This window comes from Tenacibaculum sp. Bg11-29, assembly GCF_002836595.1.
GTDB lineage: Bacteria > Bacteroidota > Bacteroidia > Flavobacteriales > Flavobacteriaceae > Polaribacter.
Genome location: NZ_PJBB01000003.1, coordinates 1807060 through 1922402, shown reverse-complemented (window position 1 = coordinate 1922402; position 115343 = coordinate 1807060). Strand labels below are relative to the sequence as shown.

The 115343-nt window shown below is 29.8% G+C and carries 105 protein-coding genes and 7 tRNA genes (2 of these 112 only partly in view); 51 read left to right on the top strand and 61 right to left on the bottom strand.

Translation table 11 applies throughout. The features are described 5' to 3' along the window. The 4 genes from CXF68_RS08720 to CXF68_RS08705 all read left to right on the top strand — a co-directional run. Nucleotides 1-523: the final stretch of a sensor histidine kinase gene (locus CXF68_RS08720; protein WP_101043981.1), read on the top strand. The gene continues 530 nt to the left of window position 1, outside the view; only the last 523 of its 1053 coding nucleotides appear in the window; its start codon lies off the left edge, out of view; the stop codon is at nucleotides 521-523. Then, a complete protein-coding gene (locus CXF68_RS08715; RefSeq protein WP_101043980.1) occupies nucleotides 520-1278 on the top strand; it encodes a LytTR family DNA-binding domain-containing protein in 759 nt (252 codons plus the stop codon). The genes CXF68_RS08720 and CXF68_RS08715 overlap by 4 nt, the downstream gene beginning before the upstream one ends. A 247-nt stretch (nucleotides 1279-1525) precedes the next feature. After that, on the top strand, nucleotides 1526-2317 hold the full coding sequence (locus CXF68_RS08710) for an AraC family transcriptional regulator (RefSeq protein WP_101043979.1): 792 nt from the start codon (nucleotides 1526-1528) through the stop codon (nucleotides 2315-2317). Nucleotides 2318-2353: 36 nt separating this feature from the next. After that, entirely contained in the window at nucleotides 2354-3568 is a 1215-nt protein-coding gene (locus CXF68_RS08705) for an alpha/beta hydrolase-fold protein (protein ID WP_101043978.1), read from the top strand. A 413-nt stretch (nucleotides 3569-3981) separates the two neighbouring features. Here the strand turns inward: CXF68_RS08705 and CXF68_RS08700 are convergent, their stop codons facing one another. Beyond that, nucleotides 3982-4269 (bottom strand): hypothetical protein, encoded by a 288-nt coding sequence (locus tag CXF68_RS08700; protein WP_101043977.1) that lies wholly within the window; start codon nucleotides 4267-4269, stop codon nucleotides 3982-3984. A gap of 215 nt (nucleotides 4270-4484) precedes the next feature. On the opposite strand from CXF68_RS08700, the gene CXF68_RS08695 reads away from it, so the two are divergent. From CXF68_RS08695 to CXF68_RS08680, 4 genes are all read left to right on the top strand, one after another. Beyond that, entirely contained in the window at nucleotides 4485-5150 is a 666-nt protein-coding gene (locus tag CXF68_RS08695; RefSeq protein ID WP_101043976.1) for a M15 family metallopeptidase, read from the top strand. 65 nt (nucleotides 5151-5215) lie between these two features. Beyond that, the gene (locus CXF68_RS08690; RefSeq protein WP_232771630.1) at nucleotides 5216-5896 is read left to right on the top strand and encodes a hypothetical protein; all 681 of its coding nucleotides are present in this window, start codon (nucleotides 5216-5218) and stop codon (nucleotides 5894-5896) included. Nucleotides 5897-6036: 140 nt separating this feature from the next. Continuing rightward, nucleotides 6037-7032 (top strand): pyruvate dehydrogenase (acetyl-transferring) E1 component subunit alpha, encoded by a 996-nt coding sequence (gene pdhA, locus CXF68_RS08685; protein ID WP_101043975.1) that lies wholly within the window; start codon nucleotides 6037-6039, stop codon nucleotides 7030-7032. 3 nt (nucleotides 7033-7035) lie between these two features. After that, nucleotides 7036-8664, top strand: coding sequence for a pyruvate dehydrogenase complex dihydrolipoamide acetyltransferase (locus CXF68_RS08680; protein WP_101043974.1), 1629 nt, complete (start codon nucleotides 7036-7038; stop codon nucleotides 8662-8664). Between the two features lie 732 nt (nucleotides 8665-9396). Here CXF68_RS08680 and CXF68_RS08670 read toward each other — a convergent pair. The 4 genes from CXF68_RS08670 to CXF68_RS08655 form a co-directional block, all read right to left on the bottom strand. Next, complete coding sequence (locus CXF68_RS08670; RefSeq protein WP_101043973.1) at nucleotides 9397-11121, bottom strand: T9SS type A sorting domain-containing protein; 1725 nt, start codon at nucleotides 11119-11121, stop codon at nucleotides 9397-9399. A gap of 438 nt (nucleotides 11122-11559) precedes the next feature. Then, nucleotides 11560-13761: a DUF5916 domain-containing protein gene (locus CXF68_RS08665; RefSeq protein WP_101043972.1), complete on the bottom strand. Its 2202-nt coding sequence runs from the start codon at nucleotides 13759-13761 to the stop codon at nucleotides 11560-11562. A gap of 5 nt (nucleotides 13762-13766) precedes the next feature. Beyond that, nucleotides 13767-14189 carry a nuclear transport factor 2 family protein gene (locus CXF68_RS08660; RefSeq protein ID WP_101043971.1) on the bottom strand — a complete coding sequence of 141 codons (423 nt, stop codon included), beginning with the start codon at nucleotides 14187-14189 and terminating at the stop codon, nucleotides 13767-13769. Between the two features lie 102 nt (nucleotides 14190-14291). Continuing rightward, entirely contained in the window at nucleotides 14292-15200 is a 909-nt protein-coding gene (locus CXF68_RS08655; RefSeq protein WP_157821881.1) for an AraC family transcriptional regulator, read from the bottom strand. Nucleotides 15201-15452: 252 nt separating this feature from the next. On the opposite strand from CXF68_RS08655, the gene CXF68_RS08650 reads away from it, so the two are divergent. After that, on the top strand, nucleotides 15453-21566 hold the full coding sequence (locus CXF68_RS08650; protein WP_101043969.1) for a reprolysin-like metallopeptidase: 6114 nt from the start codon (nucleotides 15453-15455) through the stop codon (nucleotides 21564-21566). Nucleotides 21567-21612: 46 nt separating this feature from the next. On the opposite strand, the gene CXF68_RS08645 is transcribed toward CXF68_RS08650, so the two are convergent. From CXF68_RS08645 to aroC, 3 genes are read right to left on the bottom strand one after another with little or no spacing between them, the layout of a single operon-like run. After that, on the bottom strand, nucleotides 21613-22170 hold the full coding sequence (locus tag CXF68_RS08645; protein ID WP_157821880.1) for a DinB family protein: 558 nt from the start codon (nucleotides 22168-22170) through the stop codon (nucleotides 21613-21615). A gap of 33 nt (nucleotides 22171-22203) precedes the next feature. Beyond that, nucleotides 22204-22740, bottom strand: a complete 537-nt coding sequence (locus CXF68_RS08640; RefSeq protein WP_101043967.1) for a Crp/Fnr family transcriptional regulator — start codon at nucleotides 22738-22740, stop codon at nucleotides 22204-22206. Between the two features lie 34 nt (nucleotides 22741-22774). Continuing rightward, the gene (aroC, locus tag CXF68_RS08635) at nucleotides 22775-23836 is read right to left on the bottom strand and encodes a chorismate synthase (protein ID WP_101043966.1); all 1062 of its coding nucleotides are present in this window, start codon (nucleotides 23834-23836) and stop codon (nucleotides 22775-22777) included. Between the two features lie 314 nt (nucleotides 23837-24150). On the opposite strand from aroC, the gene CXF68_RS08630 reads away from it, so the two are divergent. The 3 genes from CXF68_RS08630 (at nucleotide 24151) to CXF68_RS08620 (ending at nucleotide 25016) form a co-directional block, all read left to right on the top strand. Beyond that, nucleotides 24151-24235, top strand: a tRNA-Ser gene (locus CXF68_RS08630). 175 nt (nucleotides 24236-24410) lie between these two features. Beyond that, a tRNA-Ser gene (locus CXF68_RS08625) sits at nucleotides 24411-24495 on the top strand. Nucleotides 24496-24740: 245 nt separating this feature from the next. Beyond that, nucleotides 24741-25016, top strand: coding sequence for a hypothetical protein (locus CXF68_RS08620; protein WP_101043965.1), 276 nt, complete (start codon nucleotides 24741-24743; stop codon nucleotides 25014-25016). 374 nt (nucleotides 25017-25390) lie between these two features. On the opposite strand, the gene CXF68_RS08615 is transcribed toward CXF68_RS08620, so the two are convergent. The 5 genes from CXF68_RS08615 to CXF68_RS08595 all read right to left on the bottom strand — a co-directional run bounded on the left by CXF68_RS08615 (nucleotide 25391) and on the right by CXF68_RS08595 (nucleotide 29372). Further along, on the bottom strand, nucleotides 25391-25951 hold the full coding sequence (locus CXF68_RS08615; RefSeq protein WP_198553775.1) for a phosphatase PAP2 family protein: 561 nt from the start codon (nucleotides 25949-25951) through the stop codon (nucleotides 25391-25393). Between the two features lie 2 nt (nucleotides 25952-25953). Then, on the bottom strand, nucleotides 25954-27000 hold the full coding sequence (locus CXF68_RS08610; RefSeq protein ID WP_101043964.1) for a peptidylprolyl isomerase: 1047 nt from the start codon (nucleotides 26998-27000) through the stop codon (nucleotides 25954-25956). 90 nt (nucleotides 27001-27090) lie between these two features. Next, a complete protein-coding gene (locus CXF68_RS08605; protein ID WP_101043963.1) occupies nucleotides 27091-27816 on the bottom strand; it encodes an FKBP-type peptidyl-prolyl cis-trans isomerase in 726 nt (241 codons plus the stop codon). Between the two features lie 13 nt (nucleotides 27817-27829). Beyond that, the gene (gldI, locus tag CXF68_RS08600) at nucleotides 27830-28354 is read right to left on the bottom strand and encodes a gliding motility-associated peptidyl-prolyl isomerase GldI (protein ID WP_101043962.1); all 525 of its coding nucleotides are present in this window, start codon (nucleotides 28352-28354) and stop codon (nucleotides 27830-27832) included. Then, nucleotides 28344-29372: a bifunctional oligoribonuclease/PAP phosphatase NrnA gene (locus CXF68_RS08595; protein WP_101043961.1), complete on the bottom strand. Its 1029-nt coding sequence runs from the start codon at nucleotides 29370-29372 to the stop codon at nucleotides 28344-28346. The genes gldI and CXF68_RS08595 overlap by 11 nt, the downstream gene beginning before the upstream one ends. A 79-nt stretch (nucleotides 29373-29451) precedes the next feature. Here CXF68_RS08595 and CXF68_RS08590 point away from each other — a divergent pair, with 79 nt between their 5' ends. The 8 genes from CXF68_RS08590 (at nucleotide 29452) to CXF68_RS08555 (ending at nucleotide 35548) form a co-directional block, all read left to right on the top strand. Continuing rightward, nucleotides 29452-30459 carry an alkaline phosphatase D family protein gene (locus CXF68_RS08590; RefSeq protein WP_101043960.1) on the top strand — a complete coding sequence of 336 codons (1008 nt, stop codon included), beginning with the start codon at nucleotides 29452-29454 and terminating at the stop codon, nucleotides 30457-30459. A 90-nt stretch (nucleotides 30460-30549) separates the two neighbouring features. Beyond that, complete coding sequence (locus CXF68_RS08585; RefSeq protein ID WP_028888450.1) at nucleotides 30550-30969, top strand: nucleoside-diphosphate kinase; 420 nt, start codon at nucleotides 30550-30552, stop codon at nucleotides 30967-30969. 148 nt (nucleotides 30970-31117) lie between these two features. Continuing rightward, complete coding sequence (locus CXF68_RS08580; RefSeq protein ID WP_101043959.1) at nucleotides 31118-31687, top strand: Crp/Fnr family transcriptional regulator; 570 nt, start codon at nucleotides 31118-31120, stop codon at nucleotides 31685-31687. Nucleotides 31688-31749: 62 nt separating this feature from the next. Continuing rightward, nucleotides 31750-32763: an NAD-dependent epimerase/dehydratase family protein gene (locus CXF68_RS08575; protein WP_101043958.1), complete on the top strand. Its 1014-nt coding sequence runs from the start codon at nucleotides 31750-31752 to the stop codon at nucleotides 32761-32763. Between the two features lie 395 nt (nucleotides 32764-33158). After that, on the top strand, nucleotides 33159-33734 hold the full coding sequence (locus CXF68_RS08570; RefSeq protein ID WP_101043957.1) for a Crp/Fnr family transcriptional regulator: 576 nt from the start codon (nucleotides 33159-33161) through the stop codon (nucleotides 33732-33734). A 43-nt stretch (nucleotides 33735-33777) separates the two neighbouring features. Then, nucleotides 33778-34233, top strand: coding sequence for a hypothetical protein (locus tag CXF68_RS08565; protein WP_101043956.1), 456 nt, complete (start codon nucleotides 33778-33780; stop codon nucleotides 34231-34233). A 73-nt stretch (nucleotides 34234-34306) separates the two neighbouring features. Further along, a complete protein-coding gene (locus CXF68_RS08560) occupies nucleotides 34307-34747 on the top strand; it encodes a carboxymuconolactone decarboxylase family protein (protein WP_101043955.1) in 441 nt (146 codons plus the stop codon). Nucleotides 34748-34990: 243 nt separating this feature from the next. Then, nucleotides 34991-35548, top strand: coding sequence for a YdcF family protein (locus tag CXF68_RS08555; RefSeq protein WP_101043954.1), 558 nt, complete (start codon nucleotides 34991-34993; stop codon nucleotides 35546-35548). A gap of 55 nt (nucleotides 35549-35603) precedes the next feature. Here the strand turns inward: CXF68_RS08555 and CXF68_RS08550 are convergent, their stop codons facing one another. Continuing rightward, on the bottom strand, nucleotides 35604-36230 hold the full coding sequence (locus CXF68_RS08550; protein WP_101043953.1) for a TetR/AcrR family transcriptional regulator: 627 nt from the start codon (nucleotides 36228-36230) through the stop codon (nucleotides 35604-35606). A gap of 78 nt (nucleotides 36231-36308) precedes the next feature. Here CXF68_RS08550 and CXF68_RS08545 point away from each other — a divergent pair, with 78 nt between their 5' ends. From CXF68_RS08545 to CXF68_RS08515, 7 genes are all read left to right on the top strand, one after another. Next, nucleotides 36309-36725, top strand: a complete 417-nt coding sequence (locus CXF68_RS08545) for a hypothetical protein (RefSeq protein ID WP_101043952.1) — start codon at nucleotides 36309-36311, stop codon at nucleotides 36723-36725. After that, nucleotides 36722-37858, top strand: a complete 1137-nt coding sequence (locus tag CXF68_RS08540; RefSeq protein ID WP_101043951.1) for an FAD-dependent monooxygenase — start codon at nucleotides 36722-36724, stop codon at nucleotides 37856-37858. The genes CXF68_RS08545 and CXF68_RS08540 overlap by 4 nt, the downstream gene beginning before the upstream one ends. Nucleotides 37859-38087: 229 nt before the next feature. Further along, on the top strand, nucleotides 38088-39359 hold the full coding sequence (locus CXF68_RS08535) for a hypothetical protein (RefSeq protein ID WP_101043950.1): 1272 nt from the start codon (nucleotides 38088-38090) through the stop codon (nucleotides 39357-39359). A 432-nt stretch (nucleotides 39360-39791) separates the two neighbouring features. Further along, the gene (locus tag CXF68_RS08530; RefSeq protein ID WP_101043949.1) at nucleotides 39792-40343 is read left to right on the top strand and encodes a TetR/AcrR family transcriptional regulator; all 552 of its coding nucleotides are present in this window, start codon (nucleotides 39792-39794) and stop codon (nucleotides 40341-40343) included. A 3-nt stretch (nucleotides 40344-40346) separates the two neighbouring features. Next, nucleotides 40347-40739: a hypothetical protein gene (locus CXF68_RS08525; RefSeq protein WP_101043948.1), complete on the top strand. Its 393-nt coding sequence runs from the start codon at nucleotides 40347-40349 to the stop codon at nucleotides 40737-40739. After that, nucleotides 40732-41145, top strand: coding sequence for a hypothetical protein (locus CXF68_RS08520; RefSeq protein WP_101043947.1), 414 nt, complete (start codon nucleotides 40732-40734; stop codon nucleotides 41143-41145). The genes CXF68_RS08525 and CXF68_RS08520 overlap by 8 nt, the downstream gene beginning before the upstream one ends. A gap of 126 nt (nucleotides 41146-41271) precedes the next feature. Beyond that, nucleotides 41272-41781: a ClbS/DfsB family four-helix bundle protein gene (locus tag CXF68_RS08515; RefSeq protein ID WP_101043946.1), complete on the top strand. Its 510-nt coding sequence runs from the start codon at nucleotides 41272-41274 to the stop codon at nucleotides 41779-41781. Nucleotides 41782-41874: 93 nt separating this feature from the next. Here the strand turns inward: CXF68_RS08515 and CXF68_RS08510 are convergent, their stop codons facing one another. Then, nucleotides 41875-42663, bottom strand: coding sequence for a S1/P1 nuclease (locus CXF68_RS08510; protein WP_101043945.1), 789 nt, complete (start codon nucleotides 42661-42663; stop codon nucleotides 41875-41877). 119 nt (nucleotides 42664-42782) lie between these two features. Between CXF68_RS08510 and CXF68_RS08505 the strand changes: the two genes are divergently transcribed. The 9 genes from CXF68_RS08505 to CXF68_RS08465 all read left to right on the top strand — a co-directional run bounded on the left by CXF68_RS08505 (nucleotide 42783) and on the right by CXF68_RS08465 (nucleotide 52633). Continuing rightward, nucleotides 42783-43643 (top strand): SPFH domain-containing protein, encoded by an 861-nt coding sequence (locus CXF68_RS08505; protein ID WP_101043944.1) that lies wholly within the window; start codon nucleotides 42783-42785, stop codon nucleotides 43641-43643. Nucleotides 43644-43735: 92 nt separating this feature from the next. Next, nucleotides 43736-43894, top strand: a complete 159-nt coding sequence (locus CXF68_RS08500) for a DUF4177 domain-containing protein (protein WP_101043943.1) — start codon at nucleotides 43736-43738, stop codon at nucleotides 43892-43894. A 2-nt stretch (nucleotides 43895-43896) separates the two neighbouring features. Continuing rightward, complete coding sequence (locus CXF68_RS20965) at nucleotides 43897-44190, top strand: hypothetical protein (RefSeq protein WP_232771629.1); 294 nt, start codon at nucleotides 43897-43899, stop codon at nucleotides 44188-44190. A 420-nt stretch (nucleotides 44191-44610) separates the two neighbouring features. Beyond that, the gene (locus CXF68_RS08490; RefSeq protein ID WP_081411166.1) at nucleotides 44611-44775 is read left to right on the top strand and encodes an Arc family DNA binding domain-containing protein; all 165 of its coding nucleotides are present in this window, start codon (nucleotides 44611-44613) and stop codon (nucleotides 44773-44775) included. Nucleotides 44776-44869: 94 nt separating this feature from the next. Then, on the top strand, nucleotides 44870-48082 hold the full coding sequence (locus tag CXF68_RS08485) for a hypothetical protein (protein WP_101043942.1): 3213 nt from the start codon (nucleotides 44870-44872) through the stop codon (nucleotides 48080-48082). An 82-nt stretch (nucleotides 48083-48164) separates the two neighbouring features. Continuing rightward, a complete protein-coding gene (locus CXF68_RS08480) occupies nucleotides 48165-48824 on the top strand; it encodes a DUF2490 domain-containing protein (RefSeq protein WP_101043941.1) in 660 nt (219 codons plus the stop codon). A 591-nt stretch (nucleotides 48825-49415) separates the two neighbouring features. Beyond that, nucleotides 49416-50675 (top strand): DUF819 domain-containing protein, encoded by a 1260-nt coding sequence (locus tag CXF68_RS08475; protein ID WP_101047424.1) that lies wholly within the window; start codon nucleotides 49416-49418, stop codon nucleotides 50673-50675. A 39-nt stretch (nucleotides 50676-50714) separates the two neighbouring features. Next, nucleotides 50715-51419 (top strand): DUF4369 domain-containing protein, encoded by a 705-nt coding sequence (locus tag CXF68_RS08470; RefSeq protein WP_101043940.1) that lies wholly within the window; start codon nucleotides 50715-50717, stop codon nucleotides 51417-51419. 77 nt (nucleotides 51420-51496) lie between these two features. Beyond that, nucleotides 51497-52633: a DUF664 domain-containing protein gene (locus CXF68_RS08465; protein WP_101043939.1), complete on the top strand. Its 1137-nt coding sequence runs from the start codon at nucleotides 51497-51499 to the stop codon at nucleotides 52631-52633. Between the two features lie 76 nt (nucleotides 52634-52709). On the opposite strand, the gene CXF68_RS08460 is transcribed toward CXF68_RS08465, so the two are convergent. From CXF68_RS08460 to CXF68_RS08390, 15 genes are all read right to left on the bottom strand, one after another. Beyond that, nucleotides 52710-54536, bottom strand: a complete 1827-nt coding sequence (locus CXF68_RS08460; RefSeq protein WP_101043938.1) for a DUF885 family protein — start codon at nucleotides 54534-54536, stop codon at nucleotides 52710-52712. Between the two features lie 240 nt (nucleotides 54537-54776). Then, complete coding sequence (locus CXF68_RS08455) at nucleotides 54777-55397, bottom strand: hypothetical protein (protein ID WP_101043937.1); 621 nt, start codon at nucleotides 55395-55397, stop codon at nucleotides 54777-54779. A 374-nt stretch (nucleotides 55398-55771) separates the two neighbouring features. Next, on the bottom strand, nucleotides 55772-56605 hold the full coding sequence (locus CXF68_RS08450) for a universal stress protein (RefSeq protein ID WP_101043936.1): 834 nt from the start codon (nucleotides 56603-56605) through the stop codon (nucleotides 55772-55774). Nucleotides 56606-56690: 85 nt separating this feature from the next. Beyond that, a complete protein-coding gene (locus CXF68_RS08445) occupies nucleotides 56691-57389 on the bottom strand; it encodes a sulfite exporter TauE/SafE family protein (RefSeq protein ID WP_101043935.1) in 699 nt (232 codons plus the stop codon). Continuing rightward, on the bottom strand, nucleotides 57389-57835 hold the full coding sequence (locus tag CXF68_RS08440) for a FixH family protein (RefSeq protein ID WP_101047422.1): 447 nt from the start codon (nucleotides 57833-57835) through the stop codon (nucleotides 57389-57391). The genes CXF68_RS08445 and CXF68_RS08440 overlap by 1 nt, the downstream gene beginning before the upstream one ends. An 85-nt stretch (nucleotides 57836-57920) precedes the next feature. Further along, nucleotides 57921-59342 carry a cytochrome c oxidase accessory protein CcoG gene (ccoG, locus tag CXF68_RS08435; RefSeq protein ID WP_101043934.1) on the bottom strand — a complete coding sequence of 474 codons (1422 nt, stop codon included), beginning with the start codon at nucleotides 59340-59342 and terminating at the stop codon, nucleotides 57921-57923. A gap of 47 nt (nucleotides 59343-59389) precedes the next feature. After that, a complete protein-coding gene (locus tag CXF68_RS08430; protein ID WP_232771628.1) occupies nucleotides 59390-60469 on the bottom strand; it encodes a cbb3-type cytochrome c oxidase N-terminal domain-containing protein in 1080 nt (359 codons plus the stop codon). 11 nt (nucleotides 60470-60480) lie between these two features. Further along, complete coding sequence (locus CXF68_RS08425) at nucleotides 60481-60648, bottom strand: CcoQ/FixQ family Cbb3-type cytochrome c oxidase assembly chaperone (protein ID WP_101043933.1); 168 nt, start codon at nucleotides 60646-60648, stop codon at nucleotides 60481-60483. A gap of 5 nt (nucleotides 60649-60653) precedes the next feature. Next, on the bottom strand, nucleotides 60654-62855 hold the full coding sequence (gene ccoN, locus CXF68_RS08420; protein ID WP_101043932.1) for a cytochrome-c oxidase, cbb3-type subunit I: 2202 nt from the start codon (nucleotides 62853-62855) through the stop codon (nucleotides 60654-60656). 26 nt (nucleotides 62856-62881) lie between these two features. Further along, on the bottom strand, nucleotides 62882-63052 hold the full coding sequence (gene ccoS, locus CXF68_RS08415) for a cbb3-type cytochrome oxidase assembly protein CcoS (RefSeq protein WP_064965835.1): 171 nt from the start codon (nucleotides 63050-63052) through the stop codon (nucleotides 62882-62884). Between the two features lie 116 nt (nucleotides 63053-63168). Further along, nucleotides 63169-64530: an oxygen-independent coproporphyrinogen III oxidase gene (hemN, locus tag CXF68_RS08410; RefSeq protein ID WP_101043931.1), complete on the bottom strand. Its 1362-nt coding sequence runs from the start codon at nucleotides 64528-64530 to the stop codon at nucleotides 63169-63171. Nucleotides 64531-64657: 127 nt separating this feature from the next. Next, nucleotides 64658-65356: a purine-nucleoside phosphorylase gene (gene deoD, locus CXF68_RS08405; RefSeq protein WP_101043930.1), complete on the bottom strand. Its 699-nt coding sequence runs from the start codon at nucleotides 65354-65356 to the stop codon at nucleotides 64658-64660. Nucleotides 65357-65493: 137 nt separating this feature from the next. Then, nucleotides 65494-66159 (bottom strand): deoxyribose-phosphate aldolase, encoded by a 666-nt coding sequence (gene deoC / locus CXF68_RS08400; RefSeq protein WP_101043929.1) that lies wholly within the window; start codon nucleotides 66157-66159, stop codon nucleotides 65494-65496. A 4-nt stretch (nucleotides 66160-66163) separates the two neighbouring features. Next, nucleotides 66164-66496, bottom strand: a complete 333-nt coding sequence (locus tag CXF68_RS08395; RefSeq protein WP_101043928.1) for a cupin domain-containing protein — start codon at nucleotides 66494-66496, stop codon at nucleotides 66164-66166. A 5-nt stretch (nucleotides 66497-66501) separates the two neighbouring features. Continuing rightward, nucleotides 66502-68874 (bottom strand): heavy metal translocating P-type ATPase metal-binding domain-containing protein, encoded by a 2373-nt coding sequence (locus CXF68_RS08390; RefSeq protein ID WP_101043927.1) that lies wholly within the window; start codon nucleotides 68872-68874, stop codon nucleotides 66502-66504. A gap of 105 nt (nucleotides 68875-68979) precedes the next feature. Here CXF68_RS08390 and CXF68_RS08385 point away from each other — a divergent pair, with 105 nt between their 5' ends. Further along, on the top strand, nucleotides 68980-69666 hold the full coding sequence (locus CXF68_RS08385) for a Crp/Fnr family transcriptional regulator (protein ID WP_101043926.1): 687 nt from the start codon (nucleotides 68980-68982) through the stop codon (nucleotides 69664-69666). A 45-nt stretch (nucleotides 69667-69711) separates the two neighbouring features. Here CXF68_RS08385 and CXF68_RS08380 read toward each other — a convergent pair whose 3' ends face one another. The 29 genes from CXF68_RS08380 to CXF68_RS08245 all read right to left on the bottom strand — a co-directional run bounded on the left by CXF68_RS08380 (nucleotide 69712) and on the right by CXF68_RS08245 (nucleotide 97939). Then, nucleotides 69712-70563, bottom strand: coding sequence for an IS3 family transposase (locus CXF68_RS08380; RefSeq protein WP_232771627.1), 852 nt, complete (start codon nucleotides 70561-70563; stop codon nucleotides 69712-69714). A gap of 20 nt (nucleotides 70564-70583) precedes the next feature. Then, complete coding sequence (locus CXF68_RS20825; RefSeq protein WP_198553774.1) at nucleotides 70584-70808, bottom strand: hypothetical protein; 225 nt, start codon at nucleotides 70806-70808, stop codon at nucleotides 70584-70586. Nucleotides 70809-71108: 300 nt separating this feature from the next. Next, on the bottom strand, nucleotides 71109-71417 hold the full coding sequence (locus tag CXF68_RS08375) for a DUF3467 domain-containing protein (RefSeq protein ID WP_028888487.1): 309 nt from the start codon (nucleotides 71415-71417) through the stop codon (nucleotides 71109-71111). 53 nt (nucleotides 71418-71470) lie between these two features. After that, nucleotides 71471-75742, bottom strand: a complete 4272-nt coding sequence (rpoC, locus tag CXF68_RS08370; protein ID WP_101043925.1) for a DNA-directed RNA polymerase subunit beta' — start codon at nucleotides 75740-75742, stop codon at nucleotides 71471-71473. Between the two features lie 104 nt (nucleotides 75743-75846). Continuing rightward, on the bottom strand, nucleotides 75847-79659 hold the full coding sequence (gene rpoB, locus CXF68_RS08365) for a DNA-directed RNA polymerase subunit beta (protein WP_101043924.1): 3813 nt from the start codon (nucleotides 79657-79659) through the stop codon (nucleotides 75847-75849). Nucleotides 79660-79892: 233 nt separating this feature from the next. After that, on the bottom strand, nucleotides 79893-80261 hold the full coding sequence (rplL, locus tag CXF68_RS08360) for a 50S ribosomal protein L7/L12 (protein ID WP_101043923.1): 369 nt from the start codon (nucleotides 80259-80261) through the stop codon (nucleotides 79893-79895). Between the two features lie 48 nt (nucleotides 80262-80309). Further along, entirely contained in the window at nucleotides 80310-80825 is a 516-nt protein-coding gene (gene rplJ, locus CXF68_RS08355) for a 50S ribosomal protein L10 (protein ID WP_101043922.1), read from the bottom strand. Nucleotides 80826-80844: 19 nt separating this feature from the next. Continuing rightward, nucleotides 80845-81537 (bottom strand): 50S ribosomal protein L1, encoded by a 693-nt coding sequence (gene rplA / locus CXF68_RS08350; protein ID WP_101043921.1) that lies wholly within the window; start codon nucleotides 81535-81537, stop codon nucleotides 80845-80847. Between the two features lie 20 nt (nucleotides 81538-81557). After that, nucleotides 81558-81995: a 50S ribosomal protein L11 gene (gene rplK, locus CXF68_RS08345; RefSeq protein WP_101043920.1), complete on the bottom strand. Its 438-nt coding sequence runs from the start codon at nucleotides 81993-81995 to the stop codon at nucleotides 81558-81560. Between the two features lie 67 nt (nucleotides 81996-82062). Further along, the gene (gene nusG / locus CXF68_RS08340) at nucleotides 82063-82611 is read right to left on the bottom strand and encodes a transcription termination/antitermination protein NusG (protein ID WP_101043919.1); all 549 of its coding nucleotides are present in this window, start codon (nucleotides 82609-82611) and stop codon (nucleotides 82063-82065) included. Nucleotides 82612-82614: 3 nt separating this feature from the next. After that, on the bottom strand, nucleotides 82615-82812 hold the full coding sequence (secE, locus tag CXF68_RS08335; RefSeq protein WP_101043918.1) for a preprotein translocase subunit SecE: 198 nt from the start codon (nucleotides 82810-82812) through the stop codon (nucleotides 82615-82617). A gap of 53 nt (nucleotides 82813-82865) precedes the next feature. After that, nucleotides 82866-82937 (bottom strand) — tRNA-Trp (locus tag CXF68_RS08330). A gap of 63 nt (nucleotides 82938-83000) precedes the next feature. After that, a complete protein-coding gene (tuf, locus tag CXF68_RS08325; protein ID WP_101043917.1) occupies nucleotides 83001-84188 on the bottom strand; it encodes an elongation factor Tu in 1188 nt (395 codons plus the stop codon). A 73-nt stretch (nucleotides 84189-84261) separates the two neighbouring features. Continuing rightward, a tRNA-Thr gene (locus CXF68_RS08320) sits at nucleotides 84262-84334 on the bottom strand. A 14-nt stretch (nucleotides 84335-84348) separates the two neighbouring features. Further along, nucleotides 84349-84421, bottom strand: a tRNA-Gly gene (locus tag CXF68_RS08315). A gap of 71 nt (nucleotides 84422-84492) precedes the next feature. After that, a tRNA-Tyr gene (locus CXF68_RS08310) sits at nucleotides 84493-84575 on the bottom strand. A gap of 46 nt (nucleotides 84576-84621) precedes the next feature. After that, a tRNA-Thr gene (locus CXF68_RS08305) sits at nucleotides 84622-84695 on the bottom strand. 99 nt (nucleotides 84696-84794) lie between these two features. Then, nucleotides 84795-85103 (bottom strand): ribosome hibernation-promoting factor, HPF/YfiA family, encoded by a 309-nt coding sequence (hpf, locus tag CXF68_RS08300; protein ID WP_101043916.1) that lies wholly within the window; start codon nucleotides 85101-85103, stop codon nucleotides 84795-84797. A 13-nt stretch (nucleotides 85104-85116) separates the two neighbouring features. Further along, nucleotides 85117-86004, bottom strand: coding sequence for a tyrosine-type recombinase/integrase (locus CXF68_RS08295; protein ID WP_101043915.1), 888 nt, complete (start codon nucleotides 86002-86004; stop codon nucleotides 85117-85119). A gap of 86 nt (nucleotides 86005-86090) precedes the next feature. Continuing rightward, entirely contained in the window at nucleotides 86091-86288 is a 198-nt protein-coding gene (gene rpsU, locus CXF68_RS08290; protein WP_028888499.1) for a 30S ribosomal protein S21, read from the bottom strand. 116 nt (nucleotides 86289-86404) lie between these two features. Further along, nucleotides 86405-87571 carry an acyl-CoA dehydrogenase family protein gene (locus CXF68_RS08285; RefSeq protein WP_101043914.1) on the bottom strand — a complete coding sequence of 389 codons (1167 nt, stop codon included), beginning with the start codon at nucleotides 87569-87571 and terminating at the stop codon, nucleotides 86405-86407. Nucleotides 87572-87601: 30 nt separating this feature from the next. Next, complete coding sequence (locus CXF68_RS08280; RefSeq protein ID WP_101043913.1) at nucleotides 87602-88504, bottom strand: helix-hairpin-helix domain-containing protein; 903 nt, start codon at nucleotides 88502-88504, stop codon at nucleotides 87602-87604. A 10-nt stretch (nucleotides 88505-88514) separates the two neighbouring features. After that, nucleotides 88515-90104: a sodium:alanine symporter family protein gene (locus tag CXF68_RS08275; protein ID WP_101043912.1), complete on the bottom strand. Its 1590-nt coding sequence runs from the start codon at nucleotides 90102-90104 to the stop codon at nucleotides 88515-88517. Nucleotides 90105-90190: 86 nt separating this feature from the next. Further along, nucleotides 90191-91090, bottom strand: coding sequence for an SDR family oxidoreductase (locus CXF68_RS08270; RefSeq protein WP_101043911.1), 900 nt, complete (start codon nucleotides 91088-91090; stop codon nucleotides 90191-90193). Next, on the bottom strand, nucleotides 91090-92094 hold the full coding sequence (locus CXF68_RS08265) for a TrkA family potassium uptake protein (protein WP_101043910.1): 1005 nt from the start codon (nucleotides 92092-92094) through the stop codon (nucleotides 91090-91092). Before CXF68_RS08265 ends, CXF68_RS08270 begins: the two co-directional genes overlap by 1 nt. Beyond that, nucleotides 92091-92318, bottom strand: coding sequence for a PspC family transcriptional regulator (locus CXF68_RS08260; RefSeq protein WP_101043909.1), 228 nt, complete (start codon nucleotides 92316-92318; stop codon nucleotides 92091-92093). The genes CXF68_RS08265 and CXF68_RS08260 overlap by 4 nt, the downstream gene beginning before the upstream one ends. Continuing rightward, nucleotides 92315-94858, bottom strand: a complete 2544-nt coding sequence (locus CXF68_RS08255; RefSeq protein ID WP_101043908.1) for a CHAT domain-containing protein — start codon at nucleotides 94856-94858, stop codon at nucleotides 92315-92317. Before CXF68_RS08255 ends, CXF68_RS08260 begins: the two co-directional genes overlap by 4 nt. Before the next feature lie 10 nt (nucleotides 94859-94868). Then, nucleotides 94869-96818: a PKD domain-containing protein gene (locus CXF68_RS08250; protein WP_101047418.1), complete on the bottom strand. Its 1950-nt coding sequence runs from the start codon at nucleotides 96816-96818 to the stop codon at nucleotides 94869-94871. Between the two features lie 104 nt (nucleotides 96819-96922). Further along, nucleotides 96923-97939, bottom strand: coding sequence for a hypothetical protein (locus CXF68_RS08245; protein WP_101043907.1), 1017 nt, complete (start codon nucleotides 97937-97939; stop codon nucleotides 96923-96925). Between the two features lie 180 nt (nucleotides 97940-98119). On the opposite strand from CXF68_RS08245, the gene CXF68_RS08240 reads away from it, so the two are divergent. From CXF68_RS08240 to uvrA, 3 genes are all read left to right on the top strand, one after another. Further along, on the top strand, nucleotides 98120-98707 hold the full coding sequence (locus tag CXF68_RS08240; RefSeq protein ID WP_101043906.1) for an RNA polymerase sigma factor: 588 nt from the start codon (nucleotides 98120-98122) through the stop codon (nucleotides 98705-98707). Next, nucleotides 98707-99438: a M48 family metallopeptidase gene (locus CXF68_RS08235; protein WP_101043905.1), complete on the top strand. Its 732-nt coding sequence runs from the start codon at nucleotides 98707-98709 to the stop codon at nucleotides 99436-99438. The genes CXF68_RS08240 and CXF68_RS08235 overlap by 1 nt, the downstream gene beginning before the upstream one ends. 70 nt (nucleotides 99439-99508) lie before the next feature. Then, complete coding sequence (gene uvrA, locus CXF68_RS08230) at nucleotides 99509-102328, top strand: excinuclease ABC subunit UvrA (RefSeq protein ID WP_101043904.1); 2820 nt, start codon at nucleotides 99509-99511, stop codon at nucleotides 102326-102328. A 90-nt stretch (nucleotides 102329-102418) separates the two neighbouring features. Here uvrA and CXF68_RS08225 read toward each other — a convergent pair whose 3' ends face one another. Together CXF68_RS08225 and CXF68_RS08220 are read right to left on the bottom strand one after the other, a co-directional pair. Beyond that, on the bottom strand, nucleotides 102419-103216 hold the full coding sequence (locus tag CXF68_RS08225) for a lipopolysaccharide assembly protein LapB (RefSeq protein WP_101043903.1): 798 nt from the start codon (nucleotides 103214-103216) through the stop codon (nucleotides 102419-102421). Continuing rightward, nucleotides 103213-103770 carry an RNA polymerase sigma factor gene (locus tag CXF68_RS08220; RefSeq protein ID WP_101043902.1) on the bottom strand — a complete coding sequence of 186 codons (558 nt, stop codon included), beginning with the start codon at nucleotides 103768-103770 and terminating at the stop codon, nucleotides 103213-103215. The genes CXF68_RS08225 and CXF68_RS08220 overlap by 4 nt, the downstream gene beginning before the upstream one ends. Nucleotides 103771-103875: 105 nt before the next feature. Between CXF68_RS08220 and CXF68_RS08215 the strand changes: the two genes are divergently transcribed. The 11 genes from CXF68_RS08215 to CXF68_RS08170 form a co-directional block, all read left to right on the top strand. Further along, on the top strand, nucleotides 103876-104349 hold the full coding sequence (locus tag CXF68_RS08215; RefSeq protein WP_101043901.1) for a hypothetical protein: 474 nt from the start codon (nucleotides 103876-103878) through the stop codon (nucleotides 104347-104349). A 5-nt stretch (nucleotides 104350-104354) separates the two neighbouring features. Further along, entirely contained in the window at nucleotides 104355-107036 is a 2682-nt protein-coding gene (locus tag CXF68_RS08210) for a CHAT domain-containing protein (protein ID WP_101043900.1), read from the top strand. Between the two features lie 42 nt (nucleotides 107037-107078). After that, on the top strand, nucleotides 107079-108665 hold the full coding sequence (locus tag CXF68_RS08205) for a vitamin K epoxide reductase family protein (protein ID WP_198553773.1): 1587 nt from the start codon (nucleotides 107079-107081) through the stop codon (nucleotides 108663-108665). A gap of 256 nt (nucleotides 108666-108921) precedes the next feature. Then, nucleotides 108922-111108 carry a peptidase domain-containing ABC transporter gene (locus CXF68_RS08200; RefSeq protein ID WP_101043898.1) on the top strand — a complete coding sequence of 729 codons (2187 nt, stop codon included), beginning with the start codon at nucleotides 108922-108924 and terminating at the stop codon, nucleotides 111106-111108. Nucleotides 111109-111276: 168 nt separating this feature from the next. Continuing rightward, entirely contained in the window at nucleotides 111277-111480 is a 204-nt protein-coding gene (locus CXF68_RS08195) for a hypothetical protein (protein ID WP_101043897.1), read from the top strand. 78 nt (nucleotides 111481-111558) lie between these two features. Next, nucleotides 111559-111762: a hypothetical protein gene (locus CXF68_RS08190; protein WP_101043896.1), complete on the top strand. Its 204-nt coding sequence runs from the start codon at nucleotides 111559-111561 to the stop codon at nucleotides 111760-111762. A gap of 283 nt (nucleotides 111763-112045) precedes the next feature. Next, nucleotides 112046-112219: a hypothetical protein gene (locus CXF68_RS20520; RefSeq protein ID WP_157821879.1), complete on the top strand. Its 174-nt coding sequence runs from the start codon at nucleotides 112046-112048 to the stop codon at nucleotides 112217-112219. Between the two features lie 214 nt (nucleotides 112220-112433). Beyond that, on the top strand, nucleotides 112434-112613 hold the full coding sequence (locus tag CXF68_RS08185) for a hypothetical protein (protein WP_101043895.1): 180 nt from the start codon (nucleotides 112434-112436) through the stop codon (nucleotides 112611-112613). 89 nt (nucleotides 112614-112702) lie between these two features. After that, nucleotides 112703-113989 carry an HlyD family efflux transporter periplasmic adaptor subunit gene (locus tag CXF68_RS08180; protein WP_101043894.1) on the top strand — a complete coding sequence of 429 codons (1287 nt, stop codon included), beginning with the start codon at nucleotides 112703-112705 and terminating at the stop codon, nucleotides 113987-113989. A 167-nt stretch (nucleotides 113990-114156) separates the two neighbouring features. Further along, on the top strand, nucleotides 114157-114837 hold the full coding sequence (locus CXF68_RS08175) for a response regulator transcription factor (RefSeq protein ID WP_101043893.1): 681 nt from the start codon (nucleotides 114157-114159) through the stop codon (nucleotides 114835-114837). A gap of 198 nt (nucleotides 114838-115035) precedes the next feature. Next, nucleotides 115036-115343, top strand: the 5' portion of a protein-coding gene (locus tag CXF68_RS08170) for a vitamin K epoxide reductase family protein (RefSeq protein WP_101043892.1). It continues 1279 nt past the right edge of the window; only the first 308 of its 1587 coding nucleotides appear in the window; it begins with the start codon at nucleotides 115036-115038; its stop codon lies off the right edge, out of view.

Here is a 115343-nt window from a genome sequence, read left to right as displayed (position 1 = left end):
TCAATTAAATCCTCATTTTTTGTTTAATAACTTAAATACATTATCAGGGTTAATACAGCAAGATCAATCAATTGCCAATGACTTTCTTAAAGAAATGTCTGATATGTATCGTTACATCTTAAAAACTACTGACAAAGAAGTTGTTCCCCTAAAAGATGAGGTTCAATTTGCTGAAAACTATAGCCGTTTACTAAAAAAACGATTTGGTAAAAATTTTAATTTTTCAATTGAAATAAATGATTTAGATTATATGCTTCCTCCTATCTCTTTGCATTTATTATTAGAAAACATTGTAAAACATAACAGGGTTGATGATGCACATCCAATGAGTTTCACTATCAAGCAAGATGAAAATTATTTATCTGTTGAAAATAAAATCAACTTAAAAAATAATGTAGATTCCACAAAAAAAGGCTTGTATATTTTAGCAGAGCAATATAAGTTTCTAACAAATAAAAATGTTGTCATTAGTAATGAAAACAAACTGTTTTTGGTTAAATTGCCTTTATTGAAAATTAAATGATAAACGTTTTAATTATAGAAGATGAAGAAAGTGCTTTTAAAAACTTGAAACGCATTTTATTCGAAATCAACCAACCAACCAACATTATCTCTTGGTTGCAAAGTGTTGAACAATCTATCGATTGGTTTAATACTAATGCTTCGCCAGACCTTATCTTTTTAGATATCCATTTAAGTGATGATTTGAGTTTTAAAATTTTTGAAGCTGTAGAGGTATCCTGTCCAATAATATTTACAACAGCTTATGATGAATTTGCAATAAAGGCTTTTGAATTGAATAGTATTGATTATTTACTAAAACCCATCACACAGAAAACTGTAGAGAAAGCATTAAGTAAATATCGCTCAAGTTTTAAAACAAATTCAAAACCTTATGATAAATTGATTGAGGATTTAAAATCAATATCCAACACTAAAAATTATAAAGAGCGGTTTTTAGTTAACAAAGGTGACGAATTAAAAATAATTCTAACTTCAGAAATTTCTTATTTTTATAAAAAAGACTTTACCTATATTGTGTTAAAGAATGGTGATAGATATCCTATTAAATTTACACTAGAAGAACTTACAGAATTATTAAATTCCACATATTTTTATCGAATTAATCGTCAAGTAATTACCAATGTAAAAGCTATATCAAAAATCTCACTTTGGTTTAAAGGTAAATTAAAATTACATCTTATTCCTGAATATGAAGAAACTATATTTGTTAGCAGAGAAAAATCTACAGACTTTAAAAATTGGATGGATAAATAAAAACTATTGGTAACACCATATATAATTTATTGCTAGTTCTAACCTACTTACGAAAATTCTCTCGGATTTTCTATTTGGTTTATATTTGCTAATTTTAGTGCTTAAAACACGCAACTAATCATACACAAAACCGTTAACAAAACATATTAAAAAAAAGTCCGAATTCAAAAACTACTAAATTAGTAATACTAATATCACTAAATATTGTCTTTACTAGAGAAAAACAAATGCCCAAATTCAAATTTAAATGATAGAAATAAACAAAGTAAAGACAACAAAACTATCAATGCTAGATGGTACTGAACTTAAGTCTGCTATGTTTATCGATAAAAGCTTCCCTTCCCATTTTCATCAATCTTGGAGTCTCGCTTATATAGAATATGGAAGTGAAAACATTGCATTTAACAATTCAGGTTTTTTGGTCAGTAAAAATGCTTTGCAATTAATCCCTCCTTATTCAATTCATAAAAACTGGGGCAATAAAAACAATGCTTGGGCCTATAAGGTGCTTTACATAAGCGATGACGTAATCAAAAATGTTTCAAAAAAAATAAATGCTGATTATTCTTATCTGGCAAGCTTTCCTTATTTTATTTCATATCGTAACAGTAAGTTTGACATAAACGAAGTTTCAATTTTTAAAATCATTGAAAATCTTTTTTTGGATACTTTGGATGATATTTACCTACCTAATTTAAAAAAACATGCTGATGAATCTTTGAAAGAAATTCTAAATTATTTGTTTCTAAATTACAATCAATCGATCACTTTAGAAACACTACAAAAAGAATTTAAAGTAAATAAATTTAAACTACAAAAAAGCTTTAAAAAGAACATTGGTTTAACACCTTTGGAATATCTAACTACCATTAGAATCGAAAACTCAAAAAAGCTTTTTTATGGGGATGTTCCTTTGGTAGAAATTGCACTTGAATCAGGCTTTTATGACCAAAGTCATTTTACGCATAGTTTCAAAAAATACGTTGGAGTAACTCCTGGTGATTATAAAAAGAATAGCAAGATTTTACAAGACTGGTAATCTCTCAGGAAATACATTTGTTTTCTAATTATAACAATGAGAAATAACACATTTATAATAAAGAAAGAAAACATGAAAACAACGAAATTATTAATATTGACATGTGCTTTATCGCTAAACACTGTCTTTGCTCAAGAAAAGGTAGAAAACGATCCTGATTATTCTCGTTTAACAGAGCACAGTGAACCAGCAGTTACCTTGGGAAAAACATCTTCACTTCAATCAAAAGTACTAAACAAGACTATTCCACTATCAATCCATTTACCTGCTAACTACGATAGTTCCAGTAAAACCTATCCCGTGCTGTATATGTTGGGTTCAGATTACCGAGCTCGGTTCGCCATGTTAGCTTCTACACTAGACTACATGGGCGAAGGACAAATTCCTGAGATGATACTTATTGGAATAGATTTACCCGAAGGAAATAGTATTTTGTTGCCAACAAGAGAAAATCAAGACACAACAATTCCGGATAATTATATTAACTTCTTTGAGACAGAGCTGATGCCGCAAGTAGATAATAACTACCGGACTGCTCCGTTCAAAGTCCTTTTTGGCGGTTCTAACAGTGGTTTTTTCTGTGTTTACACGCTGCTCAACAACCCTCTTCTGTTTAATGGCTACTTCGCAAGCAGTCCGTCCCTTAGTATCATACCAACAGAGCTTCAACAAAAAATAAAATCAGGTGCGTTAAAAACGCTTTCGGAAAACAGATTTCTACACATCATTTACAGCGATGATGAGGGGTTAACAAATCACGTTTCTGAATTCATTCGTGTTTTAGCGGACCATAAACCAGAGAGTTTAACTTATAAAGTGGATGAATTGGTGAACCAGGGTCATGTACCAGCCATGGATTTCACACAGTACCTTCTTACGTTATATCCTGACTTCAACCCCTTCAATTTCCGTAAAAACCTGGAATCGTTGGATAAAGTGACACAACATTTCGATAGGTTATCAAAACGATACGGATATGAAATCCAGCCACCTATATCGATCATATTTGACCTTGGTTTTGTCACTATAAGAAGTAAGAATTTAATTGCCGCAGAAGAAATATTTCAATATTCCTTAGAAGTGTATCCTGAAGGGAAGGAATCTTATCTCGGAATGGGTCTTTTACGCAGAGCTCAAGGTCAGCTTAAAAGTGCTAAGGTCATGTTCCAAAAAGCTCTGACAATTGATCCAAATTTTTCACTTGCTAAAAGGTGGCTGCAAAGACTCGAGAACCAAATTGGCTCCCGTTAACAAGAACAAATTTACCAGTTGAATTGTAAGAAATAACAATAAATTCAGTATTCATAATTTTGATACTACTTGTACATACGTTTGGTTACAATGTATAAAAATAATAGTGGCTTTGGTACCTAATCAAAGTCGCTTTTTTATATTTACAGTAGATCATAGACGGAAAAATTTGCTTTTTAAAATCCCCTACTATTCTTATACGAGACCGTTAACAAAACATTTAAATCTATTACATTATTTTTACCAAATAAATGGACTTTCATCCACTTCTCATCTTCATTTAAAAAGAATCCTTTATTTATAAAACATACATTAGAAGGAGAAACTTCATACACTTTACAAAAAAATGAGAGTTCTAATCAATGTTTATAACAACAAAAACCCTCACTTTATAAAGTGAGGGTTTTTGTTATTTACGCTACTTTTAAAATTCTTTGTAGCGGTATAATAGTTGATTTTTTTAATATTACTGATTCATCGGTCAATGCCCAAATAGTAGTCTCTACCATTTTCAACCCTATATCATCTACAAAGGTTATTTTTACTTTTCCTCTTTCTAAATTACCAAGAGCTAAAGCTCTTTTTAAATCTAAAAATCGATTAAGCTGATCGTTTTTCTTTCTTAAAACTTCTGATTTAGAAAAAGTTAAAAACTTAATCTGTTCTTTTTCAATACTTTGAATTTCACTAACTACGTTCATATAATTATGGGGATTACGGATTACATATATAATACACATTAAAAAAAGACAATATATAAATATAATTTAACTTTTACTCATAATAAACAACAATTAAACAGAAAAAACTATTAAAAAAAACATATTTAACAAAAAAAATACATTCTTATTTTTCAATTTTTAAACTTCATATTTAGCTGATTTTTTTTTAAAAATCATTTCCTTATTTTTACCCAATGAAATGGATTTTCTCTTTATTATTATTTTCTTCTTATATTTTACAAGCTCAAAAACTGCCTAAAGGTTTTTCTTATGTAAAAGATATAGCACCTACAATTAAACAAGAACTAAGGTATTGCTCTAATAACAACTTTATAGGTACATCTATAAATGGTTATGAAGAAAATGTACTTATTATTACTACACAAGCAGCAACGGCATTAAAAAAAGTACAAGCCGAGTTATTGGAAAAAGAATTAAGTCTTAAAATTTTTGATGCATACCGTCCACAAAAGGCTGTAAATCATTTTGTAAAATGGGCACGTGTTATAAATGACACTTTAATGAAACAGCAATACTACCCTCGTGTAAATAAAAGACACCTGTTTAAAAAAGGGTATATTTCATCTAGATCAGGACATTCTCGTGGTAGTACTGCAGATTTAACAATTATTGATTTAAAAACAAATAAGGAATTAGATATGGGAAGCCCATTTGACTTTTTTGGAATTTCATCTCATATGTCTTATGCTGAATTAACTAAAGAACAAAAAGAAAATAGGCAATTGTTACAAAGTGTAATGCGTAAAAATGGCTTTAGACCTTATACCAACGAATGGTGGCATTTTACGTTACGATACGAACCGTTTCCAAAAACATATTTTAAATTTCCTGTAAAATAAGTTTTAACGCTTTTTTTGTAATAAACCAAAAACATCGGCATTATATTTGCTTAGATTTATTTACAATGAAAAAAAACATACACACTTTTTTAATCATCAGTATACTAAGTATCAGCTTACAAAGCTATGCACAACTCGATGGTTCTTTTGGAAATAAAAAAGATAATACGAACTCTTCGTTTGGAATAGTGCCCGCTTCTACAAAAAAAGGTGAAAAACCAGAATCGCTAGGCTTTAAAAACAACAATGGTTTTAAAACTGCACACACAAAGCAACAAAAAGAATATAATAAGAAACAAGCTGAAAAAAATCTAGAAAACAAAGGTATATTAACCAAGGCAAAAATAGCCGAAGAACAATATTTAAAAGGTTTTCAGAAAATAAATGGCATGTACCAATACCCTATTATAGATCAAGATTTAGGAAGTTTTAGTACAAAATCTGAAAGTGTAAATATTATTTGTAGAGATTTTCAATACCCTGATGGAGATAAGGTAAGTATCTACGTTAATGACATACCCGTTATTAGTAACATAACGCTAAAAAAAAGTTATCAATCATTTAACATACCTTTAGATGAAGGAATAAATACAATAGAAATTTTAGCATTAAACCAAGGTTCTTCAGGGCCAAATACAGCAGGTTTTAAAATTTATAACGATGCAGGTATGTTAATTTCTTCTAACCAATGGAATTTAGCTACCGATGCAAAAGCATCAATTATAATAGCTAAACAAAAAAAATAAATTAAGAGGTTTTAACATCAAAAAAACCTTGCAGCAACTTTTAACAAGAACCTTTTTAAAATTACTAAAAACTACTTACTTTTGCAGTTAGGTTTTTAACAAGAGTAACAAATAAACTTTAAACAAACAACTAGTATATAATGAATAAAATTACCAAAGAAACCTATATCAACTGGTATAGAGACATGCTTTTCTGGAGAAAATTTGAAGATAAGCTTGCAGCTGTTTACATTCAACAGAAAGTAAGGGGGTTTTTACACTTATATAACGGTCAAGAGGCTGTTTTAGCAGGTGCATTGCACGCAATGGACTTAACTAAAGATAAAATGATTACAGCATACCGTAACCATGTACAACCAATAGGTATGGGTGAAGATCCTAAACGCGTAATGGCAGAACTATATGGTAAAGTTACAGGTACTTCTCAAGGAATGGGAGGTTCAATGCATATTTTCTCAAAAGAACATCGTTTTTATGGAGGTCACGGGATCGTTGGTGGTCAAATTCCATTAGGAGCAGGATTAGCTTTTGGTGATAAATATAAAGGTAATGATGCAGTAACATTATGTTGTTTTGGTGATGGTGCTGCTCGTCAGGGTTCACTACATGAAACATTTAACATGGCTATGAACTGGAAATTACCAGTAATATTTATTGTTGAAAATAATGGTTATGCAATGGGAACTTCTGTAGAAAGAACAGCTAATCATACTGATATTTGGAAACTAGGTTTAGGGTACGAAATGCCTTGTGGACCTGTTGATGGAATGAATCCTATAAAAGTTGCTGAAGCTGTAGATGAAGCTATTCAAAGAGCTCGTCGTGGTGAAGGTCCAACTTTCTTAGAAATGAAAACATATCGTTACAGAGGTCACTCAATGTCTGATGCACAACACTACCGTACAAAAGACGAAGTAGCAGAATACAAAAAAATAGATCCTATTACGCAAGTATTAGAGATCATAAAAGAAAATAGCTATGCTTCAGAAGAAGAAATAGAAGCTATTAATAAAGAAGTAAAAAGCTCTGTAAGCGAATGTGAAAAATTTGCTGAAGACTCTCCGTATCCAGAAACGAATCAATTATATGATATGGTATACGAACAAGAAGATTATCCATTTATAAAATCTAAGTAAACCATGGCTATAATTATAAACATGCCTCGCTTAAGCGACACGATGGAAGAAGGAGTAGTAGCTTCTTGGTTAAAGAAAGTTGGTGATAAAATTGAAGAAGGTGACATTTTAGCAGAAATCGAAACTGATAAAGCAACTATGGAGTTTGAATCTTTTAACGAAGGTGTTTTATTACATATTGGTGTTCAAGAAGGTGAAGCATCACCAGTTGATACTTTATTAGCTATTATTGGTGAAGAAGGTGAAGATATTTCTGCTTTATTAAATAAAAATGTTGCTCCTACCGAAACTAAAGAAGCACCAAAAACTGAAACAAGTTCGAATCAACAAAGTTCTACAGATAATGAAGCTATAGCAATGCCCGAAGGAGCTATTGTTATAAACATGCCTCGTTTAAGTGATACGATGGAAGAAGGAACTGTAGCTTCTTGGTTAAAAAAAGTTGGTGATAAAATTGAAGAAGGTGATATTTTAGCTGAAATCGAAACTGATAAAGCAACTATGGAATTTGAATCTTTTAACGAAGGTGTTTTATTACATATTGGTGTTCAAGAAGGTGAAGCTGCTCCTGTAGATAGTTTACTTGCTATTATTGGTAAGGAAGGAACAGATGTAGCTACAGTACTTGCTGCTCAAACTTCGGGAAACGTAACTACTTCGGTAAAAACTGAAGAAAAAATAGAAAGCCATAAAGAAGAGGTTAAAGCAGTTGTAGAAACTGTAACAACTACTACTTCTAAAGGAAGAATATTTGCTTCTCCTTTAGCTAAAAAAATAGCAAAGGATAAAGGAATTAATTTAGCTGATGTTAATGGTTCTGGTGAAAACGGACGTATTGTTAAAAAAGATATAGAAAACTACACTCCTTCTGCAAAAACAGAAGCTACTGTATCTTCGCCAACGACTACTTCTAACACAACTGCTGTTACTAATTTTGCAGTTGCTGGAGAAGAAAATACTTCTGAAGTTAAAAATTCTCAAATGCGTAAGGCAATTGCTAAAGCATTAGGGAATTCTAAATTCTCAGCTCCTCATTTCTACTTAAATATTGAAGTAGATATGGACAACGCAATGGCTTCTCGTAAAACAATCAATGCAATTCCTGACACCAAAGTATCTTTTAACGATATGGTAGTTAAGGCATGTGCAATGGCTTTAAAAAAGCACCCACAAGTAAATACTTCTTGGACAGATAACACAACTTTATTTCATAGCCACATACATGTTGGTGTAGCTGTAGCTGTTGATGAAGGTTTAGTTGTACCAGTTGTAAAATATACTGATGCTTTAAGTTTAACTCAAATAGGAAGTTCAGTACGTGACTTAGCTGGTAAAGCAAGAAATAAGAAAATTTCTCCGGCAGAAATGCAAGGAAGTACTTTTACTGTTTCTAACTTAGGTATGTTTGGTATTGAAAGTTTTACTTCTATCATAAACCAACCTAATTCAGCTATTTTATCTGTTGGAGCTATCATACAAAAACCAGTAGTTAAGAACGGAGAAATTGTTGTAGGTAACACAATGAAATTAACTTTAGCTTGCGATCACAGAACTGTTGACGGTGCAGTAGGTGCTCAGTTTTTACAAACATTAAAAACGTTTATTGAAAACCCTGTTACAATGTTAGCATAGTTAAAATTATTATATTTTATATATAAAAAACTCAGAGAAATTTCTCTGAGTTTTTTTGTATACAAATTTGTTTACTACCTCCTTATATGTCAATAAAATATAGAAAAATTAAGTATTTATTTCACAATAAATTGTTTTGATAACTCTTTACTTTTTCATTATGATAGAGGTATACAATATGCTTCTAAAGAATTTAGAAAACTCATTAAATCGAATTCTTTGGTTACACAATCTATGAGTAGAAAAAGAAATTGTTGGGGTAATGCAGTAGCAAAGTCCTTTTTTTAAACACTAAAACTTGAACTAATTTCTGGAAATCAATTTAAAACTATACAACAAACTAAAACTAGCATTTTGAGTATCTAGAAATATGGTATAACAAAAAACGTTTGCACTCTTCATTAGGATATAAAACTCCATATGAAGTAGAACTAAAGTTTTATAAATTTAAATATGTAGCATAGGTCTTAGAAAATTTGTCCGCTTTTTTGTTGCAAGCCCACTTCAATGATGTAAGTTAAGAAAGCATATTGAAAAACCAAATTCCAAGATTTTATAAGGTCTTGGAATTTGGTACAGTTAAAGATTATAAAGAAAGGATGTCTATGAATCCCACAGTTTATTGATCTTAGTTATTCATCATTTACCTGATAATAGAGGCTTAGCTGCTCTGAGAATATCGAGTTGATTTACTCTTAACAGTAAATAAAAACACATTATATACTTCGCTTGTTACTTTGAAATAACAAACTTTTTTGTAGTGTTGTTTACTTTTATAAGGTAAACTCCTTTGGGTAATTGATGAACATTAATTTCTAGTTTGTTGGCTGTTTGTTGCTTAATTGAATAAAGTTTTTTATCAATTATATTACCTGATATTGTGAAAATATCTAGGGATGTTTCCTTATAATTGATGTTATTACTAGTTATATTTAATGTATTTTGTACGGGGTTAGGGAATAAAGTGATAGATGATTCTGTCTCTGCTGATTTAATGCTCCTTCTCCTAGGGTCAAGGTTACCGTTACCACTATTTTCTATTCCATTTAAAGAGTTTGCGCGACTTCCTGGGGCTAAATAGTTTTTTAGAAAAGGTAAAATACGATTAAAAGCTACATAGAAATCTGAAGCAGAGTTGCCGCATCCAGAGTTTCCTCCTTGTAAAATACCAATAGTATTACCACTTGGGTTAAATAATGGAGACCCTGAAGAGCCTCCTTCTGTAGAGCCTGTTGTCCAGTTAACTTCCCAGAAATATTGTTTTTGTCTTTCGTTTAAAGGATTTATAGGAGAAAATCCAACTGGTGGGCGTTTTATACCTGTTCCGAAAGAAATCTTTTTGATATCTCCTGCTGGGTGATGAATTCCTATAAAAGATGAAGGAGGGGTGTTCGAGGCATTCCATCCACTATAATAGGCTCTATAAGATGCAGGGATAGGAGAAGATAATTTTACTAACGTAAAATCTACGCCTCTCGATTCATTACGTGTTCTTGTAGGATTTCCTTGCCCATCTGGATTTCCTTCAATAGGAACTGAAGATAGATCAGCCTTCATAAACTCTCCTCCAGAAATTGAGTTAGCGATAGATGGCTCTGTTTGTGGATTAGCGCAAGTAGATGATTGATAATTAAAGATGAACATCGCTGTTTGTATATCAAGTCTCCTGTCTCCTGCGACGTGAGAAGCTGTTAACAAATATGGAGTACGGTCTTGATTTGTGTTATTTATTAATACACCAGACCCTAGGCCTGTTCCATTATTAGTAGCGTAGAGTACTACAGATCTAATCTGCTTATCCCAACGATTCCCTAAAGGGCAAGCTACGTTCACATGACAGTCTTGAGACTCTCCAAATTTGGCTTTCGTCGTGTTTTTTGATTTATATATAGAATTTGCTAGTTTAAAGACTCCTTTATAATCATGACCTACTGTAGCAAGTTGCAAAGCAGGTTTTTCTGATAATTGTACTGGGTGGTAATATTCTATAATTATCTGATCCCCTTTTATAGGAGCAACTCCTAGTTTTCGATACGATTTATTGTTTTTATGTGTAAATGCTCCTTTGATGTCAGAACGGCTTTTGTTATAAAAAAATAGCTTAGCTCCTTTTGGTAAATAAAAATCTGAAAATGTAAAATTAAGAGATTTAGCTCCTTTTGATTCTATCTCCAGCACCCAGTATTTATCTCCATTAGACAATGTATGCCATGTTCCAGAATTGTTAGGGTTGATATTTACCTTATGAGCATACGCAAATTGATAAGGTTTTTCGTTGCCTTCTTGTTTTCTTTTTTCGAGATTAATTGGCGGCATGCTAATTTTTGGTATACTATATGATTCCGCTACTGATTTTGATGCAAAATAAGGCGTCCCTCCTTCACTGATTTGGGCTTTAATATTCATCCCCATAAGAAGGGTGAATAAGATTAATGTCTGTTTATATTGTGTTTTCATGTTTAAAAATATTGGGGGTTATATTAATTTAATCTTAATACAAAAATGCTAATGTTTCACATTAAAAACATTGAACTAGTTCAATAAATATATTTAAAGCTATTTTTTATTAATTATATTTCGTCTTATTTTACTTAAAAACTCATGTAAACCTCTAAATATGATACACTATTTGTAATTCCTATTCTAATAACATTAATGATGTCAACAATGTTATTTCTAATCTATTTTATTTTCAATAAGATTATTTTCGTTTTTCAACCAAATACATTTTGTCTATTTTAATTTATCTACCCTTTCAACTTCATTTCCCTCATCTTAAAACGTTTATTGAAAACCCTGTTACAATGTTAGCTTAGTTTTTAAAACTATAATATATTTTAAAAAAGCTCGATACTAAGTATCGAGCTTTTTTGCTTCTTAACATATAAATAGCTTCTAAAAATCGAAACGATAATTCATTTTAAAAGCTATCCCCCAATTTTGTCGTGTTATATTTTTATTAAAATTATCAGAAACAACTAAGTATACATAAGATAATGGTTTATACTCCCATTGTACTCTACTGCTCACATTAAAGTTATTGCGCTGTGTATTATACTGTACGTAAGTAGTCCAATTTAAACGTTTATTAAAAAACACTTCTCCTGTAAATCGTGTTAAATGAAATGTTTCTTTTCCTAATAGTTTTAAATCAATATCATTAACATCATAATTCAATTGTAGATTCGCAAAAGGCAATAATTGATAATTTAAATATGCTCCTGCTGCTACTCTACTGCCATTATAATAACTTCCTTTTTGTAAATTAAAACGATATCTTAACCTCTGATTATTTGCAGAATTATATCCTAATTTTAAAATTCCGAAATTATACCTATCAGGCACGAGAGCATTACCATTTCCCAACGGAGCAAAACCATATTTTAAATTTACATAGTCTTGAGTGTATACATAATAAATTGCTGATAAATCTTTAAAAAACACTGCTCCATTTAAAAAGTGTGATGATTGACTTACCGCTCCACTTTCATCAAAATAGCTGTTATTTTTATAATTTAAATACCGAACGGAATTTAGCGATTTGGACTTCTCATAAAATTTTTCATATTCCACTCCGCTAGTAGTTTGTGTATAACCTTCCCTTATTACCATATCATTTACAGCATCATAATTATACAATCTTGGAGTAAAACCTACATCTGTTATGTAATTTCGCCCTACATTTTTTATAGCCGCATTCCAACTCAATCCTCTTTTATTAAACCAAAGCCCTAAATTGTAAAAATTATTATCGTTTGAAATCTCATCATTCAAACTTTTACCAAAATTAGCAACACCTGTCCATTTATTGTTGTTTGATTTATAATTTACATTAATTCCTGCTACTCGATTGTAGTCACCCTTAAATTTAAAACCATCCGTTTCTTGCCTATTAATAAAAAAACCAGTCGTTGTAAAGTTTTCAGATAGCTGTTGCTCTGCCACTAACGCTCCGAAATTTTGTGATGCTAAATCCTCATTCTTATCTGTTTGAACATTTAAAATACCTATTCTTGTTTTTGATGAAAGATTTCCTGATAATTTTAATCCAAATTTAATAGGGCTTTTCGCTCCAATTCGTCTTGAATAAAAGGGATTTACACCATTAACTCCTAGGTTTGAAAACAAATCAGCATTCTCTAAAAAAAAAATTCGCCTCTCAGGAAAATTTACAGCAAAACGAGTTAAGTTAGTGACTTGTTGATCTACATCTATTTGAGAAAAATCAGGATTAATAGTCGCATCTAACTTTAAAGATGGTGTTATATTATATTGTACATCTAAGCTAGGTTTATAATCAGTCTTATCTATATCATTTTCAACATCATTTTGATAATTAACAGTTAAAGATGGCGTTATGGTATAACGAGACATAGAAGTATTTGATAAATCTAATACATTAAATGGTTTTGTGAAACGAAGATCAAAACTTGGATAATTTCTACTTACATCCGACAGAATAGTCCATGAATTATTTTTAATATCTCTTACATAAAACTGAACTCCAAACGTTGAATTATTCTCAGTAATGTTTAATGCCTTAAAAGGAATTGCTATTTCAAAAATTTTCTGTGTTCCTTTTACCGATGTACGAGCATTCCAAACCGTACTCCAACTAAAATTAAGTCCGTACCCCGTATTTACACGTTCTACCAAAGCATCAACCTGAGTTCCGTAAGCATTTACAGCAAATAGGTTTCCATTTTGCTTTTGGTTTTGAGTGTCTAATATCATAATAAACGCATCACTAATTCCAACAGACACATCTCTCTTTAAAGAACTTACTTGTCTTCTTTTAGTAGTGTCATTATAAATAGCACCAACATATAAGTACTCTTTGTTATGAAATATTTTAACTGATGTTTGATTTTCAGCTTGCCCTATATCGGTTGGCATTAAATTATGAAAATTAGTGTTATTTGGTAAATGTTCCCATACCGATTCGTCTAATTTACCATCAACTTCAATTTTTGTGTCAATGTAATTTATAGTAGCTGTTTGAGAATAAATATTTAGCATGAAAAACAATAATACTATAATTGTAAAATTGTGTTTCATGCTATTATTAATTATTGATGTAGGTTTATTTAATTTCATTTTTTCTAATCTATTCTTGTTGCTGTTTTACTAATAATCTTCCAGCTATTATTAGTTTTTTTCAACAGAAATAAATCAATGTAAACCCATTTTCTTTCAGGCCCAGATATTTCAACTTTTGCCATCGCAATATCTTTTACAACTTCAATTGCTAGCACTTTAGCATCCCTCCCATTAAATTTTCCTTTTTCTGAATTTCTAAAAAAATCAACGTATTCACTTGGTGAGTATATTTTAAAAAGCCCCTCTTTATTTGTAAGATATAAAGTAGCGTTATCAGCAAAAGCACTCTTTAGCATTTTCAACTTTGCATAAGAGCTCCCTTCCATATAATTTTGCAGTGTTTTTTCTACAAGTGAATTTTCTGATTGTGCTTGTGTAAATTGAAATGTAATTAATGCTACAAATAATAATGTGATTTTTCTCATGGTTCTAATTTTAGATTTTAAACAAATCTATTTAGACCATCATAAAAGGTAGTGATTGCTTATAATCTAGGCGTCCTGAATTATAATTTTAGACAATTATACTTATATATATTGCTTTTGATATTGTGAAGGTGTTTTCCCTACCGTTTTTTTAAACGTGGCATAAAAGTTTGATTTTGAAGAAAATCCTGCTTCAAAACCTATTGTTTCAAGCGTAAGATTTTGTTTTTCTTGTAATAAATTCTTTGCTTCTTCAACTCTATAATCATTTAAAAAAGTTGCCAAGCTTTTTCCTATATTATCATTTAATAATTGCGATAGTTTATGCGGTGTTATTTGTAACTCTTTAGAAATACTAAGTAGCTTTACATTTGCTTCTTTGTATAATTGTTTTTCCTTCATAAGCTTATCTAACTTATCAACTAAAAGTATTGCTTCTTTATTTTCTATCTTTTTTGCAGCATATTTTACTGGAATATCCTGAAAAATAGTATCTCTATTCTTTTTTGATAGAAAAAAGATTAAAACCACGTAGAAAACTACCGAAAAAGTAATTGTTCCTACCAAATACAAATGAAAATAACCAATTATATAGGCTAAAAAAATTAAGCCATTGGCTATATAAACATTAATCAACCACAACTCAGCAGTAGTAGTTTTTTCTCGACTAACTAGTTTTTTAAATATATCTTTTATAACAAGTCCAGAAGCAACTATATACCCTCCCCAAACAACATAAATAAACTGAACAAAAAATGTATTCCAAAAATCACCGTAATATTCATAAGGCTTAAAAACACTTACAATAACAATAAATAAAAACAAAATACTAAAATGAACTTTCCATTTTTTAGGAATACTTTTCTTATTATCTATTGAAGCTTTTAAATAATAAAATAACGCAATTCCAATTAAAAAACATGCTGATAAACCGAACTGAATAAACCATAAGTTCCTTTCCTCTCTTGATGTAAAAATTACATATACCGATTTTCCTATTCGAATACTCAATAACAAGACTAACAGTCCAAATAAAATATTTTGGATTCGTTTTTGTTTACTGAAAAATAAAAAATATAGACTTACCAAAAGGCCGTTAAAAACACCTAGTGAACATAAAAAAAACAGTATTGGGTTATCAAACTTCATTATAGATTCATCAAATTTTCACCTAAAATATAAAATGATCTTATTATAACACAAAAACTTAGAGAGAATTCTCTAAGTTTTTCTTTTTATTATGTAATTTTGCAAAAAAATTCTATGACTAAAAAATTACTTTTAAGTTTATTGTTATGTGCTATAATTTCAAACATTTATTCTCAACAGGTTTGGACAAAAGACTACTCTAATTTTTATCAAAAAAAAACAGCTGACAATCCTAAAATTCAGCAATCTTTAAAACTAGATAAAGAGCTGTTTCTTTCTTTAATTAAAAACGCTCCTAATCGAAACCAGATAAGATATTCTTCTCAAAAAATATCTTTACCCGTTAATCATAAAGGTTTTGAACTCTTTGAATTCTTTGAAACTTCAAACTTCAGCCAAGAATTAGCTGCAAAATACCCTTCTATTAAATCTTTTACCGCAAAAAGTTTAACTTCGAGCACAGTTGCTAGATTTAGTTATTCAGAAACAGCAGGATTACACGCTTTTATTAATACTAATAAAGGCACCTACATTGTTAAACCAACTGATATAAAAACTAATAGTTATTCATCTTACAATAGAAATGACATTACATCTTCTTCTGATTTTGAATGTAATACTATTGAAAAAGCTAAAGAAAATTTTAATTTAAGTAAAATAAGTCAAAATAACTTAAACGACAACTTCCTAAGAAAATATAGGCTTGCTTTAGCTGTTACTGGAGGATACTCTAACTTTTTCTTAACAGGAAACGAAACTACTGATCAAGAAAGAAAAGCAGTGGTTCTTTCTGCCATCAATAATACCCTAACAAGAATCAATGGAATTTTTGAAAGAGATTTTGGTGTTACTATGGAACTTATACCAAATAATGATGATTTAATATATCTTGATGACAATACAGATCCTTTTAGTAACCTTTATAATACTGAATTACAAAGTACTTTAAGTAGTACTATTGGCGAAAGTAATTATGATGTTGGACACCTTTTTGTACATCATCCAAGCAGGCACGGTAATGCTGGTTGCATAGCTTGTGTTTGTACCGACGATAGTAAAGGAAGTGCTTTTTCTGCACAAAGTGATTTAGATACAGATAGTTTTAACTTACTTGCTAGTCATGAATTCGGACATCAATTTGGAGGTTATCATGTACAGAGTAGTAGCAATTGTCGTAGTTCTGCTGGATTGCAAGAAGTTGAACCTGGTAGCGGAAGTTCAATTATGGGATATGCAGGTATATGCCCACCGAATGTACAAGAAAACGCTGATGATTATTTTAATTATGTAGACATTCGTGATGTTATAGAATGGACAAGAAATAATAGTTCTTGCGCTGAGCTAATAATAACAAATAATACAGCTCCAACTGTTAATGCAGGTAATGATTATACAATACCTAAATCTACTCCTTTTATTTTAGATGGAAGTGGAAACGACATTGATAATAGCGCACTACTTACCTATTGCTGGGAACAAAATGACCCTGAAAACCCTTCTTCATCAAACACACCACAGCCTAATTGGCAACAAGGCCCTTTATTTAGATCTAGATTACCCGTAAACTCTCCTATTAGATATATACCACAATTAGAAGATGTTATTCAAGGAAACTTAACCCCTACTTGGGAAGTTTTACCTTCAGTAAGTAGACCTATTAATTTTGTTTTAACTGCTAGAGATAATGCATTAATTGGCGCAAAAACAGCATCAGATCAAATGACCATAAATGTAGATGATACTGCTGGCCCCTTCCTTGTCTCTTCTCAAAACTCTATTGAAAACTGGAATGTAGGAGACTCAAAAACAATAACATGGGATGTTGCTAATACAAATCTACCTCCAGTTAACGCTACAAATGTTGAAATATTACTATCTACCGATGGAGGATATACTTACCCGTATGTTATAATTTCTAGCACTCCAAACGACGGAACAGCAGAAGTTAGCATTCCAGGAATATCTGAATCTACAACACAAGGAAGAGTAATGGTAAAGCCATTAAATAATATATTTTATGCAATAAACTCTTCTGATATAAATATTCAGACATCAGAATTTGCCATGTTCTTTACTGAAACAAACAAAAGTGTTTGTATTCCTAATACTATAGAATACACTTTTAATTATAAAACGTATTTAAGTTTTAATGAAACAACTACTTTTAGTGTAGAAAACTTGCCGAGTAACTTAATTGCAACTTTTGATCCTACTTTTGCTACAAATAATAATACTCCTGTAAAATTAACCATATCAAATACTATAAATGCTCCAATAGGTGTTACAAACTTTAATGCAGTAGGAACAGCAACATCTACTCATAAAAAAACAGCTATAACATTTAACGCATTTGAAAATAATTTAATTAAACCTGTATTAAACACTCCTGTGAATAATACAACTAATGTTGATACAACGGTATCTTTAAACTGGAATTCGGATAATAATGTTAATACTTATACTTTAGAAATTGCAACTGACTCAGGTTTTAACACAATATTGAACACTGTTGTTACAGATAACAATGATTATACAATTAATCTGCTAAACTTCAACACAACTTATTTTTGGAGAGTTAAAGGAGAGAATACGTGCAACGAAAGTCAGTACTCTAATATTTTTTCGTTTACTACAAAATGTAATGCTCCCAATTCTATAACTACTACTAATATTACAATTAATTCTGTAGATGTAACTTGGGGAGACAATAATAATACACAACAGTGGGAAATAGAAGTTGTACCAAACGGAGCTACCCCTATTGGTTCTGGTATTACCGTTTTAACAAACCCTACTATAACTATACCTAATTTACAATCAGCAACTAGTTATGACATCTATGTAAGATCTTTATGTTCACCCAACAATTATAGTGATTGGATTGGTGCTAAAACATTCACTACACTTGCTGAATTTTGTAATGGCGATCGTTTTTATGACTCTGGTGGTGCTAATGGATCTTATTCTAATAATGAAGATATTACCACTACTATATTGCCGTCAGCGGGTTCTGATTTAGTATTAGTTACCTTTAATTCATTTCAAACAGAAGGCTGCTGTGATCAATTAATTATTTACGACGGAAACGATATCAATGCGCCCTTAATTGGTATATATAAAGGTAATAATTCACCTGGAACAATTTATTCAAAAAAAGGTAAAGGAATTACTTTTCTTTTTACTTCAGACAGTAGTATTACCCAATCTGGTTGGGACGCTTCGGTAGAATGTATTACAATTACTTGTCCAGAACCAAATGATTTTTCTTATTCTATTATTTCAGGAAACTCAGTAGATTTAAATTGGACTTCTAATGGTAGTGAAACCAAATGGGAAATTGAGTATGGTAATAAAGGGTTTACAAAAGGTTTAGGTACAAAGTTTTTAACAACTACAAACCCCGTAAATATTAATACACTTTCACCAGAAACAGCATATGATTTTTATATAACAGCCATATGCGGTGCAGCTCCTTCTGATGATGATAGCTTTGTTGTTGGCCCGATTAGTTTTAAAACCCCATGTAGTATTGTCAATGCTCCCTATACATATGATATTGAGCAACAAAATACAAACTCAATAATCGATAATTGTTGGACAGGTAACCCAATTAGAAATAATACAAACTATTATTGGGAAGCACAATATTCAACCTATAATAACAATCTTTCAACCGGACCATATAAATCTAATAATGGCGGTAAATACTTTAGAACTCCCCCATTTAAAACTTCTAATATAGGTGATGAAGCTAATTTACTATCACCAATAATAAACATTTCTTCTTTAAACGAACCTGTATTAAATTTTTACAGTTTTATGTATGGAGAGAATATCGGAAGTCTTCATGTAGATGTTTTTAATAATGGAGAATGGACAAATGATGTATTTACACAAGAAAGTAGTCAACAATTTTCTCCCAAAGATGAATGGAGTGAACATTTTATAGATTTAAGTAACTTTAGTAATACCGTACAAATACGCTTTAGAGCAATATCTGGTGGAGGTTATAATACTACTGAAATCGATATTGACGATATTAGTGTTATTGATAAACCAACATGCGTAAAACCTACAAATATAAAAGTTAATACTATTACAAGCAATAGCGCTAATATAGACTGGGTAGTTAATGGTATTGAAAATGAATGGATAATTGAATATGGAGTTAAAAATTTTGTTATCGGTACAGGTACACAAATAACAACTACTACCAAACCATACTCTTTAAAAAACTTAGAAAGCAATACCAATTATGATTTTTATTTAAAATCTAATTGCAGTAGTAGTAATTGGAATGGTCCTTACACTATTAAAACACTTCTTGATTTTTGTAATGGCGATAGATTTTACGATTCTGGAGGTAAAAATGGATCTTATTCTAATAATGAAAACGTTATTACTACTATAGTACCATCAGAAGATTTCGACCAAATATCTGTTACATTTAATACTTTTCAAACCGAAAACTGTTGTGATGTTTTATACATTTATGACGGCCCTAATATTAATGCTACACTAATCGGAGAATTTAGAGGATCTAATTCACCAGGTACAATAACTTCAACCCATAGTTCAGGTGCTTTAACTTTTAAATTTGTATCTGATGGATCAGTTACAAGTAGTGGTTGGGATGCTAGTATTACTTGCGAAACATCATGTCTTAAACCTTCAAATATAACCATAAATGATATAACACAAAACACAGCCAATATTAATTGGACAACAATAGAACCTGAAAGTAATTGTATTATTGAATATGGAGAGAAAGGGTTTTTATTAGGTACCGGTACTGTTGCCAATTCAAACACGAATTCACATAGTATAACAAATCTAAATACAAGTACCGAATACGACGTATACATAAAAACTGATTGTGGAAACAAGTTTAGTAAAATTTCTGCACCTATAACTTTCAAAACGACTTGTCCTATTCCTTCTAATATTTTTATAAGTAATATAACGAAGGATAATGCAGAGTTAAGTTGGACACCACAAGGAAACGAAAATAATTGGATTATTGAATATGGTACAAAAGGGTTTACTCTTGGAAATGGTACAATTTTAGAAACGAACACGACATCTTATAGTATTATTAACCTAAGCGCAAGTACTGAATATGAAGTATACATAAAAGCCAATTGTGGAAATGGAATAAGCGAATCATCAACACCTGTTTTATTCAAAACCATTTGCCCTACTCCTACTAATACTTTTATAAGTAATATAACACATAGCAATGCAAGTTTAAATTGGACACCACAAGGAAATGAAAGTAGTTGGGTTATTGAATATGGCATAAAAGGCTTTACGCTGGGCACTGGTACTGTTATAGAAACAAACTCTCGTCCATACAAAATTACAAACTTAGCTTTAGGTACAGAATATGATGTTTATATAAAATCAGTTTGTAATAATACTAGTAAATGGACGGCACCACTTAATTTTGAAACTTGTAACACATTAAAAGCACCTTTATACGAAAATTTTGTATCTACGTCTATACCAAATTGTTGGAATCAATACGGAAGTAAAAAATGGAATTTTAGTACAGGTGCAGATCATGAGGCTGCAGTTGCTGGTGATTTCTCTCCAAATTCAAAAACAAATTATGCTTGGATAAATAGTACGTCTCCTAACAGTAATGAACAAATCAGTTATTTAAAAACTATGTTCGTTGATATTTCTGATCTTCGTATTCCTGCAATTCAATTTTCTGTTTTCAGTAAAAATACAATTAACAATATTTATAATAATTTAAAAATAAAATTACACGATAACACTGGAAAAAGTTTTGATTTATTAGATATTAAAAAACAAACAATTAATGGTTGGCAGGTTTTTACTTTTAATATAAATGATTACCCTATCAGTAGTAATGAAATTCAATTGGAATTTATTGTTACCGAAAACAATGCTACTTCTCAATTTAACAATGATATACTTATTGATGATTTAAAAATTGATGACTTAGATAAACTAGAGAGTAATAACAACCCTATTTTTTATCCTAATCCTGTAAAAAATAAATTAGTTATTAAATCACATGGAGTGCTTACTAAAATTGAAGTTTTTAATTTATTAAGACAACGATTAAAATATATTAAGTTGAATAAAAATAAGAGCGTAAATGAAATAGATTTAACTAATTTATCTGCTGGAATCTATTTAATTAAAACATATTCAAAAGACTCAAAACCTAAAGTCTTTAAAATAATAAAAAATTAAATATATTTTTAATAAAAAAAACTCAGAGAAAATTCTCTGAGTTTTTTTATATAATTCTTTTACTTTGAATAACATGTCGTTCATTGTGATAAATTACAAACCTAAAAGTATCTCCTAATCTAAACTTTAAAAAAGGCAACGTTATTGATGTTTTTATCTTAGTTAAGTCTTTACTTTTTGCTAATTCTAGCAGTTGTAAAAGTTCTGTTTGACATACTATAAAACGTAATAACACATCCTCTTTATTTAATTTTGAATAAATAGGATTCTTACTTTTAAAAGTGTTCATTGTTTTCATACCTTCTTTAGGTAACATATCTAGAGCAAACTTATTTCCTAAATATCCAGATTTAAAAATAGTCAATTTGCTAGATTTAGATTTATCAATCCTATTCTTTATTTCTTTATTATAAAATAAAGCGTATAAATTTAAATGTTCTAGACATTCTAAGACTGACCAAGATGTACCGTCTTGTTTTTTTTGCAACGCTGCCTCTGAAATATTTTTTAATGACTTTGCATAATCAATATGATTAATAACATATTCTTTTAACGCTGATAATAACTCTTCTGTTTTAAAAACCATACTTATAATTTTATTCAAAGTTGAGTTTTTAAAACAAAAAAAAGATTGATTCTAATCAAGATTTTTTAATATTCTCGATAAAGTTTCAGGAGCCATCCTTAAATAAGAAGCTATGTATTTGTGAGGTATTTCTTGAAATACTTGTGGACTACGTTTAAAAACCCTTTGAAAACGTTTTTGTGGTGAAAAAGTTATTAAATCGATCTCACGTTCTATCTGCTGGTAAACAAAACTTTCTAGCATCATATTCCAAGTATTCTGGCACTTCACATCAGCCTTTATAAGGCTCATATACTTTTGTTTACTTATAACCTTTAACTTACATTTCTTAAGGCTTTGTATATAAAATAAGCTAGGTTTGTTTGTTAAAAAACAATCTAAGGCAGTTATTATAGAATTTTTGTAACCAAATCTAATTGTATGATCTTGATCTTCATCTTCAATAAAAACTCTTAAACTCCCTTCTAAAACGAGATATAAATTTGTATTTATCGTATGTTTTCTTACTAGAAAATCACCTCTTTTTATAGTTATCTCCTCTTCCCATTGATTCTCTAATTCTTCTAAAAGAAATTTTAAAGCATCCATAAAAAAAGGAGATAAATATTATTTATATAAATTATTAAACTCTTCTTGTTCTATCAATTAACCAAAAATCAGCCATTACTAAAGCTGCTAAAGCTTCAACAACAGGTACAGCTCTTGGTACTACACAAGGATCATGACGACCTTTTCCATGTATTTCGGTAAGCTCACCATCAGAGTTTATGGTTTGTTGATTTTGCATAATAGTAGCAACAGGTTTAAAAGCTACTCGAAAATAGATATCCATTCCATTACTAATACCTCCTTGAATACCACCAGATAAATTAGATTGAGTAGTACCATCTTCATTAAAAATATCGTTATGTTCTGACCCTTGCATTTTTGCTCCACAAAAACCACTTCCAAATTCAAATCCTTTTACTGCGTTTATTGATAACATTGCCTTACCTAGTTCAGCGTGTAATTTATGAAAAATAGGTTCTCCTAAACCTACTGGAACATTTTGTAAAACACAGGTTACTGTACCTCCAATGGTGTCTCCTGCTTTTCTTATTTCATGAATTTTATCAATCATTTTTTCGGCAGAAACGGTATCAGGACATCTTACAATATTACTTTCTATTTTAGAAAAATCTAAATCTTGGTATGGTTTATCTATAAATATATCACCTACTGATGATGTAAATGCATCAATATTAATATGTGCTATTAACTGTTTTGCCAATGCACCTGCAACAACCCAATTGGCAGTTTCACGTGCAGAAGTTCTACCTCCTCCTCTATGATCTCTTACACCATATTTTTTGTCATATGTATAATCGGCGTGTGAGGGACGATATACATTGGTGTTATGGTTATAATCTTTACTTTTTTGGTTTGTATTTTTTATTACAAAACCAATAGAAGCACCTGTTGTCTTTCCTTCAAAGATACCTGACATAAATTCAACAGTATCTGGTTCTTTTCGTTGGGTTACAATTTTAGACTGACCTGGTTTACGTCTATCTAATTCTTGTTGAATTGCTTCAAAATCCACATCCATTCCTGCTGGAAATCCATCTATAACACCTCCTATTGCAGTACCATGTGACTCACCATAAGTTGTTACTTTTAAAATATTTCCAAATGAATTAAACATACCTTATCTATTTTAAAACGAAAGTAATTTAAAAATTATAATTTTCTTTATGAAAACACTAAAAACTAGTCAAGCATGCATAAATATAACACTAATGGTATATTTTGTATATCATCAGAAAACTAAAAACAAGAGTTTCTTTTTAAGCACAAAAAAACATTTTAACTCTAACACCCTGACTATTAAAAAGACACCTAATAATAACTCAATGAAACTGCTTTTTTTTAAATTATAATAACTTTTTGTTTTTTTAATTAAAAAAAACATTGTAAATTTGCAACCGCTATAACAGGATTATCCTTAATAGCGTATCAGGAGAGTTGGCAGAGTGGTCGAATGCGGCAGTCTTGAAAACTGTTGACTGTAACAGGTCCAGGGGTTCGAATCCCTTACTCTCCGCATAAACCGAAGCATTAGCTTCGGTTTTTTTTTGCTTTTATATTTTTACGCTAAGACTAGCAAAAAAAATTAACGCACTTTTAAATGCATTTAAAAAAACAACAAAAAGCTTTTTATATTTAGAAATAATTATATATTTGCAACCGCTATTAGAAATATCTAAAATAGCGTATCAGGAGAGTTGGCAGAGTGGTCGAATGCGGCAGTCTTGAAAACTGTTGACTGTAACAGGTCCAGGGGTTCGAATCCCTTACTCTCCGCAAAAACCGAAGCAAAAGCTTCGGTTTTTTTTATACAATAAAATAAGAACTAATTTCATAATTCTTCACTCTACAAAATAAATACAAGCAAGCCACGTTAACTACCAAAGACGTTATTTTATTTAATAAATACTCGAAACAAACCCCACAGAACCTTACGGTTAACTACATGTATTTCTGCGGTTATCCCCTTTTTATAATTATAATTTAAAAATACCTTTACTACAAGTAAGACAAAACCTATTATGGAAGAAATCGTATTCAAAGCATTAATTTTCAAAACTAAAAATATAGAAATAGAAAGCTTTATCAATGAAATAATAGCTTCTAATAAAGATTTAGATATAACAAAGGATGCTTTAAAAGACTCAATACTTAAATTAGTTCTTTATAAATTTATCAAAGTAAAACCTACTTTACCTAAAGGAAACTACATATATAAAGAAAGTAATTTTTTTAAAGCTCGTGAAATAGGCAGCGTTCATTTATGGTTAGAAAAACAAAGAAATAGAGATAATTAATTACACACAAAAGTTTCAAGAAAACAGCAACAACCTCATCAAACACCTCTTCTAAATTATAATTAAAAACACTCCCTTACACACTACTTGTCTTTCTTTCTACACACCTTCCCTTCTTTTTAATCTATTCAAAAAAGCAGATTCTATTACTATATATTAAAAATCACTTTACCATAATTATTAATTTAAATACTACTTGTTTCTTAATTTTATATAAAAACATAAAACACCTCAACTATACTTTAATTATCTTACGATCTTAGTTCAAAAAACTACCTATCCCCCTCTTCTCATAATTCCTTAAGAGCTTTTGGGGCTAAAAAAAAGCGTGCTAATTTAAAATTAGCACGCTTAGTTATTTTTTAAAAACTGTTTTAATTAAATATTTTGTTTATTAAAAATTTATGCAATTTAAATGATAAATACCCAATGGTTACACCGTTAATAAAACCACCTAATATATCTATTGGAAAATGAACTCCCAAATACAATCTACTGTATGCAAAAATTAAAGGAAACATTATTAAAAATTTAATATATTTTGTGTGCTTTCGTAAAAGCATAATTAAAAAAACTGTAACAACGGTAGATGTTGTTGCATGACCAGAGGCAAAACTAAAACTTTGGGGTCTTATTAGTGTTCTTAACGAGTCTCTTATTGCTGGATCATTATTTGGTCGCAACCTCTCAAAAACACCTCTTATAACGTTTGTTATCTGATCTGAAAACGTTACTAAAAGAGCTAAAAATAAAACTGTAAATAACCCTTTTTTTAAACCTAGATACCTAAAAATTAAATAAAGTAAAAAAACAAACAAAGGTGTCCAATGAAATTGATTTGTTATCGCTAACCAGAATCCATCCCAATTTTCACTCCCCAAATTATTTAAGTAAATCAGAAATTCTTTATCTTTTTGTATAATGTTTTCTATCATAATTATTTACCTACCTTTAATACTTCTACTTCTAACACTAAATCTGTTTTTCCTATAGTTGGTCCTAAACCACTTTCTCCGTACCCTAAATAATAAGGAATAAAAAATATTGATTTACCTCCTTCTCTCATTGTTTGTACACCTTCTCTCCATCCTGTAATAATAGGCGATTTAGCATCATTAATAATAAAGGTAAAGGGTTTTGATCTATCTAAACTAGAATCCATTTTTTTTCCTTCTGCCAAATATAGTGTGTAATGAACTGTTGTAGGTATTGCTGGATTTACTTTTTCACCTTTTCCTTTTTGCAACTGCAAAATCTTTAACCCTGAATCTGTTTCAATAGCTTCATTAATTCCTTTTTCTTCTTGAAACACGCGTTTTAGTTCAGCTATTTTCTCTTTATACTCAGCTGCTTTTTTTTCTACATTCAGTAACTCTTTTTCAAAAACATTAGCAGCTCTAAACTTTTTAGCTTCTTTACCAACTCTAATTATCTCTACATGATTAATTACATCATTTTGCTTAATTACATCAACTATATCTTGCCCTAATAATACTTTACCAAAAATCGAATGTATACCATCTAACCAAGGTGTTGCTTTATGTGTAATAAAAAATTGACTAGAGTTTGTTGCTTTTCCTGAGTTTGCCATAGACAGTACTCCTGCACCGTCATGCTTATAAATTAACTCTCCTTTTTCATTCATCGGAAATTCATCTCCAAATCGATAGCCATTATTTCCTCTACCAGTACCTGTAACATCTCCACCTTGAATCATGAAGTCATTAATTACTCTATGAAATTTCGTTGCATCATAAAAAGGTTTTCCTTTTAATGAATCTACCACTTTAGGATTATCTCCTTCTACCAATGCTACAAAATTAGCAACTGTCATTGGCATTTCTTTTTCGTGTAATTTTATTAAAATATCTCCACGATTTGTTTGTAGATCTGCATATAATCCATTTTCTAAATCAGCATATTTAACCGATTTACATGCTGAAAACAACACTACAACTGCTATTAAAATTTTACAAATTTTCATTGAATTATATTTTAAGTTTCTTTTATAAACAATCAATTAGGTTAATAACAAGTACTAACCTAATTGATTTTAATTTTTATGTATGTTTTTTTACTTAATCTCAAGTAATTCTACATCGAAAATTAAAGCTGAAAATGGCTTAATTTTCGCTCCTCTTTGCTGTGCTCCATATGCTAAATCTTGAGGTATAAAAAACTTATACTTAGCTCCTGTTTTCATTAACTGTAATCCTTCAGTCCATCCTTTTATAACCTGAGTTACACCAAATTCAATTGGCTGTCCTTTATCTACTGAACTATCAAAAACAGTTCCATCAGTTAATGTACCATGATAATGAACTTTAACTTTTGATGATGTTTTAGGCGTTTCTCCACTTCCTTCTTTTAAAACAATGTATTGTAAACCACTAGCAGTAGTCTTTACACCTTCTTTTGCTTTATTTGCTGCTAAGAATTCTTCACCTTCTTTTCTATAATCTCCAAACTCAGTTTCAGCCTTTTTTGCTTGTGCAGCTTGCTGTTCCTTCATTTTTTCTTGTTGTTTCTTCTGAAAAAATGCGCTTAAGATATTATTAATATCTTTTGATTCTACTAAAAGATTTGTAGAATCCATTCCATTTTTAAATCCTTGAACAAATAAACCTTGATCAATATCATCAAAATTAGATTTTATTTTATTAGCCATGTCTACACCTAAAGTATAACTCACAGAATCTACCTCTGTTGTTAATGAACTTTTTTCTTTAAACTGACTGTTTCCACATGATACAACAGATAACGTTACAACTGCTACTGCTAAAATTTTAGTTAATTTCATTTTTACTTATTTGTTATTTGATTTCGATTAATGTTACTGTACTCTTTATTGGTTGTCTTACTCCTATCTTATTACCGTCACCTGTAATACCAAAGGCACTATATGATGGAATGATATATGTAATAGTTTCTCCTTTTCTCATCAACTTTATTCCATCTTGCAATGCAGGAATAAAATCTTCTTTATCTACCTTATAGTTTCTTTCTTGCCTCCTATAAAGTATATTCCCATTGATATCTGAAATGTCGAAAGATATCAAAACTACATCTTCTTTTTTTGGTTTTAAAGTATTTAGTGAATCTTTAACGACATAGGTATACCAAAAGCCATTTTTAGAAACTGTATATTGATTAACTGTATCTTTAGAAATAAAATTTTCTAATCGCTTTTTCTCTAAAGCATTCAGTTTTTTATTCTTTTTTACTACTTCATTGTAAAAATTAGTAGTTCCTTGTTTATTAGGCCTTCTTGCTTCAGGTTCTTTACAAGAAACTACACCTAAAATAACCACCAAGAAAAAAATAATTTTAAGCTTCATACGATGTTTCTAATGCTGTTTTATATTTTGGTAACAATGCTTTAAATGTTGTTATTGTATCTTCCATCGATTCATCACTCTTTCCTCCTGCTGCATTATCATGACCTCCACCATTAAAGTGATTTCTAGCAAACTGATTTACTGAAAACTTACCTTTACTACGAAGTGACATTTTTATAATTCCTTGCTCTTTATCTTCTATAAAAATAGCAGCAAACACAATACCTTTTAAAGAAAGGGCATAATTTACAACACCTTCAGTATCTCCCTTTTCGTAATTAAATTGTTTTTTTTCTGCCTCTGATAATGTTATAAATGCCGTTTTATACTCCGTTAACATTTTCATATTACTTAATGCTTGCCCTAATAACAATAAACGATTATAAGTATTTGCATCTTGTACATTACTATGAATCTTGTCATTTTCTGCGCCTTTATCTATTAAATCAGCAATAATACGGTGTGTTGTACTTGTTGTTGATCTAAAACGAAAAGATCCTGTATCAGTCATAATACCTGTATACAATGCCGTAGCAATATTTTTATCTATTAAGTCTACATCTCCCATCATTTCGATGAAATTGTATACCATTTGACAAGTAGATGACATGGTTGTATCTGAATACATATACTCAAAATCATCTGGCTGCTGATGATGATCTATCAACGCAAAATTATTTTCATATTTTTCTAATGTATTTTGCATATCACTTCCTACCCTATGTAAAGCATTAAAATCTAAAAGAAATACAATTTCTGAATTCTTTAACGACCGAACGCTCTGTTTATTTTGACGGTCGAAACGATATACTGTTTCAGACCCTGGAATCCAATGTAAAAAATCAGGGTATTCATTAGGCATTACTACCTGAACAGTATGCCCTTTTTTATCTAAATAATGTTTTAATCCTAATGTTGAGCCAATTGCATCTCCATCAGGATTTCTATGACCTATTATCACAATATTTTTAGATTGTGACAAATATTCTTTGAGTTCTGTAAAGTGTTTTAAAATCATAAGTGGCGAATATACTAATTAATGTTTTATTAATCTTTTTCTGCTTTTATTTTTGTTATTTCACAAAAATAATACTCTAATGACTTCTATGAAATCTTCTATAGCATTTTTTACACTTTTAATCATTTCTACAACTATATACAGTCAAGAAAAATTTACAATAGCTTTTGGCTCTTGTAATGACCAAAACAAATCGAATCCTTTTTGGGAAGATATTATTTCTCAACAACCTGATGTGTGGATTTGGGGTGGAGATAATATTTATGCTGATACAAATAACATGGATAAAATGGAAAAATTTTATATGCAGCAAAAAAAGCAATTTTCATACAGTAAGCTAGCAAAAAACACTCCTATTTTAGCTACTTGGGACGATCATGATTATGGTAAAAATGATGGAGGTATTGATTATAAAAAGAAAAAGGAAAGCCAGCAGTTGTTTTTAGATTTTATAAATGTTCCTAAACACTCCCCTAGAAGAAAAAAAGCGGGTATTTATCATGTTGAAAATTTCAAAATAAAAAACAAGAGTATAAAAATAATTATGCTAGATACTCGGTATTTCAGAACAGCTTTAACAAAAGGAAGTGGTAAAAAACGTTATCAATCTAATAAAAATAAAGAGGGTAGTATTTTAGGAACTAACCAATGGGCATGGTTAAAAAATGAATTAACAAACTCTACGGCTAATTTTAATGTTATCGTTAGTAGTATTCAAGTACTTTCGAGTGAACATGGTTTCGAGAAATGGAGTAACTTCCCTAGTGAGCTTACCAAATTCTTGAAGCTTATTGAAACTTCAAAGGCTAAAAATGTAATTCTTCTTTCTGGTGACAGGCATATTTCAGAATTCTCTAAAACTAATATTCCTAATGTTCCTTATCCTATTATAGATTTTACTTCAAGTGGTTTAACTCATGCTTACACATCATTTTCTTCTGAAAAAAATAAGCAAAGAATAGGTAATGTCATAAGTACTTTAAGTTATGGAGTGTTGCTTTTTGATTTCGAATTAAATAAAGTAATTTTTCAAATGCGAGGTAAAAACAATACTATATTACAAAAAATCAGTCAAGTATATCCTTAACTTGCCAATAACATAAAAAAGTGTATTTTTGCGCCGATTTGTGCGAAGTTTGCACTTACATTTTATTTACTTATATAGAAACTTATAATAATGGCAACAAATAGAACTTTTACAATGATTAAACCAGATGGTGTTGAAAACGGACACACTGGTGCAATTTTAGACAAAATTAATGCTGCAGGTTTTAGAATCGTAGCAATGAAAAAAACTCAAATGACAACGCGTGATGCTGAAGCTTTTTATGCTGTGCACAACGAGCGTCCTTTCTTTGGTGAGTTAGTTGAATTTATGACTCGTGGGCCAATTATTGCTGCTATCTTAGAAAAAGACAATGCTGTTGAAGATTTTAGAACTTTAATCGGTGCTACAAATCCTGCTGATGCTGCTGAAGGAACTATTCGTAAAATGTTTGCTACTTCTATAGGTGAAAACGCTGTTCACGGATCTGATTCTGATGAAAATGCTGCTATTGAAGGTGCTTTTCATTTTTCTGGTAGAGAAATGTTCTAAGAATACACTTTTTAAAAAATATAATAGAACTCGTTGCAATATTGTAACGAGTTTTTTTATACACTAAACTTACTTTTATTCTAAAAAAATTACTTTTACTTCTTACTAAAATAAAAAATGCGATTTCTTACCACTTATATTATTATAAATGAAAAATCTAATTAATTATATACAATCTAGAATTACAATAAATCAAAACGATATTGACTTAATCGAAAAATATTTTGAAGAAGAAAATCTTACAGCTCAAACTAGTATTTCTGAAGCAGGAAAAGTAGAGCGATATATTTATTACTTAGATTCAGGAATTGTAAAAGGTTATCAAAATATTGATGGTAAAATTGTAGTACAACATCTTGTAGCATCACATGATTTTTTTACGTCTTTAGATAGTTTTATGAACGAAATACCTTCATTAGATTATTATGAAACGATTACAGCATCTAAACTTTTAAAAATATCAAAATCAAATTTTAATATTTTACAAGAAGAAACAAAATTCTGGGCTGTACTTGTTAAAGAAGTAACCAACCAACATTTAAGTTGCAAGTTAGAACGTGTTAAAGATTTTCAAATTTTATCAGCAAAAGAACGCTATCTAAAATTTGTAAATCAATACCCTAATTTAGCTTTAAATGTATCTATTGATAATATTGCTTCTTTTTTAGGAATGGAACCTCAATCTCTAAGTCGTATTAGAAAACAAATTACTTTCTAACAAATGTTATTTCCCTTCTCTTAAATACGTTCTAATTTTACTCCTACTAAATTTAAAAAATTATGAGTAACGAAATTTCATTAATAACAGGAGGAAACGGGCATTTAGGAAATAACTTAATTAGACTATTACTTTCTAAAAACAAAAAAGTAAGAACAACTGTTAGAAACATACATAATGTAGCTCCTTTTAAAGGGTTAGATTGTGAAGTTATACAGGCAGATATTACCGACAAAGAGTCATTAAAAAAAGCATTTAAAGGAGTTACCAATTTATACGCAGTAGCAGCAAATTTTAGTATGTGGGCTAAAGATCCTAAAACCGAAATTTATGATAATAATATGCAAGGAACTCAAAATGTGTTTGACCTTGCAAAAGAATGTGGCATCAAAAATATTGTATACGTAAGCTCTGTAGCATGTTTAGATTTCTCAAAATTACCAGCCAATGTAAATAACGGATATAATAAAGATCGAAGAAACTGGTATTACAATTCAAAAAATGATTCTGATAAACTAGCATTAGCATTAGGAAAAAAATATGGTATTAGAACTGTTTTAGTTTTACCTTCTGCTATGATTGGTGACAAAGCTTATAAGTTAAGCTATTCTAACAACCTTGTTTTACAAATTTTAAAAGGACAAATTCCTGTAGACACCAATGTAACTTTAAATTGGGTTGATGTAAAAGATGTAGCTTTAGCAACTTATAACGCTATGATTAAGGGCAAGAATAATGAAAGGTATATTTTATCAAACGAAAAACATACTTCTTTACAGGAAAGTGTAAAAATAGCAGCTGAATTATACCCAAGCCTAAAATTAAAAACACCTCAGAAAGTGCCAAAATTCTTATTGTACGCTGTTGCTAGCTTAATGGAATTTGGTAGTAAAATTACAGGAAAAGAACCTCTATTACAGCGACATTACCTAGATATGTTTTATGGCTTAAAACAAGATTATAACATTAGTAAATCAAGAGATGAGTTAGATTTTAATCCTATACCTTCAAAAAAAGCTTTAGAAGACGCCTTAAATTATTTAAAAAACAATTGGAGAGAAAATAAAATTATATAATTCGTTGCTTTGAAAACATAGGGCGGTTTTTCTTTAAAAATATACTTTTAGAGGTCAGTAGTTAAATCCATATAATTAAGCAACTGCCTTTAAGTAGAGTAGCGAAACTCTTGTTGTCAGTTCGAGCATTACTGAAATAAAAATGTTAATTTGATTGAAAGTAGCAAACGAAGTTTACGAGAACTATTAGTCTATTAAAAATAGGTTTCGACTACGCTCAACCAGACATTTCTCAAGAAGTCTCAACTAAAATACAGAAAATCATCTGCTAACCTCTGTATATTTTATTCGGTTATAAAAACTAAAATAACCTCAACTATTACCTACCCTATGTTTCTTATAGCTAACTTTACACGTAGTCTTACAAATTAAAAATTTTAGTGTAAATTTCCAGCATGACAAAACATTTTTTTGAACATCTAAATAAATTTGTAACTATTAAAGAAGAAGATTTTAAAAAAATTATACTCTTCTTTGATATTAGAAACTTAAACAAAAAAGAAGCTGTAATTGAAGCGACTAATAAATGTAATTTTAATCATTTTGTATTAAGTGGATGTCTTCAAATGTATTTTGTTAATAATAAAGGCGTAGAAAGAACCATTCAATTTGCCATTGAAAATTGGTGGATGACTGATTGTTTAGCTTTTTATAATGAAGGCACTACCGATTTTCATATTCAAGCAGTTGAAAAATCTCAAATCCTCTCGATTTCTATTGATAAGCAAAAAAAATTATTAGAGGAGTTTCCAAAACTTGAAAAATATTTCAGATCAATTTACCAAATATCTTTTGGAGCCTCTCAAATGAGAATGAAATATTTATATGATTTTTCTAAAGAAGAAATATATTTTAATTTTATTGATAAATACCCAGGTTTTGCTCAAAGAATACCGCAATATTTACTTGCCTCTTATTTAGGTCTTACACCTGAATATGTAAGTAAAATTAGGAACAAAAAACGTTATTAATCAGCTTTTTATATAAAAAATAATTAATTGAATTAACAAATAAATGGAAATTAAAGGAGCAATAGTAAAAATCAAAAAATTTAAGGTAACTGAAGAAACCGAAGATTATGAGATCAGTGACTTTTTTGATGAAATTAGTGAGCAACTAACTCCCATAGATTCTTTGGTTACATTACAAAAGAAAGAGTTAATCGATATACTTTTTGAATTTCTTAAATCTCAAGATGCAGAGATGGATGAAAATTTTTCCTTTATTCACTTTGTAGAAAGTATTAACAAGCCCGATTATGAAATATACTATCCTAAACTAATAAAATTTAATACCGAAAATGCTACAATAACTTCTATTCTTTTATTAAACAGGTTTATTAATTCTTTAGAGGGAGTTGCGCTAAAAAAATGCGTAGCTTTATTAAAAAACATATCCGATAATAATAAATATTCTAAGTACTTAAGAGAATTTACACTAGAATTTTATGAACATCAAACTAATAATTAACCGTTCTTAAACCAGGTTAAGTTTTTTCTATAAGTCTCAATTTATCTTTGTAATAAACTAAAACAAAGTAAAAATGGATAAAAGAATTCAAATTGAAACAACCGAACCTACTGCTTATAAAGGGATGTTTGCTTTAGAGAATTACTTAGAAGAAAGTAAATTAAGTAGTACCCATAAAGAGCTTATAAAAATTAGAGCTTCACAGTTAAATAAATGCCCATTTTGTATAGATATGCATACAAAAGTTGCTTTAAAAAATGGAGAAACTAAACAACGTATTTTTTTATTAAATGCTTGGCAGGATACAATTTTATTTACTGAAGAAGAAAAAATTATTCTTCAAATGACTGAAGAAGTAACTATGATTCATCATAAGGGATTAACTTCTAAAACCTACGAAAAAGCTATTAAAACATTTGGCGACACTTATTTTTCACAAATAATAATGGCAATAGTTACTATAAATTCTTGGAATAGAATTGCAATAAGCACACATAAACCTATTGACAATTAAATAGCAAACAAGAATAAAAACCCCATTTTTATGTTTCATAAGTACTCTTAAAATTATTTATGAAACATAAAAATGACGTTTTATCTATACCAAACCATTAAAACATATCATAAATAAAGAATACTGTAAAAAATTGTAAGTAACTTTATAAAATCAACTAAAATTACATGTACCTTTAAACTAAAAAACTCCAAGTATCTTATAAACCCTAATCTATTGCCTTTATTCTATGCAAAACTTTTAATGAAAACCTTAAAAAAATATAAATTACTACTAGCTATATTATTACTATGGTTTTTTGGGCATATAGCTTACATTACATTTGATGGGTTGGCTAAGAATAATAAAAAGGCTGATGTTGCTGTAATACTTGGTAATAAAGTAAATAAAGATGGCACGCTTTCTAAACGATTACAAAAACGTTTAGAATGTGGTTTAAACTTATATAAAAACAACCAAGTAAAAAAAATAATTGTTAGTGGTGGTTTAGGTAAAGAAGGGGTTTATGAAGGTGATAAAATGAAAGCTTTCTTACTTAAAAATAAAGTACCCGATTCTTTAATTATTGTTGATAATTTTGGCGACAACACCCTCAAAACTGTTAAAAACACCCTAAATTTAAAAGATAGTTTGGCTTTTAAAAGTGTTATAGTTGTTTCACAGTACTTTCATTTAACACGAACAAAAATGTTATTTAAAAAACAAGGTTTTACAAATGTTAGTAGTGCAAGTCCTAACTATTTTGAATCTAGAGATTTTTATTCACTATTCAGAGAGTTTGTAGCTTACTATGTTGGGTAACGACTCTATATAAAACCTACCACAACCATAAACTTATTATAAATAACAGCTATAATTATATGCCTTCTGAAATTATAGCATGATATTCTTCTTGCCCTTTTACAGTTAAATAAGGATAAATAGCCTGTGTTAAAATTGTTGAATAGCTTGCAATTGTTTTTTTCGTAATCTTAGCATTATTTATTACCGCATCAGAAACCCAAAAATCGCCTAAAATCTGAAAACGTTTGTACAAATTTTTATATTCGTTTGGTAAAATTGCTTCTCGCATTATTCCGTTTTCTATTAACAAATTAAAAAGCATAGTAAACTGTTGTTCACGCTGTACAGTGAGCTCGTTATAATGCTCTTTTATTTTTTTATTTTCTCGCATTATTTGAACAAAATCTAATAAAAAAAAACGATACTCATAAAAGTTAAACATTATCGTTTTAGATATGTTTACTAATAAATAAAAAGGTGTTTTAGACTCTTGTAAATCCACCATACTCTTATCTATATTTTCAACCAATCTAAAATACAAAGCCTCTATAATAGCTTCTCTTTTCTTAAAGTGATAATTCAAATTCCCTTGACTTATCTCCATTTTATTAGCAATTGTTCTAAGTGTTACTTTAGGTAAGCCAAGTGAATTAAATAGCTCTAATGAAGTATCTAAAATTATCTCTTTGGTTTTTTTCATTTCACAAATTTAAAAAAAATAGTACTATTGACCTAATTTTTAATTTTATTAGTACCTTTGACCTAAATTATAGAAATCATGAATTTTCAAAAAACTAGTAGTAAAATAGCAAGTTGGTCGTTAATACTTGTTGGTATTGGACATACGATTACCTATTTAACAAGTCCGAAAACTGAATTACAAAATAATTTTATCCTAAAAATGAAAGCATTTCCTGTTGATATATTAGGAAGTAAATCCAACCTTTTTTTCTTCCATCATGGTTTTAGCTTAATGATGGGGGTACTTCTTTTCGGCTATGGACTATTAAACTTATTCTTGTTAAAAAATAATAAAGCAACTGCTATTCCAACCAATATTACTATTCTTAATAGCATCATTTGTTTAACTGCCCTCTTATTATCAATTAAATATTTTTTTATCGTACCAATTGTATTTACTGGCGTTGCCTTTTTTGGTTATATCGTTTCATTAATTTTAAAATATAAAAAATGAAAATAGCAATTATAGGTGCCGGAATTGGCGGACTAACAACAGCAATAGCCTTAAAACAAAAAGGATTTGAAGTTGAGATTTTTGAAGCTTCGAAAGGTTTTAGAAAAGCAGGTTCTGGTATTAACTTAGCAATTAATGCAATGCAAGTATATAAAAGGTTAGGTATTTACGAAGAAATTGCATCCTTAGGAAATTACACCAATGCCTTACATATAACAGATGAAGAACTGAACAAAATTACGTCTGTAAATTTACAAAATGCAGAAGTAGCATATAAAGCCAAAACCTATGCAATTCATAGAGCTACATTACATACAGTTTTAGTAAACAGATTAACTGACATACCTATACATTTAAATAAAAAACTACAATCATTAAGTCAAGAAAACAATAAAATTTCTATTCGTTTTGAAGATGGAACTTCACAAACTTCTGATATTTTAATTGGTGCCGATGGTATTCATTCTATGGTTAGAAAATCAATTTTTAGCAATACCAAACTTCGTGTTGCAAAGCAAGTGTGTTGGAGAGGCATTGTAAAACTAACGATTCCTAATAAATATAAAACGGAGTTAAATGAGTTATGGGGTAAAGGAAAGCGTTTTGGTTTTGTACATATAAATGAAAATGAGGTTTATTGGTATGCGCTTGCTAATTATAAGACCGATTACCAAAAGGAATATGCTAATACAAACTTAGCAGAACTCTTTTCAAGTTTTAATCCATTAGTTAAAAAGATAATAGCCAACACTAACAAAAGGGATATTATTTTTAATGAAATGATAGATTTAAAACCTATTACTACCTGGTACAAAAACAATGTTTGTTTAATTGGTGATGCTGCTCATGCTACAACACCTAATTTAGGGCAAGGTGCTTGTCAAGCAATTGAAAGTGCTTATGTAATTGCTGAGTGTTTAGCTTCCGAAAAAAATACTCAAAAGGCTTTTAATAAACTCGAAAAAATAAGAAAAAATACTGCGGAACAAATTGTAAACAAAAGTTGGTCTATTGGTAAAATGGCACATTTAAAAAACAACTTTGCTATATTTTTAAGAAATAGTATTATAAAACTAATGCCTAAAAAACTCTCAGAAAAGCAATCAACCGCTGTGTATAAGCTAAATTATTAAGTAAAAAAAGAGATCTTTACAACAGTAAGCTCAAAATAGTATTTCAGACTGTTTTGAGCTTATTTTTCCTTATATTTTACTACACTCAATTTATTTTTCTATAAGTCACACTTTAAATTACGGTTATTTCAATTTCCTTTCTTTAATTTTACCTTAACAATGAAAAATAATTAAGCTTCATTCATATTAATTAACAAAAGGATTACTATTTTTATTTTTAAAAAAAAGCATGAAAAAAACCGCTTTATTTGCAATACTTAATCTACTCGTTATCAGTTTTTCTTGTCACTCACAAACAATAGAGAGTATAATAAAAAACAATGCTACTAAAACTTGTGATTGTATTGAAAAATTAGAATACATAGATAGTGAAGTTGACCTTGAAATTAAGTTTAATAAATGCAGCTCACTTACCAAAAAGGATTCCATTGAAATAATACAAAAAGTAAGTTTAAATAAATACAAAGAACTATTTCACTCAATGCTGTCTAAAAGCTGTACAGCAATAGCGACCAAAATAAAAGGGTTAGAAAATAATTATTCTTTAAATACCCAAAACCCTTTATATACCAAAAGTAAAAACCATAAAGAAGCTGAAAAGAAAGTAGTAGGAAAATACTCATTATCCTTTGGAAGTCATAATCCATCTGGAGGAGCACAATTATATATTTATCATCAAAATAAATATGCGATTATATCATTTGGAGAAATACAGGTTGGAACTTGGAAAGTTGTACATAAAAAATACCTGCATTTAATCCCTAATAAAAAGAAACATCTCTTTAGTGTGTATGGTCGCTATAATGCTGAGATTGGTGATTCAACAAAAACCTTTTTTAAAGGGGATAATTTTAGTTACAGAACACTTATTAAATATGGAGATACTAATGAAAAAACACAAAATTTAATTCCTATTTTTAATAAAAATGCTAATTGTTTTAAATTTCCCTATCTAGGAAAAATTAAAAATACTTATAATTCTATTTCATTAGCCTATAACAATAATTATAAAGAACAAGAAGAGCAAGAAGTTATTATTTATACTTATAAAAACAAACAAAAATTTAATGATTTTATTATTTACGAGTATATAAAGACTAATAACACTAGGCAAACTAGAGTAATTATTGATAATGATAAGTTGATATTTAGAAAAAATAGAATTACCGAAAAAAAACCGTTACCTGATGAGACAAATGAAGATGGGAAACTATTAAAAAAACTAACATTGTCTATTTTAAAAAAAACTCCCAAATACGTATATTATAATGTAGGCTGTAAAAAATATGACAGCAAAATTGTAAACTCAGAATTATATAATTTTAATACTGAATTAAATTCTTATATCTCTATAGGAAAATGTTTAAAAGGTTGTCCAAATAAAAATGATTATGATTATTTTATGCGTATAAATAAATATGAATTATTAGAAGACGTTACACAACAGAAAAAACAATTCCATATAAGAAATAAGTCTATAGTTTATAACGCTTGTGATTAAATTAATTTTTTAAATAAAAACGAGCAAGTGAATTTAATGATCGTTTTATTCTAGATCCATAAAATGGAAAGCCTTATAAAGGTTATTTAAAAATAAATAAGAACAAACTAAAAGTACGGGACTTTCTTGTGTTTTCTCCTTTTAGCAAAACACAATATTGAAGTCGTAGCTACTTGAACAATCCTCTTAAGAAGGCTACAAATATTATTCTAAAAGCATACCAGCTATATTTATAGCTCATTGGTTGTACTTTCCTATTTACTATAATTCTTATAAATTTTATATTCATTTACCATTTCTAAAAATTATTATTAAAGTACGGATTACATCATTAAACACATTCATTTTCTTTTAGAAAAACATTTTAATGAACGTTATCCTTTATTAAATAATATTTATATATTTACCTTATTAAACGATAACGTCTAAATAATGCCAAAAATAATAGCAAAAAAAGAGGACTGGATAATGCTCGGTTATAAATTATTCTCTGAAAAAGGAATTAGCGGAATAGTCGTTGAAAAGATGGCTCTGAAACTAAAGGTTAATAAATCAAGTTTTTACTGGCACTTTAAAACAAAAAAAGATTTTTTAAGCGAAATTATATCTTTTTGGGTTACTACTGATACCGACAAAATAATTACAACGGTAGAAAGTAAACCATTAGCTAAAGAAAAATTTAATGGATTAATAGCATTAGCATTTAAGAAAGAACCCTACTTAGATTTCATTTTTTTTCTAAAAAGGTATGCACTTAAAGATAAGAAAATCCAAACATTAATAGATCAAATAGACAATCAAAGGATTGATTACACCAAGGGTATATTAATTCAAATAGGGTTTTCAGAAAGCGATGCTTTTATAAAAGCAACTTTATTCTACAAATATTTAATAGGCTATCATGAAATGATTCGCTACAAGAAGCAAAGTAAAAATTACGTAGAGGAAGTAAAAAAAGAACTAAATCAATTTATTAAATATTAACACATGATTACAAAAAATAAATATTGGATAATTGCAGGAATTTTAAATCTTATAACTTTTTTTATGCACCTAATTGGCGGGCAACTAGAGCTTGTAAACCCAATGATTGAAACTTCTTTAAATCTCGAAAAAAGCTCTCAATTAATTGGTGCTTGGCATATGGTTACCATTATTCTTTTAGTAACATCATCCGTTTTATTATCGGCAGGCTTTGGAAAAAAATATGCAACAAACTCTGAAATGATAAAATCAATTGGTTATTTAAACCTATCATTTTGTTTACCGTTTATTCTTACTGGTTTTTATTATGGCTTATTAGTACCGCAATGGATACTTTTTCTTCCTATTGCAATTTTAACATTTATTGGAGTAAATAAAACAAAAAAGAATGCTTAAAATAGGTGGAATATTAAATATAATTATTGCGATTGCTCATATTATAGGGTTGTTTTGGGCCGAACAAATGTTTGAAAAAACAGGTACTGAAGAGGGTATGCAAAAACTTACTGAAATTAATCATACATTGCCCTATTTACTTACTGTATTTGTAGCAATTATCTTTTCTGTTTTTGGACTATATGGTGTATTAGCTGATAGCAAAATAAGAAAATTACCATTCTTGAAATTTGGTATTTTCACAATTGCATTTATTTACCTTTTCCGTGCAATTGGAGAACAATCATACAATATATTAAAAGGAACAACAACAAAACCTGAAACGATTCAATCTATAATAGCATTAATCATTGGCCTACTATTCTTATTTGGTGGATATACAAAATGGAAGTTGAATAAACAATAAGCAACAGATGAGTATTAATTTTAATAAGATATTCTAAGTTAAAATTTTTATATAAATAACTGCTAACACCCTCTTTGCTCTTTATTATTTATGCATTAGATTTATAAAAATTTAAGTTTTACAAAAATGGCTAGACCAAAAACAAAAGAAGAATTAAACAATCTAAGTGAGAAAAATTTTCAAAAATTATTTGACCTAATAAATTCTTTAGCAAAAGAAGAACAAATAAGTAATTTCTCATTTGAAGATAGAGACAAGAACTTACGCGATATTTTGGTACACTTATTTGAATGGCATCAATTATTATTAAATTGGGTAAAATTAAATACATCAGGAACAGAATCTAGCTTTTTACCAAAACCTTATAATTGGAAAACGTACCCTAAATTAAATATTGAATTCTGGGAGAAACATCAAAAAACTCCTTATGATGAATCAATAGAATTACTAAAAGAAAGCCACATAAACGCTATGAAAATAATTAATTCATTTTCTAATGATGAATTATTTATTAAAAAGCATTTTTCTTGGACAGGAACAACAAGTTTAGGGAGTTATTGCGTTTCTGCCACCTCTAGTCATTATGACTGGGCAATCAAGAAAATAAAAAAAAATAAGAAAACACTCAATAAATAAACAACTACAATTCGCAAAGAAAATAGATACTACAAATAACAAAAAAACTCGAAAGCGTAACTTTCGAGTTTCATATGTTAACATATTTTATTCTTAACTAAAAATCTCGTTTAATAATTTTGCTAAACGTAAACCTCCTTTTTGTAATTGCTCTCTTACAGTAGGAAAATAATCATATGAGTAACGATAACGCAGTTTATCACCCTTTTTAGCTGAACCATAAACTTTTTTAGTAAGCTTATGAGTATCCTTCATCCAATCTAAAACATCACCCTTTTGAATTACTTTAACTTGCTCTTTAGACAAGTCTTTAGCATTATTAGCTAATTCTAAATAACTCATATTCCATTTACTAATCAAATCCTCATCCCATACTCTATGTAAATTAGAGCCCTTACCATGCCATTGTACCTGTATGCTATTTCCTCCTTTATCTTCCTTTTGTCCAATATGCATTGGTTGATGTAAATCACCTATTAAATGTACCAACATTTTTAAATGAAAACGCTTATCTTCAATAGAACTTTTTTCGTCTTTTAAAATTTTCACACACGTTCTAACTCCCGTAATTAAATCTCCTTTCGGATTTTTATCTTCATTTTCGTATGTCGAATTTAATGGCATATTTACGTAGTGCCATGTATAAAACTTTCCGTATTTCTTTCTATCAGACTTTATTTCATCAGCATGCGTAGACACAAATGCTAAACTTTCGCCTTGTAATAATTTATCTATCTGCCTCTTAGCCTTTTTAGTTAAATTATTCTCAGCTATTTTCCCTGTAGCTCTATGACCTGTTGGCCCCCAAACATCATCATTATTTGCTATAGATGAAACACTTATTAAAAAAGTACAGAACAGTAATAATACCTTGTTTTTCATAAATAAATTCGTATTAGTTTTCCGCTAAAATATAAAATATATACTCAAAAATTTGGTTTTAACATAAATTAGCTCATATCTTTGTGATATCATTTTAATATCATTTTAAATAAAAACATATGAAAACAGAAAAAACAATAAAACCAGCCAACGGTTATTTAATGTTATTAGTAGTATTAATATTATTAGTTGGAGGAATAGTAATGACAGTAAACAAAGACACCCCTGTTTACCTTCTTGTTAGTCTTATTGGTTTTTTTGGATTATTTGGTTTTATTTTAGTAAACCCAAATACCTCTAAAGTAATTTTACTTTTCGGTAAGTATGTTGGAACGATAAAAGACAATGGTTTATTTTGGGCAAATCCATTATATAAAAAGAAAACAGTATCATTAAGAGCAAGTAATTTTGATAGTGAACGTTTAAAAGTAAATGATAAATTAGGAAATCCAATAATGATTTCTACCATTTTAGTTTGGCGTGTAACAAACACCTATAAGGCTGCTTTTGACGTAGATAATTATGAAAATTTTGTTCGCGTTCAAACTGATGCAGCTGTTAGAAAATTAGCTAGCATGTATCCTTACGACAACTTTGCTGATGAAGGGCATGATGAAGATATTACTTTACGATCTAGCGTTAACGAAGTTTCTGAAGCTTTAGAGAAAGAAATAGATGAACGTTTATCTATAGCAGGAATAGAGGTCTTAGAAGCTCGTATTGGTTACTTGGCCTATGCTCAAGAAATTGCAAGTGCTATGCTAAAACGTCAACAAGCAACTGCTATTGTTGCTGCTCGTCATAAAATCGTACAAGGAGCTGTAGAAATGGTAGAAATGGCTTTAGAAGAATTAAATAAAAGAGAAATAGTTCAGCTAGACGAGGAACGTAAAGCAGCTATGGTTAGTAACCTATTAGTTATACTATGTGGAGATAAGGAAGCTTCACCTGTCGTAAACACAGGAACATTGAGTCATTAAAAAAATGCGCTAGGTGTTTCAATAGGTTGTGGAGCAGAAATCGCAATTGATATTAGACTAGCTTTACTTAATCAACCTAAAAAATAAAAGTAATGAAAGAATATAAAGTAATGAATTGGAAAATGGGATTTTCGAACAATAATCAAAGGTTAGAAGATTTCTTGAATGAATACGCTAGAGATGGATGGAGAGTTATTCATATTGCAGAAAATTCTGCCAGAATAACTTTTGAAAGAGATAAAAACAGATAGTAATGAAAGTTTTTAAAGAAGAACAACGTTTTACACAAACTTGGCTACATATAGTTATGACGATTACTGCAATTCTTCCTACAGTTATTATTATTAATAAAGAATGGATAGGCAATGTAGATAAAAGTCTGACTGCTAATAAATCTTCTTTAGGATCTATTATTCTAATTATTTTAGTTCATCTCTTAATTTATAAAGCAACACTTAAAACTAAAATTGATGAAATAGGAATACATTATAAGTTTATTCCTTTTCATTTTAATGATAGAAAAATTTCTTGGAAAGTTATTGATTAAATTTATATCAGAAATTATAATCCAATCATAGAATATGGTGGTTGGGGCTTAAGATATACTTTTAATAAAAAAAAGGGAAATGCAATTAATGTATCTGGAAACATAGGTATTCAAATTGAATTAAAAAAAGGAAAAAAATTATTAATAGGGACTCAAAAACAAGATGATGTAAAACGTGTTTTAGAAACCTATAAAAACAAATTGTTATGATTAGAATAATCACATTTATAATTATATGTTCTTTTAATATCATTACTTCTTTTGCAAAAGTAAAACCCGAAAGAATTAAAAAAGATACCCCCACAACAACAATAATAATTAATAACAATAAATATTTTCACGTTTTAAAAAAGGATATAATAAAAGTGAAAAATCAGAAAATTTAATAAAAACCGTTATTACCTTTGTAAAAAAATAAGAATGGCTAAGAAGAAAGCATTTGCACTTCGCATAAATGAAGACATGATAAAAGCTATTGAAAAATGGGCTGCAGACGAATTCCGTTCTACAAACGGGCAAATCGAATGGATGCTTATGCAAGCACTTAAAGAAGCCAAACGCGAACCTAAAAAGAAAGAAGAATAACCATTAACTTCTTAATTATATGTTAAAAAACACTCAATAAATATTGAGTGTTTTTCTATTTTGTAACTTGTTCTCTACAATCAAACTAATTATAATGAAAAGACTATTTTCAATCTTATTTTTACTAGTCACTACAATCCTATTCTCTCAAGAATTTTCTATGGATATGGTAAAAAACATGAAACCAAGAAACATTGGTCCTGGTGGAATGAGCGGAAGAGTTACAACGATAGATGTTGTACAATCTAATCCAGATATAATGTATGTTGGTACAGCTTCTGGTGGAATATGGAAATCTACCTCTGGTGGAATTAAATGGAAGCCTATTTTCGAAAAAGAATTAACAGCTTCGATTGGTGCAATTGCAATTCAACAATCAAACCCAAGTGTTATTTGGGCAGGAACAGGAGAAGGAAACCCAAGAAATAGTTTAAACGGTGGTTTTGGTATCTATAAATCATTAGATGGTGGTAAAACTTGGAAAGCTATGGGCTTAGAAAAAACACGCCATATTCATCGTGTAATAATTGATCCTACAAACCCTAATATAGTATACGTTGCTGCTATAGGTTCGCCATGGGGAGAACATGAAGAACGTGGTGTTTATAAAACTACAAATGGTGGTAAAACTTGGAAACAAATTTTATACAACAACATAAAAACAGGTGCTGCAGATTTAATTATGGATCCTTCTAACCCAAATAAATTAATTGCAACCATGTGGGAACATAAACGTGATCCTTGGTTTTTTAAATCTGGAGGAAAAGGAAGTGGTATGTACATTACTCATGATGGTGGTGAAAATTGGAAAAAAATCACACAAAAAGAAGGTTTCCCTAAAGGAGAATTAGGAAGAATTGGTGTTGCTATATCTCGTTCAAACCCTGATGTTATTTATGCTTTAGTTGAAGCAACTAAAAATGCTTTGTATAAAAGTGAAGATGGCGGTTTTAAATGGGAAAAAATAAATGATAAACCAGGTATTGGAAATCGTCCTTTCTATTATTCTGAAATCTATGTAGATCCACAAAATGAAAATAGATTATATACCGTTTTTACCTATATAAACGTATCACAAGATGGCGGAAAATCATTTAAACAATTAATGCCTGCTTATGGAGTAGACAATGGTGTACACCCTGACCATCACGCTTGGTGGATACATCCAACAAACGGAAAATTTATGATTGATGGTAATGATGGTGGTTTAAATATTACTAAAGACGGAGGTAAAACATGGCGGTTTATTGGTAATCTTCCTATTGCTCAATTTTACCATATAAATGTTGACAATGAATATCCATATAACGTATATGGAGGGATGCAGGATAATGGTTCTTGGCGTGGCCCTGCATATGTATGGAAAACACAAGGAATTAGAAATTCGTACTGGCAAGAAATTAGCTTTGGTGATGGTTTTGATGTTGTTCCCGATAAAGATAATTCTCGTTATGGTTGGACAATGAGCCAGCAAGGATTTGTTTCACGCTACGATTACAAAACAGGAAACAACTACACTGTACGTCCTACACATTCAGATTCAAAAGTAAAATTACGTTTTAATTGGAATGCTGCCATTAATATTGACCCCTTTGATAACTCAACTCTCTATTTCGGTAGTCAATTTGTACATAAATCTACAGACAAAGGATTAACATGGAGTGTAATTTCACCAGACTTATCAACCAATAACCCAAAAAAATTAAAACAAGCTGAAAGTGGTGGTTTAACGATGGATGCTACTGGTGCCGAAAATCATTGTACTGTTTTAGTTGTAGAGCCTTCTTCTCTTGAAAAAGATATGTTATGGGCTGCTACTGATGACGGACAAGTACATATTACTAAAAATGGTGGTGCAACTTGGACAAACGTTTCTAAAAACATAAAAGACTTACCTGAAAACAGTTGGATTACTCAAATTAAAGCATCTAATAAAAATAAAGGAGAAGCTTTATTAGTTGCAAATGATTATCGTCGTTTTAATTATACACCTTATGCCTACAGAACAAAAAATTATGGTAAAACATGGGAACGTATTGTAAGCAAAAATGATGTACAAAGTTACGCTTTATGTATTGTTGAAGATCCTGAAAATAAAAACTTACTATTTTTAGGTACTGATGATGGTTTATATATTTCTATTAACGCTGGTAATAAATGGACAAAATGGACAGAAGGCTTCCCTACTGTTCCTGTAAAAGATTTAGTAATTCACACCAGAGAAAACGATTTAATAATAGGTACTTTTGGAAGAGCTGCTTGGGTTTTAGATGATATTCGTCCGCTAAGAGCAATTGCGAATAATAATGTAATTACTAAAAAATTAAAATTATTTACTCCTCCAACTGCTTATCAAGCTGCAACACAACAACCAACAGGTAGTCGATTTGGGGCTGATGCAATATATCAGGGAGAAAACAGAAAACGTGGTGCTATTATTTCTTATTACATTAACAAGCCTAATAAAGTTGACAAAAAGGAAATAAAAAAGAAAAGCAAGAATAATATTGATTCTAGTACAGCTAGTAATACTGCAGAAAATAAGATTAAACACGACTCAATAAAGTTAGAAATTTTTGATGGAGTAAGACAAATTAGAACATTAAAATTTAAAGCTCCAAAAGAAAATGGTATACACAAAACAACTTGGTATTTAAGAGAAAAAGGTGTTGCTAGAGCCTCTAGAAAAATAAAAAAACAAACCAAAGAACCTGGTGGTGTATCTGTTAAACCTGGGGTTTATAAATTAAGAATGTCATTTGGTACTGCTGTTTCTGAGCAAAATATAAATGTTGAATTTGATCCACGTTTACAAATTTCTAAAGAAGCTATCAATCAAAAATATTCAGCGAATAAAAAACTTGAAACCTATCAAGAAAAAATTGCTGATGTTGTAAAACAATTAGTAGAAAGTAAAAACACTGCTAGTTCATTAAAATCTAAATTAACAAAAGAAGACAAGAAAAAATATAAAAAAGCAATAGCGTCATCTAAAGAAATTATAAAAAAAATAGATAAACTAATTGCTTTGTATTTAGGAAAAATAGATAAACGTCAAGGAATTACACGTAATCCAACAGTAACTATAAATCAACGTTTAGGGAGTGCTAGATGGTATGCTGGTAGTAGATTTGGAAAACAAACAAATACTGAAAAACAATTAATCAATCAGTTTAAAAGTTCTTTGGAAGAAGGCTTAAAGAAAACGAACACCTTTTTTAATAAAGATTGGTTAACTTATAAAAAATCGGTTCAAAATATAAATATTTCACCTTTTAAAGAAACTGCAATATTCTCTTTAAAGTAAATTATTTATTTTTGAATGCTAGTATAACACCAAAATCTCTTACTGAAAAGTAGGAGATTTTAATATTAAAACAACTGCAAACATGAAAAAAAGTATTATTATATTATTTGTATTATTCTCTTTAAAAAACATTGCACAGAATACTCCGAAAAATGAATTAGGAGCTTGGTATATGTATAACGGATCGCATCAACTTTCTAATAAAATAAGTTTAAAAACAATGGCTCATTTTCGCTTTTTTGAAATTGGCGATGATATGCAGCAATTTATTGGGAGATTGGGAGGTAACTATAAAATAAACAACAATTTAAGTACTACTTTGGGGTACTCCTTTTTAAATACAGATGCTAGTTTTAATAGCAACGGTGGTGAAATAAATGAGCATCGTGTTTATGAAGATTTTAATATAAAACATAAAATAAACCATTTAGGTTTTGCACATCGTTTTAGAGCTGAACAACGTTTTTTTAACTCAACTACAGCACATTTATTACGCTATCAAATAGCTTTAAGCTACCCTTTAAATAACAAATGGTCTACCTATTTATATAATGAAGTCTTTTTTGATCTTGATGGCGAAGCATTTAATCAAAACTGGCTTGGAGCAGGCTTTAAATACAATGTAAATAAAAAAATAAAACTTAAAGCAGGCTATCAGAAAATAAGTACTAACGGTGGAGGTAATTTTAATAGAATACTTGTAGGTATTGCTATTAATACAGACCATCGTAAAAAGAAATAAAAAGCTATTTTAGCAAAAAACTAATTTAAAGATGATTGCACACACTTTTACTAATGATGCAATAGTATTTGGAATTCTAATGATTAATGAACGAATATGAAAATAACATACAAATTAACCTTACTAATATTATTAATTAATCTATTTACAAATACGTTAAAAGCTCAAACATTTACCATAGAAAATGTAAATGAAAATAGTGCAAAAAACTTCAAAATACCTTCAACCATTGATAAGTTAACATTTGACGGTTTCAAATTAAAAATAATATCTAAAGATTCTTTAGTTGAAATTAAAAAAATTAATTTATCAAAAAAATTAAACTCTGACAACTCAATAATTGAAAAAACTGAATATGGATTTACTATTATTTATAATTCAGATAAAGAAATTTCATTAGATTCAGAAAAACTATTTGACATTATTGTTAAAGCTCAAAGAAGCTTTGTTGAAAAACCATTATTTGAAATAGAAACAATTTTATTTACAAATAAAGATCAAGAAGTCGCCATAAATTTATCAATAAAAAATTCAACTGCAATTATTAAAGCTCCTTTAATTCCTAAAGACGCAATTGTATTTGGAATTCTAATGATTTCATTAGGACTTGTGTTTTACACAGAATCTAAAACTTCAGGGTTTTGTCCTAAATTTTATAAGATTGTTCCGGGTTTATTCATGGCGTATCTTATCCCTGCATTTTTTACCACATTTGGCATAATTTCACCTGAATGGGAAACCATAAGTGCAACTGGTGAAATTGTAAAAGGAAAATCACAATTGTATTATGTCGCTAGTCGTTTTTTACTACCTGCTGCTTTAGTTTTAATGACATTAAGTATCGATTTAAAAGCTATATTTAATTTAGGTTCTAAAGCTTTAATTATGTTTTTCACAGGTACTGTAGGTATAATAATTGGTGGGCCAATTGCTATTTTATTAATTTCTATATTTTCTCCAGAAACTGTTGGTGGAGCAGGTTTTGATGCTGTTTGGAGAGGTTTATCAACTTTAGCAGGAAGCTGGATTGGAGGTGGTGCAAACCAAACTGCTATGTTAGAAATTTATCAATACAACCCTCAAAAATACGGAGGAATGGTATTTGTTGATATCGTTGTAGCTAATATATGGATGGCTATTTTACTAATAGGAATTGGTAAAAAAGATAAAATTAATAAATGGTTAAAAGCAGATACTACTGCTATTGAAGAATTAAAAGACACCATGGCTAGTTTTACAAAAAGAGTACAAAAAAATCCTAGTTTAACCGATTTCATGATCATGTTAGCCATTGCTTTTGGCACTGTTAGTTTTGGTCATTTTTTATCATCTCATTTAAGTGATTTTTTCAGTAATTTAGTTGCTAGCATCCAATCGCAGGGTTGGAGAAATATTTTTTCTTTCTTAGGTTCTGGCTTCTTTTGGTTAATTAGTGTTTCTACAATTATTGCCATATGCTTATCATTTACAAAAGCAAAAAATTACGAAGGTGCTGGTGCTAGTAAAATAGGAAGTATTTTTATTTACATATTAGTAGCTTCTATTGGTATGAAAATGGATTTAACAATGATTTTTGATAACGTAGGATTAATTGCAATTGGCTTAGTTTGGATGGGTATTCATGCTGGTTTACTAATATTAGTAGCAAAAATGATTAAAGCTCCCTATTTCTTCTTGGCTGTTGGTAGTCAAGCAAATGTTGGTGGTGCTGCTTCTGCTCCAATCGTCGCACAGGCATTTCATCCCTCACTTGCTTCTGTCGGAGTATTATTAGCTGTATTTGGTTACGCTATTGGTACAGTCGGAGCAATTTTGTGTACAATTTTAATGGAATTATCCGCAACCTTATAAGAGAATTCTGCATATTTGCAACTCCAAATTTATAATCACATGAAAAAATTTATTACCATTTGTGCATTTGCCATTATCGCTTTCGCATGTTCTTCTAAGAAAGAAGGAAACATGATTGTTAAAGGTCAAATTAAAGGATTAAAAAAAGGTACTTTATATCTTCAAAAAATGAATGATACAGTATTAGTTTCTGTTGATTCTATGGCTTTATTAGGTGATGATAAATTTATACTCTCAGATAACATTGAATCTCCTGTAATGTACTACATAACTTTTGATGAAAACACAAGAGATAAGCGTTTAATGTTTTTTGGTGAAAAAGGTGAAATAACTATTAATGATAAATTAGAAGAATTTGGCTTTAATCCAGAAATAAAAGGTTCTAAGAACCAAGAAGTGATGAATAAATTTCGTGAGATTGATCGTAAATTTAAAGATCAAAATTTAGATTTTATTAAAAAAGATGTGGAAGCTCGCCAAGCTAAAGACGAAGAGCTTGTTAAAAAAATAACTTTAGACTATAAAAAAATGGTCCGTCGTCGTTTCTTGTTTTCTACAAACTTCGCTATTTCACATGCTGATAGTGAAGCTGCGCCTTATATTGCTTTAACAGAATTATTTAATGCAAATATTAAACTATTAGATACCATTAATAATAGCTTATCTAAGAATGTTAAAAATTCAGATTATGGTAAGAGATTCCAAAAATTCATAACGAAAATTAAAACCGAAGAAGGTAAATAAAAATTACTTAAATATTTCAAAAAAAACTTAGAATTAATTCTAAGTTTTTTTTTGTTTAAATTTGAAAAAAAAGAATCATGAAAATTAAACTTACTTTCTTACTATTTATACTTACAATTTTTTCTTATGGCCAGCAAAAGGCTATCTCAAGAGACTGGACCTCATTTGTCCAAACAATTGCTATCAATTCAAATTCAAAAAAGAAATTTAAATTAATAGCAAACCTGAAAGTTAAACCTAATGATAATAAAGCATGGGCAGGTCTATGGGGTAGGGTTGATACCAAAGATGGTGAACCTGGTTTTTTTGATAATATGAGCGATAGAAAAGTAAAAATTAATAAGTGGAATGAATATACAATTGAAGGTGAAATTGGAAAAAATTCAAAATCTTTAAGCTTTGGAGGTTTATGCTTATATAATGGTGAATTTTTATTTGATAATTTTAAATTACTTATTGAAAATCAAAATGGTGAATTTCAAAAATTAAATATTTCAAATAATGATTTTGAAAGTAATATAATAAATAACGTAATTAAAAATTGGAATGAAGCCATTGTTAGTAATAAAACTGTTAGGGTTAAAGAGTACTCATTAACAACTAGTAATGATAGTTTTTCAGGAAAAAAATCACTTCTAATTTCTGGTAGCGGCATAAAAATTCCTGAGCAAGAATATGGTAAAATAGGTAAAGAGAATGCTAAAAACCCAGAAATTGAAAGTATGATTTCTATGTTAGAAGATTTAAAGGCTAGAGTTGAAAGAATTGTAAAAGATTTACCTCTAGAACACGTAGATCATTTACATGATATTAAAGCGAATAGAATTGGAGCATTAATAATGCATTTAGCAGCAGCTGAAGCCTATTATCAAAAAGCTACTTTTGATAAAACTCTTGTTAATAAAACAAATGAAAATATTTGGGATGCAGGGATGGATTTAGATACTAAGGGTAGAGATCTTTTACAAGGAAAACCAATTAGCTATTATTTAAAAATTTATAATAATGTTAGACAAAAAACTATTGAAGAGCTAAGAAAGAAGGATGATAAATGGTTTAAGAGTGTTAATCCAGGAAAAGGAATTTCAAATCAATACGCTTGGTTTCATGTAATGGAACATCAATCGAGTCATTTAGGTCAAATTTTGTTTTTAAAAAAGAGACTACCTGAATTAAAAAAGAAAGTAAAAATAAAAGGCATTGTTAAACACTAAATAAAAAACTCGATACTAATATTAGTATCGAGTTTTTTTTTAGTTTAGAATTCTATGTATTAATCTTACTTAACTTCTATTTTTCTAAATTAATATATTCATCAACTAAAACTTCTAAAACATTTAATGGCAATGGTCCATTAGTTAACACGACATCATGAAATTCGCGAATATTAAATTTCTCTGCTAATGCTTTTTTTGCTTTTTTACGAAGCTCTAAAATTTTCAGCATTCCTATTTTATATGCTGTTGCCTGACTTGGCATTACAATATGGCGCTCTACCATTTTTACGGCATCTAATTCTGAATTTGGTGTATTATCAGTATAATATTTAATTCCATCTTCACGTGTCCATTTTTTAGTATGAATTCCTGTATCAACCACTAAACGACATGCTCTCCATAACTCCATCGCTAAACGACCAAAGTCTGAATACGGATCTGAATAAAAACCCATTTCTTTTGGAATATATTCAGAATACAATCCCCATCCTTCTACATAAGCAGTGTAACGACCAAATTTTCTAAACATAGGCACTTCTTTTAACTCTTGAGCTATGGCTATTTGCATGTGATGTCCAGGAATCCCTTCGTGATATGCTAAAGCTTCCATTTGGTAAGATGGCATACTTTTCATATCGTACATATTTGCATAATACGTTCCTGGTCTTGAACCATCTAAGGCTGGTTGCTGATAAAATGCTTTTCCTGCTGATTTCTCTCTAAAAGACTCTACTGCTTTTACTACTAACGCTGCTTTTGGCTTCGTTATAAATAATTCATTTAATCGAGTTTTCATACTATCAATAACCTGCTCAGCTTTGTTCATGTATTCTATTCTTCCTTCTTTAGAATCTGCATAATAAAATTGCTTATCCTTTTTCATAAACTCGAAAAACTCTTTTAAAGAACCTTTAAAACCAACACTTTTCATAATAATACGCATCTCTTCATGAATTCGAGTTACTTCTTTTACCCCTATTTGATGAATTTCTTCTGCGGTTAAATTAGTTGTAGTAGTTCTTTTTAGAGCATTATTAAAAAAACTTACTCCTTCAGGTAATTTCCATACTCCATCATCTGTAGTTGCTACTTTTTCTTGAGCTTCTAAAGTTGTTATTAAGTTTTGATACGCAGGTAAAACACCTTCTTTTAAAGCTATAATTCCTTTTTCTATAAATGCTTTTTTCTCTTCAGCATCAATAGCTAACTTATTTACCTTGTTAGTAAAGTCATTCAATAAAGTACTTGGAGTATTCGAATTATCAAAAGGTTTCCCTTTTATTAAATTTCTAGAATCTTCTAGTACTTTTGCAAAAACAAATTTAGGCGGCATAACCCCTTTGCTTTCTCTCTCTTTTAAGTTTGTAACTAGTTGATTGAATAAAGGTTTTAAATTATATAATCTTGCTATATAATTCTCGGCATCTTTTGTCGTAGAAACTTGATGCATATTGATTAAAAATGCTGGAATTTCAGATTGCATTCCATGCATTTGATTTACAGGATACGTATGAAAACGATATTTAAAATCTACTATTTGGTTTTCTAATTGTTGCTTAAATAAATCATAACTTAATTTAGTTTCGCTATCTAATGCTTTTAGGTTTACTGAATCTTTTAACCAAGCTAATGCTATTTTTGCATGCTCTTTTTCTTTTTTTAAAAACTCATCAGAAATATCATTCCACTTGTCAGCATCTTTTTTTATTCCTAAATAGGTTTGATACATCGGATGACGATCTAAATTGTCATTAAACTGTGTATCGAAAAAAGCATTGACTTTTTTTGATTGTTCACTAATTTCTTCTTTAGAAATTAATTTAGCCTTTACTTCTTTTTTACATGATTGTAAAAAGAGTGTTCCCACTAAAGTTATAATTGTAATTAATTTTAATTTCATCTTTTTAGTTATTTACAGCCGAAAAGATACAAAATTAGCAATACATTTAATTTTAAATGAAACTATTGGTAATTTATTATGGTTCGAAATATATTTAGAAACACTACCAGCTAAGAATATTAAATTAACTATATCCATCGATAATAGTTAACTAATAAAATTAGTTATAGGTTTTTTATTTTTGTTTATATTTCCATTGATTAACAGTATTTATTATCAAATCACAATATTCTTCTTGCCCTATTGTTCTATTGTTCTATTGTTTGGATGATATGTATTAAGTAATATATGTTTTTCACCTTCGTATACTTCAAGAGAAGAATCATTTTCTTTTTTTTCTAATTTTTCAAATAGATCAAAGAAATCTTCGTCAAAAAAATTGAGAGTATTTCCAAAAATTATAATATCAGGGTTTATCAATTTAATTTGTTCGTGTGATGCCGCTTTATTTTTATTATAATAAGATTTTATTTCACTAGGATTAGACGAGCTGCCTCCTGGTTCCTTTTTAACATTAATATATGCAACTTTCCTTAAAACGTCTATAATAGATTGGTCGCTATACACACTTTCCATATTTTCCCAACTGATATTATTTAATATCCCATATGTAGCATATACTATTGGGTTAAATGTATTAGCCCATCCACTTTTAATTCCTTTTCCATTTTTGTTCTTGATATTATTGGCTAAGGCATCTCTCATATCCCAATTTGAATCACCAGGACAATTCACTTCTTTTAAAATCCATAATATTTTAGGCGAATTAGAATAATACTCTTCGGTATCCACTATTCCGTCATACACAATATCTCTTGTAAATTGTTTTTTATTATTTTCAAAGTCAATTATTGTTTTCATGGCTACGAAGCGTGGTTATTAATATTTAAATGTAAGATTGATTGCGTTATTTAAGCTATGAACTTAATAAATACAAACCGAATATAAAACCTGACAGGATTCTATTAAATAGGTAAGGAAACTTGCAATTAATTTTATACTTCTTCAGTCTGCCTCTTAATAAATTGAACAAATAATAAAAAAAACTTAAAAATTTGTAAAATAAGTAAGGTGTAACCTTACTTATTTTACAAGTTTAATTTAATAATAAAGTGATGTATAAAAAAATATTATAACATCTTGTTATTAGCATACCTAAATGAAAGATATATAGACATGAATAAAACCGATTCTTCTTAGAAAATTACAGCCTAAAAACACGAAACAGTAATACCTTAAATCTTAAATGAAAGTATTGGTAATTTACTGTGATTTGCAATATCTTCAGCAATACTGCCTTCAAAGAAATGAGAAATCCCTTTTCTTCCATGAGTAGCTACTGCAACAATATCTGCTTTACTTTTATTAGCAAAATATAATACGCCTTGCTCTACTGTGTAGTCAAAAACTATTTTCACTTCATTTATGTTACTAATGTCTTCATTTGTTTTGTTAAAAAAGGCAATCATCTTTTCTTCTACTTCTTTAGAACTACTAAACTTAGCAGAAGGTGTATTAACATATACCAATTGTATATTGCAGTCTAATTTTCTGAAAAAAGTTTTGGCCTTTAAATAAGGAGCAACATCATCATCAGAAAAATCGCAAGCAAAAACAACTTTCTCTATTTCTTTAGTAATTGGTTTATCTTTAATAACCAATACGGGCACATTTGCATAACGTATTACTCTTTCTGTATTAGAACCAATAAACATTTCTTTTAATCCACTAATGCCTTTAGACCCCATAATAATAAAATCTACACCTTCTTCTTTAGCTAACTCATCTAGCTCACTAAATATCTTAAAATGCTTAATTATGGGAGTTACTTTTACATCTGATAAATATTCCTTCTGTAAAAAAGTGTTAATTTTTTTCTCTGCTAATTTTAAGTAAAAGAATGCTTCTTCACTTGAAGAAGTGTCTGATTGAGTAATTACTGCGTTTGAAAGTTCAAGCATATGAACTACAATAATTTCAGCATTGTTTTTTTTTGCTATAAAAGCAGCCGTTTGTAATGCGTTTTCTGAATGAATTGAAAAATCTACAGGGACAATAATTTTTTTCATATGATTATATTTTTTGGTTTAACTTCTAATCTAAGTTACTTAAAATAGGGCTTATAAAGTATGACTTTTATCATCCTTATTTTTTTTAATGACACCCTTCTATTGAATCTACAAAGTTTTTAACTGGTAATGGAGAAACATAGGGTATTCCTAACCCTAAACCACGAAGTATAAATAATATTCCGATAAGAACAACTACGTACGGAATTGCTTGTTGAATTCTTTTACGAGTTACTCCATTTGTAAAGTTTCCAAGATAAACAACTGTTGTCATTAACGGAACAGTACCTAAACCAAAGATAAACATATATAAACTACCTGAAAGCGAATTTGTAGTTGCCAATGCTCCAAAAATAGCCATATATACCAATCCGCAAGGAAGAAACCCGTTTAAAAAACCAATGGTAAAAAAAGTATCGTTTCTTTTTTTCTTGAGTTCTTTTCCTAATGAAGATTTTACTTTCATTACCAATCTATTAATTGATTTTGAAAAGTTGTATTTCTGGAAAGTTTTAGGTAATAAAATTACTAAAATCATTAATATTCCAACTATAATTGATAGTTGTTGTTGAAACCCAAAAAAGTAAAACCCTTTTCCTAAGGATCCGAATAACAAACCTATTAAACTATATGTAAATAATCGTCCTAGGTGATAACTAGTAACTTGGAATAATTGTTTTAATTTATTTGTTCTATCAACAGGCAGCATAAAAGCTATAGGCCCACACATACCAATGCAATGAAAACTACCTAACAAACCTAATATGATTGCAGAAACAAACATTAATAGTTTATCTCTTTCTCAAATAAATATGCCTTATTTTTGTAGTCCCAAGAAACTATAATGTTCCAACGACCACCTAACAAACGTTTCTCAGGCACGAGCAAATATGTATTGGAAATTGAAATCGGAATTTCAAAATCCAATTGCTTATTAGATGGTCTATATAGGAACACTTTTCCTGTTATATCCTTAGGATTAAACTCTGTTGAAAAATAGACTTTTAATCCTTCTGGTATTTTTTTTATCTTAATATTTTCGTTTAATTCTTTTGCATTTTTTGTTGCATCTATGTTTCCTTGAAATTCTAATTCTTTTTTATAATATTCCTCAGATACTAAATCATGATTATAATTTTCACCTGTACTCATTGATATAACGAAGTACATAATAAAACTCATAAACCCTATAATTGCAATTACTATACCCGTGCCCCAGTTTAGTTTCATTTTTATTGTTTTTAACGTCATTGCGAATAAAATGAAGCAATCTGCTAATTTATTAAGAGATTACTTCGTCGTAATGACAAATTATTTATCTATAACTTCTTGGTCCTAAAAAATTAGTTTTAGTAGTTTCTATTAATATATCTCCGCTATAAACTCCTATTCTAAGGTTTATTTTATCTTTTTTCATTTCAGATTGATGCAACTCTATAAATAATGTCCCTTCTGCTAACCCTTGCTTTGGAACTTCAAAGTTTTGATGTGTTACCGTTTCTATCTTTCCTTTATGAGATAATAGCTTGTAACTAACATCATCAATCTGTTTTGTTGTTTTATTAATTACTTTGTAAGTATAAATATTACTTATAACTCCGTTTTCTTTATGTTGATATAATTGTCCTGGTAATCGTAAAATAGTTGCTTCAACATCATTTCTTAAAAATAACATTCCTATTAAAACAGCTATTAAAATTCCTAAAACAGCAGTATATCCTTTCATTCTTGCTGTGAATTGAAAAGGTGTTTTCTTTTCAATATTTTCTTCACTTGCAAAACGAATTAACCCTTTAGGAAAACCTACTTTTTCCATAATATGATCACACTCATCAATACAAGCCGTACAGTTTACACACTCTAACTGTGTACCATTTCTAATATCGATTCCTGTAGGGCATACATTTACACATTGAAAACAATCAATACAATCTCCTTTTCCAGTAGTTGCTCTATCTTCTTTTTTACTAAATTTAGCTCTTCCCTTTTCTCCCTCTCCACGTACATGATCATAAGCTACATTAATTGTTTTATTATCTAATAAAACTCCTTGTAATCGACCATAAGGGCATGCTATAATACATACTTGCTCTCTAAACCAAGCGAAAATAAAATAGAAAACTCCTGTGAAAATTAATAAAGAAATTAAGGTACTTGTATTATCTAATGGATTACCTGTTATATAATTAATAACAGTATCTCCACCTATTAAATACGCTAAAAACACATTTGCTATTAGAAATGATATGACAAAAAAGATAAACCATTTTAGTAATCTCTTTTTAATCTTCTCTGCATTCCAAGGCTGCTTTTCTAAACGAATTTGCTTTCCTCTATCACCATCAATCCAATATTCTATTTTTCTAAAAACCATTTCTAAAAATATGGTTTGAGGACAAATCCATCCGCAGAAAATTCGACCAAAAACTACGGTAAATAGAATAATAAATACCACACCTACAATCATTGATACCACTAACAAATGAAAATCTTGTGGCCAAAAAGGAAATCCGAAAATATTAAACTTACGCTTTATAACATTAAATAACAAAAACTGGTTCCCGTTTATTTTTATAAACGGAGCAGCTAATAAAATTAACAGCAAAAAATAACTAACGTAAGATCGGTATTTATAAAATCTTCCGCTTGGTTTTTTTGGATACACCCAAGCACGCTTACCTTCACTATTTATGGTACCAATACTATCTCTAAATTGTTCGTTCTCGGGTGTTTCCATTCTAACTATTAAAAAACCTCAATTATTATTTATCTTTTATTTATTGCTTATTCACCTTCATACAAATCTCCTTGTGCAGGTTTAGCTTTTGCTGGTGTAGTACCTTGCATAGCCATAATATAACTTGCTACTTTTTGTATATCTTTTGGTTTTAACGTTTTACCCCAAGCAACCATTCCCTTTCCATCTCTACCTCCATTAGTAATAGTAGCAAATACGTTTTTAATACCACCTCCTAAAAGCCAATACTTATCCGTTAAATTAGGTCCAATTCCACCACCTCCATCGCCAATATGGCATGCAGCACAGTTTAATTTATATACAGCTTTACCTCTCTTTAAATCGCTTTCTGAAGTTAAAATAGTTACTGTTTCTGCATCGATAATTGCCTCTTTAGATGTTGACCTGAAAGCGGCTAATTCTTTTTTAGCCTGCGCTACAGATTGTGCATATTCCATTTCTTGAGTATAACCATCTAACACCTCAAATCGTACTAAATAAACTACTGCAAAAACGATGGTTGCATAAAACATATATACCCACCATGGTGGTAACGTATTATCTAATTCTTTAATACCATCATAATTATGATCTAAGATAATTTCTTCTTCTTGTTCTACAGCTTTGGCTTCTGTCCATTTTGTTATTAACTTTTTAGCCCAAGCCCAATGATCTACTTCTTCAGGATTTATTCCTGCTTTAACCATTGCAACATCTTCAATTTTTTTAACTCCTATTACGGTAAGAACTTCTTTTGCCAAAATAACCAACCCAAAAGCTATAATACCTAACCAAACTATTGGAATTTCTAAAAAACTAAAAGGGTTTTCATATGAACTAATTGCCTTTGCCAATACAAAAGGCGTTAAAAACGTAAACAAGAATGAAATAACCGACTGAACTCTTGTATAGTTTTTTGGCATCGATTCATTTGCTTTATTTACAACAGTATTAGATAAAACTTCTTTTAGAAGAACAACTAAACCAAAACCAATTGTAATGTACCAAACTACTGAGTTTTCTAAAAAATTAAAAGGTTCTTTATATGCCTTAAATGCCTCTGCTAAAATAAATGGCATTGAAAAAACAAAAAGAAAAGATACTATTGATTGAATATATTTTTTCATAATAATTTGTTTTAATCATTTAAAGGTAAATTACTTACCCTGCTTATATATTCTTTTTTGGCTGTAAATACCCACCAAAATAATACCATAAAAAATGTAAAGAATATTGTTAATGAAATCAAAGGATATATTTCTATACCAGCAATGCTTTCCATGTGATTTTTTACGAATTTTAACATGAGTTCTATTTTTTAGTACTTAATTGTTTTTGAACATCTTTTACCTTAATATCTGTACCTAACCTTTGTAAGTAAGAGATTAAAGCGACTATTTCTCTATCTTTCATTTCTATAAAAGTTTGCCCATTATCTTCTGCATATTTCTTGTCAGAAGCGTAATTGTTAGCAAAATCAGGATCTTGATGTAAGTTTTCTTGAATCTTAGCTCCTTGCGCATCCATACTAGCTTGCGCATTTGCTATTTCTTCATCAGAATAAGGAACCCCTAAAGAAACCATTACTCTCATTTTATCTTGAGTACTACTCTTGTCTAGTTTACTTCTTACTATCCATTGGTATGCTGGCATTATAGAACCTGGTGAAGTACTTTGTGGGTCATACATGTGATTTAGGTGCCAACTATCAGAGTATTTACTTCCAATTCTATGCAAGTCTGGCCCTGTACGTTTAGATCCCCATAAGAATGGATGATCATATACAAATTCACCTGCTTTAGAATATTCTCCATATCGCTCAACTTCCGATCTAAAAGGTCGTACCATTTGCGAGTGACACCCTACACATCCTTCTCTAATATAAATATCACGTCCTTCTAATTCTAAAGGTGAATATGGTTTTACACTAGATATTGTTGGTATATTAGATTTCACTAATAATGTTGGTACAATTTGAACAACACCACCGATTAAAATTGCTATCGTTGCGTAAATAGTTAACTTTATTGGTTTTCTTTCTAACCAAGTATGCCATCCTTCTCCTTTCGTTCTATTCTTAGAAACTTTTGTTAAAGCTGGTGCTTCTGCTAAATCATCAGTAACATCTGTACCCGATCTTACAGTTCTTATCATGTTGTATAGCATTACAAATGCCCCTACAATAAACATACTACCTCCAATAGCACGCATCCAATACATTGGTATAATCTCATTAACTGTTTCTAGGAAATTACCATACGCTAATGTTCCGTCTGGGTTGAACTGTTTCCACATAGAAGCTTGTACAAAACCTGCAACATACATTGGTAATGTGTACATGATAATTCCTAAAGTACCTATCCAAAAATGGAAATTAGCTAATGCTGTAGAATATAATTTTGTTTTAAACATTCTTGGAACCATCCAATAAATCATTCCGAAGGTAAAGAAACCGTTCCAGGCTAAAGCACCAACGTGAACGTGCGCAATAATCCAATCACTAAAGTGTGCAATTGCATTTACGTTTTTTAAAGATAACATTGGCCCTTCAAAAGTTGCCATACCATACCCTGTAATTGCAACTACAAAGAATTTTAAAACAGGATCTGTACGAACCTTATCCCAAGCTCCACGAAGTGTTAATAATCCGTTTATCATTCCACCCCAAGAAGGCGCTAATAACATGATTGAAAATGCTACTCCTAAATTTTGTGCCCAAGTTGGTAATGCTGTATATAATAAATGGTGAGGTCCTGCCCATATATATATAAAAATTAACGACCAAAAGTGAACAATTGATAATCGATATGAATATACCGGTCTGTTTGCTGCTTTCGGAACGAAATAATACATTAAACCTAAAAACGGCGTTGTTAAGAAAAATGCTACGGCATTATGTCCGTACCACCATTGCACCAAGGCATCTTGTACACCTGCATATACAGAATAAGACTTTAAAAACCCTACTGGTAATGCTAAACTATTAAATATATGTAATACTGCAACAGTTACAAAAGTTCCTAAATAAAACCATATAGCTACATATAAATGACGCTGTCTTCTTTGAAGAATTGTCCAAATCATGTTAACACCAAAAGCTACCCAAACTAATGCGATTGCAATATCTATAGGCCATTCTAACTCGGCATATTCTTTAGAACTTGTATATCCTAACGGAAGTGTAATTGCTGCTGCAACAATAATTAATTGCCATCCCCAGAAATTAAAATTACTTAAAAAATCACTTGCCATACGTGCTTTAAGCAATCGTTGTAACGAATAATAAACTCCTGCGTAAATTGCATTTCCTACGAAAGCAAAAATTACGGCATTAGTATGTAACGGACGTAAACGACCAAAACTTAACCATGAAATTCCGTCTGTTATATTTGGGAATAAAAACATTAATGCCAACAGTAAACCTACTGAAAAACCTACGATTCCCCATAGAAGTGTGGCGTAAATGAATTTTTTTACGATTTTGTTATCGTAATAAAATTGTTGCATTTCCATAATCTAATTGAATTTAATATCTATTGTTAGTTATTGATTTTTGTTTCTTCTTTTACTAATTCGTCATCAAAAAGCATACGAACAGATGGCGTATACGAATCATCGTATTGTCCATTTTTTACCGAAACGATAAATGCAATAAAAAAAATAATTGCCACTAAAATGCTTAGTGTAAGTAGTAAGTAAATAACGCTCATATCTTGCCTGATAATTATTTTACAAATTTAGTTTTGACGACCTTATTAAAATATGACAAATGTCATGTTTTACGGTTTTGTTAAGAAAAACTTAAAGTTAATCATTTTATTTATACTTAAATCGTCATAGAAAATAGTTTTGTTTCTGGTTTATTTCTATGTAATCGCTTGTCAAATGCCATGCAAATATTCCGCACATAAGGCCTTGCTTTTTCAGGAACTGACAAGCTATTCCCTTCAATAGAAACTAATCCATCTTCTACCATTTCTAGTAGCTTTTCTAAATGTACTTCTATATCTTGAACCTGTAAATTTGTTTCATCCCACGAAGTGAAAAAATGACACATAATGTTTAAAATATGCTTTCTTATAATTAAATCTTCATCAGATAAAATATGTCCTCTAAACACAGGGATTTCACCTTCGTTTACTATTTTTTGATATTCTTTTACTGTTTTTACATTCTGTGCAAAACCATACCAAGAGTCTGATATTGACGACATCCCTAAGCCTATCATTAATTGGGTTTTGTTTGCGGTATAGCCCATAAAATTTCGATGCAATGTTTTTTCTTGAGTTGCTTTATATAACGTGTCAGATTTTAACGCAAAATGATCCATTCCTATTTCTACATACCCCATTTCAGCAAACAATTCTTTACCTATTTCATACAACTCTCGTTTCGCTTCATTCTTTGGTAAATCATCTTCATTAAAACCTCTTTGCCCAACACCTTTTACCCACGGAACATGCGCATAACTATAAAACGAAATTCTATCTGGTTGTAATTCTTTCGTTTTATTAATAGTATGAATTACATTTTCTTTGGTTTGAAATGGAAGCCCAAAAATTAAATCGTGACTAATAGATGTGTATCCTATTTCTCTTGCCCAACGTGTTGTTTTTTCAACATTCTCAAAAGGTTGCACTCTATGAATTGCTACTTGTACTTTTTCATTATAATCTTGCACACCATAACTTACACGAGTAAAACCAACATCAAATAAAGTTTGTAATTGTTCTTTTGTAGTATTATTTGGGTGACCTTCAAAACTAAATTCGTGATTCGGATGCTTTTTTGCATTTACAAACAAGCCATCAATTAGTTTTTTTAACTGTTCTTTTGAAAAAAAAGTAGGTGTTCCACCTCCTAAATGAATCTCTTTTATAATTGGAGTTTCATCAACCAAATTGGTATATAAATTCCATTCTTTTAAAACAGTATCTATATAATCTTCTTCTACTTCGTGTCTTTTTGTAATATGCTTATGACACGCACAAAATGTGCATAAACTCTCACAAAAAGGTAAATGAATATACACGCTAATTCCTTCTGAAGAATTACTTTCTATAAACGTTTTTTTGAAAGTTTCAATCCATTTATCTTTAGAGAATGTTTCATTATCCCAATAAGGAACCGTTGGATAACTAGTGTATCTTGGCCCCGGAATATTATATTTTTGTATTAATGAATTCATCTGTTTATTATTTATATCAGGTCGGTCGCAACAAAGACCTTATTGAGTTAATAACCTCTCGCAAACTGCCGTTATATTTTCAGCAGAATATATTTTTGTTTTCAAATAATGCTCGAGGGGACAATAATTAAGCTAATTCTAAAGCAATTTCAATCATTTCTTTAAAAGTATGCTCTCTTTCATCAGCGGTGGTTCTTTCTCCTGTAACCAAGCTATCAGAAATTGTTAAAATAGAAAGTGCATTTACTTTATGTTTAGCTGCTACGGTATATAAGCCATTGGTTTCCATCTCAACACATAACACACCATATTCTGCCCATTTTTTATAACTTTCAAACTCATCAGCATAAAATTCGTCTGAACTTAAAATGTTTCCTGCTTTTAATGGAATGCTTTTTTTCTTTGCTATTTCTAACGCTTTTTGAAATAGCTCAAAACTTGCAGTTGGCGCGTAATCTGCTCCATTAAAACGGATAGTATTTAATCCTGAATTTGTAGAAGCTGCCATCGCAATAACAATATCACGAATCTTAACTTCCTTTTGATACGAGCCTGCAGAACCTACTCTGATTAAATTTTTAACTCCATAATCGTTGATTAACTCATGTGCGTAAATTAACGTAGATGGAATTCCCATTCCTGTTCCTTGTACAGATATTTGTTTTCCTTGGTACGTTCCTGTAAAACCTAACATACCACGAACATCATTATAACAAACTGGATCTTTAAAAAAAGTTTCAGCAATCCATTTTGCACGCATCGGATCACCTGGTAATAAAACTGTTTCTGCTATTTCTCCCTTTTTAGCTTCTATATGTATGCTCATCTTTTAAAAAAAATATATTCTGTCATTCCCCGCAAAGCTTAGCAAACTCATATTTAAAAAGGAAATACTTCGTTGTTTTTATCACTTCCTTCAAAAAGCCCTTTGTAATGACGATTCTTAAATACTTTTGTTATCTTTTAATATTTATCTTTTTCTGAAACTCCTGTAGTAACTAAAGAAACTCCTGATGATGTTCCTAAACGAGTTACCCCCATTTCTATATATTTTTCTGCAGTTGCTGTATCTCTTACTCCGCCAGCTGCTTTTATTTGAGCTTTGTCTTTTACAACCTCTTTCATTAACTGAACATCTTCTAAAGTTGCTCCGCTTGTACCAAACCCAGTAGATGTTTTTATGAAATCTGCTCCTGCATTTACGGCTAATTGTGAAACAGTTTTTACTTGCTCTTTAGATAAATAACAATTCTCAAAAATCACTTTTAAAACATTGTTCCCTATTGCTTCTTTTATCAACCTGATTTCATTTTCTACATAGTCATTTTCACCATCTAATAACTTACCAATGTTGATAACCATATCAATTTCTGATGCTCCTTTTTGAATACAACTCTTTGCTTCAAAAACTTTGGTTTCTGTTGTCATTGCTCCTAAAGGAAAACCGATCACAGCTGCTATTTTCACCTCAGAATTCCTTAATTCTTGTGCTGCTAACTCAACATAAGATCCGTTTACACAAACTGCGTAGAAATCGTATTCTTTTGCTTCGCTACAAAGTTTAATAATTTCTTCTTTTGTTGCTGTAGCTTTTAATAATGTATGATCTATATATTTACTTATCTGCATAAACTTATACGTTTTTCACTCTTTTTACAGTATCTGATTTTGATAACGTTAATCTCACAATGCTTTCTTCTGTTGCTGTAAGATTATGAACTACTTGTGGTTTTAATGAAATCATATCACCTACATTTAATTGGTTTACTTCTTCATTCACTCCAAAATCAATGCATCCTTTTACTACTTGAACAATTATTGCAAAAGGTGCTTGATGATCCTCCATTGTCTGACCTTTTTTAAATACAACTCGTATTTCTTTAGAAAAATCAGTATCTAATAATAATGATACAACTGGTTTATTATCACTGAACTTTATATCTTTTAAAAATGAGGCTACTTTCATAATATCTATTTTATTTTTTTTCCTAATAAATTTGTTGCAATCGTTGTGAATAATACTATACTAATAGAACTTAAAGGCATTAAAATTGCAGCAATTACAGGTTTTAATTGACCTGTTGTTGCAAAATAAAGCCCTATAAGATTATAACATAAAGAAAGTATAAAACTATACTTAATTATTTTAATTGCTTTTTTTGACGCTTTAATATAACTTCCTATTTGATTGAATTTAGAAGCGTCTAAAATAGCGTCACAAGCTGGTGAAAACACATTTATATTTTCTGATAAGGCAATACCAACATTACTTTGAGCTAAAGCTCCTGCATCATTTAAACCATCACCAATCATAATTACATTTTTACCTTTAACTTGTAATTCTTCTACATAAGATAATTTATCTTCAGGTTTTTGGTTGAATAAAAACGATGTACCACTTGGTAACAATTCTTCCAAATACTTTTTTTCTCCTTCATTATCTCCTGAAACAACAGCCAAACCATAATTTGAATTCAATTCAGAGAATAAACTTTCCATCCCATTTCTGTAAGCATTTTTAAAAATATACTTTCCTTTATATTCATTATTAATACTAATGTGAACCGATGTATCTAAATTAATTTGTTCATCTGTATTTTTAACGAAAGATGATGATCCTATCTTAATACTTGATTGCTTATATTTCGCTTCAATACCTTTACCAGTAAACTCTTTAAAATCAGAAATGGTAATCATCTCTTCAGTTAAACAATCATATAACATTCTACTTAATGGATGATTTGATGCTCTTAAAACACTTTTTAAAAGTGATTTATCTTCAGAACTTAGTATTTCTCCTTTATAATCAATTTGATTTTCTTTATTCGTCGTTAAAGTTCCTGTTTTATCAAAGATTACAGTATCTATTGCAGCTAATTGCTCTATAACTGTTGCATTTTTAAGATAAATTTTTTTCTTTCCTAAAATACGTAACATGTTTCCTAAAGTAAACGGGGCAGCTAATGCAATTGCGCAAGGACATGCTATAATTAACACTGCTGTAAACACATTTAATGCTTTACTTGCATCATAAACCAACCAAAATGCTGTTGCTACAAATGCTATTAGTAAAATGGTTAATGTAAAGTGTTGACTTATACGATCGGTTAGTGTTTTAAAAGATGAATTTTTATCCTTTTTAAATACATCATTACTCCATAACTGCGTTAAGTAGCTTTGCGAAACAGATGTTAAAACTTCCATTTCTATAACTCCTGATAATTGTTTCCCTCCTGCAAATAATTTATCTCCTGATTTTTTTGATACTGGAATAGCTTCTCCTGTAACAAAACTATAATCTATTTTTGCATTTCCTTTTATTAAAACACCGTCTACAGGAATTAACTCTTGATTTCTAATTAATAACCTATTACCTTTTTCTACATCATAAATCTGTACATTTTCTTCTTTTCCTTCAGATGATATTCTGGTAACTGCAATTGGAAAATATGATTTATAATCGCGTTCAAAAGATAAAAAGTTATAGGTTTTTTGTTGGAAAAACTTACCTAATAATAAAAAGAAAACTAACCCTGTTAAGGAATCAAAGAAACCTGTTCCTAAGTCAAAAATAATTTCAGTTGAACTTCTGATAAATAAAACAAAGATTCCTAAAGCTATCGGAACATCAATATTTAATATTTTAGAACGCAACCCTTTATATGCAGAAATAAAATAATCTTGTGCTGCATAAAAAACTACTGGAAGTGAGAATACAAACATCAACCAACGAAATATTCCTTTGTATTGTTCTAACCAAAAACCTGATACTTCAAAATATTCTGGAAATGACAAAAACATTACATTACCAAAAGAAAAACCAGCGATTCCTAATTTGTAAATTAAACTTCTATCTACTTTCTTTTTTCCAACTTCATAATCTTCTAAGCTAATATATGGTTCGTACCCAATAGAACTTAATAGTAAAACAATTTCTTTTAATGAAATTATATCAGAATTATAGGTAACTCTCACTGTTTTTTTAGGAAAATCAACCTGTGACGAACTAATATTTTTCTGTAATTTATGTAAGTTTTCTAATACCCAAATGCATGAACTACAATGTATATGAGGTATATACAAATTTACGACATGTATATTGCCATCATTAAATTCTAAAAGTTTATCAGTAATAGATTTGGTATCAAGGAAATCATATTTCCCTTGAATTTCTTCTGGAATAGCTCCAGGATTATTTTGAAAATCATAGTAACAGGTTAAGTCATTTTCTGAAAAAATTTCATAAACCGTTTTACATCCATTACAACAAAAGAATTTCTCTTGTACAGTAATAGTTTTGGTATCACATTCGTTACCGCAATGAAAACATTTTGTGCTTTCCATATTTACTCGTTTGCCTGCTACAAATATCTTATAAGAATTTAAATTAAAATATGATATTTATCAGCTTTTCTATACCTTTGCTTATACCACCAAAGTACAATATTTATGAGCAAATGTGAACAGTGTATCATTCGTCAATTTAACTCTTTAAAATCGCTCACAAAAAATGAACTCGTTAGAATAGCTGGTTGTAAAACATCTAAAACAATAAAAAAAGGAGAAGTTTTATTTGAAGAAGGAGAACATATAAATGGTGTTTTTTGTATTAAAGACGGTATTTGTAAGGTTTCTAAAATGAGTGATAATGGTAGAGATCAGATTGTAAATCTTGTTCGAAAAGGTGATTTATTAGGAGAGCGTAGTTTAATAAACGATGAAGCGTCTAACCTAAAAGCTATTGCTGTAAATGACATGGAAATTTGTTTTATTCCTAAAGATGAAATAGTTAGAGATTTAGAAAATAATCCTAAATTTACCATGGATATTCTTAAAAACATGGCATCATCTCTTAAAAATGCAGATAACTTTATTGTTGATATGGCTCAAAAAACTGTTAAACAACGTTTAGCAGCAACTTTATTAAGTCTTGATAGTAAATTTGCTAAAAATGAAAATGGTTCTTTAGATATTCATTTATCTCGTGAAGATATTGCAAACATTATTGGTACTGCTACTGAAAGTGCTATTCGATTACTTTCAGAATTTAAAAAGAAAAAAATAATTAACTTAAAAGGTAAGGAAGTTTTTATTCTTGATACTCAAGCTTTAAAAGACATTTCTACTGGTTTTTAATTTAATTTTATAAATAGTGTGACGTCCTGAAATAGCGTTACATGATTAATAATTTAAAGGTAGTGATTTTATATCGCTACCTTTCTTGTTTTTATAGGTTTTTCTTTTTAATTGATTTTGAGCATGCATTTGATTAGGTGTTAACATATGATTAGATAAATGTGGTCTAATTTGATTATAAATTTTAATTGCATTTTTGACCAAATCAGTTTTAATTTTTAGAACCGTATCATATTTATCAATATCAAATTCTTGTTTGAGTATTCCATTAATCCTTTCTGCTATTGCATTTTCATAAGGATCATATTGTTCTGTCATACTTGGTAATATATTATTATCTATCAAAAGCTTTTGATAATCATTAGCACAATATTGTAATCCTCTATCAGAATGATGAATTAACGGTTCTTGTTTGTGTTTTCTAGTTTTTAGTGCCATTTCTAAAGCACCTAAAGAACCCGATACATTTAAACTGTTAGAAACATTATAGCCTACAATTTTTTTAGAATACGCGTCAGTTATTAAAGCTAAATAACTTAGATTCTTTCGATTTCCTATATAAGTGATATCACTTACCCAAACCTCTTCTGGCCTACTAATTTCTAAGGTTTTAATTTGATTTTTATGCTTTCTAAATCGATGATGAGAATCCGTAGTAATATGATAACTTCTTTTAGGTTTTATCAACATCTGATTAGCTTTTAAGATTCTAAATAATTTATCGCGCCCTATTTTTAGATCCTTTAGTTCATTCTCTAATAAATAATAGAGTTTACGAGTTCCTATTTTAGGCATTTTAATACGAACTTCATTTACTAAACATAGCACCTGCCGCGCTAAAGCTCTTTTGTGTTTTGATCTTTTTACAGATAGATAGTATACCTGTCTATTTAGCACGAGTAATTCACAGGAAGAAACTAATGTTTCTTTGCGTTCCGCTTTGTAGAAATCGATAACTCGGGTGTGTAATTTTTTCTGATATCAATACTATATTCTTTTTCTGCTAAATCAACTAGCATATCAAAGATGATAACTTTTTTATCAGCTCGTTCAGCTAAATGCTCTGCTCGGTTCTTTTGTTTCTCTAGCAATTTAATCTTTGCTTCAAGTTCTAATATTTTTTGTTCAGGTGTTTTTGACATAGCAGTAATAGATTCATGTTCCCAATCAAAGTTACCATATTTTTTTAACCAATTAAGAATCGTTGAACCCGCTTGAATACCGTATTTAACTTTTGCTTGACCCTTTGTAAGAAATCCTTGTTCTATTTCTGAAACTAATTGAAGTTTAAAAGAAATCGAATAATCTTTTTGTGTACGCTTTACATACCCCCAATTTACTGAGTTTTTCAGTATACTAAGTTTTTAGTGTAACGCTATTTCAGGACGAGACATAGTATTAAAATAAAAAAAACGTCTAATATTAGACGTTTTTTTTATTTTTTAAGCTTCTCCTGTTGTTCCTCCAAAATTCATTGGAATTGGTACTTGCTCATAATCTTTAATCTCACCATTAGCTTGTTCAAACTTACGAACATTTTCAGCCAAAGCCTTTGTAAGTCTCTTAGCATGCTGTGGTGTTAAAATAATTCTTGATTTTACTTTTGCCTTTGGTACACCTGGCATTATATTAATGAAATCAACTATAAATTCAGATACTGAATGATTAATTATAGCTAAATTACTATAAGTTCCTTCTGCAATATCTTGATCTAACTCTATGTTTAATTGTGGGTCTTTATTTTCTTCCATAAAAATAAGAATAAAAAAAGGCCTCTAAAATTTAGAGGCCTTAATATTAAAATTTATAAATTTTTCTCCATTTCTGCTCTAGGCCCTACGATTTGATGATCGTAAGATCTCATTCCTGTACCTGCTGGTATACGTTTACCTACAATTACATTTTCTTTTAATCCTTCTAATGTATCAATTTTACCGTTTACTGCGGCTTCGTTTAATACTTTAGTAGTTTCCTGGAACGACGCTGCTGATATAAATGATTTCGTTTGTAACGATGCTCTTGTAATACCTTGTAATACCTGTTCAGCTGTTGCTGGTTGAGCATCACGTGCTGCTACAAGATTTTTATCTGCTCTACGTAAAATTGAATTTTCATCTCTTAATTGACGAGCTGAAATCATTTGACCTGGGTTTAAATTCTCAGAATCTCCTGCTTCTTCAACAACTTTCATTCCGTAGATATTGTCGTTGTCTTTGATGAAGTCATTCTTATGAATTAATTGATTCTCTAAAAATAAAGTATCTCCTGAATCAATAATTCTAACTTTACGCATCATTTGACGTACAACTACTTCGAAATGCTTGTCATTAATTTTCACACCCTGTAAACGATATACTTCTTGAATTTCGTTTACTAAGTATTCTTGTACAGCTGAAGGCCCTTTAATATTTAAGATATCAATAGGTGTTGTTGCTCCGTCAGATAATGGCATACCTGCCTTAATGAAATCGTTTTCTTGAACTAAAATCTGGTTAGATAATTTTACTAAGTACTTAGTAATATCACCTGTTTTAGATTCAATAATAATCTCACGATTACCTCTTTTAATTTTACCGAAAGATACTACACCATCAATCTGAGCAATTACTGCTGGGTTAGATGGGTTACGTGCTTCAAATAATTCTGTTACACGTGGTAAACCTCCTGTAATATCCCCTGCTTTACCAGATTTACGTGGAATTTTCACTAATGTATGACCTGATTCAACTTTATCACCATCACTAACCATTAAGTGAGCTCCTACTGGTAAACTATACGAACGTAAAGCATTACCATCAGCATCTTCAATAATTAATGAAGCAATGATTTTCTTGTTTTTAGAATCGATCATTACTTTTTCTTGGAAACCAGTTTGCTCATCAACTTCAACAGAGTAATTGATACCTTGTTCTAAATTGTCAAACTTAACTTTACCTCCAAATTCTGATACGATAACTCCGTTAAATGGATCCCATTGACAAACTGCATCACCTTTTTTGATGGTTTTCATATCTTTACTAAAGATAATAGATCCATAAGGAATAATGTTTGTACTTAATACGATATCAGTTTTCTTATCAATAATTTTGATTTCCGCTGTACGTGAAATAACGATTTCAATTTCTTTTCCGTCGCTATCTTTACCTTTTACAGTACGTAAATCTTCAATTTTAACTTTACCGTCAAATTTCGCGATTAATTTATTTTCTTCAGAAATATTACCTGCTACCCCACCAACGTGGAAAGTACGTAATGTTAACTGTGTACCTGGCTCTCCAATAGATTGTGCTGCAATTACACCAACTGCTTCACCTCTTTGAACTTTTTTACCAGTTGATAAAGATTGCCCGTAACATTTTTCACATATTCCTCTTTGAGATTCACATGTTAATGCTGAACGAACTTCTACTGCATCAATACCAGATGCTTGAATTTTATTAGCTAACTTAACAGTTATTAACTCTCCTGATGCAACTAAAATTTCATCAGAATTTGGTACAAAAACGTTATGTAGTGATGTACGTCCTGTAATTCGATCACTTAAAGATTCAACGATTTCATCGTTTTTCTTTAATGGTGTAACTTCTAAACCTCTTAAAGTTCCACAATCTACTTCGTTTACTATTACGTCTTGAGATACATCTACTAAACGACGCGTTAAATAACCTGCATCGGCTGTTTTTAATGCTGTATCGGCTAAACCTTTACGAGCACCGTGTGTTGATATAAAGTATTCAAGAATCGATAGTCCTTCCTTAAAGTTAGAAAGAATTGGATTTTCAATAATTTCTCCACCACCTGCAGTCGATTTTTTAGGCTTTGCCATTAATCCACGCATACCTGTTAACTGACGAATTTGCTCTTTAGATCCACGTGCTCCAGAATCAAGCATCATATATACCGAGTTAAATCCTTGTTGGTCTTCACGTAAACGTTTCATAGACAGCTCAGTTAACTGATTATTGGTTCTACCCCAAATATCAATTACCTGGTTATAACGCTCTTTTTGCGTTAACATACCCATATTATAGTTACCTACAACTGCATCAACCTCTTTATTAGCTTCAGCAATCATTGTATGTTTTTCTGGAGGAATAATAATATCTCCTAATGAGAACGATAAACCACCTTCAAAGGCGTATTTATATCCCATATTTTTAATTTCATCTAAGAAATCTCCGATTGAAGGAATATCTGTAACTTTTAAAATACCACCAATAATATCTCTTAATGATTTTTTAGTTAAAACCTCATTAATATATCCTGCAGCTTTAGGTACTTTTTCATTAAATAAAACCCTACCAACTGTAGTTTCTATAATTCTAGTTACCGCTTCACCATCTACAACATCGTGTGTACGTACTTTTATACCTGCATTTAAGTCTACTTTCTCTTCATTTAAGGCAATAATTACCTCTTCTGGAGAATAGAAAATTAATCCTTCACCTTTAATAGGCACTTCAGGAGTAGATTTTCTTTCTTTTGTCATATAATAAAGACCCAATACCATATCCTGAGATGGTACCGTAATAGGTGCTCCATTTGCAGGGTTTAAAATATTATGAGATCCTAACATTAATAACTGCGCTTCTAAAATAGCTTCAGGCCCTAATGGTAAGTGAACTGCCATTTGATCCCCATCAAAATCGGCATTGAAGGCAGAACAAGCAAGTGGATGTAATCTAATTGCTTTTCCTTCAATTAATTTTGGTTGAAATGCTTGAATACCTAAACGGTGTAATGTAGGTGCACGGTTTAATAAAACTGGATGTCCTTTAATTACATTCTCTAAAATATCCCAAACAACAGGTTCTTTTCTATCTATAATTTTCTTTGCAGATTTTACAGTTTTTACAATACCTCTTTCTATTAATTTACGAATAACGAAAGGCTTGTATAATTCTGCTGCCATCTCTTTTGGCAATCCACATTCAGATAATCTTAATTCTGGTCCAACAACAATTACCGAACGTGCAGAATAATCAACACGCTTACCTAGTAAGTTTTGACGGAAACGACCTTGTTTACCTTTTAAACTATCAGATAATGATTTTAATGGTCTGTTAGATTCTGTTTTTACTGCAGATGACTTACGTGTGTTATCAAATAAAGAATCTACTGATTCTTGTAACATACGTTTCTCATTACGTAAAATAACCTCAGGTGCTTTAATTTCCATTAATCGTTTTAAACGATTGTTACGGATAATTACACGACGATATAAATCATTTAAATCTGAAGTAGCAAAACGACCACCATCTAATGGCACTAATGGACGTAATTCTGGCGGTATTACAGGAACTGCCTTCATAATCATCCATTCAGGACGATTATCTCTATTTTTTTGAGAATCTCTAAAAGCTTCAACAACATTTAAACGTTTTAATGCTTCGTTTTTACGCTGCTTAGAAGTTTCAGTATTTGCTTTATGACGTAATTCAAATGATAAAGTATCTAAATCAATTCTTTCTAATAAATCGATTAAACATTCAGCTCCCATTTTAGCAATAAACTTTGCAGGGTCTGTATCATCTAAATACATGTTTTCTTGTGGAAGTGTATCTAAAATATCTAAATATTCTTCTTCTGTTAAGAAGTCCATTTTTTGTAATGGTTCTCCATCAACAGTTTTAGCATCACCTGGTTGAATTACTACATAACGTTCGTAGTAAATAATCATGTCTAACTTCTTAGATGGTAAACCTAAAAGGTATCCCATTTTGTTAGGTAATGATCTAAAATACCAAATATGTGCTACAGGTACTACTAAATTAATGTGACCTACTCTGTCTCTACGTACTTTTTTCTCAGTAACTTCAACTCCACATCGGTCACAAATGATTCCTTTATAACGGATTCTTTTATATTTACCACATGCACACTCATAATCCTTTATAGGACCAAAGATACGTTCACAAAATAAACCATCTCTTTCTGGTTTGTGTGTACGGTAGTTAATCGTTTCTGGTTTTAAAACCTCACCTCTAGAAGCCTCTAAAATAGACTCAGGTGATGCTAAACCAATTGAAATTTTGTTAAACTTTTTAACAGTGTATTTTTCGTTCTTTCTTGCCATAATAAGTAATGGATTCGAATTAAAAATTTGTCTCGATGAGACGTATATTTAAAATGATTTATCATTAGGTAATTAAAAATTACCTAATGATATTTCACTGTTTGTTATTCCTCTAATTTAACATCTAATCCTAAACCTTTCAGTTCATGCATTAATACGTTAAACGATTCTGGTAAACCTGGTTCTGGCATAGTTTCACCTTTTACGATTGCCTCGTAAGTTTTGGCTCTACCTAATACATCATCAGATTTCACTGTTAAGATTTCACGTAAGATACTTGATGCACCATATGCTTCAAGTGCCCAAACTTCCATCTCTCCAAAACGCTGACCTCCAAACTGAGCTTTACCTCCTAATGGTTGTTGTGTAATTAATGAATAAGGTCCAATAGAACGCGCGTGCATTTTATCTTCAATCATGTGACCTAACTTAATCATGTAAATTATACCTACCGTTGCTGGCTGATCGAAACGTTTTCCTGTACCTCCATCATATAAATATGTATGTCCGTAACGTGGAATTCCTGCTTCGTCTGTCAATGCGTTGATCTGATCTATATTTGCTCCATCAAAAATTGGTGTTGCATACTTCTGATCTAATTTTTGACCTGCCCATCCAAGAACAGTTTCATAAATCTGACCAATATTCATACGAGATGGTACACCTAATGGATTTAATACGATATCTACTGGAGTTCCGTCTTCTAAGAAAGGCATATCTTCTGCTCTTACAATACGAGCAATAATACCTTTATTTCCGTGACGTCCTGCCATCTTATCACCAACTTTTAATTTACGCTTTTTAGCAACGTAAATTTTTGCAAGTTTTAAGATTCCTGCTGGTAATTCATCTCCTACAGAAATAGTGAATTTCTCACGACGTAAAGCCCCTTGTAAATCGTTAACCTTAATTTTATAATTGTGAACTAATTCAACAACTAATCTATTTAAAAGTTTATCAGTAGTCCAAGTTCCATGCAAGTGTGTAAAATCACCTACAGAGTTTAACATTTTTTGAGTGAATTTTTTACCTTTTGGCAATACTTCTTCACCTAAATCGTTAAATACTCCTTGAGAAGTTTTTCCTGTTATTAAATTGAATAATTTTTCAATTAATACATCTTTTAAATCTTCAAACTTATGTATGTAAGATGCTTCTAAAGTTGCAATTGCTTCTTTATCACGAGCACGTTTTGTTTTATCTTTTACAGCACGTTGAAATAATTTCTTATTAATTACTACACCTCTTAATGATGGAGAAGCTTTTAATGATGCATCTTTTACATCACCTGCTTTATCACCAAAAATAGCACGTAATAATTTCTCTTCAGGAGTAGGATCAGATTCTCCCTTAGGTGTAATCTTACCTATTAAGATATCTCCAGGATTTACCTCTGCTCCAATACGAATCATTCCGTTTTCATCTAAGTCTTTAGTAGCCTCTTCAGAAACATTAGGAATATCATTTGTTAATTCTTCAGCTCCTAATTTCGTATCACGAACATCTAATGAGTATTCGTCAATATGAATAGAAGTAAAAATATCTTCACGAACTACTTTTTCAGAAATTACAATCGCATCCTCAAAATTATACCCTTTCCAAGGCATAAAGGCTACTTTCATGTTTCTACCTAAAGCTAACTCTCCTTTTTGTGTTGCATATCCTTCACAAAGTACTTGACCTTCAGAAACTCTATCTCCAACTTTTACAATTGGCTTTAAGTTAATGTTTGTACCTTGATTCGTTTTTCTAAACTTAATTAAGTTATATGAAATTTCATCTGAATCGAAGCTTACTAAGCGTTCTTCATCTGATCTATCATACTTAATTGTAATTTTATTTGCATCAACATATTCGATAACACCCGCTCCTTCTGCATTTATTAAAATACGAGAATCTTTAGCAACTCTACGCTCTAATCCTGTACCTACAATTGGAGATTCTGGACGCAATAATGGAACTGCTTGACGCATCATGTTAGATCCCATTAATGCACGGTTGGCATCATCATGTTCTAAGAAAGGAATTAACGATGCTGATATAGATGCAATCTGGTTAGGAGCAACATCCATATAATCAATTTCAGTAGGTGTAACGACAGGGAAATCTCCCCCTTCTCGTGAAATTAACTTATCACCAACGAAATCACCATCTGCATTAATCTCTAAATTAGATTGTGCAAATTTCATTCCTTCTTCCTCTTCAGCACTTAAATAAATATGCTCTTGATCTAAATCTATGTTTCCTTCAATAACCTTCTTATAAGGTGTTTCGATAAAACCTAAATTATTCACTTTTGCAAATACAGCTAGAGATGAAATTAATCCAATATTCGGTCCCTCCGGAGTTTCAATCGGACATAAACGTCCATAGTGTGTATAGTGAACATCACGAACCTCAAATCCTGCTCTTTCTCTAGATAAACCTCCAGGTCCTAAAGCCGATAAACGACGCTTGTGTGTAATCTCAGCTAATGGATTCGTCTGATCCATAAATTGAGATAACTGATTTGTTCCAAAGAAAGAATTAATTACAGAAGATAATGTCTTTGCATTAATTAAATCAATTGGAGTAAATACTTCGTTATCACGTACATTCATTCTTTCACGAATTGTACGAGCCATACGAGCTAGACCTACACCGAACTGACCTGCTAGTTGTTCACCAACAGTTCTTACACGACGGTTAGATAAGTGATCAATATCATCTACTTCTGCTTTTGAGTTAATTAACTCAATTAAGTATTTGATAATTGTAATAATGTCATTCTTAGTTAATACCTTCTGATCAATCGGTTCGTTTAACTGTAACTTGGTGTTCATTCTAAAACGACCAACTTCACCTAAACTATAACGTTGTTCAGAGAAAAATAATTTTTCAATTATTCCTCTTGCTGTCTCCTCATCTGGCGGCTCAGCATTACGTAATTGTCTATAGACATGTTCTACTGCTTCTTTTTCAGAATTCGTAGGATCTTTTTGTAATGTATTGTGAATGATTGCATAATCTGCCATGTCATTATCTATCTTATGTAATAAGATAGTTTTTGCACCTGCATCAATTATTTCATCAATATGTTCTTTTTCTATGATTGTATCACGGTCGAAAACAATTTCGTTACGTTCAATAGATACAACTTCTCCTGTATCTTCATCTACGAAATCTTCATGCCAAGTTTTTAAAACTCTAGCTGCTAATTTACGCCCTAATATTTTCTTTAATCCTGCTTTAGAAACTTTTATCTCTTCAGCTAAATCAAAGATTTCTAAAATATCTTTATCTCTTTCAAAACCAATGGCTCTGAATAATGTAGTTACTGGTAATTTTTTCTTTCTATCAATATAAGCATACATTACTTGATTGATATCTGTTGCAAATTCTATCCAAGATCCTTTAAAAGGAATTACTCTTGCTGAGTATAACTTAGTTCCGTTTGCATGGAAAGATTGTCCAAAGAAAACACCAGGTGAACGGTGTAACTGAGAAACCACAACTCTTTCTGCTCCATTAATAATGAATGTTCCAGAATTAGTCATGTAAGGAATTGTACCTAAATATACGTCTTGAACAATAGTTTCAAAATCTTCATGTTCAGGATCTGTACAATAAAGCTTTAATCTTGCTTTTAAAGGTACACTATGTGTTAATCCTCTTTCAATACATTCTTGAATGCTATATCTTGGTGGATCGACAAAATAGTCTAAAAATTCTAATACAAATTGATTACGTGTATCTGTAATCGGAAAGTTATCCATGAAGGTTTTATACAAACCTTCTTCACCTCGCTCATCAGCTTTTGTTTGCAATTGGAAAAAATCTTGGAAAGATTTTACTTGAATATCTAGAAAATCTGGATAATCAGTTCTTAATTGCGATGATGCGAAGTTAATTCTTTCAGTAGTGTTTATCGTTGCCAAAAGAGATGCTATTTTTAAATTAAAAATATTATTTTTTGAAACTTTCTTGTTTCAATAATGCAATTTTAATTGCTTTGCTGACTTAAAATCAGCTCTTTATAGTCGTACTACTACAATTTTATAATTGTAATAAAATAAAGAACGAATATATACACAAAATGGTTTAGGACTAAAAACATGCGTTTCTAGTACCTAAACCTTAATTGTCATACCCAGTAAACTGGGAATGTAAATTACTTCATTTCAGCTTCAGCTCCTGCTTCTTCTAAAGACTTTACAAGACCTTCAGCCTCATCTTTAGTTACTCCTTCTTTTACTGGTGCTGGTGCGCTATCAACAATTGCTTTAGCTTCTTTTAAACCTAATCCAGTTAATTCTTTAACTAACTTTACTACAGCTAATTTAGAACCACCTGCTGCTTTTAAGATAACGTCAAATTCTGTTTTCTCTTCTGCTGCTTCTCCTGCTGCTGCTGGACCTGCTACAACTGCTGCTGCTGCTGGCTCAATACCGTACTCATCTTTTAAAATATCAGCTAATTCATTAACTTCTTTTACTGTTAAGTTAACTAATTGCTCTGCGAAATCTTTTAATTCTGCCATTTTAATTGTTTTTTGAAATTTTATTATTTAGTTTATTAGTGCGCGTAATTATCTTTCAGATAATGTTGTAAGAATACCTGAAAGTTTGTTACCACCTGATTGTAATGCTGAAATAACATTTTTAGCTGGTGATTGTAATAATGAGATAATATCTCCAATAAGTTCTTCTTTAGACTTAATGTTAACAAGCATGTCTAGTTGGTCATCTCCAACATAAACTGACTGTTCAACAAAAGCTCCTTTTAATAAAGGCTTGTCTGATTTTTTTCTGAACTCTTTAATAACTTTTGCAGGCGCATTCGACACCTCAGAAATCATCATTGAAGTATTTCCCTTTAAAGCATTTGGTAAATCTCCAAAATCTTTATCAGATGCTTCCATTGCTTTTGATAGCAATGTATTTTTAACAACAGCCAATTCTACATCAGCTTTAAAACAAGCTCTACGTAAGTTAGATGTAGTAACTGCATCTAAACCAGAAATATCTGCTAAATAGATGGTACTTGTATCTGCTAATCTTGCTGTTAAATCTTCTATTACTTGTAATTTGTCTTCTCTTGTCATAATTAAAAGTTTAACTGTCTTATAAAGACACCGATTTTTCATCTACAGCAACACTAGGACTCATAGTAGAAGACATAAAAATACTCTTTATATAATCTCCTTTAGAAGCTGTTGGCTTTAGTTTAATTAACGTTTGTAATAACTCATTTGCATTTTCTTGAATCTTCTCAGCATCAAAAGATACTTTTCCGATTGCAGCGTGTACAATACCAGTTTTATCAACTTTAAAGTCAATTTTACCAGCTTTAACTTCTTGTACTGCTTTTGCAACATTCATAGTTACTGTACCTGTTTTTGGGTTAGGCATTAAACCTCTTGGTCCTAAAACACGACCTAAAGGACCTAATTTACCCATAACACTAGGCATAGTAATAATAACATCAACATCAGTCCAACCTCCTTTAATTTTCTGAAGGTATTCATCTAATCCAACATAATCTGCACCTGCTGCTATAGCTTCGGCTTCTTTATCTGGAGTAACTAATGCTAATACTTTAACATCTTTACCTGTTCCGTGTGGTAATGTTACAACTCCACGTACCATTTGATTTGCTTTACGAGGATCTACTCCTAAACGTACTGCTAAATCGACAGATGCGTCAAATTTCACATTTGTAATATCTTTAATTAAGGCTGATGCATCTTTTAAGCTGTAAACTTTAGAGCTATCTACCTTAGAACGAGCTTCTTTTTGCTTTCTAGTAATTGCCATTTCTAAATATGTTTTAAAGTTTAAGCAGGTGCATTACCTGATACTGTTAATCCCATAGAACGAGCAGTTCCGGCAATCATTTTCATTGCAGATTCGACTTTAAAGGCATTCATATCTACCATTTTGTCTTCTGCAATTACTCTAATTTGATCCCAAGAAACACTTGCTACTTTTTTCCTATTTGGTTCTCCTGAACCCTTCTTAATTTTGGCCGCTTCTAATAATTGTACTGCAGCTGGTGGCGTTTTTACAACAAACTCGAAAGATTTGTCTTTATAAACGGTAATCACAACAGGTAAAACTTTACCTTGTTTGTCCTGTGTACGAGCATTAAATTGCTTACAGAACTCCATGATATTAACACCGGCAGCACCTAAAGCGGGTCCAACTGGTGGCGACGGATTCGCAGCACCTCCCCTTACTTGTAGTTTAACTAATTTACTTATTTCTTTTGCCATTGTTTAAGATTTAATGATATGTTTAAAATGGAAGCTTCAAACACATCTAAATATATAGGTGTAACGATTATATTTTTTCTACTTGCATATAGTTTAACTCTAATGGTGTTTTTCTTCCAAAAATCTTAACCATTACTTCTAACTTACGCTTTTCCTCATTAACTTTCTCAACTGTCCCGTCGAATCCATTAAAAGGCCCGTCAATTACTTTTACTGTTTCACCAGTATTAAAAGGAATTGCGATGTTTTCATCTCTAACAGAAAGTTCATCAACTTTACCTAACATTCTGTTTACTTCAGATTTACGCATTGGTACTGGTTCACCACCTTTAGTTTCACCTAAAAAACCAATAACCCCTGTTACTGATTTTATTACGTGAGGTACTTCTCCTGCTAAATTAGCTTCTACCATTACATAACCTGGAAAGTAAACTCTTTCTCTGTTAACTTTCTTCCCGTTTCTTACTTGAATAACTTTTTCTGTAGGAACAATTACTTTACTTACATAGTCTGACAATCCAAAACGAGCAATTTCTGTTTCGATATAAGTTTTAACCTTATTTTCTTGACCTCCAACAGCTCTAACTACATACCACTTCATCACCGAATCAGCCATATTCTAATTATTAAACATATTGAAAAAATTATCTAAACTATTCTGAAAAACCCAATCTATCCCTGCTACTACCAAAGCAAAAACAATTGTAAATGCAGCAACAACCACAGTTGACTTTTGAGCTTCTTCACGAGAAGACCATGTCATGTTTGTATTCAGCTCTTCGAAAGAACCTTTGATGTATTGTATAAAGTTATTCATTTTGTTATCCTTTTAACGAGTTGTGATTTAATACCACAACTCGTTTTATTATGCACGGGCGGAGAGATTCGAACTCCCGACAGCTGGTTTTGGAAACCAGTGCTCTACCGCTGAACTACGCCCGTATTTTTTTTTAAAAGGAGTCTCTCATTAAAGAGACTCCTTTTTATATAGTATAAACTAATTGATTAGTCTAAAATTTCAGTTACCTGACCTGCACCTACTGTTCTACCTCCTTCACGGATAGCAAACTGTAAACCTAAGTTTAATGCAATTGGTTGGATTAATTCAACTGTAATAGTTAAGTTATCTCCAGGCATAACCATTTCAACTCCATCAGGTAAGAAAATATTACCAGTTACATCAGTTGTACGAACGTAAAACTGTGGACGATAGTTGTTATGGAATGGAGTGTGACGTCCACCTTCTTCTTTTTTCAATACATACACCTCAGCCTTAAACTTAGCGTGTGGAGTTACAGAACCTGGCTTACAGATTACCATTCCTCTTTTTATATCTTCTTTTGCAATACCTCTTAATAAGATACCAGCGTTATCTCCTGCCTCACCTCTATCTAAGATTTGACGGAACATTTCGATACCAGTTACTGTAGAAGTTAACTTCTCAGTACCCATACCAATAATATCTACAGATTCTCCAGAATTGATGATACCTGTTTCAATACGACCAGTAGCAACTGTACCACGACCTGTAATTGAAAATACATCTTCAATAGGCATTAAGAAAGGCTTTTCAGTTTCTCTTAATGGCTCTTCAATCCAAGAATCAACAGCTGCCATTAATTCTAGCACTGTATCAACCCATTTTTGTTCACCATTTAAAGCACCTAAAGCAGAACCAGCAATTACAGGACCATTATCTCCATCATAATCATAGAAAGATAACAATTCTCTTACTTCCATTTCTACTAATTCGATCAATTCTTCATCATCAACCATATCCACTTTGTTCATAAAAACAACCATACGTGGAATACCTACCTGACGACCTAATAAAATATGCTCACGAGTTTGTGGCATTGGACCATCTGTTGCAGCTACTACTAAAATAGCTCCATCCATTTGTGCAGCACCAGTTACCATGTTCTTTACGTAATCGGCGTGACCTGGACAGTCAACGTGCGCGTAATGACGGTTTGCTGTTGCATATTCTACGTGAGAAGAGTTAATTGTTATACCTCTCTCTTTTTCTTCTGGTGCATTATCGATTTGATCAAAATCTCTAGCTTCAGAGAATCCTGCATCAGCTAATACTTTAGTGATAGCAGCAGTTAATGTAGTTTTACCGTGATCTACGTGACCAATAGTTCCAACATTTAAGTGGGGCTTCGAACGATCGTAAGTTTCTTTTGCCATGATTATTAATTTTAATTCTTAGTTAAATATTTAGTGTTACTTTAAATTCTTTTTTAAAAAAACTCTAAAAAAGAGCCAATGACCGGATTTGAACCGGTGACCTCATCCCTACCAAGGATGCGCTCTACCAACTGAGCTACACCGGCGTGGATAATTTTAGAGCGAAAGACCAGGTTCGAACTGGCGACATTCAGCTTGGAAGGCTGACGCTCTACCAACTGAGCTACTTTCGCGTATTTTTAAAACCTTTCATCAATAATCAAAAGTTGAAGCTTGATATATTAACTAATCGGTTTTAAAAAAGTGGGGAGAGCAGGATTCGAACCTGCGAAGTCGTAAGACAACGGAGTTACAGTCCGTCCCAGTTGGCCGCTTTGGTATCTCCCCATTGGTTTTTTAATAGTATGTTTAAGAACGTTTCTCTTAATTTAAGAGCCGATGGAGGGACTCGAACCCACGACCTGCTGATTACAAATCAGCTGCTCTAGCCAGCTGAGCTACATCGGCTTTTATTGTCATAAAAAACAATCCGCTATTTCTAACGGACTGCAAATGTATAAAGTAATTTTTAAACTTTAAAACTTTTTATGAATAATTTTTATCTTTTTATGAAACTAAGGAATCTCTAAGCTTTTCTTTCGACTTTTTTAAGCTTCTTTTTAAAGAATCAACGGCAATATTCACACCTTCTTCAAAGGTTTTGTTTATTTTTTTAACTATTATCTCATCACCTGGTATATTTATTTTAACTTCAGTAATTTTATTTTCTTTTTCGCTAGTTTTCTGCACTTTTAAAAAAACCTCTACATCAACTATCTTATCATGAAACTTTTCTAAACCTCCTATTTTCTTCTCTATGTAATCTATTAAACTTTTATCTGCTGTAAAGTTTACTGACTGTGTGAATACTTTCATAATTTTTCAATCTTTATTTCGACTCTCTAGGATGAGCCATGTTATACACTTTTTTTATCTGCTCCAAGCTATTATGCGTATACACTTGGGTAGAGGCTAAACTTGAATGCCCTAGTAATTCTTTAACCGAATTTAACGACGCACCATTATTAAGTAAATGTGTAGCGAAAGCATGCCGTAATATATGGGGACTTTTTTTTGCTTTTGTTGACACTCTACTAAAGTACAAATTAATTATTCGGTACACAAGAGTTTCATAAATTTTAACCCCTTTTTTTGTTACTAAAAGCTCATCGCCTCCTACTAAATTATCACTTCTTTTTAAACTCAAGTATTGATTTAAGGTCTCTAAAACCGATGGCAATAATATTACAAATCTTTCCTTATTTCTTTTCCCTAAAACTTTAATAACCTGCTTAGTAAAATCAACATCCTTTTCTTTAATATTAATCAGCTCTATCCGCCTTATTCCTGTTGAATACAACAACTCTACAATCAACCTATCTCTTATCGACTCAAAATCATCCCCTTCACGTAAAAGCTCTAAAACCTGCTCCACCTCACCTTCATCAAACGGTGTTTGTATTTTTTTTTGAACTTTTAACGCTTTATGCTTCGCTAACGGATTAAGCTCAACTTCACCAACCTTCTGTAAAAAATTATAAAAAGTCTTTAAAGAACTCATTTTCCTATTAACACTTCTATTTGAAATACCCTTATTAACAAGCGCGACTATCCAAGTTCTAATTTGGTTGTAATGAACTTCTTCTATTTCATTTTGATTAAATTCTGTTATACAAAACTCTTTAAACGTAATTATATCTACACGATATGCGTTTATAGTATTCTTTGAATAGTTTTTTTCATGTTCTAAGTATTTTAAGAAAGCAGTAATAAGCATCAGTCTTGTTTTTTCAAAATTAAATATACAAAAAAACCTGTATTGACATAATCAATACAGGTTTTACATTTTATAAGTAAGCAATATTAACTTACTTCTTCTTTCGTTCTTAATCCTTGAACGTAAGAGGCTTTTTTCATTTGAGCACGTTTAACAACAGACGGTTTATTGAACTGTTTCTTATCACGTAATTGTCTTAAGATTTTTACATCTCTAAACTTTCGTTTGTAACGTTTTAACGCTCTATCGATATTCTCTCCTTCTTTAATTGGAATAATTAACATGTGTTAGCACCTCCCTTCATTCTAGTCTCTAAATTTTTATTTTTAGGACTGCAAATGTACTGAGTCTTTTTTAATTAACTGTTATTTATTAATTTTATTTAAAAGACATTAAAAAACTATGTTGCAGGCTTATACTCTTTCTTATCTATTATCATTTTCGCGATAATTTCTTTTAAGATTTCAGAAGTACCTCCACCAATCGGCCCCAAGCGACTATCTCGCAACAAACGTGCTAATGGATACTCTTCCATATAACCGTAACCTCCTAACAACTGCAATGCATCATAAATAACTTCATCTGCCATTTTGGTAGATAACATTTTACTCATACTTGCTTCTTTAACAACATAAACTCCTTCATTTAATCGTTTCGTAATTGAATAGTTATATTCTCTACACATATCAACTTTAGAAGCCATTTCTGCAACTTTATGACGTAATGCCTGAAATTTATCTAGCGTTTTACCAAACGCTTCTCTTTCACTCATGTAATTTATCACATAATCTACTGCGTATTCTGCTCTTGCATGTGCATTGATTGCCATTATTAAGCGCTCTAAAGCAAAGTGCTGCATTATATAAGGAAATCCTTTTCCTTCATCCCCCATTAAATTCTCCGTAGGAATTACCACATTATCAAAAGCAATCTCTGCAGTATCAGAAGCTCTCCAACCTAATTTATCTAATTTTGTTGAAGAAATACCTTTAGTATCTCTATCTACAATAAAAATACTCATTCCTTTATGCCTATCTTCTAGATCTGTCTTTGCAGCAACCACTAAATAATCAGAATATATTCCGTTTGTAATAAATGTTTTAGACCCATTGATTACATATGTATCTCCTTTCTTAACTGCTGTTGTTCTCATACCAGCAACATCACTACCTCCAAATGGTTCAGAGATGCATAAACACCCTATTTTATCTCCATCAATACTCGGGGTTAAATATTTTTTCTTTATTCTATCGTCTCCTTCTTTATTTAAATGAGTCATTGCTAAATAAGCATGTGCCCACATATTCGCTGCAAAACCACCTGAGTTTATTTTTTGTAATTCTTCTAAAAAAATAACGGTATAAAAAAGATCTAAGCCTAAACCACCATATTCTTCTGGTTGATTTAATCCGAAATATCCCATTTCTCCAAATTTCTTCCAAATAAAACGCTCTACTGTTCCGTCTTTTTCCCATTTATTAACATGGGGTACAACTTCTTTTTGTAAAAAATCTTTAAAGCTTTGACGAAAAAAGTCATGCTCTTCAGTAAAATACATACTGTTCATAATTATATATTCTGTTTGTTTGTTGTTTGTTTATTCTGCTTTCAAATATAAAACTATTCTATCGTATTTCTTAATTGGAAAACTATCAATGTTTTTTAATTCTAAAATGTCCTGAAACTCTGCTATTTCATCTCTATATTCTAAAATATTCTTACACAATTGATAATCAATGTATGGGTTTTTTAACAATTCTTTAAACGTAACCGTGTTAACATTTGCCTTTTTAATCTTTGGTTTCTTATAAACCTTAAATATTTTTAGAATTCTTTTTACAGTGATTTTTTCTATCCCCCAGACTTCATAAATTTGAGATTCGTAAGAAAAACCCTGTAGTTTTCTCCTATATTTTACAATCCTCGTAGAAATTACTTCTCCCACTCCACTAATAGCTTCAAAATCTTGTTGATTCGCCTCATTTATATTCGTTGTTAACGGTTTATAAGGACTTCCTCCTACACTACTAGAATTATTTGTTACAACACTATAATTTGATTGCTTCTTTAATTTATTTCTCTTACTTACCCATTTTGGAAACTTAAATAGAGGAGATATTTTATTCAATAAGCTATCTGAAATTTTTGTTGCTTTTTGAAACTCTTTAGCTGAGTTCACAAATTTTCTTTGTTTCCTGTATTTATGTAACCTGTCAATTTCCTGAACAGTCATTCCTAATTGGTACCCTTTAAAATCAGTAATATAATTAGGGTTAAAAGGATATTTTTTAGGCTTTCTTTTTTCTAGTGCTTCTTTCTTTAAACTATCTATTTTATTTTGAAAAGCGAGAATCTCGATTGAATTCGTGTCAATTATTTTATCTGACGAAAAATCAGCAAAAACATAAATAACTTGAAGAATGACAATAATGAGTAATAAAAAGAAAACCCCATTTCTTTGGCGTTTATTATACCAGAAATGGGATTTAAAATATTTCATTTTATATTTTTTATGCCTCACTAGATTTTATTGCTTTCATATATTTTGAAAGTTCAGTTTTAACTTTTGGAGCAAGAAGTACTAATCCAATCATATTAGGAACCATCATTGCAAAAATCATTGCATCTGAAAAACCTATTACTGACCCTAAACTAATTGAAGCACCTACAATTACAAAAAGACAGAATAATGTTTTATATGCATATTCCATTTTTTTAGACCTTCCAAATAAATATGCCCAACCTTGATACCCATAATAAGACCAAGAGATCATTGTGCTAAATGCAAATAACACTACAGCTACTGTTAAAACATATGGAAACCATGAGATAGCTGATTCAAAAGCTCCTGAAGTTAATAATATCGCTTGTGCATCGTCTAACCCTGCATTTGCAGAAGTAACATTTCCTGTGATTATTAAAACTAATGCTGTCATTGTACAAACCACAACTGTATCTATAAAAGGTTCTAATAACGCTACCAACCCTTCTGATGCTGCATATTTAGTTTTTACTGCTGAATGCGCTATTGAAGCCGAACCTACTCCTGCTTCATTAGAAAAAGCTGCTCTTCTAAACCCTTGTACTAAAACACCTACAGCTCCACCTGCAACTCCTTCAGGGCTAAAAGCTCCATCAAATATTTGCACAAAAGCTGTTCCTATCATATCGTAATTTACAATAATAACAAACAAAGAAGCTATTACATAAATAACAACCATAAATGGTACAATTTTATCTGTAACCTTTGCTATTTTTTTAATTCCTCCAATTATTACAATACCTACTAATATTGCCATTACTAAACCAAAAGCCCATCTATAACCGTGTATAAATGATTCTTGACCTCCTGTCATATGTTCAAAAAGTTGCGCTGCTTGATTTACTTGAAACATGTTACCTCCTCCAAATGAACCACCTATAACGAATATAGCAAAAAGAGCAGCTAAAACTTTACCTAAACCTTCAAGCCCTTTTGATTTTAATCCTTTCGTTAAATAATACATTGGACCTCCGTAGACTGTTCCATTCTCATCAATATCTCTATATTTTACTCCTAATGTACATTCTACAAATTTAGAAGCCATTCCTAAGAAACCTGCTACAATCATCCAAAATGTAGCTCCTGCTCCACCAATTGAAACAGCAATTGCTACTCCTGCAATATTTCCCAAACCAACAGTTGCTGACAAAGCCGCTGTTAACGCCTGAAAATGAGAAACTTCCCCTTCATGATTTTCTATAGCTATCGTTTCAATGTTATCACCTCCAGGTGTAGAATCCCCTGCAGCTATCATAGACTCATGATGATCAAGCTCATCATATTTACCTCTAACAATATTTATTGAAGTGAAAAATCCTTTAAAATTTATAAATTTAAAATAAACTGTAAAATACAAGGCTCCTAAAATTAATGGAAAAAGCACCCAAAATATTTTTACTCCTCCTCCAAAATCAATTTGATAAAAAATAAGATTAACAAACCATCCTGTAGCATCCCCAAAAACTTCATCTATTTTCTGATCTAAACCTTTTTCTTGTGCAAACGTTAACATTGGTGTTATTAATAAAAATAATAACGTAAGAAGTCTTTTATTCATAATAGATATGTTAGTTTTTGAATTTGTAACCCGCAATATCTTAAAAAAATGAACTTTCAACAAGTTTTAATCGTTAAATGTATTTTTTAAGTTAGCTTTTCTTTAAATTTTTGTAAATCTTCTTTAAATGATTTTGGGAAAAATTTTAATACCTTATTTGTTTTCGTTAAATTAAATCCCGTTTTAACTGGTCGAATTGCTTTTTGGTTTAATTCCGTTGTAGAAATTGATTTTATTAAATTCTCATCTAAATTAAAAACATCAGCTACCTGTTTTGCTATTTCATAAATACTTAATAATGTATTTGATGAAATATTAAAAACACCAGTAGTTTTAGTATCAATAGATAACTTACAGGCTAATGCTAAATCTACAACATATGTTGGCATACGATACTGATCATTAACTATCGTAATCTGCTCTTTATTTTCTAAAGATTTCTTTACCCATAATACAATATTACTACGTGTCATATCAAAAACTTTTCCGTAGACCAAGATAGTTCTAAGAATAGTATAGTCTATATTAGATGTAGTTAAAATATTTTCTGATTTTAACTTAGACAATCCATAATAATTTAATGGTTTCGGTTTGTCTGTTTCCTTATAAGGACCATTTTCACCATCAAAAATAAAATCAGTAGACAGATGAATTAAATGTGTGTTTTTTTCTTCAGAATATTCTTTTAAATGTCGAACTACATCAGTATTTAATTTATCACACGCTACTTTATTCTCTTCACAAGCATCAACATTTGTCATTGCTGCTGTATTTACAATAATATCAGGGCTGTGCTCTCTTAACTTCTCAACTAGTATTTCCTCATCAGTAATATCAATAGAAACATATTTAAAATCATTTCTTCCACTTCTATTTTCTCCACGAGAAAAACCTATTACATTATAATTTTGTTTTTCTTTTAATAATAAATTCACTAAAGTTTGCCCCAATAAACCGTTACTTCCTGTTATAACAATATTCTTCATTAAAATAACTCTCTTAATTTAACTATTTGCTCAGGACGCCCTAAAACAATTAGGTTTGCTCCAGCTGTAAGCTCTACAGAAGCATCAGGATTTATAAGATATTCTTTATCAGGTGTTCTGTAACCTATGACTGTACAACCTGTTTTTTTTCTTAAATCTAAATCTAAAATTGTTCTATTTAAATATTCTTCAGGTAAATTGTCTATTGCTATTTCTTCAAGATTTGCAGTCGTATCTCCTTCAATAGTTAATCTATCAACAAATTCAATAACATCAGGTGTAACAACCAAAGATGCCATATGAGCTCCTCCTAATTTATCTGGCATAATTACATTGTCTGCTCCTGCTATTTTAAGTTTACTGTAAGAAGTTTCTTTAGAGGCTCTACTTATTATCTTGCATTTTTTATTAAGCTGACTTGCTGTTAATACCACAAATAAATTATCAGCATCTGAAGGTAAAACTGTAATTAAATAATCCGCATTTAAAATTCCTGCTTTTATTAACGCCTCATCAGTTGTTGCATCTCCTTCAATATTCAGCACTCCTTTTTCATCTAATTGTTTAATAACATCTTCATGTTTTTCTACAACCACAAAATCTTTCTTATAACTATTTAATTTTGATATAGCCTGTTTACCGTTTCTACCATAACCGCAAACAATAGTATGTCCTTTTAACTTTTCTATTTTTTTTTGCACTTTTTTTATTTTTAATTGATGAAAAAATTGCCCGCTTATTAAATATTCGGAAAATGATGATACGGCGTATCCAAATATAAATAAGCTAGATAATATTAAACCTATTGTAAATATTTTTTCTCCAGTACCAAACGGATGAACTTCTCCAAAACCAATAGTAGTAATGGTTATTATTGTCATATATAATGCGTCGATAAAAGAATAATCGAACAATATTAAATACCCACCTACCCCTATTGATAAAATTAATATAGAAAAGAAAATTGCTTTATATAATCTTGATTTAAATACTTTTTTTATCATAAATCAAAAACAGAAGTTCTTTTAGTGTAAATCATATCTTTTAGTCTTAATAAAAATGCCAAGGTTAAATATAAACCAAACGTTAAACCTATTGTTACAAACGATATATAAATAAAAAACAAGCGCACATTTGTTGCTCGCATACCTAATTTATCGGCTAATCTAGATGACACAGCAAAACCATGACGTTCAAAAAAATGGCGTACAGAATGGATGAGTTTCATTTTTGTCTCTTTATATATTTAAAAGATAAATATATTACAATTAAAGAAAAAAACACTGTTAAAACATAGAGAATAGAGTTATTTGATATTTCAGACTGACTTCCTGTTCCGTAATAAACAAAACTACCCCAATAATAAGGGGATTTTTTACTATTTACTATATTTTCATTTTTAAGGTATTCAATTTTAGATTGCTGGTTTGCATATGAAACAGATTGGTATTTATCATAATATTCATAAAACGTTTTCATTAAAATGGAAGTAGCTTTATCATTTATTTTCCATAACGTAAACAATACATTTTCAGCTCCTGCATATCGAAACCCTCTCGCAATACTCATCGCTCCCTCTCCTTTCTCTAACTTCCCAACACCTGTTTCGCAAGCACTTAAAACAACTAACTTTGTTGTTAAATTTAAACTATACAATTCATTTAAAGTTAACTCCTTATCATAAAACTGTAGACATGCTGGTTTTACAAAATCACCGCTACTAGCATGAGTAGAAAAATGCAACATATTATATTGAGTTACTTTCCCTAAAAAAAAATCTTTTTTAGCCTCCTCTTTCATTAAAATGGTTGAGTTTTTTATTTTGTTAACATACTCAGCTTCATCTATCGAATATTTTAGTTCACTGTTAGTTTTAAGAAAGACAGGAAATACTCCTAACAGTTTTGACTTCTCTACTAATTCTTCCTCTTTTAAATAAAATTCAGAACTAGAATTGTAAACAATATTTTGATTTTTCACAACAAAAGGCATCTTTGAAAAGACCTCTTCATTTGTTTGCTCTATTAAGAGAGTTTCAAATGGAATAAAATTAAGTAATCCATCTGTAATTAAATACACATTTTCGTAACTTAAAGCTTCATTAAACTTTAAAGCTTTATATACAGAAAATGCTTGAGTCGAAAATTTATTTATATTATTATTAATTCTTGATGAAGAGTTGAAAAAGCGAACATAATCTAACACCTGTTTTTCAATATTAATATCTATTTCATTTACTTTAATAGAAGCCTTTGTAATAACAAATTGATAAATAGCCTGTTCACCATAAAAATACTCTATAAGCATTGTATTTTTTGTAAGTTTATTCTGTAAACTTTGAATTAGATTATTCTTACTTAAACTATATTTTTTTTCTATTTTTAAATGAAGCTCTTTTAAATTAATACTTATGTTATTTAATTGCTTATTAAATTGATGAATTACAGAAGCTCTTGATTTTGTTAATTGCTCTTTTATTAATTGAGAAGTCAGTTTTTCTTTTTTCTTTGTCAGTTTTTCTTCCCTTAATAACAAACTGTCATTTCTATATTTTTTTAAAAGACGTTTTTTACTTTCTTTCTCTTTTAAAATATTAGACTTACCGCTTTCTGCAAACAAGAAAGCTCTTCTTAAATAGTTTTCATTTAAGGTGTTTTTGTATTTATTTAAAAGAAGTTCTATACATTTCTCACTACGACTTCTTTTCTCTACTTGATGAATGATTTTTGACTCCTGAGAGGTTAGTCTTTTTTCTAACATATTTGCGACATAAAAACTTTTCAGGTAATTATCGATTGCTTTTTCTTCATCAAATTCTAATAACGCATATAAATCAAACACATCAATAAAAGTATTTTCTGCAAAAAGCATTTCTTCTATAACATTTTTTTTGTTTGGAAAAAAAACTCGAAGTGCTTTATTCAAGCTTTCTTTTGCTTTTTTATTATTTTTAAGTAAAAAACACAATTGTGCTTCTTCTACTAAAATTTTAGCTTTTTCTCTTCTAGAATATTCCTTCTTAATCGAATGATTTTTTACTAAATAAAAATTACGAAAAGCCTCTTTATAGTCTTTGTTTTTTAATGCTATTTTATAATGTGTATAATATTTATTCTCTTTGCTTTGCTCAGTAAAAAAAGCTGTTTGTTTAAATAAACTTAAACTACCTTTTTTATTTAAAAAAATAAGACTTGTAATTTTTATTGCTTCTATTTTTTGCTTTTGCTCTTTACTTATTTTTTTATTTTTTAAAGCAATTTCTATGAGTTTAACTACCAATTCATGACTTCCTATAGTTTGATACATTTTAGAAAGATTAATAATACCTGAAAGTTCTTGCGCTACATCTCCTTTTTTTTCTGCTAAAAAAGTATAATATTTAATACTATTTTCTGCATTCGTATAATCTTTTGTTTTAGTGTATAAGTTTCCTAATGGCTTTAAGCAGTATTCTATAATATTGTAGTTGCTTAATTTTTTTTCAGAAAACCTTTTCCATGCTTTTTCATAGGTGAAAATTGCTTCTTCTAATTTGTTGTTTTCTTTGAGATAATACCCTTTATTACACTGTAAGATAACGAAAGCCAATTGTTCTTCTTGAGTTACTAACTTAGTAACAAACTCTTCTTCTTTCTCCTCTAAAATTTGAAGGTTTTTTTCATTTTTATTTACACTAAAATCATCTAATGCTTTATAAATCTCTTTTTCAATATTTTGAGCTTTTACACAAACACAATAAAAAAACACTAAAAGAATCTTCCACTTCATTTACATTCATTTAAAACTTCCATATTGCATAAAACTGCCAATAATTTTCTCTTGCTGTTTGATTAAAAACATATCGTGCCCCAACACTCGGACCTATTCTAGAAAACCCTCCTGTAATTTCAACCAAATAACCATGACTTAAATTACCAAATGATTCTGTATCTCTATTTTTATCTATTTTAGAACTTAATAGCTCTGCTTTTGTTTCATCACTAAAATGCTCAGTTAAAATTGTAGTTTCTTGTTTTTTATACAACTGAAAATCCCCTTGAACACCAGCTCCTAAACCAAAGTAATTATTTACATTACACCTAACCAAAACAGGTACTTCCCAATTTACACTCTCGTTTTTTTTACTAACAGATATACGTTCTAGTCCTTGCGATGCTTGTAACCCAATATTTTTTTCAGTACTTATAATTTCATCATCATAAAAGTGCATGTTATTTAACCATTCTACCTGCCAATACCATCGATATGATCTATATGGAGAAACAGTTGCTCCGACAAAATAACTATTTGATTTTTTTAATTTTGGATAATAATTATATCCTGCTTTAGCGCCAATAGATATTCCAGGTAAAAACCGCGTAGTAGCTCTATTCGTAATAATCGGTTCATTTTTATCAAAAATAATTGCAGTACCACTACTTGTTTTTTTCTTGTGAAAATCTTTATCAAACTTAACACTATACTTCACGAACCCTTTTGTTGAATCTTTTTCCTTAATATTTTTTTGATTACTGCCTGGTAAATAAATATTTCTAAATGTAAAAATAATTTGCTCTTTAGTAAACATAGTGTCTAAACAACTATAATTTACTTTCTTTTTAGGGCAAATTTCACATTTCGGATACATATCTAAAACTTTTATTGTAGACTTATCTAACATCCTTGGAATATCTGTTTCTAATCTTATTGTTTTTGCAGGCCCTTCTCCATCATTCTGAAATCTAATTTTATACTTTAAAGTTTTAAAACGAACTAATCTATAATTTAAAAATGTTCCGTTAGATGACATTTTATTAGGGTCATGAGAAGTAACTATTTCCATTTCCATCTCTTTTACCTTATGATTTTTATAACTAGAATCAGGTACATATACACCTCTTATTGATATAATAGCACTTGTATCTTTTAACATTTCGGGAGTTGTTTTTAATGTAAAAAATATATTTCGCTCGTCATTAGAATTCATTTGATCAAAATTAAAAATGCTCCAATTTTTGTAATAATTTTTAGATTCTTCTATTGTTTTTAATAAATCTGTTCTAGTAGAATCTAAAACTTGAATAGGGTATTCTTCTACCTCATTAAGTAACGAAGCATATAACTTTTCTTGTTTATCAACATCATTAGCATATACTATTGCTTCTATTTCTTCCTCTTTTTTTTCATTGTAATGAGTTCTTGTATTTATAATTTCAAAATTATTATCCTTATATTTATGCTCATTATAAAAAAAAAATAATTTTCCGCTCGTTACGTAGTTCTTTGTGTTTTTATAACTCATAGTAACAACCATTTTTTCTTCTGGAATTGGTTCTCTATTTTTTTGAATCTTAAAATCATCCGACATTGACGCTATATCAATCCCCTCTTTAAATATTTTGCTTATACTAATCGTCTGAGGTCTTGTAGCTGGTGGTTTTCCTGAATCATAATGATTTGTTACCCATAACTTTACTTTATAGTTCCCTTTTTTTTCATAAATATGTACAGGTGTTTTCTTTTTACTATAATGGCCATCACCAAATTCCCAAAAATAGGAGTAAAAAGCTTTAGGAGCTCCTGAAACTTGATTTAAAAGAGGTGCTTCTGGCGTAAAATTTAATTGATTTCCTTTAACTTTATACTTAATAACAGCCAAGTTCGAAACTGTATCTTTTTTCAAAAAATCTTGAGCAAATAATACTATTGGCAAAAATAACAACCAAAAAAGAATATCACATTTTCTCATATTTTTTTTATTAATAATCATTATAAAATATAGTTCTATAAATATAAGAAAAGCATTCCAACTCAAAAAAATGAGTTAGAATACTTAAAACCTATCGAACTATATTAGTTATTTGCATTACTTTCTATACCAAAATAATAATCTGCCTCTTTTGTATCTGTTTCTACTAATCCAGTCGAAAGTGTTATTTCATGAAACCGTGTATTATTATTTCCATATAAATAAGCTATACGATATTGTGTTTCTTCACAATTTAAAGTAGTACTATAAAAATGATTGGTTAAAGATATTTCATTTTCTATTACTGTAGTTAAATCGTGCATTAGAGTGTAATCTCCTCCTAAATCAATCTTAACTAAATGAATCGTTTCTACACCTTGAGTTCTAATCACATTTATGCCTCCAGATAGTGAATTATATTCTGCTCCAAAAAACAAATAATTAGTTGACGGAGCCTCTAAACTAAATAAACTAACAGTAGGAACACTATCTAAATTCATCAATTTTATTAGCGTTTTATTAATAATAATATATACTTCATTTATATTATTTGTTGTTACAGATATAGAGTTTATTTCTTCAGAAAAATCTGTTGCTATTGTAGCTCCTAACACACCTGTATTAACATCAACTTCCACTAAATTTACAGTTCCTCCGCTTTCTTTTTCTATAATATAATTTTTAGCTAAACTAGAAACATATACTAAATGACTGTAAATAGAAGTTACTTCTCCTATTAAAGTCACAAAGGTTGCTGGTGGGGTCCCATCAATATTAATAATTTTTTTATTAGCTGTATTAAAAAAATGATATATTTCTAAATCATAATTATAAGTAGAAGCATTAGAATAAGTTACTGACCCTCCTAATGAAGCAGCTATTTCATCCGAAGTTCCTAAATCTACGTTCTTACTTAAAGGTGTTGAACCCGACCAAGGATCGTAAATATTTAAGCCAAAAAAATGTTCATTCTCACAAGGATCAATAACTCCATTTAAATCTGTATCAACTTCCGAATCACAGCTAATCAATGTTAATGTAATTAACATAATTAATAATAACATTCCTTTAATCATATTTTTGTGAAATGCTTTTAATTTTTGATTTTTTTTTGTTTTCATAATTTCTAATATTTATTGTTATACATCTCTATATCAATTAATCTTTATTTTTGTTACCTCTTTATTTCACATTGCTTTAAATATATTTATCTTAGTTTTATAATTTTTAATATTTATTGTTATTTATAGCTTTAAATATTTATTACCTTTTTTAGTAAATTATCTGAAAGCAAAGACACTATGTCTCAACAAAAAATACACAAGGACCAAAAATATATTGATGGATTAGCTCAAAACAATTCTTTTATTATTCAATCTATATACGATAATTTTGCCCCTAAAATAATTCACTACATTAAAAACAATAATGGTAATAGTGCAAACGCCCAAGATATTATTCAAGAAGTTCTAACTACAATATATCAACAAGCAACTATTAAGAAACTGCAATTAACATGTCCTTTTGATGCCTATTTTTTTTTATTATGTAAACGAAAATGGATTAATGAACTAAAGAAAAAATTAAATAAAGAGGTAACAACTTTAGATAATACTTTATCTAAACATATAAGTGTGGATGAACTTATCTTTGAAACATCGATTGACGATGAAAAATATATTTTATTTAACAAAATGTTTCAAAAGCTAGGCAACACATGTAAAAATCTACTGAATATGTGCTTTAAGACAAAATCGATGGATGAAGTTGCTCTAAAACTAGACATTTCATATGCATACGCACGTAAAAAAAAATCTTTATGTATAGGGAAACTCACTGAGTATATTAGAGAGTCTTCTAATTTTCAACGAATAAAAAACAATTTATAATGAAAGAGGAGCATTATTTACTTTTTGAGAACTATTTATCAGGTAACTTATCTAATGAAGAGTTATCTCTTTTTAATGATAAACTTATTTCTAATATAGAATTTAAAGAAGGGTTTATTCTATACAGAGCAACTTCTTTATTTTTGAAAGAAAAAAATGAAAATGAAGATTCTAAAAGAGGTTTTGAAAAAAAATTAAAAAAAATCTCAGAGAAAAACTTCAGAAAACATAACGCAAATAAAAAAATAAAAAAAATATTTCACTTCAAATACGGTATCGTAGCTAGCTTACTTCTTCTTTTTACAACCTATTTTTTCTTAACAACATCTAAACCTACCTATAAAAATTTTGTTACCTACAACACTATTGATCTTACAGAAAGAAGTAGCAACCAATTGTTAACAAAAGCTCAAAAAGCTTTTAACATTAAAGATTTTAAGACCTCAACTAAGTATTTTAATCAAATTTTAGCAAAAGACAAAAACAACACCGAAATTCAACTATACAATAGTTTTTCTCTAATCGAATTAAATAAATTTACAGAAGCTGAGAAAAATTTACACTTAATTTACAATGGTAAATCAGCATATAAAAATAATGCCCTTTGGTATTTAGCACTAAGTAAACTTAAACAAGAGGATTATTCATCGTGTATTCTTTTATTAAAAAAAATTTCAGAAAAATCACCACACTGTAAAACAGCTAAAAAACTACTTTCTAAACTAGAATAATTAAATAATGTTTGCAACTAATATTTAATATCATATTATGTAAATTTGCTCTTTTGCTAAAAACCTGAAGTTGAAAGAACAAGAGTACATAGAAGTATACGGAGCTAGAGCTCACAATTTAAAAAACATCGATGTTAAAATTCCTCGTGAAAAGCTAGTCGTTATTACTGGTTTAAGCGGTAGCGGAAAATCATCATTAGCTTTTGACACTATTTATGCTGAAGGACAGCGACGTTATATAGAAACTTTTTCTGCCTATGCTCGTCAGTTTTTAGGAGGCTTAGAAAGACCTGATGTTGATAAAATAGACGGATTATCTCCCGTTATTTCTATTGAACAAAAGACTACGAATAAAAGTCCACGATCAACAGTAGGTACAATTACAGAAATTTACGATTTTCTTCGTTTACTTTTTTCTCGAGCCTCAGATGCTTATTCTTTTAATACCAATGAAAAAATGGTTAGTTATTCTGATGAACAAATCAGGCAACTAATTTTAAAAGATTTTAACGAAAAACGTATTGCAATTCTTGCACCTTTAATCAAATCTAGAAAAGGTCATTACCGTGAACTTTTTGAACAAATTTCCAAACAAGGTTTCGTTAGAGTTCGTGTAGATGGAGAAATAAAGGAAATTGAAAAAGGCATGAAACTAGACCGATATAAAACCCACGATATTGAAGTGGTTATTGATCGTTTAGTTGTTAATGAAAAATCAGACAAACGTTTAGAAGAAACCATTAAAACAGCTTTATATACTGGTAATAATATTTTAATGGTTGTTGATGTTGATAATGAGAAACCTCGTTATTTTAGTAGAGAACTAATGTGTCCTACTACCGGAATAGCATACCCTAATCCTGAACCAAATACGTTTTCTTTCAATTCACCTAGAGGAGCCTGCTCAAATTGTAACGGATTAGGGACTACGAATGAAATTAATGAACAAAAAGTAATACCAGATCATACAATCTCAATTAAAAACGGAGGAATTATTCCTTTAGGAGATCAAAAAAGTAGTTGGATTTTTAAACAATTACAAACAATTGCCGACAGACATGACTTTAAACTTACCGATCCAATAAATAAAATTCCGGCAAATGCTATGAATATTATTTTACATGGTGGTAATGATAAGTTTGAAATTAACTCTAAAGATCTAGGCGTAACTAGAAATTATGAAATTGATTTTGAAGGAATTATTGCCTTTATAGAAAATCAATATAAAAATGCAGAAAGCACCTCTATTAAACGTTGGGCAAAAGACTTTATGGATGAAGTTAAATGCTCTACATGCAATGGTAATAGGTTAAAAAAAGAAGCCTTGCACTTTAAATTCACTGATAAAAGTATTAGTGATTTAGCGCAAATGGATATTACTGAATTAGCTGCTTGGTTTAAAGATATTGAAAGTAGACTTTCAGATAAACAATTAAAAATAGCTTCTGAAATTTTAAAAGAAATTAGAACTAGAATCCAGTTTTTATTAGATGTAGGTTTAGATTATTTAACTTTAGATAGAACCTCTAAATCTCTTTCTGGTGGTGAAGCACAACGAATTAGATTAGCAACTCAAATAGGTTCGCAATTAGTTGGTGTTTTATATATTTTAGACGAACCAAGTATTGGTTTGCATCAACGAGACAATGAAAAACTAATTAATTCTCTAATTAAATTACGTGATGTTGGTAACTCTGTTTTAGTTGTTGAACATGATAAAGACATGATCGAACAAGCTGATTTTGTTTTAGATATTGGTCCTGGAGCAGGAATACATGGAGGTGAAATTGTAAGCGAAGGAACTTTTGATGATTTAAAAACACACAGCACTTTAACTGCAGACTATTTAACAGGCAGAAAACAAATTGCTGTTCCTAAAAAACGAAGAGAAGGAAATGGTAATTTTATTAAACTTTCTGGAGCTACCGGAAATAACTTAAAAAATGTTTCTGTAAAACTTCCTTTAGGTCAAATGATTTGTGTTACAGGGGTATCAGGAAGCGGAAAATCTACTTTAATAAACGAAACTTTATACCCTATTTTAAACGCTCATATTTATCGTGGCGTAAAAAAACCAATGCCTTATAAAAAGATTGAAGGGCTTGAACATATTGATAAGGTTATAGATATTGATCAATCTCCTATCGGAAGAACACCTCGTTCAAACCCTGCAACATACACTGGTACATTTGGTGAAATTAGAAGTTTATTTGCTAAAACTCCTGAAGCTGCAATTAGAGGTTACAAACCTGGTCGTTTTAGTTTTAATGTAAAAGGAGGTCGTTGCGAAACTTGTCAAGGTGGTGGAGTTCGAGTAATTGAAATGAACTTTTTGCCTGATGTTCATGTAGAATGTGAAACCTGCCAAGGAAAACGTTTTAATAGAGAAACATTAGAAATTCGATACAAAGGAAAATCTATTTCTGACATATTGAATATGACTATTGATGATGCTACAAATTTCTTTGAACTCATCCCTAAAATATATCGTAAGTTAAAAACAATTCAAGATGTTGGATTAGGATATATAACACTAGGGCAACAATCTACTACTCTTTCTGGAGGAGAAGCACAACGTATAAAATTAGCTTCTGAATTATCAAAAAGAGATACAGGAAATACATTTTATATTTTAGATGAACCTACTACTGGATTACATTTTGAAGATATTCGTGTGTTAATGGATGTTTTAAATAAATTATCAGATAAAGGAAATACCGTATTAATTATTGAACACAACATGGATGTTATTAAACTTGCTGATTATGTTATTGACATCGGTATGGAAGGTGGTAAAAATGGAGGTAACGTTCTTGTTACTGGATCTCCTGAAAAAGTAGCCAAACACAAAACTAGTTATACTGCTAAGTTTTTGAAGAAGGAACTATAATAAAATTATTACATGTCTTAATTATTTCAAAAAGACATGTAATTATTATAAAGTTACTATTATCAGATTCTTCCATTTTATTCGGAATGACTAATTATCTAACTTACTTAATAACTCTTTAGCTTCTTTATGTTTAAAATAGGAATTCTTAATAACAAACTTTAATTGCTCCTTAGCCTCTTGTAATTGATTAGATTTCACAAATAACAAACTCTTATACCAATATCCCTTTTCAGCATCAATTAAGTCGCTATTAATTAAATTATCTAGTGTTGCTTTAGCCTCATTATATTTACTTAATTCTATTTGAGAAATAGCAATATATAAATATATAGAAGCATTATTTTTATTTTCAGGCAATACTTTTACAAAAACAGGTAAGGCTTTACTATAATTTTTATCATTAAAATAAGTTTCGCCTATAGCTAAATCTTTAATCTTACTCTCTTCACCTCTACTAATATTAGAATGCAATTCATTAGGTTGTATATATACAGCATACAATTCATTAGGTGAATAATTTGTTGTGTAAAACAAACTATAAACAGCAATAAGTATCGCTACACTAGCTGCTGCTATATAAGATAATTTTAAGGTCTTCTTCTTAGAACTACTATACTTTTCATAAGCCATTGAAATAGCTTCTTTTGTTTTTTTTACATCATCACTTTTAAAAACACTATCTAGAGTTTTCAATTCTTCTGAATTAGTATTTTCAATAAAACTCCAATCACTTTCATTTAATGTTTCGAAAAGTTGCTTTTCGAAAATTACTTTTTCTCTAAAACTATCATCATTCGACATTCTTTCTGAAAAATCTTTTTCTTCAGATTCAGAAAGCGCTTCTTTTAAATAATTTTCTATTAATATGTCTTCTTCTAAACTCATAATTCTTTTAATGAATTATATTTAACATCTTTTTTAATTAATTCTGTAAGTTTTTTCTTGCATTTAAAAACTCGTTGTCGAACTACAGTTTCTGAACTATAATCTGTACTATTTACTATTTCTGCATATGGTGTTTTTGCAAAAAATAGCGTTAGTACTTTTTTACAGTTTTCAGATATTTCACCTAGCTTTTCTACAAATAATTCTTGCCTCTTTAATTCTAAATACGCTAAAGAATTATCTTGATCTTCACTTACTAGTTCAATAATTTCGGTGTTTGTTACCTTGTTTTTTGATTTATTTAATTCCCTACGCCATAAGTTTTTGCAAACAGTAAATAAATAAGCATTAAAGCTTGTATTTATCTTAAACTTTTCTTTTTTATACCTTACCGTTATTTGCAGTAATGCTTTTTGAAAAACATCTTCAGCATCCGCAATTCCTCCTTTATTTTGAAGCACAAATTTTTTCACAGAAGTATAATTCTCATTATAAATAAGAATTATTTTTCTAGAATCTCCATCAACAAGTGCTTTTAAAAAAATGTCCCCCATTATTTTAAATTTTTTATTGATGTGCTAAATTAAACTTTTATATTTTAGCGGGTAACTTTTTTAAAAAAGGCGAACTAAAAAGAAGAAAACAAAATATTTTATTTTATGAAAAAATTCAATTTAGCATTAAAAATCACGCTATTGTTTATAGCTTTTTTAACCTTTAATTTCACCTCTAAAACAAACAACAATTTAACAACAAAAACAAATTTTTCAAAAGCAAGTATTGTTGGCTATACAAAAAAATTAATTATTTCTTACGACGCCTTCCTTAATGACTCAGAAAAAGCTCAGATAAGAGCCTGTATTAGTAGTGAATTGAACACCCCTATTTCTCAAATTTCTAATTGCTCCAATGGTAATGAAATTTTATATTTTGATCAAGAACAACTATATTTCCGTATTCCTGGTATTGGTGTTGGTGTTGATGATGATGAACTTGATCAATTACCTCCTGGTGGTATAGTAAAATCTAAACCAGAATTACTCCAAATCCTAGCACCCTGTGGAAATAATTTTGCTTTTGCTATATATTCAGGAAGTTGTAATACTAATAATAACCTTCTCTTTCACAATTAATTTTCATGAAAATACACTATCCCCTTCTTTTTATGCTATTTTATTCTTTTTACGCCAATGGGCAGTTAAAACCACATAAAAATTTCACAGAAAAAAAAGCGGATAGTATATTAAACCTACATGATAAAAATGGTAAGTATGCTAAATTAGCTCATGATATTTCTTTTTTTTTTTATAAAAAAAAGAAGAACTACTCTCTAGCTATTAAATATGGTAAAATAGAAATAAGTACTCTTGAAGAGAAAGGTCTTGACAACAACAAAAATTATTCAAATGCCTTATATAACATAGGTAAATTTTATGCAAAATCAAAAGACCATGAAAATGCTATATTATACTACACAAAAGTAACGAGAACTAATTATTTTCCTTTAAAAAAAGCTCAATCTTATTGTGAGTTAGGTAAATCTTATAGAATAAAAGGAGATTTATATAAATCACTTTTTTTCTACCAGAAAGGACTTCCTTTAATAAAAAAACATGTTACACTACGATCTTTTATTTCACACTGTATTAATTTTTCTCTAACAACTCAAGAGTTAAATACAAAAGAAAGTAATCAATTAGGACTTTTTTATTTAAAGAAAGCAGACAGTATAATACAACAAAACCCATATCTGAATGTTTCTAAATATATTTATCCTTTAAATATAAATTTAGGATATCTATACTCTTCCAAAAAATCATATAACTACAAGAAAGCAAAGTATCATTATTTAAAAAATTTAAACAACGCTATTCTTGAAAAAAACGAAAAAATAATTTCTGCTTCCTATTTAAACTTAGGAGAATTATATTTAAAAAAGGGAAACGATAGTTCTTTTATTTTTTTAAAAAAAAGCTCTGAATTTAATCTTGTGGAAAAACACATAACTTCTGAAGCTTACAGAAATTTAGCGCATTATTATATTGTAAAAAAAGATTTGAATAAAGCTTTAATTAATATTCAAACATCATTAAATACTAGTTTTAATGTAAAAAACAAAGATGCTATTTCTACATTACCAAAAAGTGACTTAATAAATATTTTAAATAAAAGAAATGTAATTAAAGCTTTAAAAAGCAAAACAGAAATTCTTATTTATTTATTTAAAAAAACGAACAATTATGACTACTTAAATAAAGCTATTAATACGATTAATTTAGCAGATAAATTAATAACTATAATAATACAATACAGTACTGAAAACAGTACTCATTTTTTATGGAGAAAAGAAATCTCTAGTATTTACAAACTTGGTGTACAGGTATCTCATTTACTAAACAACGATCTTTTAATGTTTAGTTTTATGGAAAAAAACAAAGCTTTCTTATTAACTGTAAACATTAATAACAATATTAATAACTTTAAACTCCCTTTAAAAATAATTACTAAAGACCTTTTATTAAAAAAAAACATTTTGCAACTAGAAAGTAAAATCCTTACACCCAAAAGAAAAGATTCATTATTTAATTTAAAAGAAAACTACACTTTTTTTAAAGACTCTGTTCAAAAAAAACACCCTCAGTATACCGATTCTAACAAAAGCAGAAAATTACTTTCTTTAAATAAAGTCACTGAACAACTTCCTGAAAATGAAGTTATAATATCCTATGCTTTAAGTAGCCCTAGTTCTAATGAAGAGAAGACATCTTTATATGGTTTGTTAATATCAAATAAAAAAAGTATTTCATTTCAAATTGAGAAAGCTCAACAATTTTTAAAATTATTAGAAGAATACAAAATTCTTATTTCTAAACCACTTATTAGAAAAAATGAATTAAAAAGATTCAAAGAAGTTTCTTTTTCTCTTTATGAATTATTATTTCCTTCAAAAGAAATTAGAGAGGTTATTGAGAATAAAAACATAACTATTATTTCTGATATCGATTTTGAAAACATTCCTTTTGAAGCCTTAAACACAAATAAAAACGGTTTAAATTATTTACTAGAAAACTGTAATATTAACTATGCTTATTCTTATTCTTTCCTAAAGTTTAATTCAAAAAGAAAAAGAAAAACAGTAAATGATTTTATTGGCTTTGCTCCTATTAATTTTAACACGTCAAAGAAACCTCAGTTAAAACACTCAAAAAAAGAAGTAGAAACCATTGGTGGTTTATTAAATGGTGAAATTTACATTTATAATGAATCCTCTAAAGAAAACTTCATCAATAAAAGTTCGGATACAAAAATAATTCACTTAGCAACTCATGCGTCCTTAAATCATAATCCTTCTATAACATTTTATAACAAAGAACTTAAACTACACGAATTATACACCTATAAAAACAATGCTGATTTAGTTGTTTTAAGTGCTTGTGAAACGAATTTAGGAGACATAAAACCAGGTGAAGGAGTTTTAAGCCTTGCAAGAGGGTTCTTTTATTCTGGAGCAAAATCTGTAGTTTCGTCTCTATGGAATGTAAATGACAAATCAACAACCTATATAATGACTTCCTTTTACAAGAACTTAAAGGACGGTAAATCAAAATCAGTAGCATTAATCAATGCCAAACGAGAATACCTTAACAATCATTCATTATCAGAAAAATCACCTTATTATTGGGCTTCTTTTGTATTAATTGGTGACGGTGGAAAAGTAAGACTAACAAACCATAACTACCTATATATATTACTATTAGGAGTAATATTTATGAGTACTTTATTTTTTTATTTTAAAAATAAAAAAAAGAGGGTAACATAATCTAAGTTATTGAACAGTATAGAAACTAAACATTTTTATACTTTGAAAGATACATTAATCAACTTAGTACAACGCTTATTAAAAAAGAATCAAATATCTTTTGATAAAGAAGAACTTTCTTTTCAAATACAAAGTCATCCTTCATACCCTAGTTTATATGCTATAACAGGAGTTTTAGATCATTTTAATATCGAGAACGTAGCTGCTGATGTACCAGTAAATACAGAAACCCTTTTACAGTTACCTAATTGTTTTATAGCTCAAATTAATACTAAACAAGATAAAGATTTAATTACCGCAGAAAAAGAGGGGACTAACTATATTATATATAACACGGAAAACAAAAAAGAGAAAATTTCTGAAAGTGATTTTCTTCAAAAATTCACAGGTATTATTGTTGCTGTAGAACAATCTGAAGATAGTGTACAACTAAAAACAAATTCTAGTATTACCAAAATTATTGCATTAAGTACTTTAACTATACTTGCATCTTTTGTAATTTATCAGAATGCAATTTCTTTATATGCACCTATATATTTAATACTATCTATTGTTGGTATCATAATTAGTGTCGCTATCGTAAAACAAGAACTGGGATTAAAAACTACAATAGGTGATGCTTTTTGTTCTGGAGCTGATGAAAAAAAAGATTGTGACGCTGTTTTAACTTCTAAAGGATCAGAAATATTTAGAGGCTATAAATTAAGTGATTTTAGTATTTTATATTTTACAGGCTTAACACTTTTAACATTTCTTCAAACCGCTAATCCAGCAATTTCATACACCATAAGCTTAGTCGCAATTCCAGTTACTTTATACTCATTATACTATCAATATGCCGTTGTAAAAAAATGGTGCTTGCTTTGTTTAAGTATTGTTGGTGTTTTATGGCTACAAGCTTTAGCTCCTATAATTACAAATACTTATGTTACTGAATTTATAGTTACAGATGTTGTTGTTTTTAGTTTAGTTACATTAACCACCTGGTTATCTTGGAACTACATAAAACCATTATTTACCGACCTTAATAAATTAAAAAAGGAAAAAATTGAAAATGTGAAGTTTAAAAGAAACTACACCTTATTTGAAAGCTTACTGCAAAAATCACCACAGCTAGATACTCAAATAGAAAACAGTAATGAGATTATTTTTGGAAACCCAAATTCAAACTTAGAAATAGTGCTTGTAACCAACCCTTTTTGTGGACATTGTAAACCCGTACATAAGCATATTGATGAAATACTACAGAGATACAACTCTCAAATAAAGGTAATTATCCGTTTTAATATATATACTAAGGATAAAAATAGTGAGGCTGTAAGAGTTACAGCTAAATTACTAGAAATTTATAATGAAAAAGGGAAAGAAGAATGTTTAAATGCTATGACAGAAATTTATGAAGTCGGAAAACCAAATATCTGGTTTGAAAAATGGGGGAATTGCAATGAGAAAGAAGAATATTTCAATGAATTAAAAAAAGAAAACAAATGGTGTAAAGCGAATGCTATAAACTTTACACCAGCTGTCTTAGTTAATGGAAAATCTTTCCCAAAAGAGTACAACAGAACAGACTTAATTTTCTTTATTGAAGAATTAGAAGAAAACTATCAACCATTAGTAATCGTATAAATCTATAAAAACAGCAAAACTCTATAAGAACCTTGCTTATCCGAACAGTATTTTTTTTGCGAAGAATAGACACATACAGTGAGGAGTTATTATAATATTCAGTGTTTACATGAATATGGTAATGATGCCTTTTGTGATGACGGAGGTCATTGTGTAATTGGATAATTTTTCATTAAAAAATTGAAAAAAATAAAGAGTTTAGTTTCTTTTAGTCGAATTTCATTATCAATAGTTTTAATAAAATAATAATAATTTTTTGAAAAAATTTCCAAATTTCCAACAAACAGAAGCCAAAGATTGTGGGCCTACATGTATAAAAATCATATCAAAACATTATGATAAAACTATTAACACCCAACAATTACGTAAACTAAGTGAAACCACTCGAGAAGGTAGTAGTTTACTCGGTTTAAGTGATGCTGTGGAATCTATGGGGTTCAAATCTTTAGGGATAAAATTATCATATAATAAACTGCAAGAAGCTCCATTACCATGTATACTACATTGGAATAAAAATCACTATGTAGTACTTTATAAAATTAAAAAAGACTCTATTTATATTTCCGATCCTGCTCATGGATTAATCTCTTTTACCAAAGCAGAGTTTATTCAATCTTGGATTGGTAACAATGCTAATGAAAATACAGAAGAAGGTATTGCTTTATTAGTAGAACCTACCCCTCGTTTTTATAATGAAGAATTTGAAGAAGATGAAAAATTTGGATTCTCTTTTATATTCAAATACTTATTCAAATACAAAAAATTTATAGTACAGCTTATTATAGGACTGCTTGCTGGAAGTTTATTGCAACTAATACTTCCGTTCTTAACACAAAGTATTGTGGATGTTGGTATTAAAAACCAAGATTTAAACTTTATATATTTAATCTTATTTGCTCAATTATTTTTGTTTGTTGGTAAAGCTTCTTTAGAAATTATTCGAAGTTGGATTTTACTGCACTTAAGTACTCGAATAAATATTTCATTAATCTCTGATTTTTTTATAAAATTAATGAAACTACCCATCTCCTATTTCGATGTAAGAATGACGGGGGATTTATTACAAAGAATTAATGATCATAAACGAATAGAGCGAATATTAACTACTTCTTCTTTAACTGTTTTATTTTCTTTTTTCAACCTAATTATTTTCAGTTTAGTACTAGGCTATTATAGTTTACAAATTTTTGGAGTATTCGTTATAGGAAGTGTTTTATACTTCGGATGGGTATTATTCTTCTTTAAAAAACGTAAGGAATTAGATTACAAACGATTCTCACAAGTAAGTCAAGAACAAAGTAAAGTAATTGAACTTATTAACGGAATGCAAGAAATTAAGCTACATAATGCCGAACGCCGAATGCGTTGGAACTGGGAATATGTACAAGCTCGATTATTTAAAGTAGCTACTAAAAGTTTAGCGTTAGAACAAACTCAAAGTGTAGGTTCTAATTTCATTAATGAACTAAAGAATATGTTCATAACTGTACTTTCTGCTAAGTTGGTTATTGACGGCGATATTACATTGGGTATGATGATGGCTATTAGTTATATCGTTGGCCAATTAAATGGGCCAATTACACAATTAATTAATTTCATGCGTGACGTACAAGATGCTCAAATATCTATTGATAGGCTTGGTGAAATTCATAATATGGAAGATGAAGAGAAACCTGGCGATGAAAAAGTTACACACATTCCTGAAAATGCAGTTATAAAATTAAATAATATTTCATTTAGATATACGGGAGGATTAGAACCTGTACTTAACGACTTATCCTTAGAAATACCTGCAAATAAAACTACCGCCATTGTTGGAGTTAGTGGTAGTGGTAAAACTACTTTAATGAAACTATTACTTGGTTTTTATCAAGTAGATAAAGGAGATATTATGGTAAATAATTTTAACCTGAAAAACATCTCTCAAAAAGAATGGAGAAGAAACTGTGGTGTAGTAATGCAAGAAGGATACATTTTTAATGATTCCATTGCTAAAAATATTGCCGTAGGTGAAGATTATGTTGATAAAAAAAAATTAGCACATGCTATAAATGTAGCTAATATAGCGGATTATATAGAAGGGCTACCACTTGGGTACAATACTAAAATAGGTAGTGAAGGTAACGGATTGAGTACTGGACAAAAACAACGACTACTTATTGCTAGGTCTGTATATAAAAATCCACGATTCTTGTTTTTTGACGAAGCTACTTCTGCCCTAGATGCTAATAATGAAAAGGTAATTATGGAAAAATTGAATGAGTTCTTCTCTGATAAAACAGCCGTTGTAATTGCTCACCGATTAAGTACCGTGAAAAATGCACATCAAATAGTGGTATTAGATAAAGGGAAAATCATTGAAAAAGGTACACATGACGAACTTATTAAACTAAATGGAAGTTATTATCATCTGGTAAAAAACCAACTAGATTTAGGTAAATAAAGTATATAAACGTTATTACGAACAGAAAAAATCACGATGTAATTTATATAAATAAAATTACATCATTTCATTCGAAATGGCAAAAAAATTCTCTCGCGAGGAATAGACAGAAACTTTGAATGTCTTTAAATTTTCAAAGATTTAATCAAAATTATTAATCTTTTAATTATGAAAAAATCAATTTTAAACCTAGGGAAAGCTTTAAATAAAGCGGAACAAAAAGAAATTAATGGTGGTTTCTTTTTTGATACTTCAGGGTGCCATATAGTAGGATCTGGCGATTATGGCATTATATGTTCTGCTTGTTGCAAGAAAAGTGGAAACGACGATAGTTGCGAACCTGATTTTACTCAAATCTGCATGCGTGATTAATTTTTAATCTCAAAAAAACATACCCCTGGGTGTCTTTAAATTACTCAAGGGTTTTATCAATTTTATTATTTTTTAATTATGAAAAAATCAATTTTAAAAATAGGCGAAGCTTTAAACAAAGCAGAACAAAAATTAGTTATAGGAGGTAATAATTGTGATTATTATGCAAGAATTAATCTTTGCTTCGCTACTGATGATCCCTATTGTATACCTTGTAACCAAATAAATAACTATCCTGGTGCTGCAAATTGTCATAATATCGACAATGGTTGTTTCGAATAAAACTCACAATATTACTTAAGAATTAAATAAAACGAAACAAAATACTATTAATCGTGATGAATTAACTGTCTATTAGATGATTTCTATCAACACAAAGTTAATTCACTTCAATTAATAACAAGAGTACCATATAATCAATTATGCCGAGATAGAGGAATTCCATTCTGTCTGTTTTTTTGATGATATCAGAAGAAATTAAACCATTCTCTAGCAAAGAGTAGACATAAATCTTGAATGTCGTTAAATAATCAAGAATTTAATCAATTTTATAAATTATTTTAAAATGAAAAATTTAAATAAATTAGGTAAGGCTTTAAATAAAGCAGAGCAAAAAACTATTAATGGTGGTGATGTACACAATCTAAAAAAAGAAGGTGATTATTGTTATTCACATTTAGAACATAATGGAACTGGTTGGGTACTAGTAACTGTTTGTGATGACGGAGGTTTAAATTAATTATCTCTTATATTCTAATTTCTGGAATAGGAATACACATTCCTATTCCTTTTTAATATTCCAAATACCACAAAATATTTCACAAATAGAAATACGAAGAGAAGGAATTCAAAAGAATATTATAAAACTAAAATTCTCTTGCGGGGAATAGACACAAACCTTGGGTGTCTTTAAATTACTCAAGGATTTAATCAAATTTTTAAATCATATTAATATGAAAAAATCAATTTTAAACTTAGGAAAAGCTTTAAACAAAGCAAAACAAAAACAAATTAATGGAGGTGGTAGATATATAATATGTAGCATGGAAATGGGCGAGTGTCCTTGTAATTGTTTTTGGGATCATTCACAATGCGTTATGGATAAAACTGTTATAGCTCAGCCTTGTCATTAATTAACTTTATTTAAAAGTAAAACTATATAAGCGCTTAATTCACAAAGAGGGAGATATTTCTCCCTCTTTCGTTAAATAAAAAACTAAAAATGCCACAAATTACCCAAAACATAGAAATACGAAGTGAAGAAGTACAAGAAATATTAAGTCACGTACCTAACTGGATGATTCGCTGGGGAAATACACTGTTTTTGGGGCTCATAGTAATGTTACTTTTCATTACATGGTTTGTAAAATATCCCGATGTTATTTCTTCTGAAGTGATGGTAACAACCTTTTTTCCTCCTGAAAAAATATATGCTAAATCAACAGGTAAATTTGAAATATTTTTAACAAGTGAAGATAAAAACGTTTCAGAAAATGAAGTATTGGCCGTGATTGACAATAGCGCTTCATATAAAGATGTTTTACTTTTAAAAAGCATTACAGATACTATAACTTATAATAATAATTTTTCATTTCCTATTGAAAAACTTCCGTTTCTTGTTTTAGGAGATATTACTACTAGTTTCTCTCAATTTGAGAACGACTATTCTGAATATGTTTTAAACAATAAGCTTACTCCCTACAAATCAGAAACCTTTGCTAACAAAATGTCTGTCATTGAAGCAAAAGGAAGGTTGCAAATTTTGTTATCACAAAAAAATCTAAACAAAAAAGAATTAGAATTTAAAGAAAAAGATCTTAATAGAAGTAAAAAAATGTTTGCTCAAGGGGTTATTTCTGCCAAAGAAAAAGAACAAAAAGAAATTGAATTTTTACAATCTAAAAGATCCTATAAAAGTTTAGAGGCCTCTATTTCTCAAATTAGAGAATTGATAAATAATTCTAACAAAAACTTAGAGGGAACTTCTATTAAAAAAACTCAAAACGATAGTCGCTTAAAAAAGAAAGCAATTCAATCTTTTTTATATTTAAAAAAAGCTATAAAAGATTGGGAGAAAAAATATGCTTTAACTTCATCTATATATGGTAAAGTATCTTTTTTATCTTTTTGGAATAAGAATCAAACTGTAAAAACAGATGAGTTGATTTTTATAATTATTCCTACTAAAGATAACTCGTTTATTGGAAAAATAAAAGCACCTGCTGCAAACTCTGGTAAAATAAAAAAAGGGCAAAAAGTTCAAATAAAACTTTTAAATTACCCTTCAGATGAATTTGGTGAATTAAACGGAAAAGTTCTTTCTATTTCACAACTACCAGACTTAAAAGGGAATTACCTAATAGATGTTGAACTGCCTCAAGATTTAAAAACTAGCTACGGAAAAACAATTGCTTTCAGACAAGAAATGAAAGGGACTGCTGATATCATAACTGAAGATTTACGATTGATAGAACGTTTTTTCTATCAATTAAGAAATATTATTAAATAAAACATTCTTTCATTAAATAAAACGTTAAAGAAATGTTAAAGGAAATAGGGTTACTCCTATTTTATTAGGGATATCCCTATTTATTAATTAGGGGTAATGGGTATTGTAATTACTTGTTTTTAAACTTAAATTTACCCAAGCCATACTGCTTCCTTAAACTCCTCTTTATGAAAAAAGAAAAAAAATCTATTCTAATCATAGATAGCTGCCCTTTAATATGTGAAGCATACAAAAGCCTAATTAACTCAATAAACAAGACAAATAACCAATCTTTAAACACAAACCTAGCGCACTGTGCTGAAGGAGGGTACGACATAATAAACAGAATAAACAAAAACAATCTAACCCTCGATATAGCAATTTTAGAGTTAAAATTCTCTCAAAAAATTGATGAAAAAAAGATATCTGGAGAGGATTTGGCTACTACAATAAGAAAAACATTACCCGATACTAAAATTATTATTTCAACAACATCTGATGATAATTTTAGAATTCATAATATTTTTAAAACAATAAATCCAGAAGGGTTTATTTTAAAAAGAGATTTGACTTCTAGTGAGTTTAAAACAGCTGTAAATTCTGTTATTAATGATGATCTTTTTTATAGTAAATCTATTTTAAGACTTTTAAGAAAAGAAATTTCTTCAAACTTTTTAATTGATAGTGTAGATCGAAAAATATTATACGAACTATCAATCGGAGCCAGAATGAAAGACATGCCGAACTATATTCCGTTATCCGCAGCGAGTATTGAAAAAAGGAAACGTCACTTGAAAAAAATATTTAATGTAAAAGATAAAGGCGACAGAGAACTCATATTAACAGCTAAAGAGAAAGGCTTCATATAAAGTTTCACTTTTGCACTTATATATTTTATATCATATTCTTTCATTTACCATAAGCAAATTATATTAATATATAAAGAAAAAAACCATAATAAAAGTAAGGCTTAACCTTACTTTTATTATGGTTTTTTTTTAGTTTTATTAGAATTAAAAAAATAGCTTTGGAAAAACAAAAATTATTACCTAAAAAAATTACGCCTTTTGAAAGATACATTAATCAACTTAGTACAACGTTTATTAAAGAAAAATAAGATATCTTTTGACAAAGAAGAACTTTTCTTTCAAATACAAAGCCATCCTTCATACCCAAGTTTACATGCTATCACGGGAGTCTTAGATCATTTTAATATCGAAAATGTAGCTGCTAATGTACCTGTAAATTCAGCTACACTTACACAGCTACCTAATTGTTTTATAGCGCAAATTAACACTGAACAGAATAAAGATTTAGTTACTGTAGAGAAAGAAGGTCTAAACTATATTATTATCAGTACTGATAATAAAAAAAA

What these genes read in the sequence shown, in the direction of transcription:
- ccoG (WP_101043934.1), bottom strand. Translation starts at nt 59,342, where the DNA reads ATGGAAACACCCGAGAACGAACAATTTAGAGATAGTATTGGTACCATA.
- CXF68_RS08190 (WP_101043896.1), top strand. Translation starts at nt 111,559, where the DNA reads ATGAAAAAATCAATTTTAAAAATAGGCGAAGCTTTAAACAAAGCAGAA.
- CXF68_RS08490 (WP_081411166.1), top strand. Translation starts at nt 44,611, where the DNA reads ATGGCTAAGAAGAAAGCATTTGCACTTCGCATAAATGAAGACATGATA.
- tuf (WP_101043917.1), bottom strand. Translation starts at nt 84,188, where the DNA reads ATGGCAAAAGAAACTTACGATCGTTCGAAGCCCCACTTAAATGTTGGA.
- pdhA (WP_101043975.1), top strand. Translation starts at nt 6,037, where the DNA reads ATGAATAAAATTACCAAAGAAACCTATATCAACTGGTATAGAGACATG.
- CXF68_RS08660 (WP_101043971.1), bottom strand. Translation starts at nt 14,189, where the DNA reads ATGAGAAAAATCACATTATTATTTGTAGCATTAATTACATTTCAATTT.
- CXF68_RS08430 (WP_232771628.1), bottom strand. Translation starts at nt 60,469, where the DNA reads ATGAAAAAATATATTCAATCAATAGTATCTTTTCTTTTTGTTTTTTCA.
- rplK (WP_101043920.1), bottom strand. Translation starts at nt 81,995, where the DNA reads ATGGCAAAAGAAATAAGTAAATTAGTTAAACTACAAGTAAGGGGAGGT.
- rpsU (WP_028888499.1), bottom strand. Translation starts at nt 86,288, where the DNA reads ATGTTAATTATTCCAATTAAAGAAGGAGAGAATATCGATAGAGCGTTA.
- hpf (WP_101043916.1), bottom strand. Translation starts at nt 85,103, where the DNA reads ATGAAAGTATTCACACAGTCAGTAAACTTTACAGCAGATAAAAGTTTA.
- CXF68_RS08590 (WP_101043960.1), top strand. Translation starts at nt 29,452, where the DNA reads ATGACTTCTATGAAATCTTCTATAGCATTTTTTACACTTTTAATCATT.
- CXF68_RS08565 (WP_101043956.1), top strand. Translation starts at nt 33,778, where the DNA reads ATGGAAATTAAAGGAGCAATAGTAAAAATCAAAAAATTTAAGGTAACT.
- CXF68_RS08235 (WP_101043905.1), top strand. Translation starts at nt 98,707, where the DNA reads ATGAAAGAGGAGCATTATTTACTTTTTGAGAACTATTTATCAGGTAAC.
- CXF68_RS08210 (WP_101043900.1), top strand. Translation starts at nt 104,355, where the DNA reads ATGAAAATACACTATCCCCTTCTTTTTATGCTATTTTATTCTTTTTAC.
- CXF68_RS08275 (WP_101043912.1), bottom strand. Translation starts at nt 90,104, where the DNA reads ATGAATAAAAGACTTCTTACGTTATTATTTTTATTAATAACACCAATG.
- rpoC (WP_101043925.1), bottom strand. Translation starts at nt 75,742, where the DNA reads ATGGCAAGAAAGAACGAAAAATACACTGTTAAAAAGTTTAACAAAATT.
- CXF68_RS08680 (WP_101043974.1), top strand. Translation starts at nt 7,036, where the DNA reads ATGGCTATAATTATAAACATGCCTCGCTTAAGCGACACGATGGAAGAA.
- CXF68_RS08175 (WP_101043893.1), top strand. Translation starts at nt 114,157, where the DNA reads ATGAAAAAAGAAAAAAAATCTATTCTAATCATAGATAGCTGCCCTTTA.
- CXF68_RS08255 (WP_101043908.1), bottom strand. Translation starts at nt 94,858, where the DNA reads ATGAAGTGGAAGATTCTTTTAGTGTTTTTTTATTGTGTTTGTGTAAAA.
- CXF68_RS08510 (WP_101043945.1), bottom strand. Translation starts at nt 42,663, where the DNA reads ATGAAAAACAAGGTATTATTACTGTTCTGTACTTTTTTAATAAGTGTT.
- CXF68_RS08260 (WP_101043909.1), bottom strand. Translation starts at nt 92,318, where the DNA reads ATGAAACTCATCCATTCTGTACGCCATTTTTTTGAACGTCATGGTTTT.
- CXF68_RS08530 (WP_101043949.1), top strand. Translation starts at nt 39,792, where the DNA reads ATGCCAAAAATAATAGCAAAAAAAGAGGACTGGATAATGCTCGGTTAT.
- CXF68_RS08185 (WP_101043895.1), top strand. Translation starts at nt 112,434, where the DNA reads ATGAAAAAATCAATTTTAAACTTAGGAAAAGCTTTAAACAAAGCAAAA.
- CXF68_RS08440 (WP_101047422.1), bottom strand. Translation starts at nt 57,835, where the DNA reads ATGAAACTAAACTGGGGCACGGGTATAGTAATTGCAATTATAGGGTTT.
- rplL (WP_101043923.1), bottom strand. Translation starts at nt 80,261, where the DNA reads ATGGCAGAATTAAAAGATTTCGCAGAGCAATTAGTTAACTTAACAGTA.
- CXF68_RS08500 (WP_101043943.1), top strand. Translation starts at nt 43,736, where the DNA reads ATGAAAGAATATAAAGTAATGAATTGGAAAATGGGATTTTCGAACAAT.
- CXF68_RS08665 (WP_101043972.1), bottom strand. Translation starts at nt 13,761, where the DNA reads ATGAAATTAAATAAACCTACATCAATAATTAATAATAGCATGAAACAC.
- CXF68_RS08465 (WP_101043939.1), top strand. Translation starts at nt 51,497, where the DNA reads ATGAAAATTAAACTTACTTTCTTACTATTTATACTTACAATTTTTTCT.
- CXF68_RS08560 (WP_101043955.1), top strand. Translation starts at nt 34,307, where the DNA reads ATGGATAAAAGAATTCAAATTGAAACAACCGAACCTACTGCTTATAAA.
- CXF68_RS08575 (WP_101043958.1), top strand. Translation starts at nt 31,750, where the DNA reads ATGAGTAACGAAATTTCATTAATAACAGGAGGAAACGGGCATTTAGGA.
- CXF68_RS20520 (WP_157821879.1), top strand. Translation starts at nt 112,046, where the DNA reads ATGAAAAATTTAAATAAATTAGGTAAGGCTTTAAATAAAGCAGAGCAA.
- CXF68_RS08180 (WP_101043894.1), top strand. Translation starts at nt 112,703, where the DNA reads ATGCCACAAATTACCCAAAACATAGAAATACGAAGTGAAGAAGTACAA.
- CXF68_RS08705 (WP_101043978.1), top strand. Translation starts at nt 2,354, where the DNA reads ATGAGAAATAACACATTTATAATAAAGAAAGAAAACATGAAAACAACG.
- CXF68_RS08270 (WP_101043911.1), bottom strand. Translation starts at nt 91,090, where the DNA reads ATGAAGAATATTGTTATAACAGGAAGTAACGGTTTATTGGGGCAAACT.
- CXF68_RS08540 (WP_101043951.1), top strand. Translation starts at nt 36,722, where the DNA reads ATGAAAATAGCAATTATAGGTGCCGGAATTGGCGGACTAACAACAGCA.
- CXF68_RS08520 (WP_101043947.1), top strand. Translation starts at nt 40,732, where the DNA reads ATGCTTAAAATAGGTGGAATATTAAATATAATTATTGCGATTGCTCAT.
- CXF68_RS08545 (WP_101043952.1), top strand. Translation starts at nt 36,309, where the DNA reads ATGAATTTTCAAAAAACTAGTAGTAAAATAGCAAGTTGGTCGTTAATA.
- CXF68_RS08195 (WP_101043897.1), top strand. Translation starts at nt 111,277, where the DNA reads ATGAAAAAATCAATTTTAAACCTAGGGAAAGCTTTAAATAAAGCGGAA.
- secE (WP_101043918.1), bottom strand. Translation starts at nt 82,812, where the DNA reads ATGAATAACTTTATACAATACATCAAAGGTTCTTTCGAAGAGCTGAAT.
- CXF68_RS08445 (WP_101043935.1), bottom strand. Translation starts at nt 57,389, where the DNA reads ATGTTTGTTTCTGCAATCATATTAGGTTTGTTAGGTAGTTTTCATTGC.
- CXF68_RS08395 (WP_101043928.1), bottom strand. Translation starts at nt 66,496, where the DNA reads ATGAAAGTAGCCTCATTTTTAAAAGATATAAAGTTCAGTGATAATAAA.
- CXF68_RS08605 (WP_101043963.1), bottom strand. Translation starts at nt 27,816, where the DNA reads ATGAAATTAACTAAAATTTTAGCAGTAGCAGTTGTAACGTTATCTGTT.
- deoC (WP_101043929.1), bottom strand. Translation starts at nt 66,159, where the DNA reads ATGCAGATAAGTAAATATATAGATCATACATTATTAAAAGCTACAGCA.
- CXF68_RS08615 (WP_198553775.1), bottom strand. Translation starts at nt 25,951, where the DNA reads ATGATAGAAAACATTATACAAAAAGATAAAGAATTTCTGATTTACTTA.
- CXF68_RS08455 (WP_101043937.1), bottom strand. Translation starts at nt 55,397, where the DNA reads ATGAAAACAATAATTGACTTTGAAAATAATAAAAAACAATTTACAAGA.
- CXF68_RS08240 (WP_101043906.1), top strand. Translation starts at nt 98,120, where the DNA reads ATGTCTCAACAAAAAATACACAAGGACCAAAAATATATTGATGGATTA.
- aroC (WP_101043966.1), bottom strand. Translation starts at nt 23,836, where the DNA reads ATGTTTAATTCATTTGGAAATATTTTAAAAGTAACAACTTATGGTGAG.
- ccoN (WP_101043932.1), bottom strand. Translation starts at nt 62,855, where the DNA reads ATGGAAATGCAACAATTTTATTACGATAACAAAATCGTAAAAAAATTC.
- CXF68_RS08375 (WP_028888487.1), bottom strand. Translation starts at nt 71,417, where the DNA reads ATGGAAGAAAATAAAGACCCACAATTAAACATAGAGTTAGATCAAGAT.
- CXF68_RS08525 (WP_101043948.1), top strand. Translation starts at nt 40,347, where the DNA reads ATGATTACAAAAAATAAATATTGGATAATTGCAGGAATTTTAAATCTT.
- CXF68_RS08460 (WP_101043938.1), bottom strand. Translation starts at nt 54,536, where the DNA reads ATGAAATTAAAATTAATTACAATTATAACTTTAGTGGGAACACTCTTT.
- CXF68_RS08690 (WP_232771630.1), top strand. Translation starts at nt 5,216, where the DNA reads ATGAAAAAAAACATACACACTTTTTTAATCATCAGTATACTAAGTATC.
- CXF68_RS08280 (WP_101043913.1), bottom strand. Translation starts at nt 88,504, where the DNA reads ATGAAATATTTTAAATCCCATTTCTGGTATAATAAACGCCAAAGAAAT.
- CXF68_RS08450 (WP_101043936.1), bottom strand. Translation starts at nt 56,605, where the DNA reads ATGAAAAAAATTATTGTCCCTGTAGATTTTTCAATTCATTCAGAAAAC.
- ccoS (WP_064965835.1), bottom strand. Translation starts at nt 63,052, where the DNA reads ATGAGCGTTATTTACTTACTACTTACACTAAGCATTTTAGTGGCAATT.
- CXF68_RS08700 (WP_101043977.1), bottom strand. Translation starts at nt 4,269, where the DNA reads ATGAACGTAGTTAGTGAAATTCAAAGTATTGAAAAAGAACAGATTAAG.
- CXF68_RS08215 (WP_101043901.1), top strand. Translation starts at nt 103,876, where the DNA reads ATGAAAAAATTCAATTTAGCATTAAAAATCACGCTATTGTTTATAGCT.
- CXF68_RS08265 (WP_101043910.1), bottom strand. Translation starts at nt 92,094, where the DNA reads ATGATAAAAAAAGTATTTAAATCAAGATTATATAAAGCAATTTTCTTT.
- CXF68_RS08285 (WP_101043914.1), bottom strand. Translation starts at nt 87,571, where the DNA reads ATGAACAGTATGTATTTTACTGAAGAGCATGACTTTTTTCGTCAAAGC.
- hemN (WP_101043931.1), bottom strand. Translation starts at nt 64,530, where the DNA reads ATGAATTCATTAATACAAAAATATAATATTCCGGGGCCAAGATACACT.
- CXF68_RS08550 (WP_101043953.1), bottom strand. Translation starts at nt 36,230, where the DNA reads ATGAAAAAAACCAAAGAGATAATTTTAGATACTTCATTAGAGCTATTT.
- CXF68_RS08250 (WP_101047418.1), bottom strand. Translation starts at nt 96,818, where the DNA reads ATGAGAAAATGTGATATTCTTTTTTGGTTGTTATTTTTGCCAATAGTA.
- CXF68_RS08385 (WP_101043926.1), top strand. Translation starts at nt 68,980, where the DNA reads ATGAGCAAATGTGAACAGTGTATCATTCGTCAATTTAACTCTTTAAAA.
- CXF68_RS08620 (WP_101043965.1), top strand. Translation starts at nt 24,741, where the DNA reads ATGGAAGAAATCGTATTCAAAGCATTAATTTTCAAAACTAAAAATATA.
- CXF68_RS08650 (WP_101043969.1), top strand. Translation starts at nt 15,453, where the DNA reads ATGACTAAAAAATTACTTTTAAGTTTATTGTTATGTGCTATAATTTCA.
- CXF68_RS08570 (WP_101043957.1), top strand. Translation starts at nt 33,159, where the DNA reads ATGACAAAACATTTTTTTGAACATCTAAATAAATTTGTAACTATTAAA.
- CXF68_RS08695 (WP_101043976.1), top strand. Translation starts at nt 4,485, where the DNA reads ATGAAATGGATTTTCTCTTTATTATTATTTTCTTCTTATATTTTACAA.
- CXF68_RS08710 (WP_101043979.1), top strand. Translation starts at nt 1,526, where the DNA reads ATGATAGAAATAAACAAAGTAAAGACAACAAAACTATCAATGCTAGAT.
- CXF68_RS08515 (WP_101043946.1), top strand. Translation starts at nt 41,272, where the DNA reads ATGGCTAGACCAAAAACAAAAGAAGAATTAAACAATCTAAGTGAGAAA.
- nusG (WP_101043919.1), bottom strand. Translation starts at nt 82,611, where the DNA reads ATGGCTGATTCGGTGATGAAGTGGTATGTAGTTAGAGCTGTTGGAGGT.
- CXF68_RS08245 (WP_101043907.1), bottom strand. Translation starts at nt 97,939, where the DNA reads ATGAAAACAAAAAAAAATCAAAAATTAAAAGCATTTCACAAAAATATG.
- rplJ (WP_101043922.1), bottom strand. Translation starts at nt 80,825, where the DNA reads ATGACAAGAGAAGACAAATTACAAGTAATAGAAGATTTAACAGCAAGA.
- gldI (WP_101043962.1), bottom strand. Translation starts at nt 28,354, where the DNA reads ATGAAGCTTAAAATTATTTTTTTCTTGGTGGTTATTTTAGGTGTAGTT.
- CXF68_RS08480 (WP_101043941.1), top strand. Translation starts at nt 48,165, where the DNA reads ATGAAAAAAAGTATTATTATATTATTTGTATTATTCTCTTTAAAAAAC.
- CXF68_RS08555 (WP_101043954.1), top strand. Translation starts at nt 34,991, where the DNA reads ATGAAAACCTTAAAAAAATATAAATTACTACTAGCTATATTATTACTA.
- CXF68_RS08535 (WP_101043950.1), top strand. Translation starts at nt 38,088, where the DNA reads ATGAAAAAAACCGCTTTATTTGCAATACTTAATCTACTCGTTATCAGT.
- CXF68_RS08475 (WP_101047424.1), top strand. Translation starts at nt 49,416, where the DNA reads ATGATTTCATTAGGACTTGTGTTTTACACAGAATCTAAAACTTCAGGG.
- CXF68_RS20825 (WP_198553774.1), bottom strand. Translation starts at nt 70,808, where the DNA reads ATGTCAAAAACACCTGAACAAAAAATATTAGAACTTGAAGCAAAGATT.
- CXF68_RS08640 (WP_101043967.1), bottom strand. Translation starts at nt 22,740, where the DNA reads ATGGATGCTTTAAAATTTCTTTTAGAAGAATTAGAGAATCAATGGGAA.
- CXF68_RS20965 (WP_232771629.1), top strand. Translation starts at nt 43,897, where the DNA reads ATGAAAGTTTTTAAAGAAGAACAACGTTTTACACAAACTTGGCTACAT.
- CXF68_RS08585 (WP_028888450.1), top strand. Translation starts at nt 30,550, where the DNA reads ATGGCAACAAATAGAACTTTTACAATGATTAAACCAGATGGTGTTGAA.
- CXF68_RS08610 (WP_101043964.1), bottom strand. Translation starts at nt 27,000, where the DNA reads ATGAAAATTTGTAAAATTTTAATAGCAGTTGTAGTGTTGTTTTCAGCA.
- CXF68_RS08670 (WP_101043973.1), bottom strand. Translation starts at nt 11,121, where the DNA reads ATGAAAACACAATATAAACAGACATTAATCTTATTCACCCTTCTTATG.
- CXF68_RS08390 (WP_101043927.1), bottom strand. Translation starts at nt 68,874, where the DNA reads ATGGAAAGCACAAAATGTTTTCATTGCGGTAACGAATGTGATACCAAA.
- CXF68_RS08425 (WP_101043933.1), bottom strand. Translation starts at nt 60,648, where the DNA reads ATGTTAAAATTCGTAAAAAATCACATGGAAAGCATTGCTGGTATAGAA.
- CXF68_RS08295 (WP_101043915.1), bottom strand. Translation starts at nt 86,004, where the DNA reads ATGCTTATTACTGCTTTCTTAAAATACTTAGAACATGAAAAAAACTAT.
- CXF68_RS08225 (WP_101043903.1), bottom strand. Translation starts at nt 103,216, where the DNA reads ATGAGTTTAGAAGAAGACATATTAATAGAAAATTATTTAAAAGAAGCG.
- CXF68_RS08505 (WP_101043944.1), top strand. Translation starts at nt 42,783, where the DNA reads ATGAAAACAGAAAAAACAATAAAACCAGCCAACGGTTATTTAATGTTA.
- deoD (WP_101043930.1), bottom strand. Translation starts at nt 65,356, where the DNA reads ATGAGCATACATATAGAAGCTAAAAAGGGAGAAATAGCAGAAACAGTT.
- CXF68_RS08595 (WP_101043961.1), bottom strand. Translation starts at nt 29,372, where the DNA reads ATGATTTTAAAACACTTTACAGAACTCAAAGAATATTTGTCACAATCT.
- CXF68_RS08580 (WP_101043959.1), top strand. Translation starts at nt 31,118, where the DNA reads ATGAAAAATCTAATTAATTATATACAATCTAGAATTACAATAAATCAA.
- rplA (WP_101043921.1), bottom strand. Translation starts at nt 81,537, where the DNA reads ATGGCAATTACTAGAAAGCAAAAAGAAGCTCGTTCTAAGGTAGATAGC.
- CXF68_RS08470 (WP_101043940.1), top strand. Translation starts at nt 50,715, where the DNA reads ATGAAAAAATTTATTACCATTTGTGCATTTGCCATTATCGCTTTCGCA.
- CXF68_RS08485 (WP_101043942.1), top strand. Translation starts at nt 44,870, where the DNA reads ATGAAAAGACTATTTTCAATCTTATTTTTACTAGTCACTACAATCCTA.
- CXF68_RS08220 (WP_101043902.1), bottom strand. Translation starts at nt 103,770, where the DNA reads ATGGGGGACATTTTTTTAAAAGCACTTGTTGATGGAGATTCTAGAAAA.
- CXF68_RS08715 (WP_101043980.1), top strand. Translation starts at nt 520, where the DNA reads ATGATAAACGTTTTAATTATAGAAGATGAAGAAAGTGCTTTTAAAAAC.